This window comes from Hymenobacter gelipurpurascens (assembly GCF_900187375.1).
GTDB classification, from domain to species: Bacteria; Bacteroidota; Bacteroidia; order Cytophagales; family Hymenobacteraceae; genus Hymenobacter; species Hymenobacter gelipurpurascens.
In genome coordinates this window covers 1-115,343 of sequence record NZ_FYEW01000002.1, presented here as the reverse complement: position 1 = coordinate 115,343, position 115,343 = coordinate 1, and the positions used below count along the sequence as shown (strand labels likewise).

The window sequence follows — 115,343 nt, the reverse complement described above, 5'->3', positions numbered from 1 at the left end:
ACGGTGACACCCTGTGTTGTGGTCGTATTCATGGCTCCTGAAGTCCGGGGTGGGAGAAAGCTAACAGCCGTGTGGGGAATTTGATTTATCTACGCAGCCGCGACACCAAAAGGCTTAGCCAACTGAAAAATAATCCACTCCTGTATGTCTGTAAAGATAGAAGAAAGCTGGCGCAACGCACTCCACGCGGAGTTCGAAAAACCGTATTTTCAACACCTGATTGCCTTTGTGAAAGGCGAGTACGCTACGGCAACCGTGTATCCGCCGGGCCCGAATATTTTTCACGCCTTCGACGCCTGCCCGTTCGATAAAGTGAAAGTAGTGATTATAGGTCAAGACCCCTATCACGGAAAAGGGCAGGCGCACGGACTGAGCTTCTCCGTAGCGGAAGGTGTCCGGACGCCTCCTTCGCTGCAGAATATTTTCAAAGAGCTGCAAAGCGACCTGCCCGAAACGCCGCCCGCCCCCAACGGCAACCTCGACCGCTGGGCCGAGCAAGGCGTGCTCTTGCTGAATGCCACCCTTACCGTGCGAGCCGGTGAGCCGGCGAGCCACCAGAAGAAAGGCTGGGAGCAATTTACGGATGCCGTAATCCAGAAAATATCCGAGGAAAAAGAACACGTGGTGTTCATTCTCTGGGGAGCCTACGCCCAGAAAAAGGGCGAAATAATTGACACCAAAAAGCACCTAGTACTAAAAGCCGCGCACCCCTCACCCTATGCCGCCGACCGGGGCTTCTTCGGCTCAAAACCTTTCAGCCAAACGAACGCCTATTTGGAGAAGAACGGCCTAGCGCCCATTAGGTGGTAAACTAACTGATCAACGCCTACACTCAACGCAAAAGAGCTTGCCTTAGGGCAAGCTCTTTTGCGTTGAGTGCTATCCTTCCGAAGTAGAAACCTAATCAACCAGATTGAAGAGGCGGTTCCAGCGGATCTTTTTGAAGAAGGAAGCGTGTGGGTCAACCGACAGCCAGATAAGCACTGCTTTGCCCACGATGTGGTCTTCGGGAACAAAGCCCCAGAAGCGGGAGTCGAGTGAGTTGTGGCGGTTGTCGCCCATCATGAAGTAATAGTCCTGCTTGAAGGTATAGCTCGTAACAGGCTTTCCATTCTGCGTGATCATACCACTGGCGGCGTCCAAGGTCATGCCGTCGTTGTGCTCATAGCGCAGCAGAATTTTCTGGTACAGCGGCGTGTTTTGCGCCGTGAGTTGTACCGTCTGGCCTTTCTTCGGGATTTGCAGGGGGCCGTAGTTGTCCTTGTTCCAGGTGGGGAAGGGCGGGTTGGCTAGTGGCTGACTGTAGGGGGCATCAGGGTTATTGGGGAACACCTGCTGGCCGGGCTCCGGCTGACCAGCCGGCGTTTTCAGGTCAATAATGCCCTTCACATACGGCTGCTGCTTGAAGAAAGCTACCGCGGCAGGCGTCATGCTTACTTGGTAGCCAGGCCCATACGTAGGATCATCACCGTAGCTCAACGGCTCCCCCGTCTCGGTGTTATCGTAGTTAACAACGCCATATTTCTTGAAGGCGTCCATCAGATCATCGTTGGCCTGAGGTACCTGCAGGAAATAGCTGCTCTGCATTTCGGGGTAGTTCTTGGCGGGCTTGCCATTTATCGATACTTGGCCGTTCACAATCGTGAGCACGTCGCCAGGGATACCGATGCAGCGCTTGATATAGTTCGTGCGCAGGTCAGCGGGGTGTTCGGCCTCGGTGGGCACGTTGAACACTACCACGTCGTTGTTCTTCACCGAAGAGAAGCCCGGCAAGCGGTGGCTCTGTAGCTGTATGGCCTCAGAATAGCTCTTGATGCTGGTTCCCCAGATAGTCTGGTGCGTGAGCGGTACCTGCAGTGGCGTCTGGGGCGTGCGCGGGCCGTAGTGCAGCTTGCTCACGAACAGGTAGTCGCCTACCAGCAGTGAGTGCTCCATGGAAGGCGTCGGGATGGTGTAGGCCTCAAACGTAGCCCAACGGATAAGCGTGGCAGCTACCACGGCAAACAGGATAGCGTCGCCCCATTCCCGGATCGGCCCTTTGTGCTTCTTCGGCTTCGAGGTCGTCGTCGAAGTGGAAGCCGGAGCCGGTTTATTCTTTTCGAGGTATTTCTCCCAGGATTGTACAGCCATAGTGGTAGGGCCAGAAAATGGACAATCGGTACTTACCGACTGCTTCCAGCTTCAACGCCGGAAGATGCGAAATAATGCAATGAAACAGTGGGGGCGGTGAAGTGGTGAGCTGGTGAAATAGGGAGTTTGCTGTTTTGGTGGCACGCATTGCGCAAGTAGCGCGATCTAGGCCACTATAACAGCAAACTCCCTATTTCACCAACTCACCACTTCACCTACAGGCCTAGCAAATCCTTCATGCCGAACACGCCTTGGCGGCCCGGGAGCCACTCGGCCGCCAGTAAGGCACCCTGCACAAACCCGTCGCGGGAGTGCGCTTCGTGCTTCAGCTCAATGCTATCGGCGGGGGAGGTGTACGTCACGATGTGGGTGCCTACCACTGCGCCTTCACGCTCCGAGATGATGGCCAACTCTTTCGGTTCTGGCGTCGCTTCGTTGCGCCAGGTGGTTTTGTTGGGGAAGTGACGCAGAATGCCTTCGGCCGCTGTCAGGGCAGTTCCGCTGGGCTGGTCTACCTTCTGGGTATGATGGATTTCGCGCACTTGCACATCGTAGCCACCAAACTGGTGCATTTTGGCCGCGATGTACTCATTGAAGTGGAAAAACAGGTTAACACCTACGCTGTAGTTAGACGCATAAAACAGCGGCGTGCCCGTTTCTTTGCTCAAGGCCTGTGCTTCCGGGAAGTGATGGAGCCAGCCGGTAGAGCCACACACCAGCGGAATGCCCTGGCGCAAGCAAGCCTGCACGTTCTGGAAAGCCGCATCGGGGTGGGTAAACTCAATAGCCGCATCAACAGTAGCAGGCGTGAAGTCGGTGATATGTACATCGGGGCGAGCGGGATCTACGATGCCGGCAATCTGGTGGCCGCGAGCCACAGCCTGCGCCTCGATGGCTCGGCCCATTTTGCCGTAGCCAATCAGGAGAAGCTTCATGTAAGAAAAGGGTGGGGTTATTTCAAAGTGAAAGTGACGGCTAGGCCAGTAGCAGGCTGCCGCAGGGAAGAAGGTAGCAGCACCGGATCCATGCGCATGCTCAGGTCTTCGCTGATATCGAAGTCGCGCAGGTGAGCCGCGACCAACGCATCCAGAATCGTGACGCCATATACCAGTGCTGTGTAAGCAATGAATGTATCGCGGTTTCGTCGATAAAAAATGATGCCCCGCTGCACATTCGCGATAGAGCGCTCCTTCTTGACCTCAGACCCGGAGAGCTGATCAACAGTGATGGGAGAGCCAGCATTCTGAGCATCCACAAAATCGTTCTTGCCTTTTACATACTCTTTGTAGCGCGACTGGTAAAAGAACAGCCCGTAGCCAACACCTCCTAGGCCACCATATACTAGCGGCAGCTTCCAATACTGATGGTTGTAGATCTGGCCTGAGCCCGGCAATACCAGCGCTAGCAACGCAGCTTTCTGGGGGCGTGTTACGCGCCAGCCCAGCAGCTTTTCAGTACGACGCAGCGAGTCGTTGACGGCGGCGGTTTTGGTAGCTACCCGCGCCGAGTCGGGGCCAGCAGTTACGGTTTGGGCGTGGGCCGTCAGGCTGTTAAGAATCAGCATGAATGTAACCAGCCAAACGAGCAGCACTGGGGACTTAGCTTTGAGGTGCATGCGAGGCAAGGGTTAAAATGAGCGCTTAGAAGAGCGAACAGTTAGTGCTATTCGTAGGCCAGGTGCCCAACCGGAAGAGGCTATTGGCAGCGCAGTTGGTTGCCATTGAAATGACAAATTCTCGCTAATGTCAAAATCATGAAGGTGCGCAATCGTGACAGCATCCAGGATCTGAAGCCCATATATCACGGCATTAAGCCCTAGCCACAAATCCCGGGAAGTGCGGTAAGATTTAAAACGATACAGCTGGGCTACATCGCTCGGCTCTTTACCCGAACGAGGCCCTCTATCTATTGCCGTTGAATTGCCAAGTGCAAACTGTTGTCTAGCTTCATAGCCCTTTTTATATTCTTGGTAGAGCTGCCAAAAATGGACTTCTGCGTAGGCAGAGCCCGCCAAGGCTCCATATACGAGAGGTAGTTTCCACTCTTGCGCATTGTATACTTGGCCAGCACCCGGCAGTATAGCCGAAAGTATGCCTGCCTTCTGCGGGCGAGTGACGGGCCACCAAGCTAGTTTCTCAGTTGACGCAGAAGGCGTTTGAGCGTGGGCCATTTGAGCTAGCAGCAGTGCCGCTAACAGCAGAAAAGAAGCTACTGCATTTGGAAGCCCATGCATGGCAGCCAGTATTAAGCAGGTTGCAGAATGTGCAGAATCCGCTGCATATCTTCCACCGAGTCAAAGGCAATCTTGATTTCACCACGGCCCTGGGGCCCTGGCTTCACCATCACACGGCTGCCAAAGCGCTCCGTCAGATGGCGCTCGGTGCGGCGTAGCTCCGCGGGCGGTACCACCGGCTCAGTGGGATGCGAGGTTTTCTTCTGGCCTTCCGCCGGCGTAGAGCCGCCGTTGCGTACCAGCTGCTCTACGCGGCGCACTGATAAATCCTCGTCCACAATGCGGCGGAAAAGGCCTAGCTGCTGCTCCATATCCTCAATGTTGATGAGGGCGCGGGCATGACCCATGCTGATCACGCTGTCGCGTAGGCCTATTTGGATATCGGGCGGGAGCTTGAGTAGGCGCAGGTAGTTCGTAACGGTCGAGCGGTTCTTGCCCACCCGGTCGCCGAGCTCTTCCTGCTTCAGGTTGCACTCGCTCACGAGACGCTGGTAGCTCAGGGCTATTTCAATGGCGTTGAGATTTTCGCGCTGGATGTTTTCAATCAGGGCCATTTCCAGCATCTGCTGGTCATCGGCCTTGCGGATGTAGGCCGGAATGGCTTCCAGGCCGGCCAGTTTGGAGGCCTGTAGACGCCGTTCACCGGAAATCAGCTGGTACACGTTGGTGCCCATCTGGCGCACCGTCACGGGCTGAATAATGCCCTGCACCTTGATGCTTTCCGCCAAGTCCTGGAGGGCCTGCTGGTCGAAGTGAGTACGGGGCTGGTAGGGGTTAGCCTCAATCTGGCCCACTGCAATCAGCCCAACCGAGTTGACGGGGTGAGGCACCAGGCCTAGCCGCTCGCCTTTTTTCTCGTAGCTGCCTTCAATCAAGGCGTTGAGGCCCCGGCCTAGGCCACCTATTTTGCGCTTCGCCGCTACGGATGCCGTTGCCGGCGTAGATTTCTCTTCGTTCTTCTCTGACATACCTGCAAACAGCCCTCGCCCAGTAGTGACGGACGAAAGCGAGATTCAAAAATACACAAACGGTCGGGATGACTGGGATATTTTTGTTCCACGCCAGAAAAAACGTGGAACGTAGCCGCAAAACAAAACTGGCTAGCAACTTAGGTTGCTAGCCAGCTTCTTTCTTTTAGAGAAAGCACTGTGTTAAGTGGATATTCACTTCCTAAATCGAAGTTTACGCCGCTGTATCTTCGGTAGCCTGCTCTTGCTCGGGGTCGGCCGAGACGATGTTCTTCTCCACAATCTCGCGGGCCAGGTTCAGGTAGCTGATGCTGCCCTTGCTTTCGGCGTCGTGCAGAATGACCGGAATACCGAAACTCGGCGACTCCGACAATTTCACGTTGCGCGGAATGATGGTATCGAATACCAACTGCTGGAAGTGCAGCTTTACTTCTTCCACCACTTGGTTGGAGAGGCGCAGGCGCACATCGTACATCGTGAGGAGAATGCCTTCAATTTCCAGATCCTCGTTTAGGCGGCTCTGGATGATCTTGATGGTATTCAGCAGCTTGCCTAGGCCTTCCAAAGCGAAATACTCGCACTGCACCGGCACGATAACCGAGTTGGCGGCCGTGAGAGCATTGACGGTAATGAGGCCTAGGGAAGGCGAGCAGTCGATGATGATGAAATCGTACTGATCGACGAGGGGACGTAGGGCCTCCTTCATCTTCTCCTCCCGGTTGGGCAGGTTGATCATCTCCACCTCAGCCCCGACCAGATCAATGTGGGAGGGAATCAGGTCGAGGTGGGGCAGCACGTTGGTGTTCAGGATGATGTCCTGCACATTGATGCCGTCCACCATGCACTCATAGATGCTGTTCTCGATGTCCTTGGGGTCGAAGCCCACGCCGGAAGTGGCGTTGGCCTGCGGATCGGCATCGACGAGCAGTGTCCGGTATTCCAGGGCAGCCAAACTGGCGGCCAGGTTGATGGCCGAGGTGGTTTTGCCCACACCGCCCTTCTGATTGGCTACCGCAATAATTTTTCCCATTGTAGTCAGTTGACAGTTGTCGGTTGCCAGTTGCGGTTATGAATTACACCGACAACTGACAACTGGTAACTTAAAATGTAATCGTTTCGCCGATGCTGAGCAGAACCAGCTCTTTACCGGCATGCGTGGCTTTGGCTTTTGCCTCTTCGTGGTTGATGACGAGGGGCGGGAAGGTATCGAAGTGCATGCCGATGACTTTGGTGGCACCCGTCCAGTCGGCGGCTACCAGCGCATCATCAATGCCCATGGTGTAATGGTCGCCGATGGGCAGAATGGCGAAATCCAGCTTATACCGCTCACCAATCAGCTTCATGTCGTAGGTCAGGGCGGTGTCGCCGGCGAAGTAGAAGGTTTTACCTTCCGTTTCTACCACAAAACCGGCCGCTAGGCCACCATAGGAGCCATCGGGCATGGAGCTGGAGTGCGCGGCGGCCACCATCTTCACTTTCCCGAAGGGCAGCGTAAGGGTACCGCCCAGGTTCATGCCGTAGTTGGCTTTGAGGCCTTTAGCACCAAACCAACCCACCGTTTCTACCATGCCTACCAGCTCGGCACCGGTACGCTGGCCAATTTCTGCTACGTCGGCCACATGGTCGCCGTGGCCGTGGCTGAGCAGAATGTAATCGGCCTCAATTTTATCCAAATCTACGTCTTTAGCCAAGGGGTTCGGACGAATGAACGGATCAAAAAGGACTTTGCTGCCATCAGCTTCAAGAAGAAAGCAGGAATGGCCGTAGTAGGTCAGGTGCATAGAGGGGGAAGGCTGCGGTACGGCGCAAGCGCCGGAAACCCGGGTTGTGGGATACCTTTGCAAATATACACTGTTTCGCCGTTCCCATGTTTCCGTTTTCGCGCCGCGCTGTTGGTTCTGCTTTTGCTCTGTTGCCGCTGCTCACAGCCTGCTCCGATACCGGCCCGGCCACCGATGCCCGGCGTGTGTTCCGCTACAATCAGCCTGAGGCGCTTACTTCCCTGGATCCTGCCTTCACGAACAAGCAGGCCAATATCTGGGCCGCCACGCAGCTCTACAATGGGCTGGTAGAGCTGGACGACAGCCTGAAGCCCGGCCCCGCCATTGCGCGGCGGTACAGCATCTCGCCCGACGGCAAAACCTACACCTTCACGCTGCGCCCGAGGGTGCATTTTCATGATGCTGAGGTGTTTCCGGGCGGCAAAGGCCGGGCAGTAGTAGCGCAGGACTTCGTGTATAGTTTCAAGCGCCTGCTGGATGGGCCTACGGCGAGCCCTGGCGGCTGGATCTTCCGGGGCAAGGTGCTGGAAGACGCCAAAGGGGAGCCGGCCGATACGTGCTTTGTGGCCGTCAACGACAGCACACTGCGGGTGTATCTGAAGGAGCCGTTTATTCCGTTTTTGGGTATCCTGACGATGCCGTATGCGTATGTGGTGCCGCGCGAGGCAGTGCAGAAATACGGGAAAGATTTCCGGGAGCATCCGGTGGGTACGGGGCCTTTTATCTTCAAGGAGTGGGATGAAGGCAACGCCATCATCTACCACCGCAACCCCAACTACTGGCGTAAGGATGCGCAAGGCAAGCCTTTACCTTACCTCGATGCTGTACAGATCAGCTTCATTCAGGACCGCAAAACGGAGTTCCTGACTTTCATGCAAGGCAAGCTGGATTTCCTCAGTGGCATTCGGGCCGGCTCGCGCGACCTGATTATGTACCCCGATGGTACCGTGCGCGAAGACTTCCTGGGCAAGTTCCGACTGCAGAAAGTGCCCTACCTCAACACGGAGTACTTAGGCCTGCAGCAGGACCCCGCCCGCCTGCGCGGCGACAACGCCGAGGCCGGCAAAGCCCTCCAGGATAAGCGCGTGCGCCAGGCGCTGAACTATGCCCTCAATAAGCCCGAGTTACTGGCCTACTTCCTCAATAATGTAGGCGTGCCAGGCCTTTCAGGCTTTGTGCCGGCTTCCCTGCCATCGTATAGCCAGAAGCTGGTGCCTGGCTACACGTATCAGCCGGCCAAGGCGCGGCAACTGCTGAAACAGGCCGGCTATGACCAACGCCACCCGCTGCACCTGCGCCTAGCCACGGTAGCGGAACGTAAGGAGGTGTGCGAGTACCTGCAGAAAAACTGGGCCGATGTAGGTGTGCAGGTGGATATCGACGTGAATCAGGCCGCCGCCCACCAGGAAATGGTGGATAACGGCAGTAGTGCATTCTTCACCAAAAGCTGGCTCGGCGACTACCCCGATGCCGAAAACTATCTGGCTCTGTTCTATAGCAAGAACTTCTCGCCGGCCGGCCCCAACAAAACCCACTTCAAGAACCTGGCCTACGACCGCCTCTACGAGCAGGCCAAGCTGGAGCAGAACACCGAAAAGCGCTACGATCTCTACCGCCAGATGGACCGCATCATTGTAGAAGAAGCACCCGTCATTGCGCTGTATTATGACGAAGTAGTGCGCCTGACCCAGAACAACGTGCAGGGCCTCACGCCTAATCCTATGAACCAACTGGTGCTGGAGCGGGTGCGCAAGAACTAGCCATCATCGGATAGCAAGCAAAAGGGTGGCCTAGACTGCAGTCTAGGCCACCCTTTTCTGTTTTTATCAACTCCTAGGCCACTATTTAGTTACGCCTAGGCCTTTTACTACTTCTGCGTGAATGTAGTCGAAGAGCTTTTGTAAGGACGGCGGTATGCTGTCCTCGGCCTGCACTAGCTTCATTGTGCCATCGGTCCTCCGGATGGTGAGGAAGGTGGAAGGCATATCGGTAAACCGCGTGGGGTAGTGCTCTTTCATCTGAAAAAAGCCGATTTGATCCGCGTCCTGCTTGATCTGGTTTACCACCGCCATCGGGAGCTTGAACTCCCGCTTGCCTTCTACCGGGGCATACTGCAGGCCTTCGTATTGCACGCGACCATCAGGGTAAATAGTGGCCTCATAATGCGGGCAGGTGCCGTAGCAGGGCGTCCGGCGAAACACGATAACCGGCTCAGCAGCAACGGAAGCTTTGGCAGCAGTTTTCGGCTTCATCGGCTTTGCTTTTTGCTTGGTTGCATGTGACTTGGTAGGCTGTTGGGCTTCCACGGCGCAGGCACTCAGCAAGACGGCCAACAGGAGAGGGGCAAAGAACAGGCGCATAGGAAAGGAGGGAATGGAAGTGCAAGCCAAGAAAGCCAAAAACCACGCCGGAAACCAATCTGGCTGAGTAGCCAAGTGGCCTACCGCATGCCGGAGTGGCCTAGCAGTGGCAGGCAGAGAAGAATCACGAACTCCTGTGAGCTTCTAGGCCACTACTTGGCCACGTCATTAGGATACAGCTAAGCAAAAGGCGGCAGGAAAATGGCCACCAAAGAAAAAGCCCTTTCTACAGTAGCAGAAAGGGCTTTTTTGCGCTATCCAGAATTACGAACGGCGGGTCTTGCGCGGTTTCTTCGGCGATACATCCGAAGCGCCCGTGTCAGAATCCGCATCCGAGCCGTCAGTATCCGCATCGAGGGCGGGGCGGCCGCCTTTGCGGGTTTGGGTTTCCTTTTCCTGAGCGGCCTTCATGGCATCCTGGAGGCGGGCCGAGAAGCCACCGGGCTTCTTGTCCTTGTTCTTCACCTTGTTAGCTTCCAGCTTGGCGCGCACTTTCGTGTCATCCACGAAGCGGCGCGTAATGGCCTGCTGGGCCAGGGTTACCAAGTTGGAAATCAGGTAATACCAGGTCAGGCCAGATGAGAAGCTGTTTAGCACGAAGAAGAATACCAGCGGCATCAGGTAGCTGTAGAACTTCATCGGACCCTGCATGGCAGCTGGGTTGTTCTGGTTGCTCTGGTAGGTCATGGCCAGCGTCGAGAGCGTCATCAGCAGCGTAAAGAGGCTGATATGGCTACCCAGGAACGGCAGCGCGAAGGGCAGCTTAATCAGGTCGTCGTAGGTGCTCAGGTCGTGGGCCCACAGGAATGGCTGCTGACGCAGCTCAATGGCGTTGGGGAAGAACTGGAACATCGCGAACAGAATCGGTATGGTCAGCAGCTGCGGAATACAGCCACCCATCGGCGAGACGCCCATGATGTTGTAGAGCTTCATGGTTTCCTGCTGCTGCTTCATCTGATCCTCCGGAAACTTCTCCTTGATGGCATCAATCTCCGGCTTCAGGACCTTCATTTTGGCCTGCGACTCATACGATTTGTAGGTCAGGGGCCAGGTCACGAGCTTGATCAGGACTACCAGCAGGGCGATGATGATACCGTAGGAGCTGATGAATTTCTCTAGCACATGGAACACGGGCAGCACCACAAACTGGTTTACCCAGCGGAAAATACCCCAGCCTAGGTACACGTTGCGGTCGAAGCCGGGTGTTACTTCCTTCAACGTGTTGAAGGAGTTGGGGCCGAAGTAGAAGCGGAAGTTTGCTTTGCCCTGCTGCACATCGGCGGCCGGAATGGTCAGCGTGCTGCTTAGGGTTTTGATGAATGTGGAGTCCTCCAGGTTTACCGTAGCATCAAGCTGGCCCGACTGGAACTGGTTATCGGCCACGATGCCAGCCACGAAGAAGTCGTGCTTGTGCGCTACCCACTTCAGCGGCTCGGTTACTTTGATTTCCTCAGGCTTCTCCGATGCCTCGGCCAGAGCCGTATGGTCGCCGGAAACGAGGTAGCGGTTGATGGTGGTGTGGTTGCGGTTCTGCTTCATGTCCTGCTCCGTCTGCCGTACATGGTCGACGAAGGTGAACGTGAGCGGCTCCTGCGTTACTACGCTAGCCAGATTGTTGAAGCGCAGGTTGTAGCTAAGCTCGAAGCTGTTGGCAGGCAGTGTATAGACCTGCTCAATCTGGCCACCGGCTACATCTGCCACAAAGCGCACGGCGTTGTTGCCCTGGGGCTCAGACCGGAAGTAAAGATCGGAGAGCTTTACCTGGCGGCCATCCGTGGTGCGGAAGCGCGTATCGATCTGGGCACTCTGGGCGTCCAGCAAATCCAGGGGCTTGCCGAAGAAAGTCTTGTACTGGTTCAGCCGAACAGCCTCCACGCGGCCGCCTTTCGAGGAGAAGGTGATGGTGATATTGTCGTTTTTCAGCTCCGTGGTTTGGGCCGAGCCTACGCCAGCCGCGCCGAAAGCGCCCAACGTGCGGGCGGCAGCTGCAGAATCTAGCGGGGCGGCGGCAACGGGTGCCGTGGCAGCGGTTTGAGCGGCGGCTGTGGTGGTCGTGGGCTTTTTCGTCTCCTCGCCTGGCTTGGGCCGGGGCACAACGTAGAGGTAGATGATGAGCAAGGCCGAAATCAAAAACAGGCCGATTGCTGAATTTCTGTCCATTAGTAAGGGTACCTACAGAGAAAAAAATCGAAGCCACCACCAGCGGTAGCCCCGCGCCCCCGTCAAAAATCCGGCGACACTCCCGCAAAGGTCGGACTTGTCAGGCGAATATTTGTTGAGTCGGCGTTTTTGTCAGATGGAATGGTGAAACAAATCCACAATGAGTGAACCCAAAATGGAGTGTCCAAGTCCTGAACAGATAATTTCGAAAGGAAATTGAGCGTGCCATTTTCCTGACAAATGGGCACAAAAGAAGGAGTAGGTATACCTCACTTCCAAGCCAATAGCTTCGCATCATTTAAATGCAAGGAGTGCTGTGGCCCTTCATCTTGCAAATTGCCCTCTACAGTAACTGAAGTAGCTTTTTGTATTTTTTGTTCGTCTTCTTTTGTGGCAAAAAACACGACCAGCTTTCTAAGTTGACCTTGATGGGTGATTAGGGTATATAGGTAGTAATGCCCTCCGTCGGTGCCAGTCGATAAAAGCGTGAAATCAGGTAAAGTGTACACCATAAAAAAAGTAGCAGCACGCCTAAAAGAACGTCATGCTGAGCGGAGTCGAAGCATCTCTACCGCTTCTCTAGGCCAGTTGGTTAGCCAGAGGTAGAGATGCTTCGACTCCGCTCAGCATGACGTTTGTGGTGGTGATTTACTTCTCTAGGCCTATCTACACCTTCCGGTGCTGGATGGCGGCTTTCACGAAGCGTACGAACAACGGGTGCGGGTTCTGTACCGTGCTTTTTAGCTCGGGGTGAAACTGGCCGGCCACAAACCATGGGTGGTTAGGCACTTCTACCACTTCTACTAGGCCAGTGTCGGGGTTGATGCCCGAGGCAATCATGCCGGCTTCTTCAAACTGCGGCAGGTACTGGTTGTTGAACTCGTAGCGGTGGCGGTGCCGCTCGCTGATGTGGTTGCGACCGTAGGCCTTCGCGGCTTTCGAGCCGCGGCGTAGCTCGCAGTCGTAAGCGCCCAGGCGCATGGTGCCGCCTTTTTGGGTGATGTCCTTCTGGTCCTCCATCATAGCAATGACGGGTGCCGGTGTCTGCGGGTCCATTTCCGTAGAGGAAGCATCTGACAGGCCTAGCACGTTGCGGGCGTATTCTACCACGGCCACCTGCATGCCCAGGCAAATCCCGAAGAAGGGAATCTTGTTCTCGCGTACATGCTTCACGGCCAGGATCTTGCCTTCGAAGCCTCGCTCGCCAAAACCAGGCGCCACCAGCACGCCATCTACGCCGTGCAGGAGCTGCGCAATATTGTCTTCGTTGATGTGGTCCGACTGGATGCTGCGCACCGTCACTTTGCACTCGTTCTGTGCGCCGGCATGCACGAAAGCTTCGTTGATGGATTTGTAAGCATCAGGAAGCTCCACGTATTTACCTACCAGCGCAATGGTTACTTCCTCCGTGGGGTTTTTGAGACGGCCTAGGAAGTCTTTCCAGGCTTCCAGATCGGGGTGTACGGTGCCGCCGGTCAGCTTCAGCTTCTTGATAACCCGATCATCGAGCTGCTCTTTCAGCATCAGCAGGGGCACCGAGTAGATGCTGTCGGCATCGAGGCTCTCGATTACGGAGTTGATTTTGACGTTGCAGAACAGCGCGATTTTGCGGCGCATTTCGGCCGGAATGGGGTATTCGGAGCGGCACACCAGAATATCAGGCTGTAGGCCTGCCTCGCGCAAATCGCGCACGGAGTGCTGGGTGGGCTTGGTTTTCAGCTCGCCAGCGGCCTTCAGGTAAGGCAGCAGCGTGAGGTGAATTACCAGCGAATCATTCGGCGGAAGCTCCCAGCGCAGCTGGCGCACGGCCTCCACAAACGGCAGGCTCTCGATATCACCAATGCAGCCCCCGATTTCGGTGATGACGACGTCGAACTTGTCATCCTCGCCGAGTAGCAGCATGCGCCGCTTAATCTCGTCGGTGATGTGGGGCACTACCTGCACCGTCTTGCCCAGGTAGGCGCCTTCGCGCTCCTTGCTGATGACGTGGTTGTAGATACGGCCCGTCGTTACGTTGTTGGCCTGCGAGGTGGGTACGTTCAGGAACCGCTCGTAGTGGCCCAGGTCGAGGTCGGTTTCGGCGCCGTCGTCGGTTACATAACATTCGCCGTGCTCATAGGGGTTGAGCGTACCGGGGTCGATGTTGATGTAGGGGTCGAACTTCTGGATGGTGACGCGGAAGCCGCGGGCTTGCAGCAGCTTGGCTAGGGAGGCCGAGATGATGCCTTTGCCTAGCGAGGAGGTCACTCCACCGGTGACGAAAATGTACTTGGCCGTTGCAGCCGTGGGGGTAGGGGTTCGGTCTGGCATAACGGGAAACAAAGTTAGCGGATATATCCGGGTGAGGCCGCGAAACTTTGAGCTACGCGCGAGGAAGCACACCTGCACAACAACGTACTATCAGATTATTGTGGTGTGAAATAATCGTTCAGGTTCACGGTAATGCGGCTGGTTTATACTTCGTAAGAGTCTCAGGTACAGAGAAATGAAAGGTGGCTTATGCTCGTGTTAGACTTGTGTAGAACAGGCGCTTATAGAAATAGTCAGGCCGCTCTGTTTTAGAGCAGCCTGACTATTTCTGGTAGAGAGAGTAGGCCAGGAACTACGCCTGAATAAAGGACAGCAGGTCAGCGTTAATAGTGGCTGCCTCGGTGGCGGGCATGCCGTGCGGAAAACCGGGGTAGGAAATCAGCTTGCCGTGTTTGAGTAGCTTGATTGACTTGGCGCCGCTGATGGGAAAGGGTACAATCTGGTCGTCCTCGCCATGCAGCACCAGCACTGGGACATCCACTTGCTGCAGGTCATTGGTGAAATCGGTTTCCGAGAAGGCGGCGATGCCAAAATAATGGGCATTGACTCCGCCGCTCATGCCCTGCCGCCACCAATTGTCGCGGATGCCCTGCTTTATCTGGGCACCTTCGCGATTGTAGCCATAGAAGGGAATGGTAAAATCCTGAAAGTATTGCGCGCGGTTGGTGGCCGTGCCCTCGCGGATTTCATCGAATACTGCCATCGGCACACCATCTGGGTTGGCGGGGGTTTGTAGCATCAAGGGCGTTACGGCACTGATGAGGACGACCTTCGCCACGCGGCCCTGAGCAGCACGCGCGGCATAGCGAATAGCCACGCCCCCACCCGTTGAGTGGCCAATGTGCACGGCATCTTTCAGATCAAGGTGGTCGGCTAACTCAAGTATATCGCCCACGTAGGTATCCATATCATGACCAGTGGCACTTTGCGTGGAGCGGCCGTGCCCACGGCGGTCGGCTGCAATTACCCGGTAGCCTTTGGTCAGGAAAAACATTAGTTGCGCATCCCAGTCGTCGCTCGACAACGGCCACCCATGATGGAAGACCAGCGGCTGGCCCGTGCCCCAGTCTTTGTAGTAAATTTCAGTGCCATCCTTTACCGTGATTGTAGACATAGTTCTGCATCGATAAGTGGTGAAAAAAAGACATGGCTAGGCCACTCTAAAAGGGCTTAACGCGCAGGCAATAACGTGATAAAACTATGTGTTAGTGAAGTAAATCACACAAACTTAATATTCGGTAGCAGCTGACAGTCAGCAATATGCTGGCTTGTTCTGCAAAGAATTAGTTTGTGAGAAGCGCAAGCCGGCAGAGAAATGGGTGCCGGAACCTGAATGCTCCCAGCAGCGAGAAGCTTCATAGGCATAGCTGGGGTGCCTAGTTGTGCGTTTCCCAATCACAACCCATGCCGCTAACAGCCGCGAAATACGGCGTGGGCGTCTGGGATATGCTATCATGGGTGATTTTTCTGAATCTCGCGAAGAAGAGAACCAACAAAACGAGCGGTGGCGGTACGGCCAGTAGGAGTTGAACTTCTACTGGCCGTACCGCCACCGCTCGTTTTGCCGAAACTGGTATCTAGGCCTGTTTGGGCTCGGGGCCGCGGAATACGTCGGTGCCTTTTACGGCAGGTAGCTTCACGGGGCGGCCTTCGCGGGCCGATTGGTAGATGGCTTCCATAATGCGCTGGTCCTGAAGGCCTTCTTCGCCGGGCGTGTGCGGCGCCTTGTCTTCCAGTACGCATTCCGAGAAGTGGTCCATTTCGGTGGCAAACTGGTTTTTGGCGCCCAGCGTGATGTGATTCTCCAGTTTGGCCGGGCCTTCGGCGTGGGAAGTTTGCAGCGCCTGACCTTTGTAGGCGTAGGCATTGTTGAGGTGAATCCAGCCGCGCTCCGAGTTCACGCGGTAAAAGCGCGAGTCGTGGGTGTTGTAGTGCGTGATGTTATCGACCACGATTCCATCGGGAAAGCGCATCTGCCACGACATCATTTCCTCTACCTCCTTGAACAGCGGATTGCCGGGCGTGCTGTGCATATACGCCGATACTTCCGTTGGCTCGGTGCCCAGCAGGAAACGGGCCGTATTCAGGCAATACAACCCAATATCGGGGAGGGCGCCGCCGCCGGCCAGGGCCTTCTTATGACGCCAGTGGTCGGGGTTGGCCGAGCTTTGGCTATTCTGCGCCTGGATGTATTTCGTCTTGCCGAATTTGTTGTCGCGGATCATCTGGCGGACTTCGCGGTTGTAGGGCTCGTATTGGATGCGGTAGGCCACCATGAGCTTTTTGCCCGCTTTTTTACAGGCCGCAATCATGGCTTCGCACTCGGCGGCGGAGTTAGCCATGGGCTTCTCACAGAGAATGTGTTTGCCCGCCTGCGCGCCCCGGATGGTGTACTCGGCGTGCATGGAGTTGGGCAGCACAATGTAAATCACCTGCACCTCCGGGTTGTCCTTGAGCTGGTCGTAGTTTTCGTAGCTGTAGCAGCTTTCGGGCTTGATGCCGTACTGCTGCGCCACCTTCTTGAGTTTCTCCGGCGAGCCACTGACCAGCGCCACCGGCTTCGACTTTTTGCTTTGGCCAAAAGCCGGCAGTAATTCTTCCAACGTCAGGTGGCCTAGGCCTACCAAGGCGTAGCCCACGCGCTTGTCGGGCGGCAGGGGCGTAGGAGTGGGCGGCGACTGAGGGTCAACGTCGGACTTCCACTCTTCCAGTTCAATGGGCTTGTTGAGGTCAGTGGGTACTTTGGCGGGGGGCGATACGGCTTCGGAGGAAGGTATTTTCTGTCCGTCGGGGCTAGTGTACATAGTGGCGGATGTTACTTGGGAGGCGGGGGTGCCGGTGGTAGGAGTAGGAGCCGTGGCCGCGGTGGTAGGCCCACTATCGGTCTGGCAACTGGCCAGCGTGCTGGTGGCTACGCCCACGGCCAGGCCTCGGCCGGCCAGCGTCAGGAATTCCTTGCGCGAAACCTCCCGGCCCGCCTGCCGCAGTACGGTATTGAGTAGTTCGTTGGTAATAGACATAAGAAGCAACGTCAGATGATAGCGTAGAAGAAAGTACTCCCTGTAAGCCAAGAGGTTGCCCTAGCACAGAATCATGAACCCATTTTCTTTCCCAGAAAAGCACCGCTTTGCGCTTAATAGGCCTAGCGGCAGCCGCAACAGTTGAAAACCGCCGAGCTTTTGCCCAAGTTGCGGGAGTTTTTGCCTGTTGCTTGCCGCTCATGTCGTTCTTTCGTCTTCTTTCCCGCGTGTTGCTAGGCCTGTGGTGCCTAAATGCAGCGCCGGTTTTTGCCCAGAAAAAAGCACCGCCAGCTACGCCCAAAGTGGGGGCACTTTGGCTCGATCAACTGATTCGGGAGTCGGTGATACTGCGCCAGCATAGTGTGGGCGTGTGCCTGACGGACGTGGCTTCCGGAGAGCCGGTGTATGAGCTGAACTCAGACAAGTACTTCACCCCGGCCAGCACCATGAAGCTGTTCAGCCTTTATGCTGGCCTGCACATGCTCCCCGATTCGTTGCCTAGTCTGCACTACGTGGTGCGCCCCGACAGCCTGCTGTTCTGGGGCACCGGCGACCCTACCATGCTGCACGGCGACATACCCTCGGGCCGTGCCCTCGCGTTTCTGCAAAACCGGCCCGAAAAGCTGTTTTATGCGCCGGTGCCGTGCGCAGTGGCCTACGGCCCCGGCTGGACCTGGGACGACTACAACTATTACTTTCAGCCGGAGCGTGGCCCGTTTCCGATTTATGGGCACACCGTACGCTTCTACGCCAAAGCCGGGCAGCCGCTTCCGCGCGTGTATCCAAGCTTTTTTCGCTCCCTGACGGAGGCCGCCCCCATTCAATATCCTAATACTGCCGAAGACCATGTCCGGCGCATGGAGCTGGAAAACCGCTTTTTCGTGTTTCCCAGTCCTAAAAACTGGATAGACGAAACTCCTTTCCGGTCCAGCACCCCTCTGTTGCTGCAACTGTTGCAGGATACGTTGCGCCGGCCGGTGGTGCCGGCCGCGCTGCATTTGCGTGCCCAGGACTCCGTACGCACCCTGCGCGGTCTACCCGTCGATTCCTTGTACCGCCGCATGCTGCGCGTAAGCGACAATTTCTTGGCGGAGCAGCTGCTTTTGATGTGTGCCTCCAGCCTAAGCCCCGACTCGCTGAGCCCTAACCGCGTCATTCGGAGTATGCAGGCCAACTACCTGCGCAACCTGCCCGATGCCCCGCACTGGGTAGATGGCTCGGGCCTCTCGCGCCTGAACCTGGTTACGCCCCGTACGCTGGTAGCCTTGCTGCTTAACCTGCACGCAGAAGTGCCGGAGCCGCGCCTGCTGGATTGGCTAGCGGCTGGTGGCCGGCAGGGCACGCTCAAGCGTGTATACCGCGACCCGCGCGGCCCCTGGCTCTGGGGCAAAACCGGTACGCTCACCAACAACCACAATCTCTGTGGCTACCTGCGCACCAAGTCGGGAAGGCTGCTGGCGTTCAGCTTCATGAACAACAACCACGTGGCCGAAACCAGCACCGTCCGCAAGGAAATGGAGCGCGTCCTGACGCAGGTACGGGAGCGGATGTAGGCCACCTTACTGCGGCGCAGAAACCGCCTAGCTGCTGCCGCCTAGCAAGCGCCCACCCAGCTGCAGATGAATTTGAGAATAGGCAGAGAACGTGAAGGCCAGCAGCAGCCAGCCCAGATACAGCGCCGCTAGCAGCAGACCCTGTGCGGGGCGCACACTGCGCCGCAACTGGGCCGGGTGCCAGGCTGCCGGGAAACCCAGGGTAGCCGCCATACATAATCCAAAGTGCAGCGGCAGCATAAACCGGGTTTCTACTGCTACCGGCAAGGCCCCAATAACGGGAAGCAATAGGGCTGCTACCAGCAAAAGCCGCCGCAGCGGCAGGCGCCGAGCCTGCCAGAATAGCCTTCCTAGCACCAGGAGGCCTAGCCCAAGTACGGTGTAGTTGGCCCAGGCCAGGGGCCAGGTAGCCGGGTAAACTTGACGCAGATAAGGAGTAGGCTGCTGCAAATCGAGGCCATTGAACAGGCGCTGAGTCAGCAGCGTGCAGAATTCCAGCGGGTATTGGCGCACTAGCTTCGCGTAGGTGGCTGGTTCCATGCCCGCCGAGGTGATACCGTGGCGCTGCATCAAATACTGGCCTAGCGGGTCCTGAAACCACACGCGCACCTCGGGGTAGTCATTACCGATAGTGGCTTCGTACTTAAAGTTGCCCAGGCCCAGGCTCAAATGGCGCTTCACCAACTCATCCTGCTGCTGCACGCCGCTCAGGTGCCAGGGGCTGCCTTCGGGTACAAACCGCCGTATCATCAGATACTGCGGCAACAGAATCAGGCCCAGCCCAAGCAGGAGTGCCGCCAGCCTACTAGTGCTGCTGCGTAGGCCAGTGATTCCGGAGGTTGTAGGCCAGGCAGCAGCCAGCAGCATGGGGTAGAGGCTGAGCAAATAGATGCCCCGCGCGTTGTAGGCCAGTCCCAGGAAGGCACCGACTATCAACCAACGCACCAATTCTCCCCACCAGCGCAACTCCGCAGGCCGCACAAGTAACCCACGGCCTGCCAGAATTAGGGCCGTGCCGACAAACACTAGGGTGGGAAAGTCGCTGAGGGCGAAGTTGAAATGGTCGCGCCAGAACACGAAGCCGGTGAGCACAAAGGCTAGGCGCGCCACAGGGCCGGGCTCCTGTGACGTGTTGCGCAGTGTTTGCCAAAGCCGAGGGCCCAGCCACCCGTAGCACAGCGCCGCTACCATGCTCCCCAGCGTCCGGATATACCACATTGGGTCGCCGCCCAGCACTTTCCAGGCCGTGCGCCAGGGCGCCAGCAGGAGCGGCCAGGAGTAGCCGCGCGTATTGGCGCTGTAATGGAGCAGCGAGAAGTGCCGGTCGGGGGTGATGAAGCGCGAAGGCAGGCCCCAATACGTCAGGGCATCATAATACTGCTCTGTGTAGCCCGAGAAGGGCAGATACAGCATGTACAGCCCAAAGACCCCGGCCATCCAATACCAGTCGGTACGCCCCAGAAGTGGCCTAGAAGGCAACGCGCTTTGGTTGGTAGCTAGGGAAGACGCTGTAAAAAGCTCCATGTGGCCGAAGCTTAGTACAGCACCCGGAACTTGATGGTGTGCTCTACCTTGCGCAGCTCCCCGATTACTTCCTGCTCATACTGCTTATCAATATCCGTAATCACGTAGCCGATGTGCTCGTTGGTTTTCAGGTACTGGCCCAGGATGTTGACGTGGTGCTCGGCCAGCACGTTGTTGATGCGGGCCAGTACGCCGGGCACATTGTGGTGAATGTGAATGAGGCGGTGCGCCTGCTGCACGGGCAGCTGAATATTGGGGAAATTGACGCTCTGCTGCGTATTTCCGGTATTCACGTACTGCATGATGCGCTCCGGCACAAACTCCGCAATGTTGCGCTGGGCCTCGGCGGTGCTACCGCCTACATGGGGCGTCAGCAGCACGTTCGGAAGGCCCCGCAGCTCACTCTCAAAGCTTTCGTGGTTGGTTTTGGGCTCGTACGGAAATACATCGACGGCGGCCCCGCCCAAGTGGCCGGAGCGAAGCACGGCGGCCAGGGCCGGCACATCTACCACATGGCCGCGGCTGTTGTTGAGCAGCAGGGCACCAGGCTTCATCATGGCCAGTTCGGCCGCCCCAATGAGGTTGGTGTTTTCCTGGCGGCCATCTACGTGCAGGGTCACGATATCCGACTGCTGCAACAGCTCCTGCAGGGTGCGGGCCTTCACGGCATTGCCGAGCTGGAGCTTTTCGGCCACATCATAATACAGCACCTGCATGCCCACGGCCTCCGCCACCACCGAAAGCTGGGAGCCGATGTTGCCGTAGCCGATGATACCCAGCTTCTTGCCCCGGATTTCAAAGGAACCCTTCGCCGATTTATCCCACTCACCTTCATGCATTTTGGGGCTTTTCTCCGGAATGCGGCGGGCCAGCATAATGATTTCGCCGAGGGCCAGCTCTACGACTGAGCGCGTGTTGGAGAAGGGAGCATTGAACACGGCCACACCTTTCTGCATGCAGCCCGTGAGGTCAATCTGGTTGGTGCCGATGCAGAACGCGCCGATGCCGATGAGGCGGTTGGCAGCTTCCAGCACGCGGGCCGTTACCTGGGTTTTGCTCCGGATGCCCAGAATGCTCACGCCCTCGATCTGCTGCACCAGCTCGTCTTCGTCGAGGCCGCCGGGCACAGTATCCACCTGGTAGCCTTCCTGGCGGAACAGCTCGGCGGCGCGTGGATCGGGGTTTTCGAGGAGCAGGACTTTGATGCGGTTTTTCGGATAGGAGAGCGTCATCGGAAGCTTGTTCTGGTAGAGAAATTCGTCGAAGGAAGGCAGTACTTCATCGGCGCGGGCCACTACGGCGTCGCGGGTCACGTTTTCGGTGAAGGCGTAGAAGCGGTTCGCCAAGCCGGCTTCCCGGATCTGGTAGTCGGTGTAGCCGTCGCCGAGTACATACACGTCGCCATCGAGGTCGAGGCGGCGGAGCTGTTCAATTTTGCCGCCGTCGCGGCTCAGCACGTTTTCGGGGTCGAAGCCGGTAATGCGGCCATCCTCAGCGAACGTGAAGGTGTTGGCCAGCACATGGTCGGGCGCAATGCCGAAATCGGCCACCACGGGCTCAATAAACTCCCGAAAGCCGCTGCTCACAATGTACACGCGCCCCGGAAACTGCTCGAAGAAGCCCCGGTTGCGCACAATGCTCTCCGAAACCTTGCCTTTCAGCTGCTCCACCAGCAGGGGCAAGTGCTCGCGCCGGGCCGGCAGCAAGGCCAGCCGCTGCTTCAACGACTCCGAGAAATTCAGCTCGCCGCTCATGCCGCGGTCGGTGAGGGCCCGGATGGCGCCGACTACCTTTTCGCGGTCGGGGTGGCCTAGCAGGGCAATATCGGCCAACTCATCGAGGCCTTCTACCTGCGTGAAGGTGCTATCGAAATCTATAATGAGGTAAGGAAGCGGCTGGTGCTGTTCGGGCATGATGAGGGCAAGGTAGAACGGAAAGCCGTTTTGTACGGAATAAACTCAGCAAAAAACGGTTGTTCGGCCCTGCAACCAATTGGCCGCAGCGCTACTCCTGCTTTCAGCAGGCAGCTAAAGTGGCCTAGGCCTGTTCCGTTATCCTCCCGAAACTCTTTTCCTGAACCAGATGAAATACGTTCTACTCCTTGCCGGTAGCTTTCTGGCCGTGCATGCCGCTACGGCGCAAAAAACCGAGTATTCCGCGCATCTGGTTTCGGGGGGAATGGCCTACCGTGGAGCTTCTGCCGCGGCCACCACCAGCATCGATATTCCGGATATCGTGGGCTATAAACCAAGCACACTGAATGCCTACGGCAAGCGGCTGGGCTTTTCGTATGGCCTAGCAGGGCAGGTGCAGCGCCTGACGAAAGGCGGCAGCCTATGGGGGGCACAGGCGGGGTATGAAATGCTGCGCAGCCGCGTAAACATCCAGTATGTGTTCAGCGAGTCAAGCGCCGACCCGAAAGCGGAGGGCCACACAAATCTGAACCACCAATTTATCACTACGCATGTGTTTTTCGGACACCGGTTTGCTGTGTCAGGTCTGGGTCTTGACCTGACTGGCGGACCGGAAGTAGGCTTTTTGCAGAAAGTGCACGAGAAAGGCCGGGCTACTTACAACAATGACCAAGCGGAAATTACGGTTGATAGAGCCCGCAATGTGAATACCAAGGCCGATGTGCGGGCCCGCCTCAACCTAACGGCTTATTATCACCGCGTAGGCCTCGCGTTAAGCTACGCGCACGGCCTGACCAACTACCGCCAGCACTACCTAGGCGGCACAAACGAGCTATACACGCAGGTGCTCCGGGCTGGGCTAGTATACCGTCTTAAGTAAGGAAGTGGCCTAGACCTCGTAAAACTCAATCGGCAGGCCGTCGGGGTCCTGTATGAACGTGAAGCGGCGGCTGGTAAACTCATCTACCCGAATGGGCTCGTAGGCCACTTGCTGCGCTTCCAGGCCCCGCACGGTAGCGTCAAGGTCAGAGACGGCGAAGGCAAGGTGGCGGAGGCCGGTGGCTTCGGGGCGGGAGAGGCGGGCGGGCGTTTCGGGGAAGGAAAACAGCTCGACCAGGTACTGCCCATTGAGCGCCAGGTCGAGCTTGTAGGAGTCGCGCTCCTCCCGGTATACTTCCCGGATAGCTTCCAGCCCTAGCACTTGTGTGTAAAACTGTTTCGAAACGGCGTAATCGGAGCAGATGACGGCAATATGGTGGACGCTGAGCAGAGCAAGCATGAGTGTGTAGTTGGTACGAAGAATGGTGAGGCGGCTGAGAATCAGAATAGGTAGTTGAGGGAGTATATTGCTGTACAGTACTATCTGCCAGAGCGCCAGCCACTGATGAGAAGTGCCTCCTGAGCTGGACAATCGGTCATCTAACGGCTTGCGGATGAAAACAACCTACGCCATTTTCCTGCTGGTCCTGTCGCTAGGCCAGTCTGCCGCTTGGGGGCAAACGCAAAAAACGGTTACGTTTCAGACGCTGGATGGCCGCAAGCTACGCAGCCCCGAAATAGACCGACTGGTGCAGCAGCTGATGGATACGGCCCACATTCCGGGGCTGGCGCTGGCGTTGCTGCAGAACAACAAGGTGCAATATCTGCGTACCTACGGCTACCGCAACCTCGAAACCCGCGCCCCGCTGGAGCCTGCCACCGTTATGTACGGCGCCTCCTTCAGCAAGGCGGTGTTTGGATACCTGGTGATGCAGCTCGTACAGGAAAAGCGCCTCGACCTCGATAAACCGCTTTATCACTATCTAAGCAAGCCCATTCCCGAATATGAGGCCTACCACGACCTGGTCGGCGACGACCGGTGGCGTCTGCTCACGGCCCGCATGGCCCTCACCCACACCACGGGCCTCCCCAACTGGCGCTGGATAGAACCCGATAAAAAGCTGCGGTTCAAGTTCGCGCCCGGTGCCCAGTATTGGTATTCCGGCGAAGGTCTGCAGCTACTGCAACTGGTAGTAGAAACCGTTATGAACAAAAGCCTGACAGAACTAAGCGACGAGCGCATATTCAAGCCCTTGCAAATGAGCCGCACCAGCTACGTGTGGCAGCCAGCGTTTGAGGGAAACTACGCCCTCGGCTACGATGAGCAGGAGCAGATGCTGGGCATCCGGAAACGCACTAAACCAGGCGCAGCTGGCTCCCTAAACACCACACCCGCCGACTACGCCACCTTTCTGGCTGCCGTAATGCAGGGCCGGGGCCTGACGCCCGCCGCTAAACAGGAAATGACCCGCGCCCAGGTACGCATTCCGTACAAAGCCCAGTTCGGGCCGCTGGCCACCATGGCCGCCCCCGACAGCAACCGCGCCAAGCAACTGGCCTACGGCTTGGGTTGGGGGACATTTGAAGCCCCGAAATACGGCCATGCCTACTTCAAGGAAGGGCATGATGATGGCTGGGAAAACCACAGCGTCATCTTCGGCGACCAGAAAAAGGGCCTGCTGCTGATGAGTAATAGCTCTAACGCCGACCTGATTTTTAAAGAGCTTCTGGAAAAGCTCCTCGGCGACACCGCTACCCCCTGGCAATGGGAGGGGTACGAGCCTTATGCATCGAAGAAAAACTGACCTACTAAGTGGCCTAGGCCACTCGTTTGGCCTCACAGGCGGGCACCCATTCCTCTTCTTGGCATACGGGGCACTTGGCTGTGCCGCCTCGTGGTAATTCCTGCACATGGCCGCAGCAGGCGCACGCATGGCGGCCCGCTTCTTCTGCGCGGCGATGGGTTTCGGCCACCCGCTCGGGCCAGATGGGCAGGCCCGGCCGTACGGGCTCCTGTTCCTCAAAAAAGTAGATACTCATGTTGCCGGTGGCCTCAATATAGGCCCGGCGCACCTGGCCCAGGTGCTCTACCTGCAGCTGACGCAGCTCGCCGAACAGCTCTTTTTGGGTGAGATTCTGGCTACGGAAATTCTTGAGCTGAATCTGGCCATCTGCCACCAGCAGCACGGGCTTGCCTTCGAGCCAGTCACTGAAGCCCGGAAATTTTTCGGTGAGCCAGTTGAAGAGCAGGTAAAGCGCCGTCACGACGGCGAAGACCACGGCCGCGTAAAGTAGGGGCGTATCGTGGTAGAGCATGGCGTCGCCGGCCGCGGAGCCGAGGCCCAGGATAATACTCAGCTCGAAAATAGAGAGCTGCCGCACCCCGCGCCGGCCCGTTACGCGCAAGGCTCCCAGCATGAGCAGGTAGGTGGCCACGCAGCGCAAGGCTACTTCCAGCAGAAACAGCGGGGGCGCATCATCCGAAAACAAGATGCGGTTCCAATCGAAGGGGGTAATATCAGCGGCAAACAGCATAGCAGCAATAACGGAAGACCAAAAGAGGAGCTATTGGCCTAACGCAACTGTTGGGCTCGCGGTTAGCTCTGCCGGCTTCTGTAGGCCACCTGCCGTCTTATTCCTCAGGGTTTTTGGGCAGCAAATGCACCATATGGTAGGTAGTAGGCGCAAACCCCAACGACTCCCAGAAGTGCAGCCCTGCCGGGTTGGCTACGGCCACCTGCAGCTCCAGGTGGTCGGCTCCCTGGGCCGTAAGCCAGGTTTTAGCGGCATTGAACAGGCCGCGCCCAAGGCCATGGCGGCGGTGAGCCTGCTGTACCACAGTTTCGGCAATGTAGCCGCGCCGGAAGTAGTGCATGCCGTGGTTCCCGATTTGGTAGGTGGCTATCAGCATGCCCAGCAGCCCATAGCGGCCCTGTACCACAAAGACCCGGGTGTTATTTTCGGCCAGACGGCCGCGCAGCACGCGCTTCAGCTGAAACTCCGAAGCCGTGTTGTAGCCAAAAACCGGGTTAAATGCCTGGTGCTCATTCATTAGCTCGCACCACAGGCCGTACAGCTCGTTCAGATCCTGGTGGGTAGCAATGCGAATGTTCATGCAGGGATGGCAATAAAATAAAGCTGGCAAGCTACAATCCTAACTCGACAGTGCAAACAGCCGCGCTTACTTCAAGGGTGTATGAATAGGTTGACAATACTTAAAAGACCGTCCTGTTGAGCGCAGCCAAAGCATCTCTACCGCTGCTCTAGGCCAGTTGGTTAGCCAGCGGGAGAGATGCTTCGACTTCGCTCAGCATGACGGTCTTACTATCTGTAAACTAGATATTCGCTTGGTTGATGGATGCAGATTACTAGCTGGCCTGGCCTAGCTCTGAAAGGTCTTCGGCGCTCAGGTGCAGTTCGGTGGCTTTCAGCAGCTCCGTTACTTGCTCGGGGCTGGTAGCGCTGGCAATGGGAGCCGTGAGGCCGGGCTGGGCCATGATCCAGGCCAGGGCTACCTGCGCGGGGGTAGCTTGCTGGCGGGTGGCCACAGCATCAAGCCCTTTCAGAATCCGGAGGCCTTTGTCGTTGAGATATTTCTGGCCTACACCGCCACCACGGGCACTTTTCTTGAGGTCTTCCTCGGTGCGGTATTTACCCGTCAGGAAGCCCGCCGCCAGGCCGTAGTACGGAATCACGCCGATGTTCTGCTCCTGCATGAGGGGTAGCAGCTCCTGCTCAAACTCGGCGCGGTCGTAGAGGTTGTAGAGTGGCTGCAGGCTCTCGTAGCGCGGCAACCCATGCTTCTCGCTGGCTTCCAACGACTCTCGCAGGCGGGCTGCCGAGAAGTTGGAGGCACCAATGACGCGCACTTTGCCTTCCTTCACGAGCTGGGCGTAGGCCTCCAGGGTTTCCTCTACGGGCGTGGCGGGGTCGTCTTTATGCGACTGATATAGGTCAATGTAATCCGTTTGCAGGCGCCTGAGGGAGCCTTCCACGGCCCGCAGAATGTAGTCTTTCTTAAGGCCTTTATTTTCGGGATTCACCTCCCAGCCTACTTTGGTGGCAATGATGACATCGTCGCGGCGGCCGCGCTGCTGCAGCCACTTGCCAATGATGGTTTCCGACTCGCCGCCCACGTGGCCCGGCACCCACACGGAGTAGCCATCGGCCGTATCAATGGCATTGCCGCCGCCGGCCACAAAGGCGTCGAGGATGCGGAAGGAAGTGGCTTCATCGGCGGTCCAGCCGAATACGTTGCCACCGAGTACGAGGGGAGCAAGTTGCAGGCCGGAGCGGCCCAGTTCACGATGTTGCATAACGAGAAAGCGGGTTGAAGATATAGTCAGCATAAACCCCAATCGGGCCTCTGAGGTTATGGGGCTTCCGTGTATTTTTAGCGCATGGCTAGCAAGCTTGATACCCTGGAAATAGTAGATGTGCCCGACCGAGCCACGTGGCGCGCCTGGCTGGAAACCCATCATGCCCAGCCCGCCGGCGTGTGGCTCACGCTCTACAAAAAGGAAAGCGGCAAGCGCCTGATGACCTACGCCGACGCGGTAGAGGAAGCGCTCTGCTTCGGCTGGATCGACTCGCACCCCCGCAAGTAGACGCTTCCTGCTTTCGGCTGCTCTTCAGCCCGCGCAAGCCAAAAAGTGTGTGGTCGGCAGTGAACAAGGAGCGCATTCTGAGATTACGGGAAGCAGGCCTGTTGATGCCCGCCGGCGAAACCCGAATTGCCACCGCGCAGCAGAACGGTAGCTGGGAAGCGCTGGATGAAGTAGAAGCGCTGATAATTCCCTCTGATCTGGAAGCAGCACTAGCTGCCAACGATACCGCGCGACAGTATTTCCAGGCCTTCCCACCCAGCGCCCGCAAGCAGCTGCTCCAGAACCTGGCCGCCGCGAAGCGCCCCGAAACCCGCCAGCAACGCATTGAGCGCATCGTAGCAAACGCCGCCCAGAACCGCCGCGCATAGGCCAGGGTAAATAGAAAAGGCCGTCATGCTGAGCTTGTCGAAGCATCTCGTGTGCTGATGTTGCTCACCAAAAAGCACGTCATCCTGAGCATTCCGCGCATCAAGCGGCGACGAAGGATATTACCACGTCAGCATGAGGCGCTAGGCCAGTCGTTCTTGCACGGTAAGATCCTGCGTCGCCGCTCAGGATGACATGCAGGAGTGCTCTAGACCGATTTGAGATGCTCCAACTGTACTCAACATGACGGTCTTACTTATTGTACAAGCCCATCTAGGCCAGGTTTGCTATTTCAGCGGGGGCCTTACCTTCACTGCCATGCTACGAATCTACCTTTTGCTCCTGAGCCTGGGGAGCGTTCTGCTGTTGGGAGCCACCTCTGCGCCCACCGTTACGGAGCGAAACTTCCAGGCGCACTTCGACCAATACGGCGTGACAGGCTCCATCTTGCTGTACGAGGAGGCCACCGGCCGCTATGTGGCCTACAACCAGGCGCGTTGCCGCCAGGGGTTTTTGCCTGCTTCTACCTTCAAAATTCCCAACACGCTCATTGGCCTGCAAACCGGTGCCCTGCCCGATACGGCCACCATTTGCAAGTGGGACGGCGTAAAGCGCGACTTTCCGCAGTGGAATCAGGACATGACCTATGCCCAGGCCCTGCGCGTGTCGTGCGTACCTTGTTACCAGCAGCTGGCCCGCCAGGTAGGGGTGCAGCCGTACCAGCAGTGGCTCCCAAAACTGGCCTACGGTCGCATGGACGTTGCGCCCCAGAACGTGGACACGTTTTGGCTCGATGGCAATTCGCGCATCACGCAGTTTGAGCAGGTAGCGTTTCTGCGCCGCCTGCACGCCGAAAAGCTGCCCGTGGCACTCCGGCATCAGCGGGCCGTAAAGCGGATTCTGCAACTGAAGAAAACGCCGGAGTATACCCTCTATGGCAAAACTGGCTGGCGTTTCCGCTCCGCCACCAACCCCGATAACGGCTGGTTCGTGGGCTGGCTTGATCGCGCCGATGGTCGCACCATTTACTTCGCCCTGAACATCGAGCCCCCGACAGGGCAGCCCGCCAACGACCAGTTCATTAGTGCCCGCCGCGCCCTGACCGAGGCGGTGCTGCGGGAGCTGAAGTGGCTGTAGCATCAAATCAAAAGCTCAGGCTATAGCTTACGCTACGCTCTACCATCATACCATGCGCCTTTCCATACTGATTTACCTGTTGCTACTCGCGCGTCTAGGCCTAGCTCAGACGCCGCCGCGCGCCGATGTGCTCATTCGGAACGGGCGGCTCTATGATGGCACCGGCAACGCCTGGACCACCGGCGACGTGGCCATTCGGGCCGGGCAGATTGTGGCTATAGGCCACCTGCCCGCCGACTATCCGGCCGAAACGGTGCTGGATGCCAAAGGCCTGGCCGTGGCGCCGGGCTTTATTGATGTGCACACCCATATCGAAGACGACGAGGTGCAGCAGCCCACTGCCGATAATTTCCTGTATGATGGCGTAACGACGGTGGTAACCGGCAACTGCGGTTCCTCGCGCCTTAATCTGGGCCGGTACTTTCAGCAGCTCGATAGCCTACGCCTCTCCGTGAATACGGCCTCTTTTGTGGGGCACGGCACGGTGCGCAAGGCCGTGATGGGCCGCGCCAAGCGGGCTCCAACCGAGGCCGAGCTGCAACAGATGGAAGCCCTGGTGGCGCAGGCTATGCAGGAGGGCGCCGTAGGTCTGTCGTCGGGGCTGATTTACGTGCCGGGAACGTATTCCCGCACGCCGGAAATGGTGCGCCTGGCCCGCGTGGCAGGGCAGCATCACGGCCTCTACGCCACCCACATGCGCAACGAAAGCGACAGTGTGACCTTTGCCATTCGGGAGGCGCTGCAGGTGGCCCGCGAGGCGGGGCTGCCGCTGGAAATATCGCACCTGAAACTGGGCGGCCAGCAGAACTGGGGCCAGGCCGATAAGCTGCTCGGCCTCATCGAGCAAGCCCGCCAGGGCGGCCAGCAGGTCACCATCGACCAGTATCCGTACACGGCCAGCTCTACCTCGCTCAGCACCCTGCTCCCCGACGATGTGCAGGCCGACGGCCGCGACTCCCTACGCGTGCGGTTGCAGCGCCCGCAAGTGCGCGCCGCCGTGGAGGCCGATATGCTCCGGCGCCTGAAGCGGCGCGGCCTCAAGCACTTCAGCTATGCCGTGGTAGCCAGCTTCCCGCCCGATACCAGCTATCAGGGCCTCAGCATCGAGGAAATTAACCGCCGTAAGCGCCCTCACAAAGCCCGCGCCGAGGTGTCCACCATTCTGGAGCTGGTGCTGCAGCACGATGCCGGCATGGTTTTCCACGGCATGAGTGAGCCCGATGTGCAGCAGATTATGCGTTACCCGCAGAATATGGTGGCTTCTGATGCCAGCATTAGGGTGTGGCAGCAGGGCATGCCGCACCCGAGGGGCTACGGCTCCAATGCCCGGGTGCTAGGCCACTACGTGCGTGATTTGCACGTGCTCACCCTCGAAGACGCCATCCGGCGCATGACCAGCCTGCCCGCCCAAACCATGGGCTTCCCGGACCGCGGACTGTTGCGCCCCGGCTACGCCGCCGACATCGTGGTCTTCGACCCCGCCACCGTCCAGGACCGCTCCACGTTCACGCAGCCCCACCAGTATTCTACGGGCATGAAATACGTGCTCGTCAACGGCCGCCTCACGGTGCAGGAGGGCAAGCATACTGGCCTACGCAACGGGCACGTGCTGTACGGCGCGGGCAAAAAGTAAGGGCTTATAGCCACCTATAGCACGCTTTTACCCACGCGTTATCCTGACCAAAAGCACATCATCCTGACGAAGGAAGAGTCTTTTCACGTCCGCACGAGGCGCTAGGCCAGTCGTTTCAGCGTGATAAGATCCTTCCTTCGTCAGGATGACGAGCGAGTGTAGGGACGTGCTGTTAGGGACTTTACAGATCACAGTTTCTCCAGCACCCGCCAGCCGTGGGCCCGAATGGTGAGGTTGTCATTCGTTACGAACATTAACTGCGTGTCACTGAAAACATCTAGGTATGTACCGGCTGCTTCTTGCGGCAGCTCCAGCGTCTGTGGCTCCGAGCTGCTATTGATGGCTATCAAAACAGCCGCCGTGCCATGATGGCGGACGAATGCATAAACATCCGGTGCTGAGGGCAGGCGCTCGAAGCGACTTTCCAGCTGGCCGTTGTGCAGGGCAGGGTGGCGTTTCTTGAGCTGAAGCAAGCGCGTATAGAAATCCTGAAGCGGATAGTCCTGCCAATCAATAGTGTCCTTATCAAAGAAGGCGAGGCGCTTGTTGAGGGCGGCTTCCTGGCCTGAGTACACCAGCGGCATGCCGGGGAGCAGGCAGGTGAGCACGGCGAAGGGCAGCACGTTGGGGCCCAGGCGCTCATACTCGGTGCCGTCCCAGCTGTTTACATCGTGGTTGCTGGTGAAGTGCATCAGGTACACGCCGGGCGGGTATTTGGCGCGCTCGGCGGCTAGGTACACATCAATGTCGTGGAGGGGCTGCTTGTCTTCGGCGATGTGGTCGAGGAGGTAGTGCAGGCGCAGGCCGAACGTCATGTCAAACGCCCGCTCCAGCAGTTGAGTATTGCTATCGAACTCCTCCCAGGTAAGGCCGCCGGAGGGGTACAGCTCGTCCCACTCGGCCAGCATAAATACGGGCTTCAGCTGATCCAGCTCCTGACGGGCCTCATCCCAAAAATCAGTCGGGACGAGGCCGGCCACATCGCAGCGGTAGCCGTCAATGTCGGCCTCGCGCACCCAGTAGAGCAGGGCGTCGGTCATGTAGCGGCGCAGCTCAGGGTGGCTGTAATCGAGGTCGATGACGTCCTGCCAATCGGCGACGGGCGGCACGAAATTGCCTAGGGCGTCTTTGGTGAACCACTCAGGGTGCTGCTCAGCCAATGGGTTGTCCCAACTGGTGTGGTTGGCCACCCAATCGAGGAGCACATAGAGGCCTAGCGCGTGGGCCGTTTGCACGAGGTGGCGCAGATCATCAAGCGTCCCAAACTCGGGGTTCACGCCGTAATAATCCTGCACGGCGTACTGGCTGCCTAGTGTGCCCTTGCGGTTCACTTGCCCAATGGGGTGAACCGGCATCAGCCAGACAATGGTAATGCCCATGGCGGCCAGCCGCGGCAAGTGGGCCTCAAAGGCCCGAAAGGTGCCCTCTGGCGTGTATTGGCGGATATTTACCTCGTAAATGCTGGCGTGAGCGGCCCAGGCGGGGTGCTGAACCTGAAACAGATGCGCGTTGGGGTGTACTTCGGAATAGGTCACGGCAGAAAGCAGAGTGGCGAAAGAAATAGGTGTGCCTACGCAAAACGGCCGGGGCAGGCTGCCGCTAGGCCAGGTCAGGTGCGCACTACATCAGTATCTACGGGCGTGTAACCGAGTTGCCGGCTCATGCTCAGGATCTGGCCTTTGTGGTGAAACTCGTGGGTGATGACGTGCGTGAAAAGGGCCAGCGGCGTGAGCTGCACCGGCTCAGAGCGACGCGGCACCCGCAACGGCATTGCCGTCTGCCATTGGCCCCGGAAGCGCTGCAAATGCTCGGCCACGAATTCATCTGTTTGTGCGTACAACTGGCCTACGGCCGCTACGTCCGGAAATGTGGCTTCCTCGGGGTAGGGGTGGGACTGGCCTAGCGCCACGTTCACGAGCCAGTGCTGGTAAGTAGCGGCGCCGTGGACCAATAAATCACGGATGCTGCTGTGGTTGAAGGCCGGAAGGGGAGCCGTGAAATCGGCGGGAGCAAGGATAGCGCAGTAGGCCAGTAGCACGCTGCGGGCATCCCGAACTAAGTCGTACTGAGCGGTGAGCAGTTCAGTCATGGGGAAGTAGTAAGGCTAATCCAGATCCGGCAGGCGCTCATACACGCGGTAGCTGTGGGCGGGCAGCAGCACTTTGGAGCCCGAGCCCAGCTTCATTACCTGCTCGCTGAACAGCTCCCGGTATACACCGGGCCCGAGGGTGCGCATCGTGATTTCGTGGGGCAGGCGGCTGAGGTTGGCAGCCACCACCACGCCGGTTTCTCCCTTACGGCGCACGAAAGCGTACACCTGCGGGTCGGAGCTGGCGGGCAGGCGCTCAAACTCGCTGCAGGCGTCGCCGTTGCGTAGGGCGGGGTGGCGTTTCTTGAGCTGGAGCAGGCGGGTGTAGAAATCCTGCAGCGGATAATCCTGCCAATCAATGGTGTCCTTATCGAAGAACCGCAGGCGTTTTTTCAGGGCTGCTTCCTGGCCCGAGTACACCATAGGCATGCCCGGCAACAGGGCGGCTAGCACGGCCAGCGGCCGGGCGTTGGTGCCTACGCGCTCATACTCCGAGCCATCCCAACTGTTGATGTCGTGGGAGGTGGTGAAATACATCAGGTACACCTGGGCCGGGTAGCGGCGGCACTCGGCAGCAAAATAGGCATCGAGGGCAGAGGCGGGCTTTTTATTGTTGGCCACGCTATCCAGGAGGGCGTGTAGACGCAGGCCATAGGTCATGTCGAAGGCCTTTTCCAGCAGCTTGGTGTCGGGGTTGAAGTCTTCGCGCTTCAGGAAAGTAGGTGGAAACAGCTCGTCCCATTCGGCCAGCATAAACACCGGCTTGATCTTGTCGAGCTTCTGGCGCGTGTCGTTCCAGAACTCGGTGGGCACGAGGCCCGCTACATCGCACCGAAAGCCATCGAAACCGGCCTCGCGCACCCAGTAGGCCATACTTTCCTGCATGTACTGGCGCAGCTCGGGCTTGCTGTAGTCGAGGTCGATGACGTCCTGCCAATCCGAAACGGGCGGCTGAAACTGGCCCTTCTTGTTTTTGGTAAACCACTCGGGGTGCTCCTTAGAGAGCTTACTATCCCAGCTGGTGTGGTTGGCTACCCAGTCGAGAATGACGTGCATGCCGCGCTTGTGGGCCTCGTTGATGAGGTGGCGCAGGTCTTCCAAGTTGCCAAACTCAGGGTTTACGGCCCGGTAATCCCGGATGGAATACTGGCTGCCCAGCGTGCCTTTGCGGTTCAGCTCCCCGATGGGCTGCACCGGCATCAGCCACAAAATGCCCACGCCCATTTTCTGCAGGCGCGGCAGGTGGGCCTCAAAGGCCCGAAACGTACCCTCAGGCGTGTACTGGCGGATATTGACTTCGTAGATGCTGGCCGAATCGGCCCAGGCGGGGTGGCGGATGGTGTAGGGCTTGGGCATCGGCACGTCGCAGGGGGCATTGACGTCGGCGGGAGAGCAGGCCGCCAGCAGCGTCAGCAGGCCAAAACAGAGCAGTCGGAGAGAAACACTTGACATGCCTGCAACTTACTGCTTTTGGACCGTTGGCCGGTTGGCAGCCTGCCTTCAGGGCGGGCTGCTAGGCCACTCCTTGCCATAAAAACGCGCGACCTGCACCAGCTCAGAGCCAGTACAGGTCGCGCGTTTTTTAGAGGCAATGCGTGAGTGGCCTACGATGAAGTGGTAGACCGATGGCCGGTACGGTTGGCGCGTTCGGGCTCGTAGTTTACGCCGCCGAACCAGTAGAGCATGAGCGTGCGGGAATAGCGCAGGCTTAGGGGCGCCAGCACCACCGTAAAGAAGGCTACGGCAGTTATGTACACCCACGTATCGGGGTCATTGAGCAGGTGATACACCAGAAAGCCTACCACCAGCATAATACCCGTGGAGAAGGCAAACGTGATGTACATGGCGCCCCAGTAGAACCCAGGCTCCGGCTCGTAGCGCTGTCCGCACACGGGGCAGGCCTCGGGCATATCGGCAAACTTGGTCAGGTTGAAAGCGCTGGTACAGAATAAAGGCCCTTGATGGCAGCGGGGGCACTTCTGCTCCAACATGGCCAAAGCGGTAGAATCGGTTTTTTGCATGAGTTCAGGCGCCTGAAAAGCGTTTATACAAAACTACTACGCGCAAACCGGCAAGGGCAGATACGTTTGCGGGTTTGTTTGGTACAAATCAATTCTCACAGTTGAATCAGTGATGAGGTGATGAAGGATCGAGGTGATGGGAGGTGGCCTAGGCCTGGCCGTTGTGTCATTGCGAGGACGAAGGACGAAGCAATCTTTCCTTCATCATTGCACAAACTATTGATGCCTGAAAAAAACGGTGCCTCCACCGGAGTGGCAAGGTCCTTTCAGTTTCGGCAGAAGTACTGCCAGCGACAAGGAGAGATTGCTTCGTCCTTCGTCCTCGCAATGACACAACGGCTTTCACCTCATATCCGCCTCGCCCCATCACCTTCTAACCTCATCATCCTTTTACTTCTCCAGGCGTCTGGCCGGTGTGCTTGCGGAAGTAGCGCCCGAAGTAGGAGGCATCCTCGAAGCCCAAGGCATCGGCCACCTGGCCTATGGTGGCATCGGTGTGGCGGAGCAGGCGGCGGGCTTCTACCAGCACGCGCTCCTGAATGAGGGCGCTGGCCGTTTTACCCAGTTGGCGGCGGCACAGGGCGTTCAGGTGGTTCGGGGATACGTGCAGTAAATCGGCGTAATGCTGCACGCTGCGGTGGGTACGGAAGTGCTGGTTGAGCAGCAGGCCGAACTCGCGCAGGAGCTGCTGGGCATGTCGTGGCTCGTCGGGCGCGGCGGCAGCTGGCGCGGTGTAGTGGCGGGCGGCCAGCTCCAGGCAGATGTGTAGGTAGGAGCGAAACACCTCGTCCTGCTGTGGTGCCGGCGTGGTATCCTCAGCCCACATGCGCTCCATAAGAGGCCGAATGGCGGTGTCCTCGGGGCCAAGCTGCAGCACCGGCGAATGGGCGGCGGTAAAGAACGGGTACTGGTATAGGCGCGGTCCGGGGTAGCGAAACAGGTAGAAGTCGGCCTCGAAAAACGCCACGTAGCCCTGCGCATCCTCGGAAAGCTGCCAGTGGTGCACCTGCCCCGGCACCATAAAAAACAGACTGCCCGGCCGCAGCTCGTAGGCCACCAAATCAATGGTGTGGGTGCCGCGGCCCTGCGTGACGTAGAGCAGCAGGTAAAAATCGTGGGCGTGGGGCTGGCTGATGCCGGGAAATTTAGCCACGTGCCGCTCCAGCCGCTCCAGATACCATGGGCGGTGCGGCCGGTTCTGCGGAAACGACTCCAGGGTAAAAACGGGCAGGCCAGGTGGTTTCATCTGAAAGAGAAAAGCTAGGCCACCGCAGCGGCCACGTTACGGCTCATCAAACTTACGCAGACGCTTCTTGCTAAGCTCGTAGCTCACAATAGCCGGGATGTAAAACGACACATCGGCCAGCAGCTTGGCCAGCAAAATACCTCCGGCGAAGTGGCCTAGCCAGCGCGGCAGATAAAACATCAGGGCCGGCCGAATCAGGAAGCTGTCGGCCACTTCAGCCAGGCCGAACTCTACGGCCAGCGCCCGCACATTCTGCCCAAAGGTGCGCCTGGTGTAGGCCAGGCCGCGGGCCTGCCGGAGCTGGTAGGCCAGTCGTACATCCTGCGCCAGCAGGTAGCCGAAGTAGGCCACATTGCCGGCCCACGTACCGGCCAGGGCGGCGCTCAAGGGGCTGTGCGTGACCCGCAGCGCCACGGCCGCGCCCACCAGCGTGGCCACCACCGACAGCACTTCGGCGGGCAAGTAGCGGCGCAACCATTCCCGGATTTTCTGCTTCATGCGGGCTTGTGGTCAGGCCAGTAGATAATCTGCTATTTTGCTGGCAGCCAGACAAAGATAGTAGTCGGCCCCGGGGCGGGGTGCCCAACGATTCCGTGTCACCTTACCTCCCAGATAGAGAGCTACATGCAGATTCCGCTTACGCCCCTGGTAGTTGTGCTGTTTGCCGTGATTGCGCAGGCAGTGTTTGCGGCGGGCCTGCTCTGGTTTGCGCGCCACAACCAGTTGCCGGACCGGTTTTTGGCGCTGCTCATGCTCAGTATTGCGCTGTGGTTGCTCGATGGGTTTTTCCGCGTCTCGACCATCTATAAGCAGAACCCCGGCTGGTATTTTGCGCCCATTTATTACTCGTTTGCCTTCGGGCCGCTGCTGTATTTCTACGTCCGGAGCCTGACCAACCACGCGTTTCGGCTGCGCCCGCGCCATCTGTGGCATTTTGTGCCGGTGCTGCTACAGGGGCTTCTCTACGGGTGGCTGCGGCTGCAGCCCTACGATACGCGCAATTGGTTCTGGCAGCACGTGCACCGGCCCTACACGTACCGTGTCGAGTTCATCGGGACGTGGGTTTCTTTGGTGGTATATGTGGTGCTAAGCCAGCGCCTGCTAGGCCAGTACCGCCGCTGGCTCCCCGAAAACTTCTCCGAAACCTCCCAGCTGCGGCTGCAATGGCTGCGCACGTTGCTGGTGTTGGTCGGAATTGTGAGCCTGCAATGGGTGCTGGAAGTGGTGCTGCGCGAGTTTTTCAATTTGTATTATCAATATGATTACTCCACTGAGCTGCTAGGCCTGTTGGTGTTCCTGATTGGTGTAGTAGGCCTGCGCCAGGCCGATATGCAGGCCGTGCGGTTTGAGCCCGAGCCTGAGCCGGCGGACTCTGAGCTGACCGCAGACGCGCCAGCGCCCATTGCTCAAGGAGCAGCAGAAGGAGCAAGCGGAGAGCTGCCAGCGCCCGAAGCAAATGCCGCTAGGCCAGTGACATTGCCAGAAACTGACGAAGCACTAGCTGGCTTGGCCCCAAAAGCGGCCGTCGATGAAGCTGTGGTGGCTCGTATCCGGCAGGCGCTGGAAGCGGAGAAGCTGTACCTGAATCCCACGCTCACGCTGGCCGAGCTTTCGGCCCACACGGGCCTTGCACCGCGCCTGATATCCTTCACCGTGAACAACGGGTTCGGGCAGTCCTTCAACGACCTCGTGAACAGCTACCGCGTGGCCGAGGTGAAGCGCCGCCTGCGCACGCCCGATGCCCAGCGCCTGACACTGCTGGGCATTGCGCTGGACAGTGGCTTCAACTCCAAAACCACCTTCAACCGCATCTTCAAGCAGTTTACGGGCTATGCTCCGCGCGATTATCCGGTAGGGTAGAGCACCCCTTCGTACAAATAACTAAGCCCAAAACATGATGTGGGGCGTCCCGATGCTGGAAATGGGGCGTTTCGGTAGGAGCAGGCTGGCACCTTTGGGTCATTCTTTCACCCCAACGAATGACCATGAAACTGCTTTTACTGGCTGCGCTTTTGGCAGCCCCTGTAACTGGCCTAAGGGCCCAAACTACGCCGCCTGCTGCCTGGTCTGACCACACCCGGGTGCTGCCCGATAAGCTCCGGCAGGTACCCGTGGGGCTCACGCTCTGGCACACGCCCAACCCCAATTACCCGGAGCCGAACCCTGCGCAGCCCGGCGGCTACGTCTGGAAACACAGCACCATGATTCGCTCCGAGGTGGGCGAGCTGGAGGTGGTGGAGTGCGGCAGCTTCATCTGGTACAGCGCCGCCGGTTGGCAAGCCAACATGCGCGAAACGCCCGCTGAGTTTGCCGAGCTGTTTCAGTGCCCCGGTGGCCGTTTGCAGCCAGGCCGCACCTACACTTTCGCCAAAAACTACCGCTACGCCGACAACGCCCAGCGCCTCTATGGCGGCGACGCGCTCTGGTATATTCTGGCCAAAGACAAAACCGGCAAGCTCTACAAAGGCATGGGCCTGATTGAAACCGAAGCCACTGTGCGCTAGGCCAGTCTCCTTCCCTTTTTACTTCCTGAAACTACATCCATGAAAACGCTCTGCCTGTTTTTCGTCCTGCTAGGCATATGCGCCTTCCAGCCCGCCGCCACTACCTATCAAGTAAACCCAGAGGCCAGCCGCCTGGCCTGGACCGGGTACGCCGAAGTAGGTACGTATGCCCCAACCGGTACCGTACAGCTCCGCCAGGGCACGTTTGGGTATGATGGCAACCGCCTGCGCAACGGCCGTTTCGAGATAGATATGCGCACCATTGCCCAGGAGCAGGCCCAGCTGGCCGAGCACCTGCGCGGCCCCGATTTTTTCGACGTAGAGCACTACCCCACAGCGGTATTTGTACTCATCGAAAGCAAGAACGGGCAGGCCTTGGGTCAGTTCACGCTCAAAGTCACCACTAGGCCAGTCCGGTTTCCGCTCACTATCACGCGCCTGCCCAACGGCCAGTTGCGCATCCAGGGCACCGCCACCCTCGACCGCACCCAGTTTGGGGTGAACTACAACTCCAGTAGCTTCTTTCAGAACCTGGGCAACTACGCCATCCGTAACGAGTTCCTGCTGCGCTTCGATGTGGTAGCGGATAAACAGTGAGGTAAACAGCAGACGGACAAAGGATTTCGGAGTTTGAAATGGATGCTAGGCCTAGCTCAGATGCGCCGGGGCGCAACGCCCGCGCCAGCCCCGGCGTACAGCTTCTCAGTAGTCTCCACTCTCAACTCCCTTTCTGCTATGGACCACGCCGCCCACATCGAAGAAACCATCCAAGGCATCTATCACGCGTTAGAGCACCCCGGTGCGCACCCCGCCGAAACGGGCCTCTCGGCCATCGATAACTGGATTGATGCCCTCGATGGCCTCGGTGGCTCAGCGCTGACTGGCCTACAGGGTGAGCTGCGCAACCTGCGCGGCTACGTGCAAAGCGACGACCGTCCCGCTATTGCTAACTCGCTCCAGCACCTGGGCCAGGAAACCTCCCGCATGGCCCGCGACATGCACGACGGCGTAGGTGACCATTTGCGCCACCTGGGCCAGGTGCTCATCACGGCCGCCGGAAATCTGAAAATGTCGTAAGCCACCAGGGCACTTCTCTGGTCAGCCTTGCCTCCCGGGCAAGGCTGTTTTTTGCCAGGCAGCGGCAGTGTTTCTGCACGTTGCAGATGCCCTTTTCGTCCGTTTCTTTTCTTTCTCTGTATGAATATCGCCCCCACCACTCCTGGGCAGAACCAGCCGCCCGGTTCCATATTGGCGGGCAGCCAGCAACATCTGGAAGCCACGCTGCACGCCCTGCAATCAACGCATCTGCCAAACCTGCTGCCCGCTGCCGGCGACAACCTCTACCGCTGGATGAACCTGCTGCAAACCGCCCAGGGCGACCAATACTCGCCCCTGATTGCCGAACTCCAGAATCTCTACAATGCCCTCGACCACGGCAACCCGAACGGCGTGCAAGTGAAGCAGTGCCTGCAAAACCTCTCGGAGCTAACCACCCAGGCCGCTGCCTCCGCTGATACTACCGCCCGAGAAAAAGTTCTGGAGCTAGGCCAGTCGCTCGCCGCGGCTGCCGCTACTTTATAGGTTTTCCGAGCGAAGGGTTTCCTGAAATCTGAAGCCTAACTGGGTGGCTTAAGCGGTAAAATCAGCCGTTTTCCTATAATGCCAACGCCCGCCGGCTACACATGTAGTCGGCGGGCGTTGGCATTATAGGAAAACAGAATAGTGGCCTAATACCCTTGCGCTGAGTCGTCGCCACGCGGGTCGGCGCCGCCCTCCAGCTTGCCGTTGGGCAGCACCCGAATTACCTCCACCCGGCCCCAGGCACTCCGCGGCTTGAGGGTGTAGCCCCGTGCCCGCAACGAATCCTGGGCCACTAGCAGCAGCGCCTCATCTTCTACATCAATCTGGTCGGGAAGCCACTGGTGGTGCAGGCGCGGCGCGGCCACGGCTTGTTGGGCATTCATGCCATAATCGAGGGTGTTGAGGATGGCTTGCATCACGCTGGTGATGATGGTGCTGCCGCCCGGCGTGCCCACTACCAGCGCCAGCTTGTTGTCTTTGGTGAGGATGGCCGGCGTCATGGAGGAGAGCATGCGCTTGCCCGGCTGAATGGCGTTGGCAGTGCCGCCCACTAGGCCATAGGCGTTGGGCGTGCCGGCCTTGCTGCTGAAGTCGTCCATCTCATTATTAAGCAGGAAGCCCGCGCCTTTTACCACCACTTTGCTGCCATAAGCGCCATTAAGCGTAGTGGTGCAGCTCACGGCGTTGCCCTGCGCGTCTACAATGTTGTAGTGCGTGGTCTGGTCCGATTCGTAGGCCGGTAGGCCAGGGCCGGCCGTTACCTGGGCGCTGGGCGTGGCGCGGTGGGGTAGGGTGGTAGCCATGCGCTGCTTATTGTAGCTTTTATCGAGCAGCTGCGCCACGGGTACTTTGCCAAAATCCGGGTCGCCGAGGTAGGTGGCGCGGTCGGCGTATACGCGGCGCTCGGCCTCCGTAATCCAGTGCGTAGCCTGAGGCGAGTGCCAGCCGGCTTTGCCCAGGTTGTAGGGTTCCAGCATTTGCAGCATCTGCAGCAGCGCTACGCCGCCGGAGCTGGGCGGCGGAAACGTGAGCACCTGGTAGCCGCGGTACTCGCCGTGCAGAGGCGTGCGCCACTTAGGCTGGTAGGCCAGTAGGTCCTGCTTCGTGATAAGGCCTTTGCCGCGCTGCATTTCCGCTACCAGCAGGTTAGCCGTTTCGCCCTCATAGAAGCCTGCGCGGCCCTGGTCGCGGATGCGCTCCAAGGTGCGGGCCAAATCGTAGTACTGGATGTTGTCGCCGTTCTGCCACTCGCCCTGGGCGCGCACATAAGCAGGAGCGGTGGGGTTATACTTCTGGAAAATTTCACGCTGTCGGTTGAGGCCGGCGGCTTCTTTCTCCGTCAGCTTAAAGCCTTTAGCGGCCAGGTCTACGGCCGGCTGTACCACCTGCGCCCACGAGAGCTTACCCAGTTTCTTGTGCAGCTCCACCATGCCGGCCACCGTACCGGGCACCCCGGCCGCGAGGTGGCCTAGCGTGCTCAAGTCGGGCACTACGTTGCCTTGCTTATCGAGGTACATATCGCGGGTAGCGGCCGCCGGGGCTGTTTCCCGGAAGTCAAGCGCGCCTTCCTGCCCATCGGCTCCGCGGTAAAGCAGGAAACCGCCGCCGCCAATATTGCCGGCTACCGGCAGAGCAACCGCCAGCGCAAACTGCACCGCTACCGCTGCATCGTAAGCATTGCCGCCTTTGCGCAGAATCTCTACCCCAATCCGGGAGGCCTCCGGGTGCGCCGAAACTACCATGGCCTTCCCCGTTACTACTGGCTCGGCGGCCGCAATGGGCACGGCCAAGGGGGCTGGAGTAGCAGGAGTAGTGGTGGTTTGAGGGGTGGTACAGGCGGCAACGACTACTAGCGCCAAGGGGTAGAAAATGCGTTTCATGGCAGCAAGGTACGCAGAAGGTGAGGTGACGAGGTAAGGAAGCGAAGAGGTGACGACGTGCTATTTACCTCATCACCTCATTACCTTATCACTTCATCACCATTTTTCGACCTAAATTCCCCAATCCGCGTAGCTTTGAACCGTACCTACCTGCGCCTTTCGCTATGAACGACGATACCGCTACAACCGCCGTTGAGGAAATATCGGACCTGTTGCCCCTGGTGCAGCAAGATCCCTGGCTCACGCCCTACGAGCCTGTGCTGCGTGCCCGCCAGGCCCGCCTGAAGCAGCGAATTGCTGAAATACAGCAGCAGTACGGCTCTCTGAGCAAGTTTGCCCTGGCTCACCAGCGGCTGGGTCTCAACTACGATGCCCGCCGCAAAGGTTATTGGTTTCGGGAGTGGGCGCCGGCCGCCGAGGCTCTGTTCCTGATTGGAGATTTCAACGGCTGGGACCGGCAGGCCACTCCGCTACAGCGCGGTACTGATGGCGTTTGGGAAGTATTCCTGGCCGACAAAGAATACCGCGACCGGCTCACGCACCACTCCCTGTTCAAAGTGCACGTCCGGACGGTGCAGGGCGGCAAAGACCGGCTGCCGGCCACCCTGCGCCGCGCCGTACAAAACGCCGAAACCCACGACTACGCCGGCCAAGTTTGGCGCCCCGAAACTCCGTTTGAGTGGACCGATCAGAAATTCCGGATTCCGAATTTCGTGCGGGAGCCGTTCATTTATGAAGCCCACATTGGCATGGCTACCGAGGAAGGGCGCACCGGCACCTACCTGGAGTTTGCCGAACAAATCCTGCCGCGCATTCAGGCCGATGGCTACAACTGCCTGCAGCTCATGGCCATCATGGAGCATCCGTATTATGGCTCCTTTGGGTATCATGTGGCCAATTTCTTTGCCGTGTCCTCCCGTTTCGGTACGCCCGAGGAGCTGAAACACCTCATCAATGAAGCCCACAAGCGCGGTATTGCGGTACTGCTGGATGTGGTGCACTCGCACGCCGTGAAGAATGAAGCTGAGGGCCTCGCCAATTTCGACGGCTCCGGTGGGCAGTATTTCCACGAAGGCGCCCGCGGCAACCACCCCGGCTGGGACTCCAAGCTCTTCGACTACAGCAAGCCCGAAGTGCAGCAGTTTCTACTCAGCAACTTGCGCTACTGGCTCGAAGAATTCCACTTTGATGGCTTCCGCTTCGATGGTATCACAAGCATGCTCTACCACCACCACGGCGAGGGGGTAGCCTTCGGGAGCTACGACCAATACTTTGGGCCAGAAGTGGATGAGGATGCCGTACTGTACCTGCAGCTGGCCGCCTCTTTAGTGCGGGAGCTCAAGCGCAGCGCCATCCTCATTGCCGAGGATATGAGCGGTATGCCGGGCCTCTGTAGGCCTAGCGAGGAGGGCGGCGTCGGATTTGATTACCGCTTGGGCATGGGCATTCCCGATTACTGGATCAAGCTGCTCAAGCACTCCCGCGACGAAGACTGGAACCTGCATGAGCTATGGCACGTGCTCACCAACCGCCGCCGCGGCGAGAAAACCGTGGCCTACGCCGAGAGCCACGACCAAGCCCTGGTCGGCGACAAAACGCTGGCCCACTGGCTGCTTGATAAGGCCATCTATGAGCACATGCACAAGGACGACCCCGACGCCATTGCGGCCCGCGGTATTGCCCTGCACAAGCTCATCCGACTAGCCACGCTCAGCCTGGGTGGCGAGGCGTATCTGAACTTTATCGGCAACGAGTTCGGGCACCCTGAGTGGGTGGATTTTCCGCGCCAGGGAAACGAGTGGAGCTACCATTTCGCGCGTCGCCAGTGGAGCCTGGCCGACAACCCTGACCTAAAGTACCAGTTCCTGCTGCGCTTCGACCAGGCCATGATAGCCATGGCCAAGGCCACGCGCCTGCTCAACGCAGCCGGCACCGTGCAGGAGCTCAACATCGACTCCAATAACCAGGTGCTCATTTTCGAGCGCAACAACCTGGTCTTCGTCTTCAGCTTCCATGTAGACCGTAGTGTGCCCGACTACCGCTTCCATGTGCCCACGGCGGGCCGCTACCGCATCCTGCTCAACTCCGACGATGCCCAGTTTGGTGGCTTCCAGCGCATTGATAACAGCGTCACGTACGAGACCTTCGAAGAAGACGGCGTACACAAGCTGAGCCTGTACATCACGAGCCGCACCGCGCTGGTGCTGGCACGCATGTAAGGGAGGTTGAAAGTGGCCTAGTAGCCAAAACAGAAGAACGGCATCCCGATAACCAATGAACGTCATCCTGAGCTTGCCGAAGGATCTCTACTGCAGTGCTAACTTCTCTAATTAGCTCCGGTAGAGATCCTTCGGCAAGCTCAGGATGACGTTCTTTTTTAGGGGTAATGGGCCTGCCGTTCCTTACTGGCCTAGGCCACTATTTAGCGCCGGTCTTGATGCGCTGCACTGCCTCCTGAGCGCGTTCGTCTCGGGTGTCGCCTTTCTTGGCGCGGCCTACCCAGGTGGCTAGTTCCTTCCGGCGGCCGTAGGGCAGCTCGTCGAATTTGGCTTGTAGGCCAGCGTATTCGAGAGCGTCGGTGAGTTCGGCGGGCATTTCTATGGCGCGTTCTTCGGTGTCGCGCTCCAGCACTACATGCACGGTGCTGCTCCAGCTTTTGCCGATGGCATTCCGGACTTCCTTGCGCACGGCCAGCATGTGCTCCCCGTTGCCTAGGGGCAGCAGGCTCTGCCGAATCGGGAAGCCATCAATGGTGCCGCGTACGGGCAGGGCGGCGGTGGTGCCGTACAGCTCCTGCACGTTAAAAGGCACTACCAGGAACACTCCATTGTCGGAGGCATCCATTTCCAGATCGGCGTCGAATTCGTGTTGGGGGGCAGTCGTACTCATGGGTAAAAGAAAAGCTAGCGGCCTGCCCAGGTAGTTTCGAGCTGGCGTAGCGTGTTGGTAAGTGTGTTCGTATCGTCGGGATGAACCACCTGCAGGTGTTTCACCAGCAAGGGGTACGTTTCGCGCAGGCGTTGGGCAATATCGTCGGAAGCGGCCAGCACCAGGTCGGCGCGGCGCATGGTCAGGCGTTCGAGCTCCTGAATCCAGCCCCGGTCGGCGGCCGTGTTGCGGTCTTGGGCCAGGCTGTGCACGTGCAGCACCAGTGGCCGGCCCGTTTGCTGCCTGATTTCCATGGCCGCCAGCCACGTAGGCCAGTCGGTGGCGTAAATCACGGAAAAGTTCTCCAGAAACGACTGCCGCGTGGCAAATCGGGCGTATTGAATCACCTGGTAATTCAGGTCGGCATCGGGCTCGGGCGTAAGCTGAAGCGCGGCAAGGCCGTCGGGGAGGGGCGCCGATGGCAGTGGAGTAGGGGCGGGCTTAGGTACAGCATCCTGCACCATATCATCCTGGGGCTGCGAGAGGTCGTACGCTTCGGCGGCTTTGGGTTCGGCGCCATTGTCTTCAAAGTCGTCGTGGTCTAGTAGGCCACCTTCCGGTTGGGTAGTAGTTGCTGATGCAGCAGCGGAGCGTTGGGAAGCTTCGGCAGCGGAGGCCGCTAGGCCAGTTGTAACCATTGCGGCACCAGTATCAGGGGCCGGAGCCTGTGGGGAGCGGCCTACGTAAGGCTCAGCCGGAATGGCCAGACCTCGCTCCAAGGGGCTGCTAGAGCTACCCACGTAAGGAGCGGCCGGCGCCTGCCACGCGGCCGGGCCAGTATCGGGGCGTTGCGCAGTAGCCAGCAGGTCGGCAGGGGTCAGCTCCGAGAGCACCGTGAGATGGGTGTTGGGCGTGGTAACCAGGGCCGCGGGGCGTCGTGGGAGCACAATGGCCAGAGGAATCTGCGGGGCTAAAGCCTGTACCAATGGAAATACGGCCGGAGCCGATTGCTCGCCCGTGCGGGGGGTGTCGTCCCAGCCAAGAAGCAATACGTGGGATGCAGCAGGAGTCATAGTATGGGATAACGGAAGGCGGGCACTAGCCTGGTACGGCAAGGTAGAGAAAAAAGCCGCCCGCCACGCCCCGGAATGGCTTTTTCCTAAAAACTCGACTGTAGGCCACCGGAAGTCGCATGAATCGTTTTTACCTTGCAGAATTAAACCGACGCCTCTGGCTTGCCCAGAGGTTTTTTGCTTGCTTACCTCTCGAATCATCACCAATGGCCGACAATTTTCAGGAGAATAATTACATGGTAAACGATCTGGCCGCTCGGGCCAGGCAGGAGTTTTATCCTGGGCAAGTCGTTTCCTGTCAGCAATCTGGAGCTGATTTTCTCTTTCTCTGCGATAACGGCGTCCAGCTCCAGCTTCAGGTCATTACCGATAAAGTGCTGCGCTTCCGGTTTGCCACCGATAATGGGTTTGCCCCCGATTTCAGCTACGCTTTTCCGGATGGAGTGCCCCCCCGGCAGGAGCCCGAGTTTCTGGAATTCCGGGAGAAGCCTGACCATTACCGCATCACCACCGACCGCCTGATCTGCACCATTTCCAAGACCAACCTGGCCAGCCGCGTGCTCGACCGCTCCGGCTCTGTGCTGAGCGAAGACGAGAAAGGCTTCCACTGGGAATATGAGTACGAAACCGGCAACGACATCGTGAAGATGAGCAAGCTGGTGCAAAGCGGCGCCCACTACTACGGCCTCGGCGACAAGCCCGACAACATGAACCTGCGCGGCAAGCAGTTCACGAACTGGGGTACCGATACCTACGGCTACGTAAAAGGCTCCGACCCGCTCTACAAGAATATTCCGTTTTTCCTGGCCCTGCACCAGAAAATCGGGCACGGCATTTTCTTCGACAACACCTTCAAGGCCTCCTTCGACTTTGCCGCCGAGCGGGCCGACGTGGCCAGTTTCTGGGCTCAGGGCGGCGAGATGAACTACTACTTCATCTATGGCCCCTCGCTCATGGAAGTAACGGAGGAGTATACCCGCCTCACCTGCCCGCCCGAGCTGCCGCCGCTGTGGGCCCTGGGCTACCACCAGTGCAAGTGGAGCTACTTCCCCGAAAGCTTGTTCAAAGGCATCGGCAAGGGCTTCCGCGACCGGCAGATTCCGTGCGACGCGCTCTACCTCGACATCGATTATATGGAGGGGTACCGGTGCTTTACCTGGAACCCTACTCACTTTCCCGACCCTAAGCGCATGGTGCGGGAGCTGGCCGGAGATGGCTTCAAAACCATCGTCATCATCGACCCCGGCATCAAGATTGACCCCAACTACAGCGTGTACCGCGAGGGCCTGCAGAACGACTACTTCTGCCGCCGCGCCGATGGGCCGCTGATGAAAGGCTCCGTGTGGCCCGGCCTCTGCAACTTCCCCGACTACACCCGCCCCGACGTGCGCGAGTGGTGGGCCGGCCTATTCAAGGGCCTGATTCAGGAAGATGGCGTGCGGGGCGTGTGGAACGACATGAACGAGCCGGCCGTGTTCGAGAAAGGTACTTTCCCCGATGACGTGCGCTTCAGCTACGACGGCCACCAGGCCTCGCATAAGAAGGCCCACAACATCTACGGCATGCAGATGGCCCGTGCCACGGCGGCTGGCGTGAAGCAGTTCAGCTACCCCAACCGGCCCTTCACCATCACGCGCAGCACGTACTCGGGCGGGCAGCGCTACTCCTCCGGCTGGACCGGCGACAACGTGGCCTCCTGGGAACACCTGTGGCTAGCCAACATTCAGTGTCAGCGCCTGAGCATCTCGGGCTTCAGCTTCATTGGATCGGATATCGGGGGCTTCATTGATACGCCCGATGGCGAGCTGTACGTGCGCTGGGTGGCGCTGGGAGCCTTCCATCCGTTCTTCCGCACGCATAGCTCCGGCGACCACGGCGACCAGGAGCCCTGGAGCTTCGGGGAGCAGTACGCTGAGCTGGCCAAGGGCTTCATTGAGCTGCGCTACCGCCTCCTGCCCTATATGTACACCACGTTCTGGCAGCACGTGAAGCAGGGCACGCCCATATTACGCCCCCTGGCGTTCCTCGACCAGGCCGATACCGATACCTACCTGCGCATGGCCGAGTTTGCCCTCGGCGACCATCTGCTGGTGTGCCCCATCACCACGCCCGGCGCCGACGGCCGCTGGATGTACCTGCCCCGCGGCGACTGGTTCTACTACTGGACCGACGAAGCCAAAACCGGCGGTGCCGAAGTATGGGCTGCTGCTGACCTGACGCGTATACCGCTGTTCATCAAGGCCGGCGCCGTGCTGCCCATGTACCCCGTGATGCAGTACGTAGGCGAGAAAGTGGTGGAAGAAGTGACCCTACACGTGTACCATAAGAACGGCACGGAAACCAGTGTGCTCTACGACGATGGCGGCGAAGGCTACGGCTACCAGAACGGCCAAAGCACCACGCGCCGCTTCACCGTAAAAGGCACCGAAACGGGGCTGGTGCTACAGCAGACCACCGAAGGCGACTTCCAGCCCTCATTCACGAGCTACCGCGTAGTGCTGCACGGCCTGCCCTTCGCGCCAACCATGATTAGCCTAGACGGTGCGGCAGCGGCAGCAAAGGAAACGACTACTGAAACTGGCCTAGCGCTACCGAGCGTAGTGGTAAGCGCCGGTTTCACGGAGCTGGTGATAGGCTAGCGAATTATCTGGTGATAGGCTAGCGAATTATAACGAAGCTCTAAAAAGCCCCTGCGACTTCAGAAGCTGCAGGGGCTTTTTAGTGGCTGGAAAGTATGGAACAGAAAAAGACGGTCTTGCTTCGACAAGCGGACGTCAGATCAAGCATGACGTTCTCGGTATAGAGAGGGCAGACTTAGCTCTACACCCGCAGGTGCACGTCGCCGCCTACGGGGTGGCCTACGCAGGTGAGGGTCAGGCCCTGGGCCAGGTCGCGTTCGGTAAGGACCTCATTGTAGGAAAGCCAGACCTTGCCAGACGTGCAGCGCGCCACGCAATTGCCACAAACGCCTGCTTCGCAGCTGAACGGCAGCGTGAGGCCATGGGCCCGTGCGGCCCGCAGAATGGTTTCGGGATACGGCACCGGAAACGTGAAGTGCCGGCCCCCGATTTCAAGCTGCACATGGTGGGTAGCCGTATCGGGTGGGAGCTGGGCTTGAGTAGGCGGAGGCAATACAAAGTTCTCGCGCCTGATATTGCCCGCCGATAGGCCTACGGCATGGAGGCCGTAGTTACACATCCGCATGTAGTTCAGGGGGCCGCACACGTAGGCCAGCATTCGGGCTGGCGTGGTGGTGGCATGCTCGCGCACCAGGCTCACCAGCAAGTCTTTGTAGAGGCGGGCGCGGGCCAGGTTGGGGTGGTTGCTGAACAGGAACTCGATGCGGAGCCGCTCCGGGAAACGGGTAGCCAACGCGCGTAGCTCCTGAAAAAAAATAGCATCGGTGAGAGTGTGGTTGCTGTACACCAGCAATACCCGCACTCCGGGCCGGGTGTGCAGAATAGATTTCAGAAGAGAATATAGCGGCGCAATGCCGCTACCCGCTGCAAACAGCAATACCTGCTCGTAGGCCACCGCATTAGCCGCAGGCAGCGTAAACAGACCACCCGCTCCCAAAGTAAGGAGCTCGTCGTCGGGCTTGGCTTCATCTATCAGCCACCTGGAAAACTGCCCGTTGGCTACGCGCCGTACCGTGATGCCCAGCTCAACATCCACCTCGGGCGCCGAAGAAAGCGAATAGGAGCGGCGCAACTCCGGGTGGTGCGGATGCAGCAGCGTGAGGTATTGCCCCGCCTGGTACGGAACTGGCTGCGCAGGCGTCAGCCAGAACGTTTTGGCTTCCGGAGCTTCTTCCTGAATATGGGTAATGCGAAGCGGGATGGTCACGAAGCGGCTGTTTGGGTATTCTTCCGAAAAGCGCAAAGTAGTGGCCTAGAGGCTGCGGCTGGTTCTCTGGCTACTCAGCACGTTGGTTCTCCTGGGCTACTACATCCCGCAGATAAGCATACACCTCGGGGTGGCTGAGCAATGAGCCGTGGTGCAGCTTCGGGAATACCTGGGTGCTGATGCGCAGGTCGGCAGGCGCTGCCGGGTCGCGGAAGATGCGGCCCTGGGCGCTGTGGGCACCTACCAACCCGTCGCCAAAATAATCGTGCAGCACAGACGTATCTGATTTCAGCAGGGAGCCCGCCAGCACATGGTAGTGCACGCCGGGCAGCAGCGGAACCACTGTGCGCGGCGGAAACAGGTCGTCGGCGTTCGGGTTTTGCCAGTCTTCCTCTATCAGCCGCGCAAAGCGCAGATCCTTGATGCCATTGCTGCGCTTGTCAATCAGGCCACTGACAAAGCGCGTGGGCCAGATGTTGATTTTGCGCAGAATCAGGGAGGTGAAGTAGCTGTTCTGCTCCAGAAAAGAGCCATCGTTAGGCACGCCCAGCAGCAGCACGTTGCGCAGGTGGCCTAGCCAACTAGATGTTTGCTCGTGTTCTGGCTGACGGTTTTTAAGCTCCTGGTCGGCATAGTAGCCGGCACTTCGGATGATGAGCCCGCCCATACTGTGGCCTACCAGCACCAGCTCGCCCACGGCCTCTGGGAAGGTGTGCACCAGCTCGGATAGAAGCTGATGGAGCAGCCGGCCGTTTTCAGAAATATGCAGGCCGGAGTTGTAGCGCACATACAAGCAACACACGCCCAACTCCTGCTGCAGACTGGGGCCGTAGCGTAGGCCGTCGGGTGAGCCGGCTTGCCAAATAATTTCGTCACCCATGAGGCCATGCAGGAACACCACCGTTTTCTGGGGGTTACCGGCTGCGTTGGAACTCAGGCGCAGGTCGGCTACCGGTACATCGGCCTCGTGGCGGCGGAAGCTCATCTGAATGGCCCGCGGGTCGTGGCGGGCGGCTAGCTGGTCGCCGAAAGCGCCATTGAGCACGGGCAGCGTAAAGTGCAGATTCTCCTGCCCGGCCCGATACAGAAATCCTACCCCCGTAAGCGGGGCCCGGGCCGCCCAGCCTACTGCCGCCGCGGCCCGCCGCCACCGGGAAGGGCCGGCGGCCGGTATTGAGTTGGAAGGGTCTTGGGTTTCGGTCACGAAAGTCAGATGATTAACTACCAGATAGGCCTAGGAGTGGTAAATAGGGCCGCCGCCAGGATCTCATTGCATTCTGTCGGCAAAGCGGTATGCCTGGCAGGCTCTTCTGGCTCTATAACCCCGAAAGCTGGCTTTTCGATTGCCAAATGTGTAAAAAAGTCCGGCCACTACGCAAGGCAGCGGCCGGACTTCTACTCGTGGGCCAGCGTGGCCTACTCAATTACGAGCTTACGGGTTAGGGGACCTTCGGGCGTATGAAGCTGTAGCAGGTACACGCCTGCCCGCTGCCCGCGGAGGTTTACGAGGCGGCCGCGGGCTTCGCTGGCGGCTGCGGCGGCCTGGCGAACAACGATGCGGCCCGTAACATCGGCTACGGTGTACGGAGCGGTGGAAAGGGCTGGGCTGCCGAGAGAGGCCAGGGAGAACTCGCCGGTGGTGCTGGGGTTGGGGTAAATTTGGAGGGCGGCCTCGGTGGCCGGGTTGCGGGTAGCCGTTACGGTGCCTACCAGCACAACGTCATCAACCGTGAGCGTGGTACCAGCCGTAATGGTTTCCGCAAGACCAGAGGTAAAGAACATTTCCAGCGTATCGGGAGCAAAGCTTTTGATGTAGGTCAGCGGGATATCCAGCAGGGTATAGTTGGGAGCCGGAGTCAGCAACACGGCATCGAAGGCCACAATGTCGGTGGAGCCGCCTTGGGTTTTGAGCAGCCCAACCGCTACCGCCGCAGAGTCTTTTAGCGCATTGTCGCCGGTGAGCTTATACCAGAACTGCAGGCGCGTAGGCCGACTGGTATAGGGCACACCGCCGCCTATATTGCCGTTGCCATTGGGGTTCACGCGGGGGCCCAGCAACAACACCCCGGGCAGCACGCCACTGCCCAGCGGTGTAGTTTTGGTCACATTCTGAATTTGTGCCGCAAAGCTACCCCCGTGCGCAACGGTAGCTTTAGTAGTAGTTCCTGTCGGGACCAGGAGTGGGGCCAGGGGTGCCAAGGGCGAAAACAGCAGGATTTCGTCGGTCCTGATCCACCCTTGAGGTGCCTCGGAGCCGCTTCGGGTTGCCCATGTTTCGAAGGTGCCATTCGGTACGGCGGCGGGCGTTTGGGCAAGGGCGGAGCCAGCAAAAAGCACGGCAGCCACGGCCGTGGCTATTCTATGTAACAGTTGTTTCATAACGAGCTTGAGGTAAGGGACGGAACAAGGCAGTTACTTATACGGTCAGTGACAACCGACTGTAAGTATCTGTCAGATAATAATATAGTGTTGACGAATATAGAAATAAACCTGTAGGATGCAAAAAGGCTTAGTGTGCGTTAAGCCTGATGCGCCCGACGCGGCCACAAACTCCCTAGCACCAAACCAGAAAGTAACCCCCCAACATGGGCGGCATTATCCGTAGCGTGGGTCTCCAGGCCACCGGCCAGACTGCTGGCCATCAGGTAAAAGATGAAGAGCAGCACCGTGCGACGAGCCGAGCGGTCGAAGGAGGTGGGGTGCAGCGCCAACGTGGCCAGCAGTAGCCCATAGAGCCCGAAAACCGCACCCGAAGCGCCCACCGAAAGCACGCCCTGCGTATGCCACCACAAGCTGAGCAGGCTGCCGCCCACTCCGCTCAGCAGATACACCAGCAGCAACCGCCAGCGGCCCGTCAGGCCCTCCGTCATCAGCCCCAGAAACACTAACGACGACATGTTCAGGAGCAAATGGGCCGGCCCGCCGTGCAGGAAGCAGCTCGTGACCAACCGCCACGGCTCACCGTGCAAAGTCAGGGGCGAGAAGTTTGCTCCCCAGCGCAATAGGTCGGCGGCCTTGGGCGCCACCACATCAGAGCCCGTCATGCCAAGCAGGGCGTAGGCCAGTAAATTCAGCCATAGCAGGATAGGCGTGATAAAGTAGCCGGGCCGAGGCCAGAAAACTCCCCGGCTGATTTCGCGCAACAGCGCCCAGCCTGTGGGTTCTGGAGCAGCAGGCGGCGCAGCTACTGGCCTAGCTGCTGGTTCGGGTAGCTCCTCCGGAATGAGGCCGCGCCGTTGCAGTTCCTGCACCGCGCCCTGTACCACGGCAGCCGGGTAGCGCTGCCCGTGCTGCGCCAGGTAGAGCAGCTCGGCATCGGTTTTCTGCGCAAATAGGCCAATGGGGTCAGGTGCAGCCATAAACGAAGGGCCGGCGGCGCGCTTCCAGGGTTGCTGAAAACTGCACTGCCGGCCCCGCGGGTGGCGTCATAAATCCTGCCAGTGGCCTAGCACCTGACAGGATTGCTGATGAGGTGGCCTAGAGGTCGGAGAGGCGCCCCTGAATAGGAGCGCGCTGCCGGGGCTTTCCGCGCAGCTCATTGCCGATGTCGGTGGCCTCAAAATCAGCTTGGTTCATGTCGCGGTCCATCATGATGAGCTGATTATCGAACCGATATTTAAAGTTATGGAGCATTGTCTGGCGCAGCACCAGGCCTTGTTGCATCAGGGTCAGGCGTTCTTCCATGATAGGGTGCAAGTGCTGGTTGTAGGCTTTGGCACGCATAAACCAACTGATGCGCTCCTGCGTGAGGTCTAGCTGACCAGGAAAGGTGCCCGCTGCTTCGTCACGCTTGGCGATATCCGTCAGGTGGGCGGCCTGGCTTTCGGCCAGCCAGTAGCGGCGGGCCATGCGTAGGTAGCGGCCCGTGGCAGTCGTATCGGCGCGGTCGGCGGCCGGGAGCTGCTGGCGCATTTCCTGCAGCCGAATCTTGGTTTGGGCCTCAAAATCGGGGAGAGGTTGGGCCTTCACGCTTTCCAGCACAATCGGAGCTGCTGGTTTAGCCGTGGCGGTTGTGGCCGGGCTGGTGTTGGTGTGGCGCAGAATCAGCCAGCCCGTCAGGCCCAGCAGCATAACTGCCAGGGCAGCTGGCAGCCAGCGCCGCAGCAAGGAGGGCTCGGGCTCCTCATACTCGAAGGGCAACGGGGCAGGAGAGGGCGGTAAGGCGGCAGGCGTAGGCAGGGCCGCACCTCGGCGGCGTAGTTCCTGGGAGGCGGCCATAATCAGAGCGGAGTGATAAAACTCGGGGTGCTCAACTAAGTAATACAGTTCCTCGTCGGTTTTTTTCAGAAAAGCGTCGGAGCCGGTAGCAGGCATAGGGAAAGAATGAAAACGGTAAAATAGGGGGTAGAGCTGCTCGGCCAAGCTCCGCGCAGTACCGGCAAGATAACCTGCGGGGCATCGGGAAAAAAGCTCCTGCGCCACTAAGTCCCAACCGCCACCGCCAGCCGGCGTATAGCCTTAAGCCGGGCTTTCACTGGCCCGTTCCTTTATTCATCTTCTTTTCTATTCGTTCTCATGAGCACTCCCACGCCCAACCCCGCCGAACAACCCGATAAGCAAACCACCGAAAATAAGCCCGCCAGCACGCCCCAAACCAACCAGCACGACCTCACGCAGGATGAAGGCGACGGCATCCGGGGCGGCTACGGCGACAGTGACCAGACCAACGGCCTGGAAGGCGGCGCCAACTCCGGCCCCGACGGTGGCCCCGAGCACAAAAGCTAGGCCACTCGGGTAACCGTAAGCGCGTAGTGCGAAGACCGCAAGGCAGCAGCGTTGGCTCTTAGGAGTAGCGCACCTGCCCTGTATTCTTCGCACTACGTGTTTATGGTGGCCTAGCGGCAGATCGGGCCCGTCGCCTATCTTGCCAGCATGAAGTGTAGTTTGCGCGTAGGCCTGTTGCTGCTGGTAGCAGCCTGGATAACCACAGAAAGCAGCTCCGCCCAGGCGCAGCCCGGCAACCCCTTGCGGCGGCTGTTGCGGCAAGATGCGGCCCTGGCCCCGGTGCTACAGCAAGCCGCCGCGCATCGGGTTCAGATTCTGTACACCCAGATACACCGCGATGCGCAAGGGCGGCCCCACTTCCGCAGCTTCCGATACCGGGTGCGGCCGCACGAGTATTTCTACCCGGCCAGTGCCATAAAGCTGCCCACGGCAGTACTGGCGCTGGAAAAGCTGCGGGCCCTTTCAGCCAACATTCCCGACCTGACGCCGGAAGCTCCTCTGCGGATAGACTCCGCCTATGCGCGGCAGACGCCCGTGCTGCACGACTCCAGTAGCGCCACGGGCCGGGCCAGCCTGGCGCAGTACATCCGCAAGATGCTGTTGGTGAGTGATAACGACGCCTACAACCGGCTCTATGAGTTTGTTGGCCCCGCAACGCTGAACGCTGGCCTGTACCGCCACGGCTTGCGCCACACCGTGCTGCGCCACCGCCTCTCCGTTGGGGATACCGACTCCACGGCCCGGCATACCAACCCGGTGGCGCTGTACGCCGATACGACTCTCACGCGCCCCTTGTATGTGCAGCCGGCCGCTTTTTTCGCGGGTAAGTGGCCTAGGCCAGTCCACAAGGGGGTACGTATTGGAGAGGCGCATATGCAAGGCAGTCAGCGCATCAATGAGCCCCTCGACTTCTCTACCAAAAACACCACCTCCCTGGCTGATCTGCAGCAGGTGCTGCGGGCCGTGCTGTTTCCGGAAGCGGTGCCCGCCCGGCAGCGTTTCGCCCTCGCGCCCTCCGATACGGAGTTTCTACGCCGCTACCTAAGCTTGCTGCCGCGCCAGAGCACGTTCCCGCACTACGACTCCACGGCCTACCCCGATAACTACGCCAAGTTTCTGCTGGCTGGCGGCCCAGCCGCTCCTTTGCCGCCGGGCGTGCGCATCTACAACAAAATCGGGCAGGCCTACGGCTTCCTCATTGATAACGCCTACATCCGGAACGAGGCGCTGGGAGTGGAGTTTCTGCTCAGTGCCGTGGTCTATACTAACTCGGACGGCGTGCTCAACGACGACCAGTACGAGTACGATACGGTGGGCTTCCCCTTCTTGCGCCGGGTGGGCGAAGTAGTGTACGCGTATGAAGTGCAGCAGCAGGCCAACCGGAAAGCTAAAAAGCGTCAGTAAAAAGGAGGCTATTCAGGGCGCTGATGATTGAATATAGATAACCGTATACTTTATGGAGGCGTAACAAAGTGCATTTATCGTTCAGCTTGCGCTAGTTGATAGTTGCTGCGAATTTATGTCTGATCCATACCACGGGCTTCCCGTCATTACTTCCGTAGGCGACTACCGCCAGCTGGTGCAAGCCAACCCGAGCCATGCGCTAGTGGATGTGGCGGCGCTGATTCCGGGCATTGTGCTCGATATTCGCTACGCTACCAACGAGAATATCTTTGGGGCGGCTGTGTACCCGGCGGCGCGGGCGCTGCTGCGGCAGCCGGTAGCCGAGGCGCTGGCAGCCGTTCAGGATTCGCTGGCTGAAAGAGGCCTAGGCCTGTGCCTATACGATGCCTACCGCCCCTACAGCGTGACAGTGCGCATGTACGAGCAAGTGCAGGACGAAAACTTTGCCGCCCCGCCCTGGCGCGGCTCCCGCCACAACCGGGGTTGCTCCGTAGATGTGGGCCTGATTGAGCTGAGCACCAACGAGCTAGTGCCCCTCCCCACCGATTTCGATGACCTGACGCCGGCCGCCCACTCGCGCTACGGCCAACTGCCGGCCCACGTCATGCTCAACCGTAGTGTGCTGCTAGCTACCATGCGTCAGCACGGTTTCATCAACTACCCCGGCGAGTGGTGGCACTACGATCATCAGCAATGGGCCGAGTTTGACCTGCTGGACTTGCCATTTGACGCAGTGCAAAGATGAAATGAGGGCATTGTCTCGTTGTGGAGTTTCAGAATGAGATAATTCCGTCGTTTCCCCATGTTCGTCTTTGTAGTTTTGCGGTAATGTTTCAATTGATTGCCCCCGGCCGCTTCCTGTTTTTACTGTTTTTGTGTTTCATCTGCCTGTTTGGCAGTCAGGTAGCTACCGCCGCCGATGCTCCGCCTAAGCGGGAGCTGCGTGGTGTCTGGATTGCTACCGTAGAAAACATCGACTGGCCTAGCAGCCGCACGCTCACGCCCGACCAGCAGCGCCGCGAGTACCGCCGGATTCTGGATAACCACCAGCGCAGCGGCATCAATGCCGTGTTTGTGCAGGTGCGGCCCGCTTCCGATGCCTTCTACCAAAGCAGCCTGGAGCCCTGGAGCAAGTGGCTCACCGGCACCCAGGGCAAGGCCCCGTCGCCGCTCTACGATCCGCTGCCCTTCCTGATTGAAGAAGCGCACAACCGTGGCATGGAGTTTCATGCCTGGTTCAACCCGTACCGCGCTTCCATGGATTCCGTGACGCGCCGGCTGGCCCCCAACCACCCGTTCCGGCAGCACCCCGAGTGGTTTTTGCGCTACAGTGGCAAGCTGCTCTACAACCCTGGCCTACCGGAAGTGCGCAACTATATCTCGCAGGTAATTCTGGATGTAGTGAAGCGCTACGACATCGACGGTGTCCACTTCGACGACTATTTCTACCCATACCCCGAAGCCGGCCAGACCATTCATGACGAACAGGCCTACGCCCGCTATAACCCCAACAACCTCGACCTGGCCGCCTGGCGCAGGGAGAATGTGAACGAGCTGATCCATACCCTGCACGATACCATTCAGAGCACCAAGCACTGGGTGAAGTTCGGTATTTCGCCCTTCGGCGTGTGGCGCAACCAAACCACCGACCCCAACGGCTCGGCCACCAAAGCCTTCCAGGGCTACGATGGCCTCTACGCCGACGCACTGGAGTGGCTGCGCCAAGGCTGGGTTGATTATGTGCTGCCGCAGCTCTATTGGAGCAGCAATTTTAAGGTGGCGCAATACCCGGTGCTGGTAGAGTGGTGGGCGCGCAACAGCAATGGCCGCCACCTCTATATCGGGCAGGGCGCTTACCGCATGCTGGAAAATACCCGCGCCGATACCACTTGGCGCAACCCGCGTGAGCTGCCCCGGCAGGTACGCGTGAACCGCTCGTACCCCACTGAGGTCAGCGGCAGCGTATTCTTCAGCTCCAAGTCGTTGCTCTCCAATCCGCTGCACACCACCGATTCGTTGCGGCAGCACGAGTTCCGGTACCCCGCACTTATACCCACCATGCCCTGGCTGGATGCAGTGCCGCCGCGCCCCGCGCAAAACCTGGTGCTCACAGCTTCGGCAGTAGCCAACACGCTCACCTGGCAGCCCAGCCCCGTGGCTTCCGATGGCGACGCGGCTGCCTACTACGTGCTCTACCGCTTCGATACCAATACACAGCCCACCCCCGACGACCCGCGCAATATTCTGGCGGTGCTGCGCCCCCAAGCCGGCCGCGGTCTGTTCTTTGCCGATACCACCGCCCGCCGCGGAGTGGCCTACGGCTACTACCTCACGGCCGTAGACCGGCTCCACAATGAAAGCTCGCCCGTGCGCGTGCTTAGCACCGGCCGCCCCGCCGAAATTGTAATGGCCCAAGCTCCTACACCCGCGCCGGCTCCGGTACCTGCCCCGCAGCCTACCGTGCCAGCACCCACGCGTCCGGTACCCACGCCTAGGCCTACCGTGGGCACATCGGCTCCCACCAAAATCAAGGTTAAGACCAAAACCAAGCGTAGAAGCGGCCTCTTAGAGCGGATATTCGGTAAACGCTAAATTGACGTACCAAGGAAAAGGGTGGCCTACGTAGGCCACCCTTTTCCTTGGTAAAAACCACACTGGCTGAGCACGAGCTTACAGCCGTATTCTTTGCGTAGTCGGTCAGGTTGGCCGCGGCCCCGTAAACCTGAGGGTTCCTTTTTGCTCACCAGCCTGGTGCCTCCCCCATACTTTATTCAGCATGCCCGACTCTAGCTCGCGCTACACCAGAGCCCTTTCATGGCTTGATCAGCACTTTTTGCAACGCCTCTACACAGACCGGGTCCGCCGACTTATTCTGCAGAGTTTTCCGTTCTGGTTTGCCTCCATTGTAGTGGGCGTGGTGGCGGTAGGGTATGAGAAGCTATTTGTGTGGGCCGAGCAAGTAAGTTTTACCTGGCTACGGCAGCAGCCGTTGTTGGCGTTTGTGCTCACACCCCTGGCCTTTTTTGTGTCGTGGGTGCTGGTACAGCGCTGGGCCCCGGCAGCACGCGGCAGCGGCATACCCCAGCTGATGGCCGGCATTGAACTCTCCACTCCCGGGCACCACCACCGCACAAGCTATCTGCTGAGCTTGCGCGTGGCCATCATCAAGGTGCTTAGCAGCGTGGCACTGTTGCTGGGTGGGGGCGTGATTGGTCGGGAGGGTCCTACCATCCAGATTTCGGCTGCTATTTTCCGGGCTATCAACCGCCTGCAGCCGGCGGGCTGGCCTCAGCTCTCCCGCCAGATTGCCTTGGTTACGGGGGGCGCGGCCGGGTTAGCGGCCGCTTTCAACACACCGCTGGGCGGCATTGTGTTCGTGGTAGAGGAGCTCACCCAAATGCACATGGCACGCTTCCGGATGGCCGTGTTTTCCGCCGTTATTGTGGCCGGCCTCACGGCACAGTCCCTGTTGGGGTCTTATCTCTATCTGGGCTTCCCGAAGGTAACGCCCCACGCCGGGTGGTTTCTGGCTACGGTGGCCCTGGTGGCCATTCTGTGTGGGCTGGCAGGGGCCTTGTTTGCCAAATCTCTGCTGTGGCTGAATGCTTACCGTAAGCGCTTTGTCTCCTTTGCTCAGCAGGCCGCCTGGGTACTGGCGTGCGGCTTGCTGCTGGCGGCCCTGGCCTACGCCGTAGGCCAGGAGGGAGTGGGTACGGGTAAGCCTATTATCAATCGGCTCCTGTTTCAGAATGATGGCCAAACGCCCTGGTACTTGTTTCCGGCTCGTTTTGCAGGCATGGCCCTGAGCTACAGCGGGGGTGGGGCCGGCGGCATCTTTGCTACTTCCTTAAGCGCCGGGGCGGTGCTCGGCGACGCCCTTTGCCGGCTGGGGCAAGTACCGCTGGAAGACCGCAATCTGCTTATCCTAGTGAGCATGGTCAGCTTTCTGACGGGTGTGGTGCGCTCCCCGTTCACGGCCGCTATCCTGGTGCTGGAAATGACTGACCGCCACTCCGCTATCTTTCAGTTGCTGCTCAGCGGCATGATGGCGCAGGCAGTGGCTTCCCTCATAGATCCGCATTCCTTCTACGAGCACCTGAAAACCGGATTCCTGCGCGAAACCCTGGCCCAAAATATAGCCCCGGCAGCCCGATCTTCCTCTAGGCCACGTGTATAGAAGCTGGTATAGCAGGGTAACTTTCAGCAGATGCTTACAGTGGGCCGCTGATCCAGGCCGTAGCTTCCTCGAGGGAAAGGAAAGCGCCCACCGTCACGTAGTGGCCTAGGTCGCGTAATACGCCATCCGTATGTAGCCGGTGTTCGGGGGCGGGCGTAGGAATTACAGCGTAGCGAGCAAAACGCGTGTCCTGTATGGTTTGAGGGAGCCATTCCCGGAGTAACCAGTCACGGTCAGCTTCATCGGGCGCCTGAGGCATAGCATGGTGGTCGGCCAGAATGGCGGTCAGCTGATGCCGCTGCAGCAGGTTGCGGGTGTGTATGTACAGGCCCCGGAATTCCAAGCTACTGAGCGGAGCGCCCGACCAATGCAGATAAACATAGGCGCCGGGTACATAATCGACGGCGCCCACGGCGTTAGAAAAGTAATGACGAGTTGGTTGCACGAGGTAGGAATTGATGCCTCGCCTAACAGGATGCGAAGCATAAAAGAGCAGGGAAACGAAAGAAACCAGTACTTTCTATAGCAAGTACAGTAAGGTAGTTTCAGGCCAAAGGTAACAGAAACACAGGTTTGCGACCCGGATAGTCAAAGCGCTTACTCACCGGTTGTCTGCTGCTGTCTAGGCCAGTAGGCGCAGTGTAGGAAGCGGTTTTCTGCCATATCTGAGCGTGGAGGCTGATATTTTGGGTGAACTAAATGGTTCTGTATATCGCCTGCGCTGCGTGATGAAAGCGAAGGAGGAATGCACGTGATACCTACTAGCCTCGGCACAACAGACAGCGCAGTGAGCCTTGCATAAAAAAAGCTCCTCCCAAATCTGGGAGGAGCTTTTTGCTTTCTACGGAAACCAGACTGGCCTAGAGCATTTTCACGGCCAGGGTCACGGCTACATCTGTGGCCGATGTACGGTTGATGCCCGTCACGGTGAAGACAACATACTGGTCTAGGCCTCGCAGGCGAGCCACGAATACGTTGCCTACCGCTACGTTATCCAGAGTCGTGAGCTGGCTGGCAGCTGCGGCCGACTGATATACCTGCCGGATGCTATTGAGCGTGGCGGCTGTGTATACAGCGGCGGTAGTAGCCACAAACTTCGTGGTGTTAAGCGCCTTCAGTTGCACGGCGTTGGTGGCTGTGCTGCTGATGCTAATATCCTTGCTGGTAGCGGCGTCGGCAGCAGCCACTGTGGTGAAGGTGGTCAGATCGAAGGCGGCCAGGTCGCCCCCGCCGGTGCCGGTGAAGGTGAGCGTAGCCGTACGGGCTGCTGCCAGCGCCGTGGTAGTGCCGGGCGTGAAGGTGGCCGCTGTAGCCGTAGCCGTCCGGATGGTAGGAGCGGCGGGCGGTACCGTGTTCTGGTAGCGCGACTTCACCTCGAAGCGGTACGTTACCTCCTGGCCACTGCTGGCAGCTGGTACGGTCACATCTACGTTGGTAGAGGTTTGCGCGCCGGTTTGTGCCGCCGTGCCAGCTGGTAGCCGCACCGCTTTCAGCGCGCGACGCTCAGCAGCCGTCCCCACTTTCACATAGGTCACTAGGCTATCGAGGTTGCTGTAGAGCGTGCCCGTTGTGGTAAGTGCTGTGGCCGTATTGATGCCGCCTTGGTTCAGCAGAATATTGTAGCGCACTACGTCGCCGGGAACAGGCGTCGCGCCGGCCGGTGCCGTTACGTTCGTGGTGGAGTTTACCTTGATGGTAGGCGTAGCTTCGGCCAGACGGAAGGCAAACGAGCGGGTTTTGGTCTGGCTATTATCCGACACCACTACAGCATCTACGCGCACGTTGGCCTTGTTCTGGCCGGCGGGCACGGTGTAGTTTACCACCAGCGTATCGGCCTGCTTGCGCTTCGAGAAGGCGGCTTTGTACGGAATGGTTTGCACCACCGTGGAGTCGCGGCCGGGCTCTACTTTCTGCAGAATCCGGATTTCGCGAATGGGCGCGGTCTGCTGTGCAAACTGCAACTCAAACTGCACCACTTCGCCGGGAGCGTATTTGGTGGCGGTGCCCAGGGCGTTAGCCAGGAACGTGGGATACTGAGGACCTATTTCGTCGTAATAGGTATCGATTTCTTTTTCGCAGCTGGCCAGCGCTAGGCCACCTACTACGGCCAGCAAGCCCGGAACCAGGCGGCGGAATGTTATATGCTTCATGGAGAAAAGTCCGTTAGAAGATCAGGAATGTGTACTACTGGCCGGCACTAGGGCCGGTCCCACCACAGCGGCTTTGTAATGTAGTCGTCGTTGTTGGCGGCGCCGGCTTCAGCGAAGAGATTGCTGATAGCCTGCGGGTTGTAGAGCACTTCGGTAGCGCCCGGCAGCATGCGGCGGGGCCAGCGGTCCTTGTAATCGGGCTTGAGCGCCAGCACCGAGTTGGCGTTGGCGGGGTACTGCAGGTTCACATAAATTTCGGGGCTGAAATCATAGCGGCGCATATCCGACCACGACTCCGGATTCAGGAACATGGCAATGTACTTCTGCTCCATAATGCGCTTTAGGCTCAGCTCGGCAGTGGTCTGGGCCACGGCGGCGCTGTTCATGTAGGCATCAATCTGGGCAGTCGTCAGCACCGGGAAGGTGACGGCGGGGTTGCCATTCGAGCCACCTGCACCAATCTTGGTGATGTGTGCCCGGATACCTTTTTTGTAGGCATCCAGAGCACGGGTCAGGTTACCCGATTTGAAAGCAGCCTCTGCTTCAATGAACTTCACTTCGTGGTAGCTCAACACCTCAAAGTAGCCCAAATCACGGGCGTACCAGGAGCTGTAGAAGTCGGTGAAGCCGTTCACGATGTTGCTGGTAGCTGCTCCGCCCACGCCTGGGTCGGCGCCCGTGCTGGTAGCCGTAGCCATAATGGTGAAGCGCGGATCCACGATACCTGGGTAGGCCGCGCCGGCGGCATTACCGTTCAGATACTTGATGATGTTGCTGGAAAAAGTAGCCGTGGCATAGTTGTTCCGCGTGGTGCCGAAGATGTTGGTAGTACCCGTGAGCGGGGCCACCGCCGCCTGAAACTGCAGCTGTGCGTCGTCAGCGGAGCTGGTCATGCTCTTGTCCACGAGAGCTAGAATCTGGGCTGGGCTGTAGGTGCTTTTCTTGCTCAGGTGGTTGAGCTGGCGCGCCTTCAGACCATTGGCAAATTTAATCCACTTGGCTGGGTCGCCTTTGAACAGAATATCCCCCGAAATGGCAGGCGACGTGATGTACAGCGGGCGAAACTCCTGGGCCGCAGGCGTCTGCATGAGGGCAATGCCTTCGTCGCAGAGCGTCTGGATGTTCTGGTAAATCTGCTCCTGCGGGTCATACACGGGTGTGTAGTTCGCGGCGCCCTGGTAGGCCTGCGAATACGGAATATCACCGAGCATGTCGGTGGCGTGCGCCATCAGCATAGCCTGAATGATCTTGCCGGCTCCTACATACTGCGGAGAGCCTTCTTTCTCGGCAGCAGCGGCCATCGTCGGGATGTTGCCGCCGGAGTAGTAGTAGCTGTAGTTGAAGGTATTGGTGCTGTTGCCGTTGCTGAGCACAAACTGGTCGGTGCTGCTAGCCGGAGATTTGCGCACCGTGTACTGCGTGATGTACGTAGTGGTGAGCGCGGTGAACATCTGCGTCTGGATGGCCTGGGAGATGATACCGGGCAGCAGATAGTTCGGGGTGGAGGTAATGGGGTTGTTGGGGTCCGTGTTGGAATCCAGGAAGCTCTCACAGGATGTGAGCGTGGCCCCACTCCCAAGGAGTAGGCCTAGAAAAAGCAGATATCGTTTCATTGAATTGTCGTAAGTCGTAGAGCCTGTAGGCCAGTATCCTAGGCCAGGTAGCGCATAGCAAGCGGCTACTCTGTCTTTAGTCTAAAGGCAGCAGGCGCTGAGTTTAGAATTTCACCCGCAGGCTCATGTCTACGCCGCGCGTACCGGGCACGCTGCCGTAGTCGAAGCCGCTGGAGCCACCGCCGCGCACGCCGGCACCGGCCGCTGCCGTTTCCGGATCGACGCCGCTGTACTTGGTGAGCAAGAGTAGGTTGCGGCCCGTAACGGCCAGCTCAACGCCCTGCACGGCTTTGGAGTTCGTGAACAGGGTAGAGGGCAGGTTATAGGTCAGGGTCACGTAGCGCAGGCGCGTCCAGGAGCCATCTTCAATGAAGGGCGTACCTACCGCTCCCAGAATGTTCTGGTAGTAGCTCTGCGTAACTTCTACCTGGCGCGTGTTGGGCGTGTACGAACCATCGGCCTGGGCCACTACGCCCGAGAATACCACTTGCTTGTAGCGGTCCAGTGTCCGCTCGCTCAGGCCCTGGCGGGTAGCCAGCCAGTCGTTGCCGTTCACCACTTTGCCACCCTTGCGGAAATCGAAGAGGAAGGCCAGCGAGAGGTCTTTGTAGCGGAAGTTGTTGGTCACCTGCACCGTATAATCGGGGGCGCGGTTGCCAGCATACACAAAGGTGCTGGTGTTGATGAGCGGATAGCCTGTGGTAGGGCTAATCAGGATTTGCCCATCAGGAGCGCGCTGGAAATCCAGGGAGCTGATGGAGGAAATTGGCTTGCCGGGGAAGGCGCCGCCCCGGGCTACATCAATAATAAAGGCGTCCGACTGGTACACTTCCGTCAGGAAGCCGGGCAGCTTGGTGGCCTTGTTGCGGTTGGCGTAGAAGTTGGCGTTAACATCCCAGGTAAAGCCGCCGACGTTTTCCACCGGGGTACCACGTAGGGCAACTTCGAGGCCACGGTTGGTTACGGTGCCGCCGTTGATGTACTGCAGAATGAAGCCGGTAGCCTGGCTCACGCGCGGCGCAATCAGCTGGTCGCGGGTGTCTTGCTGGTAGATGTTGGCTTCCAGGCCCAGGCGGTTCTTCAGGAACTGCAGGTCAATGCCCAACTCGTAGGCGCGGGTGCGCTCCGGCACCAGCAGACGGTTGGAGCCAAAGAAACCATTGCGGAAACCACCGCCGATGTAGGTGGCCTGCGCCAGCGGCGAATCGACGCGGTAGGGGCCGGTGTCTTTGCCGACTTCGGCAATTGAGCCCCGGATTTTGCCGTAGTTCAGCCAGGGGTTCTGGTCTAGGCCTAGCAGCTTGGTAAACTGCCAGCCAAGTGCCACGGAGCCGTAGCCAAAGGAGCGGCCGAAGTTCTTGTTCTCACCTGGCCTAGGCAGCGTAGACGACTGGTCGATACGGCCGTTCAACTCCACATTTACCTGCTGCAGCAAATTGATGTTCAGGCGGGCAAAGTTGCCAATCAGTCGCCGCTCTGTATTGGTAACAAGCGTATTGCGATTGACCGTGTTGTTGATGGACGGGATAACCGGGAATGGATTCAGGAAAATCAATCCGAGGTTGTCGGTAGTTTCCGCCCGGCTCATTTCCACGGTGTTGCCCAGCGTGAGGGCACCGTTCACATTCTCATTCAGCTCGTGCTTGAGCGTGACGAGGAAGTTGGAGTTGAGCAGCCGATTCAGCGTAGAGGTTTCTCCCACGCCACCGTCCTGGTTGCCGGACTGGGAAGTACCCACCGCCCGGATGGAGCGGTCCTTCTGCACATAGAAGTCGGTGCCGATGTTGTAGCTCAATGCCAGCCACTTGTACAAATCCAGCGTAGTCTGGATGTTGCCGATAAAGCGGTTGGTGCGGGTAGTCTGGGGGTTGCGGTTGACCGTGAAGTACGGGTTGTCGGCGTCGTTGGCCGAGGTACCCGTGCCCAACAGACGACGGCGCGTACCGTCGGGGTTCAGGTAGTTGCGGGCATCGTCGTTGCGGGGCCAGCTCAGTAGGCTCACGAGGTAGCCACCGGTGCTAGCAAATAAGCCAGGCCCTTGCAGTGGTGTGCGGCCGCCCACGTTCAGGTATTGGGCCGAGCCCGTTACGCTGAGCTTATTGGTGAGCTTGGCCGTGCCGGCTAGGCGCAGGGTGGTTTTATCGTAGAGGCTGGTAGGTACTACGCCCGAAACATCGGTGCGGGAACCGGAGAACAGGAAGGTGTTCTTGTCGGTGCCGCCCGACATCGTCAGGTAGTGCTGCCAGCTTTTGCCCGTCTGGAAAAAGTCGCCCAGGTTATCATATACCTGCTCGCCGGGCTGAAAGCGCGGCCCGAAGGAGTTGCGCGTGGAAGCATCAAATACGCCATTGGCGCCCTGCTTGTACTGGTCCTGGAGCTTGGGCAGGCGGTTTACTTCATCTACCGAAAACTGCGTGCGGTAGTTGATGGTAGCACGACCAGCCGAGCCTTTTTTGGTTGTGATAATCACGGCACCGTTGGCGGCGCGTAGGCCATAAATGGCCGCCGCAGCCGGGCCCTTCAGCACCGTCATGCTCTGGATATCTTCGGGGTTCAGGTCGCCAGCGCGGTTCTGGTTGGCCGTAGAGCGGCCCAGCAATCCGTTGAAGCCTGAGCCGCCACCTGGCGCCGTGCTTTCCACGAACGAGTTGTTGTCCATGATGATGCCATCCACCACAAACAGCGGCTGATTATTGGCATCCAGGGAGTTGCCACCTCGAATTACGATGGCTGCGCCTTCGCCGGGCGCGCCACCGGAAGAGGTAATCTGCACACCCGCTACTTTGCCCTGCAAGGCATTCACGATGTTGGTCTGGCGGGATTCTACGAGCTCCGAGCCCTGCACCTGGGGGGCGCTGTAGTTGAGGTCGGTGCGCTCCTGCTTCAGGCCGTAGCCCGTCACCACTACTTCGTTCAGACTCTTGGAGTCGGGTGCCAGCGAAATGCTGGCCGTGGTGGCATTGCCTACGCGGTACTCCTGGCTGGTGTAGCCGATGAAGCTAAACACCAGCGTACTGCCCTCCGGTACATTCGGCAGGGAGTAGCGGCCTTCGGAGTCGGTTTGGGTGCCCTGGGTGGAGCCTTTTACCAGCACGTTCACGCCGGGCAGGGGCTGTTGGTCGTTGGAGCCAACCACCGTGCCCGTTAGGGTACGGGTGGCCGCTGTTTGGGCGTAGCTCGGCGGTGAAGCTAACAGCACCCCCAAGGCCAGAGGAGACCATAGAAGTTTTTTCATGCGAAGAAAGTGTGTGAGAGGATGGGGAAAGGAAGGTAGCTACTGAAGGCAGAAAGAGGCCTAGAACAGCTAAAGTGGGAATTGGCGGCAGTCCAATCTTTCGTAAAAAGAGAGCAGAACCTCAGAAAATACCAAAAAGAAGGAATAGCAGCCGCGGAAGTAGAGAGAGCGCAGTAATTGTGCTGGTTTTTGCCAGGAAAAACCAAAAAAATGTCTGCTAAAACTACAGGAGCGAAATTCAGAAACCAACTATATAGATTTTTGATGATGCTTAAGGGAGTATGGATATTCCGCGCTCAGTAGCATCTTCGTTACCAGCTTCGAGAGGCCTGGAGAAAAATCTGGCTGTGGCAGGTGCCACTTGCTTGTCTTACGCTATAGTTCTTCCCCCTATATTTCTGCATGCAGACCACTACTCAGGCCGCCGTACACACCACCGGCGCCCAGCCCCTGGCCGAGGCCTCCCAGCCCGGCCGCCTCGTCAGCCTCGATGTATTTCGGGGTATCACCGTCATGGCCATGATCTTGGTGAATAACCCCGGCGACTGGGGCCATATCTATGCGCCGCTGGAGCATGCCCACTGGCATGGCTGCACCCCCACCGACCTCATCTTTCCCTTCTTCCTGTTCATCGTGGGCGTGAGCCTGGTGTATGCCCTGGATAGTGCCCGGCAGCAACCCGAAACCCACGGCCGCACCATGCTGCGCATCCTGAAGCGGGCCGCTATTCTGTATGGCCTAGGCCTATTTTCGGGTCTGTTTCCGTCGTTTGATTTTAGCACGGTGCGCATTCCGGGCGTGCTGGCCCGCATTGCGTTGGTGTTTCTCATCTGTGGCATCGTGTTCCTGAAAACTACTTGGCGGCAGCAGCTAGGCCTGTTGGTTACCATATTGGTGCTCTATAATATCCTGTTGCAAGTGGTGCCGGTGCCCGGCTACGGCCCCGCCAACCTGGAGGCCGGCACCAACCTCGGCGCCTGGCTCGACCGCACGGTGCTGGGCGAGGCACACCTCTGGAAACAAAGCCGCACCTGGGACCCCGAAGGCTTGCTGGGTACGCTGCCCGCCGTGGGCACTGGCCTACTGGGTATGCTCACGGCCCGCTGGCTGCGCCGCCGCGATGTGGAGCCGGCTACCAAAGTAGCGTGGCTGTTTGTGGGCGGTGGCGCCGCTGTGGTGCTGGGCCTGATCTGGAATGGTTGGTTCCCCATCAACAAAAGCCTCTGGACCAGCTCCTACGTGCTGTATGCGGGTGGACTGGGAGTGGCGGTGCTGGCCGCGCTCTACTGGCTCTGCGACGTGCAAGGCTACCGCGGCTGGATTAAGGCGCCGCTGGTTTTCGGTGTCAATGCCATTACCGTGTTTTTCCTCTCGGGCCTGGTGCCGCGCCTGCTGAACATGATAAAAGTGGATGGCCCCAACGGCCCTACTGGCCTACGCGTGTGGCTATATGATACGTTTTTTGTGCCCTACTTCAGCCCCGTGAATGCCTCGCTGGCGGGCGCCATTGTGTGCGTGCTCATCTGGCTGGGGGTGTTGTGGGTGATGTACAAAAAGCAGATCATTATTAAGGTGTGAGGTGGCCTAGGCTACTTGCACGCGGCTTTGCACCGTCAAGCCAACGAGCCATTCAATTTCTCGTATTTCAGGTATGACAAAACTGTGGATACTGGCAGCGGCGCTTGTGCTGGCTGCCCCGGCCGTACAAGCCCAATCGACTACCGCTACCTCTGCCACGGCGGCGCCGGTTTCTGCCAGCCACCGCAAGGCCGCTGAGGAACTGTTAATCACCACGGGCAGCGAGAAAAACATGTCGGAAATGACGAGCCGGATGCTGGATGCGCAACTGGAACAGCGGCCCGAAATGAAGCCCGTGGAGCCTGAAATGCGGGCCTTTATCAACAAGTATATGAGCTGGCAGTCCATCAAAGATGACCTGGTGCAGCTCTACGCGCAGGAATTCACGGAGAAGGAATTGAAAGAGCTGAACAAGTTCTACCAGACGCCCGTTGGGCGTAAAACCATCCAGAAAATGCCCATGCTGATGCAGGCCGGGATGGAAATCGGGCAGAAGCGCGTGCAGGAGCACCTGCCGGAACTGCAAAAATCCATTGCCGATAAAATGCAGAGCCAGCAGCCTGGTTCGGTGAAATAACGAGTTGGTGAACTGGTGAGTTTACTGGCCTACACGGCCTGGTAGTCCTGTCATTGCGAGCGGAGCGAAGCACCCGCAGGACAGCGCAGCTAATCTTTCCTTCCACTAGCGCCAATTGCTAGCCTAAGCAAAAGCCCTTACTTCCGCTGTGGAAGTAAGGGCTTTTCGGTTTTGTCAGATGTGCTGCCTACGGCAAGGAAAGATTGCTTCGTCGTGCCTCCTCGCAATGACCGGTTTAGGCCACAGTTTGTAGGCCCCTAGGCCAGTCTGAACATCAATTCACCGCTTCGCCTCCTCACTCTCTCACTACCTCCATCACCCAAACTCATACCCCGCGAAATCCTGACGGAGCTTGGTTTTGAGGAGCTTGCCGGTGGCTGTGTGTGGGAGTTGCTCCACAAATTCCACGGCTTCCGGAATCCACCAGCGGGCCACTTTTCCCTCGTAGTAGGCCAGTAGTTCCTCGGCCGAAATACTGGCGTCAGGCTTGCGCACCACCACCAGCAAAGGCCGCTCACTCCACTTGGGGTGCGGTACCCCGATAACGGCGGCTTCGGCGATGTGGGGGTGGCCTACAGCTAGGTTTTCCAGCTCGATACTCGAAATCCACTCGCCGCCCGACTTAATGACGTCTTTCGAGCGGTCGGTGATTTGCATGAAGCCGGCCGGGTCGATGGTGGCCACGTCGCCGGTGCGGAACCAGCCCGATTTGGTCAGTTCTCCTGGGTGCTCAGAGCCGAAGTAATCGGCCACAATGAATGGGCCGCGCACCAGCAGGTCGCCGAAGGCCACGCCATCGTGCGGCAGCTCCTGGCCTTCGTCGTCCACAATCTTCATATCCACGCCGAAAATGGCGCGTCCCTGCTTGATCTGGATGGCGAACTGCTCATCAGGCGTAAGCGCCAGCTGCTGCGACTTAAGGGTGCAAACGGTGCCCAGCGGCGAGGTTTCCGACATGCCCCAGGCGTGCCGGATTTCCACGTGCAACTCTTCATCAAAGGCCTTCAGCAGCGCCGGTGGGCAGGAAGCGCCGCCCACAATCATCTTTTTGAGTGTGGAAAACTGTAGCTTTTTCTCCCGCATAAACGTCAGGAGGCCGAACCAGATGGTGGGCACGCCAGCCGTGAACGTCACGCCTTCCTGCTCATACAGCTCAAAAAGGCTGGCCGCATCGAGGCCGGGGCCGGGCATCACCAGCTTGCAGCCATTCAGGGGGCACATATACGGAATGCCCCAGGCATTGACATGGAACATGGGCACTACCGGCAACACCACATCACGGGCAGAGCAGTTGAAGCAGTCGGGGAGGGAGGCGGCGTAGCTGTGCAGCAGCGTGGAGCGGTGGGAGTAGAGCACGCCCTTGGGCTGATCGGTGGTGCCCGAGGTGTAGCACAGGGAGGAGGCTGTGTTTTCATCAAACGTAGGCCACTCGTACGCGCTGTTGTGGGCCGCCAGCAGGTCTTCGTAGCAGCGCAGATCGGGCAGCGTAGTCGTCTCGGGCATGTGGGCGCGGCCAGTCATCAAGATCCAGCTTTCCACCGTGGGGCAGCTGGGTGCTAGCTTTTCTACCAGCGGCAGAAACGTGAGGTCGAAGAACAGCAGGCGGTCCTCGGCGTGGTTGATGATGTACACGAGCTGCTCGAAAAACAACCGCGGGTTGATGGTGTGGCACACCGCGCCCATGCCTGAAATGCCGTAGTACAGCTCGAAGTGGCGGTGCGTGTTCCAGGCCAGGGTGCCCACTCGGTCGCCGTTTTGGATGCCAAGCTCCGTGAGGGCGTTGGCCAGCTGCTTGCTGCGCTCATGCGCGGCGGCGTAGTTGTAGCGGTGTAGGCCACCTTCGGGCAGGCGGGAAACTATTTCCGTGTCGGAGTGCCACTTGGCGGCGTGTTCCAGCAGCCCCGCAATACGCAGGGGCGTGTTCATCATTAGGCCTAACATGGAACGGTAGTGGGGTTGGTGGGAGCTTTAAGCTAGCAGATTTCCGGCAGAGAGTGCAATAAATCGTAACAAAGACACGGATTATATCTCCTGTTCACGAAATGCAGAAATGCCAAGGAAGGCCTTGCTTTGCTGCAACAAAAAAGCCCCGGCTCATCACCGGGGCTCTCTACTAGTTTTCTTGCGGAACGGTGCTTTCGACGGCTTGCTTCCGGGGCTGCCGGATACTTTCCAGCGCTACTTGCAGCACGCCAGAGCGTACACTCAGCTCCGAAATCTTGTTGTTGCGGCGCGTGGGGTTCACGCGGTTGGTAAGTACAATGCAGGTCAGCTCTTCCTTGGGGTCAACCCAGAAATAGGTGCCTGTGAAGCCCGTGTGGCCGTAGCTCAGCTGCGAAACGCTCTTGGCTGAATTGACGGTGGGGTTGGCGGCAGGCCTGTCGAAGCCGAGGGCACGGCGGTTATCGGGGCAGAACTGACACTTGGTATACTCGGCCATGGTCTCAGGCTTGATGAGCTGCTGCCCGCCGTACTTACCGTTCCAGGCGTAGAGCTGCACTAGCTTGGCCAGGTCGTTGGCGTTGCCGAACAGGCCCGCATGGCCGGAGAGGCCGCCGAGCAGGGCCGCGCCTTCGTCGTGCACGGTGCCGTGCAGCTGGCTGTGGCGGAACAGCGAGTCGTACTCCGTGGGAGCAATGCGGCTGAGCGGGAAGCGGTTAGTGGGGTTATAGCCCAGGGAAGTAGCGCCCAGTGGCCGGTAGATTTCGTCGGTGATAAACTGGCCTAGCGGCTTGCCCGAGGCCGATTTTACGAAGCGCGGATACATAATAAACGACAAGTCGGAGTACACATAGCCCGGCTTCTCATTCAGCGGCGACTCCGCAATGGCCTTCGTAATGCGCTCCGGAAAGTCTTTGCGGGCCCACAGGCTGCTGGCGGCGCGCAGCGGGAACCGGGCCGAAGAATCGGGGCGGAAGTAGCGGCGGTTCAGCTCCACGGGCTGCGTGGTGGAAACGTCTTTAGCGTCGGGGCTCTTGCCAAAGATGGCGTTGAAGAAGCCTTTGGGCTTGGTGTAGTCGCGCCAGAACGGAATCCAGGCCTTCAGGCGGGCTTGGTGCGTGAGCACGTCGCGCAGCTTCAGGCTTTCTTTGTTGGTGCCTTTAAACTCCGGAAACAACTGGCCTAGCGTCATCTCAGGCGAGAATTTGCCTTCGTCCTGGAGCTTCATCAAGGCCGGCAGCGTGGCCGATACTTTGGTGAGGGAAGCCAGGTCGTATAGGTCGGTGTTGCGGACAGGGCGGCTAGGTTTGCCGGCCTGGGCGGGCGCATCCTGGAAGGAGTGAGTGCCGTAGCTTTTGCGCAGCACCACAACGCCGCGGCGGGCAATAACCACCTCACCGCCGGGGAATGCCTTGGCCGCCACAGCGCCGTTCATAATGGAATCGACGCGGGCTTCGAGATTATTATTCATGCCCACGGCTTCCGGGAAGCTGTAGCGTAGCCGTAGGCCACCCTGGGTAGCCAAGCCCGCACCGTAGCTGTAGCGGTCAGATACCGTCACGGGTAGCTTGCCGCTGGCCGCCACCCCGCCGAAGATGATTTCAGCGGCTACGTCCTGGGCATTCTTGCTTTCCTGGTAGGCCAGTACCACGGCATCGGCGCGGTCTATATCCCGGATTTTAGCCACGGCGTAAGCATTGCCGAACACCGATACAATGAGCTTCTGGCCTTTGCCGCCCAGCTCGTGCAGCAGCACGTTGGTTTCCGGCGTCACACCGAAGTTGGTAGCGGGCAGGCGGCCGAGGTTGTTTACGCCGATCAGGATGGTGTTGTAGCCTTTCAGCGCCTCGCGCATCTTCGTCAGCTCATCCATAGAGGCTGTAGCCGACAGCCAGAAATGGTTGGCAGGCGCATAATCTGAGACCATGCGTTGGAAGTCGGTGGTGTCTTTGGTGCCGATGGTGAGCGTGGCGAGACGCAGCGTATCGAGGCGCAGCAGGGGCAGCAGATTCTTCTGGTTCTTGAGCACCGTCACGCTCAGCTCCGTGAGGCGCTGGCTCAGGTATTGGGCGTGAGGCGTGTTAAGGTCCTGGGTGATGTTACGCAGGTCGATGGGCTTGTACTTGTTCAAGCCGGCCCACTCTTTCAGGGCCAGCACCTTGCGGCAGCGCGCATCGAGGTCGGCCTGGCTGAGCTGGCCACTGTTGATGGCGTCGCGCACCATTTTCAGGGCCAGCGGTATGTTTTTGCTGAACTCCAGCACGTCGTTGCCCGCCACCAAGGCACGCACGTCGGCGTCGCCGGGCGGGTACTTGCTGATGACGCCTTTCATGTTCATGGCATCAGTGAAGATGATGCCTTCAAACCCCAGCTTCTGCTTCAGCAAGCCCTGAATAATAGGCTTGGAAAGCGTGCTAGGCATGCCCGTGGTATCGAGGGCCGGAATGTTGAGGTGGGCCACCATCATGCCCCCAATGCCGCGCTGAATCAGGCTTTTGAACGGGAAGAGTTCCAGCGTATCAATGCGCTTTTTATCAATGCGTAGCAGCGGCAGTGCCAGGTGTGAGTCGGTGTCGGTGTCGCCGTGGCCGGGGAAGTGCTTGGCTACGGCCAGAATGCCGGCGTCCTGCATACCTTTCATGTAGAGGTAGCTCTTCTCCGTCACGTTTTCGCGGTTTTCGCCCCAGCTGCGGTAGCCGATGACGGGGTTAGCGGCGTTGTTGTTCACATCAATCACCGGCGCGAAGTTTACGTGCATGCCCAGGCGCTTAAACTGCGCGGCTACCTCGGTGCCCATATCGTACACCAGCTGGTTTTCCCGCACGCCGCCCATCGTCATCTGATAGGGGAAGCGCTGAACGCTATCCAGGCGCATGCCCACGCCCCATTCGGCATCCATGGCCACCAGCAGCGGCACTTTACTCTGGCTTTGGTAGCGGTTCAGGAGCTTGCTCTGGCGCACCGGGCCGCCCTGGAAAAAGATAAGCCCCCCGATGCCATACTGCTGAATCAGGGCCGAAACGGAGTCCTCATCAATGCGCTTGCGGTTGGAGTAGGCGGCCACCATAAACAGCTGCGCCACGCGCTGGTCTGGCGTCAGCGTCTTCATCACGGAATCAACCCATCGCGACTGGCCTAGCTGGCCCGCAAATGGCACCGGCAGGTTGCGGCTCTTGGCCGCTGGCGCTACCGGCTTCGCGCTCGTCGGTTTCGATGCTTTGGCAACAGGCGAAGCCTTCCTCACCGGTGCCCGGTGCGATACCGAGTGGGTCGTTTTCTTTTTCGATGATGATTTCCTGCGGCGCTGGGCCGAGCTGTCTGTGGAATTCAGCAGCAGGAGCAGCAGCCACAGAAACGAAAGGGAGCGAGTGAAAGACAAGGGCAAATGCGGCGGTTAGAATGGGTAGGATGCGAATTTAGCGCAATTGAGGCGGAACCAGTCGCAAACTGGTAGAATACCAGCTCGGGCCCACTCTAGGTCACTGCTCTTTACTTCCCAACTTTCAACTTCTCAGAGTAGAACACTTTACCCTCATCTCCGCGCAAAGAGGCCGTGACGAAAAGTTTGCGACCCTTATTTTGGAATTGGAACAGGGCGTAGTGTTTCTGATTAACCAGCGGACCTACCCGATACGGGTTTGGCTCACTGGTATTATGCGTAGCTGGGTGCGTGAGGCCGCTCGACGTGATTTCATAGACCGGGTAGGTCACTCCCGGTATCGTCACTTTAGACATTTCACCAATGTGCCGGTCGCCGCTGATGAGGAGCAGGCCTTTGGGCTTGGTTTCAGAGAGCAGGTTTAGGAAGCGCTGGCGTGCCGCCGGGAAGTTGGCCCACTTCTCGAAGCGGTGTTCCTGGGGCAGAAACTGGATACCCGACCCGATGATGTGGGCGTCGGCATCGGAACTCCGGAGTTGCTCCCGGAGCCATTGCCACTGCGCTTCCCCCAGTATGTCGCCGGTGAGGTTGGGGTGATACACCTGCTGGGCGTCGCGGTAAAGCGTATCCTGGAAATATCGGTCATCAAGTAGAATTACCTTTACCTTTTTACGGCCCACTTGATACGTGTAGCTGGCATAAATTCCTTCCTGCTTGCGGCGCGGACTGTTGGCGGGCTCTTCCAGAAAGTCGAGCGCTAGTTGCTGATTCTGGGCTTTGAATGGGTAATTCTTGTCGCCGTCGTTGCGGCCGTAGTCGTGGTCGTCCCAGGTGCCAATTACGGTGGTGCCCTGCTGCCGTAGCGCGCGGTAGCCTTCCTGATTGAACTCCGCATCGTACTTAGCGCGCAGCACTTTGGGGTCGTCAGAGTCGCCGTAGATATTGTCGCCAAGCCAAATCCAGACGTTGGGCTTATCGCGGGCAATATCGTCCCAGAGCGGCTGGGGCAAATCGTGGCGGTTGCAGGAGCCGAACGCAATGCGCAGCTCTTTGCCGGCCTGTTGGGCAGTAGCCGCCGGACCAGCCAACAAAAGGAAGATTCCCAGGAGAATAGACAACGACTTTTTCATGGCGCCAAAGTTGGACTATAGAAGCTAGGCCTGTGCAAAGAGCACGTTATGTATCTGTTACGCTCCCCCGGAAAAGAGCAGATAATCAGCAGTATTTCCAGGAGCTAAAGTAAAAAAGGTGGCCTAGGCCACTTATCTACCCCAAAACAACGGACGCGCAACGCAGAGCGGCCTTACTTTTGCAGATGCGGTATATGCCTCTGGCACCGCCCGGCGTTATTGCGTGGGTCTTCCGTTTCATCTTCTAACTCATCAGGCCGTTTTGCAAGCTACTGCCCAAACTTCCGCATCTTCTTTTTTACGGCGCTGGCTGCTGCCGGTGTTTTTGCTGCTGATAGGTCTAGCGCCGGCTGCGCAGGCGCAGGTACAGCTGAAAGGCGTGGTCATTGATAAAGAAACCAAGGAGCGGCTGCCCTTTGCCAGTGTAGCGGTACTCGGCACCGGAAACGGCACGGCTACCAACATGGAAGGCGAGTTTACGCTGAATGTGAGCAAGCTACCCATAACGCTGGTTGCCTCTGAGCTAGGCCACCTGCGCGATACCCTCCGCATCAGCAGCGCCACCCAGGCCATTGAGATAGGCCTAGCATCGGCTTCCATTGTGCTGCCCGAGGTGAAAGTAGGCAGCTACCCCTTCCAGCTCGTGGACCGGGCTTTCCGGAATGTGCAGCGCAACTACCGCCGCAAGTTCTTCGGCAAAGCGTTTTACCGCCAGATCACGCGCATTGATAACGAGCCCACGGAACTGCAGGAGGTGGTCTGGAACGTGAAGACCAATAATGCCCGAATAGAGGGCACTGCCATTGCGCAGGGCCGCTACGCCGGCAAGCAGGCCATTACCAACTTCGGCAACTTCTCGCTCTACACCAAGTCGTACGGCCTCTACGATGCCAACGCCGATACCACCAAATCGTTGGCGCTGCTGAGCCCCAACGTGGTGAAAAACTACGAGCTGGAGCTGAAAGGCATCGTGTCCGGAGCCGATACGACCAAAGGCGGCATTGCGGAAATTGCCTTCAACACCCGCCCCGAGCTCACCAAATACCAGTCGGAGGGCACCATCTGGATTGATATTGATACCTACCGCGTGGTGCGCTACCACATGACGACGCCCAACTTTACGGGCGGCACCAACAACCCCAACCAGAAGTTCCGCAACACTAAGCTCGAAATTGAAATGAGCTTCCAGAACACGGAAGGCGAAGTGGCCCCGCTCGAATACATGAAAACCAACCTGACAGCCACCCTCGTGAGCGGCAAAGACGTGACGCCCCTGAATGTGTCGTCGTTCACATTCTTCTACGACACCAACACGACCCCCACCAACATTCCGTACGCCCGCGTCAATCTGAAAGACCGCGACCTGGAAGCCATCCAAAGCATTAAGTACGATCCGGCTTTCTGGGCCAACAACCCCGTGGTACGCCGCACGCCCGTAGAGGATGAGGTAATTGCTTCTTTCGAGAAGAAAGGTGCCTTCGGGACCATGGTGAAGCCCGCCGCCAAACCGAACGGGCGTGCCGCCAATGGCAGAAGAGAATAACAAAAAGGCCTTCTGAGAATCAGAAGGCCTTTTTTGTCAAGTCTAGCAGAAGCAAGGGACCTGAGAAGTGGCCTAGGCCACTTCTCAGGTCCCTCAAGGTATTCGGATGAACAAAGTCGTCTTACGAAATAATGTCGAGGCGCAACATCTTGCGTCTCGTCGTTGAACGACTGGCCTAGAACGACACCCGGTAGATAACGTCAGCAACGCCGAGACTCCTACTAGTGCGTCTCTACATCACCGTTGCGCAGAGCGGCTTTAAACGCCACCTGGTTTGCCAACCGGCGCAGAAAAACTTGGCAGCTGACGGTTCAGATTGTTCCTTTGCTCCGCTTACGAACAGGCCTAGCTGCTGTTCGTGTAGTACTCTAATGCGTCAAGCCCTTGCCATTCTGCTACTTTTCGCCCTTTCGGTGCAGTGCACAGGGCGGTTTGGCATTGTGGCGGGTTGGTGGCTTAACCAGGATTATATTGCCAGGGTGCTGTGCATCAACCGCGACAAACCGCAGCTAAAGTGTAACGGCCGCTGCCACTTGCGCAAGGAGCTGAAAGCCCAGGAAGAGCGCGAGCAGAAACAGCAAACCGGCGGCAAACACGTCACACCAGAAACCCCTACGCTGTTCTGGGCTGCCGTAGCACCGCTGCGCTTTATCCCGCCAGGCTCATTTCCGGCGGCTGTGCGCTATGCTGCGTTTCGTGTAGCTCACTACGCCTGGGACCGGCCCGGCCCCGATTACCCGCCCGCACAGGGCTGCTAGTACTCCGCTTTCTTGGAATCTGACAGGCCTACGTGGCCCGGCTACTTTCTGCTCTTTTGTGGCGCAGGAGCCCGGTGCGGCCTGCCATACTATCAGCCTGTATTTCAGTGAAAAAACGTGTATTGCTGCCCTTGGCTCTCATGATGAGCCAGGCGGCTTGGGCGCAACGTGCCCTTTCGGGCCGCGTGTTCGACGCCATTACCAAAGAACCGCTGATCGGGGCCACCGTGCGCACCCCCAACGGCCAGCTCGGGACGGCAACCAACGCCAACGGCCAGTTTTCTCTCGCTACCGAAGCCAGTGCGCTGGTCGTTTCAGCAGTAGGATATCAGAGCGTTACGCTGCCGGTTTCCGCCGAGAGTGGTGGCCTACGCGTAGCCTTGGCACCAGCCGTGGAAGACTTGCAAACCGTGGTGGTAACGGCCAGCCGTGAAGCCCAACTCCGCACTGATGCACCAGTGGCCATTTCCAAACTCTCGTCCACCGTCATTCAGGATACAAAGCCCACGCAGCTCGTAGAACTGATCAATAAGGTGCCGGGCGTCGTGATGCTTAACTATGGCAACGAGCAGCATGCCATGGGCATCCGACAGCCGTTCGGCACCTCGGCCTATTTTCTGTATCTGGAGGATGGGATTCCGCTGCGGCCAATGGGCGTGTTCAATCACAATGCACTTCTGGAAGCCAATCCATTGGCCATCAGCTCGATTGAGGTAGTGAAAGGCCCGGCCTCCTCGCTCTACGGCCCCGAAGCCGTGGGAGGGGCCATCAATGTGCTCACCAAGCGGCCTACCAGTGTGCCCACTGCCAGCGTAGGTGTGCAGGCCGACCAATATGGCTACCGGCGCCTGCAGTTTGGGGGCGGCGGTATGGCTACACCGAAGCTGGGCGCCTACGTGAGCGGCTACGTGGCCAAGCAGCGCAACGGCTGGGCCGCCAGCTCCGACTATGACAAAGTATCAGTGAATGGGCGCGTGGAGTATGCCCTGTCGGAGAATACCCGCCTCACGGCCGCAGCCTCCTACAACGACTACGACTCGCAGACCAGCAGCGCCGTGGACAGCGTGGCCTATTACCGCCGCGAATACACCAGCACCTCCGACTTCACTTACCGCAAAACCTACGCCCTGCGCGCGCGCCTCACCGCTGAGCAGCAGTGGGACGCCCGCAACCAAACCACACTCACAGCCTTCTTTCGGGATAACAGCATTGGGCAGAATCCCACGTATGGTATCCGCTGGAAGTCGGGTGCGGCCACTGCTACCGGCGAAATAAACGAGAACCGGTTCAAAAGCTATGGGTTGCTAGGCCAGCACAGCGTGCAGCTGGGTTGGCTGAAGTCGCGGCTGCTGGCGGGGGCCAGTGTAGAGTACTCACCTACCCGGTACAATGCCCACCAGATTGAGTTGGCCGCTCAGCTGCGAGCCGATAAAAAATCAGTAGAAAAATACACGGTAACAACCGACCGACCCGATTTACCCATTTCCAGCTACGACACCGACCTGCTCAACTCGGCGGTGTATGCGCAGCTGGACGTGCACCCCACGAAGCACTTGCAACTGACTCTGGGCGGACGGTTCGACCGGATGTCGTTTGAGTATGTAAACTACCTCGATCAGTCGAGCGGTAACAAAACGTTCCAGCAGGCCACGCCCAAAATTGGGCTGACCTATGACCTGAGCCACGGCCGCGGGCTATACGCCAACTACAGCCAGGGATTCTCACCTCCCGGCCTTACGGCCATCTTCCGCAAGCGGCCCACTACGTCCGCTGGTGCCCCTGCTGAGTTCTATTACAACCTAAAACCGGCTCGGTTCTATAATTATGAAGTAGGAGGCTGGGCTTCGCTGCTGGCAAATAAAGTATACGTTGATGTGGCCATGTATCAGCTGGATGGCCGCAATGAGCTGCTCAACATCCGTCAGCCCGACAACTCTACCGACTACCAAAGCGCTGGCAAAACCCTGCACCGCGGTATTGAATACGGGCTGACCTACAAGCCTACGGCAGAGCTACTCTTCCGCTTTGGTGGCACCAACGCCGTTCACCGTTTCGAGGAGTTCCAACTCAGCGCCAACCAAACCGACGCGGTGCAGAACGTGAACGGCCGGCAAATGCCCCAGGCCCCACGCTGGATTGCCAATACCGAATTAACCTACAAGCCCACATGGGCGCGCGGCTTCCGCGTAGCCGCCGAGTATCAGCGCATCAGTAGCTGGTATCAGGATCAGGTAAACCGCGTGAAGTACCATGACCGAGGCCTGTTTGGCGCCCGTGGCGTGAGCGTGCTCAACCTTCGCACCGGCTACAGCTGGCACGAAACCCTGGAGGTATTCGTGAATCTGCTCAATGCCACCGATGAGCTGTACGCCAACGCGGCCACCCGTGGTAATGCCCGCCCAGACCGCACTACGTACACGCCCGCCGCCCCACGCACCCTCACGCTGGGCGTGCAATACAACTTCATCGGCCGGAAGTAAACGAACATATCCACACCCCAAACAACGTCATGCCAGATCAAGCATGACATCCGTTGAAGCAATGCAAACCACTACCCAAACCCTAGTCGCGCAAGCCGGCCCTATCCGGCGAGCCGTGCAGCGCCATATGTACCGCTGGCACCGTATCATCGGAATCATCACCGTGATACCCGTCATTTTCTGGACGCTGAGTGGCCTGACGCACCCGTTGATGAGCAATTGGTTCCGGCCTAAGATTGCGCGGGAATTTCTGGTGCCCACGCCTGCTCCGCCGCCCACTATGCCGCTGAATCAGGTGATGCGGCAAAACCACATTACCGCATTGCGCAATGTGCGGCTGGTGCGCTGGCAACGTCAGCCAACCTACCAGTTGCTGCTGGAAAGCCCTACGGCAGTGCCGCGCTATTTCAGCGCCAGCACTGGCCTAGCGCTGCCCTCTGATGCCGACCGCCAATACGCCGAGCAGCTGGCTCGGTATTTCGCGCAGGATTCTGTAGCGAAGGTGGCCTACGCCGAGAGACTGACGGCTTTTGATGGCGAATACAAATTCGTGAACCGCTTACTCCCCGTCTGGAAAATCACCTTCGACCGGCCCGATGGTTTGGCGGTGTACGTGGAAACGATGCCGGCCCGCATGGCCACCTTCAACAACTACACCCGCAGCGTTTTTATCCGCGTGTTTGATCTGCTGCACAACTGGTCGTTTCTGGAGCTGATTGGCGGCAACACGTTTCGGGTCATCGTAATGCTGGCGCTGTTGAGCATTATCCTGGCCTCAACGGTAAGTGGCCTAGTGATTTACGGCTTCATGTGGAAGAAATTCCGCAAGCCGCGCCACGCTACCGACACCGTTGGCTGGCTGCGCAAATACCACCGGCAGGTGGGGCTGGCCGTAGCCTTTATCACGTTCACCTTCGCAGGCAGCGGGGCCTACCACGTCTTCCTCAAGTTGCACCCCGACGACCGACTGCGCTACCAGCACGCGCCCGCCGTGCCTCTAGGCCACCTCTCCGTAGATCTGACGGCACTACCGTTGCACTGGGAAACCGTCCAGAACGTGGCGCTGGCGGAGTTTGACGGCCAGGTGTACTACCAGATTTTTCAGATACCCACCGATCTAAAAGCGGTTACCGGCGCCAGCACTGGCCAGCCCATTGAAGCGGTGCAGCCCGAGCAGGTGGCCTACTACAGCGCCGCCACAGGCCGGCTGCTGCTTGACGGCGCCACGCGCCACGCACGTTTCCTGGCCAATACTTTCCTGGCGGAAGCGGAGGGCACGGCCCTGCTGCCAACCATCGAGAAAACGGAGGTAATTGACCACTTTGAAGGCGAATACGGCTTCATCAATAAGCGCCTGCCCGCCGTGAAAGTGGCCTACAACTCGCCCTCCGGCACAACGCTCTACGTTGAGCCCGCCACCAGCCGCCTTGCCGCCCGCATAGAAAACGCCGACCGGTACGAAGGCCTGAGCTTCGCGTTTCTGCACAAGTTCCACATCATCGGCTCGGCCGCCGGCAAAGACATCCGCGACAGCGTGATGATGTTGTCCGCGCTGGGCGTACTGGCGGTATCGGTGCTAGGCCTATGGCTGTTCGTGAAAGTGAAGTGATACTGACCTAGGCCTCCGCAACGAAACAGTAGAGACGCTTCAACTGTGCGGACGTCAGATTAAGTACGACGGGCTTTTGCTTCCACATGATTTCTACAAAAAAGGGCCGTTCCACGCATAGAACGGCCCTTTTTTGGTTATACTTCAACTCTTAGCCTTTGCGAGCTTCGTCGAAACGACGGTTTACTTCGGCCCAGCTGATGACATTCCAGAAGGATTTCACGTAGTCGGGGCGCTTGTTCTGGTGCTTGAGGTAATAGGCATGTTCCCACACATCGAGGCCCAGCAGCGGGGTGCCACGCTGGATACCGGGCAAATCCATCAGCGGATTGTCCTGGTTGGGCGTGGAGGTAATGGCGAGCTTATCGGCCTTCTTATCATGAATAAGCCAGGCCCAGCCGGAGCCGAAGCGGCCGGTTGCCGCTTTCGTAAACTCCTCCTGGAACTTCTCGTAGCTCCCGAAGTCCTTGTTGATAGCTGCCGCGAGGGCCCCCGTGGGCTGTCCGCCGCCTTTGGGGGCGAGCAGCAGCCAGAAAAACGAGTGGTTCCAGTGGCCGCCGGCGTTGTTGCGGATGGCGTCGGGCTGCTTGCTGGCCGAGGCCAGCAGTTGGGCCAGACTCAGCTTTTCTTCCGGCTTGCCCGTCACGGCTTCGTTCAGCTTCGATACATAGGTTTTATGGTGCGCATCGTGATGGATTTCCATCGTTTTGGCATCGATGTGCGGCTCCAGTGCATTGAAGGCGTAGGGCAGCGCGGGCAGCGTAAACGGGCCATCGGCCATGGGCGTAGCGCGGGCTTCACGCAGCAGCTTCTCTTCGTGGGCGGCGGCCAGCAGAGCAGGGCTCACCAGAGCGCCTACCATCGTAAGCAGGCCATTTTTCAGAAAATCTCGCTTCAGCATGATCGTAGAAAGGAAATGAATGGGAGATAGGGAAGGAGGCGGGCCACCGCTAGCAGCGCCCGCCACAAGGTAAGGGTTGTACCCACACCAGTGGCCTACGGTTGCGTTCACAAGGGTGGGAGCTGCCCGTCCCTACGGATTGGTGCTCCACATGCCGGCCTCCTTGATGAAGATACGGCGGTTGAGCTTGAGCTGCGATACGATGAACTCGGCCAGGTCTTCGGGCTGCATTACCTTGTCGGGGTTGCCGTCGGTGAGGTTGTTGCTGATAGCGAGTTCCGTGGCTACCGTGCTAGGGGTGAGGGCCGAAACCCGGATGTTGTGCTTGCGCACCTCCTGCATCAAAGACTCAGTGAGGCCTAGAATAGCAAACTTGGAAGCACTATAGGCGCTGGTGGTAGCCGCGCCGCGCTGGCCAGCCGTGGAGGCAATATTGATGATGTCGCCGGTTTCGCGGGCAATCATCTGGGGCAAAACGGCGCGGGTAGTGTAGTAAGTACCCATCAGGTTTACCTGAATGATCTTTTCCCACTCGGCGGGGTCCATGTCCACGAGCTTGGCAAACGTACCGATGCCCGCATTATTGATCAGGATATCAAGCGTACCTAGTTCCGTTAGGGCCTGGCCTACAGCTTTCTCTACTGAGGCGCGGTCGGCTACATCGGCCGTTACCACTACTGCCTTCACGCCCAGCGCTTCAATTTCCTGAGCCACTTCGCGAAGCTGACTTTCCGTACGAGCCAAAAGGGCCACGTTTACACCTTCGTGCGCCAAGGCCACAGCTACTGCCCGGCCAATTCCTTTGCCCGCACCTGTTACAAGTGCATTCTTACCCTCAATGGAAGCCATAGATTATCTGATTAGCGGTTGATGTCGCTGTATAACCCCGCAGCTGCTTTTCGGTTTGGCGGCTGCACAACTTCATGCTTCCAGAGCAAGCCGGCAGTTCAATTAAGGCCAGTTCATACGCGCCACTGCTGCGAGCCAATATTCTTCAAAAAGAGCGTGTTGAGAGATTCCCAAAGGGAGAGATTTCTCGTCTGTTTGGCGCAGTATGAGACGCACTATTTCCAGCATTAATAAAATAATCAAGAAAAATTTTACTCCATTACTCAGAAAAACGGAGCGAGTATTAGTAAAAATGCATATTACTAATATTATAATTAATAAGTGTTTGTTAGATATAAATGAAATGTTATAATGATAAAGTTATAAAATGTATGTATCGTTAAAAATGAAAATAGTTATATTAATATGTATATCTATTGTCTCAAAATGGCTCTTTGCTCACATCGCAATGTACTGATTATCGTAGAACTGCCAAACATCAGGCATTAATGCTTGGCTAAACTACGACGCGTATGAAAACGAATATACTTTCTTTTGTCCTGTTTTTGGGTGCTACTTTTGGTGTTGCCTCTCAGCTGCAGGCCCAAACCATCTTTACATCCAGCAAACCTGGTAATTGGAACGATGCCGCCACCTGGACGAAGTCGGGAGACGCTTCTGCTGCTTCCTACCCTGGTGTTCCCAGTTCGAGCCGGGGCAAGGATGCCACGAACGAGATTATCGTCATCAATACTGCCGTAGTTCTGAATCAGGATTACACAGTGGAAGGCCGCGATGGCAAGCTGACGATTACATCTGCCGGCTCCCTGATCCAGGATACACCGGGCCGCACGCTAAACTTTGGATCGCAGACGGGACCCGACCAGATGCGCCTCATGACGGAAGGCCCCTTACGGGTATCAAGCCTGAGCTTCTATAAGGCCGATGCCGACATCAATGCCCCACTGGAAGTAGCGTGCAGCATTACGCTAGCCAACCAATCGACTCTCAACATTGATAGCCGCGTTGAAATTGATGGCAACCTGATTTTGCTGCAAGGCAACCCCAGCGTTACCAACGACACGGGTAGCCTAGATGGCTCGGGTCAGCTTACCATCGATGGCTGCGTAATGACGCAGGGCAACGGTAAAGGCCTCGTGAAAGACCTGTTTGACGCCGGGCTGAGCGTGTGCATCAAAGGCCAGGGCACTGACTGTGGTGTAGCTGGCATCCCGAATCTGGAGTGCAACCCATATGCTGCTGAATACATCGCCAAAAGCAGCTGCACTCCTTTGCCCGTGCAATTGGTAAGTTTTGCAGCCCGTAGCCAGGGCCGTCAGGTATTCCTGAACTGGTCTACCGCTACTGAACTGAACTCGGCGTCCTTCACGGTGGAGCGCTCCACCGATGGCCGTTCTTTCCAAGCCGTTACCAAAGTAAATGCTGCTGGCAACAGCGCTACGCCCCGCAACTACAGCATCACTGATGTATCGGCTAAGCAGGGCACCAATTACTACCGACTGCGCCAGACGGATATTGATGGAACTGTAGCCTACTCGCAGGTAGCGGCCGTGGAGGTGAGTGCTGCCGGTGCCGGCCAGGAAATGGCTGTGTACGGCACCCCCAGCCTACTGAACGTAGATGTGCAGACCGTTGGTACTTGCAGCGCCATCCGGGTGATGGACGCAATGGGCCGCGTGTTGCGCACGGAGCAAATGCCAGCTGGCCAAACCGGTAATTTCAGCCGGCAGATGCCGCTGAGCCAGCAAGCCCTGGGCGGAATTTACATTGTGCAGGCGTTTACCAGCGAAGGTATGCTGAGCAAACGGGTGATGCTGCGCAACGAGTAACTCGCTGAGCTACTTATTACAAGTGAAGGCCGGGTGGCTGGAAGTTTCTTCCGGCTGCCCGGCCTTCACTTGTTTTAGGTACCCGCGCGGGGGCGGCTCTGAGAAAGTTTTGGGCTAGGAGGCCTAGCCTTACCCACCGGCGGTGCCTTGGCATTTCGCCGGGGCTACTTACCTTCCGGCTTCATATTCAAATTTTCGGTTGATGAAAAAGACTACTCTCACCGGCCTGCTTGCCTGTTCGCTGCTGGCCGCTGCCTGCAACGAGCAGAAAGCGACCGAGCGCGCCGCCGCTGCTACCGAAACCACTCTGGCCAACGTGAAAGATATCAATCAGCTGTTTGAGCTGTATTGGGAGGAAAATGCCAAGCTATTTCCGCTAGATGCTACCTCGCAGGGCGACAACCGCTACAACGACCAGCTGCCGAACGAGGGCACCAAGTCGTTTCGGGATAACCTGCGCAACTTCTACCAGAAGTACCTCGATGGCCTACAAAAATTCGACCGCGCCAAGCTAGCCGATAATGACCGCGTCAGCTACGATATCTTTCAGTATGACCTCCAGACCAAGCTCGAAGGCCTGAAGCTGAACACCTGGATGATTCCGTTTCAGCAGTTCTGGGGGCTGCCTATTACGCTAGGCCAGTTCGGCTCTGGCGAGGGTGTGCAGCCGTTCAAAACGGTTAAAGACTACGAGAACTGGCTGGGCCGCGTGCACGGCTTCACGGTGTGGGCCGATACGGCCATCGGCAACTTCCGGCAGGGCATGAAGGCGGGCGTAGTACTGCCCAAGACGCTGGTGCAGAAGATCATTCCGCAGATGCGCGACCTAGAGGTGACGGACCCTACCAAGAGCCTGTTCTACGGTCCCATCACTCGGATGCCCGCTGATATTTCGGCCGCCGATAAGCAGCGCCTCACCGAGGCCTACAAGAAGGCCATCATGCAGGAGCTGGTGCCCACCTACAAGAAGCTCGGCGACTTCATGGAAAAGGAATACCTGCCCAAAGCCCGCAAGACGACCGGCATTTCGGCTATTCCGGGCGGCCCCGAGATGTATAAGTACTTCGTGAAAAGCTGGACGACCACCGATAAAACGCCGGAGGAAATCTACCAGACTGGCCTACGCGAGGTAAAGCGCATCCGGACGGAGATGGAGAAGGTGAAGGCCCAAGTTGGCTTCAAGGGCGACCTGCCCGCCTTCTTCCAGTCTTTAAAGACGGACCCGAAGCTGATGCCGTACAAAACGCCGGAAGATGTGCTGAACGCCTTCCGCGCCATTCAGGCCAAAATCACCCCGAACTTGCCCAAGATGTTTGGGCGTACGCCCAAAACGCCGTTTGAAATTCGGCAGACGGAGGCCTTCCGCGCCGCCTCGGCCTCGGCGGAGTACAATCAAGGCTCGCCCAACGGCTCTAGGCCAGGGGTGTTCTACATCCCGATTGTGGATGCCACCAAGTTCAACGTCACGTCGGGCATGGAGTCGTTGTTTCTGCACGAAGCCATTCCGGGCCACCACTACCAGATTTCCCTGCAGCAGGAAAATACCAACCTGCCCAAGTTCCGGCGGTTTGCGTGGTACGGCGCCATGGGTGAAGGATGGGCGCTTTACACCGAAAGCCTGGGCAAGGAGCTAGGCCTCTACACCGACCCCTACCAGTACATGGGCGCCCTCGGCGACGAGATGCATCGCGCTGTGCGCTTGGTGGTAGATGTGGGCATGCACACCAAAAACATGTCTCGCGAGCAGGCCATTAAGTATATGCTCAGCAATGAGGCCATCAGCGAAGAAGGCGCCACCGCCGAGATTGAGCGCTACATGGCCATTCCGGGTCAGGCACTGTCGTACAAAATTGGAGCACTAAAGATTCGGGAGCTGCGCGAGAAATATGCCAGCCAGCTTGGCGCCCACAACAATAAGCTGCGGGAGCAATACGCCGGGCAGCACCGGGAGCATTTCAGCTTGGCCGCCTTCCATGATGAGCTGCTGAAAGATGGCGTGATGCCGCTTGCCGTGCTGGAACGCAAAATGGACAACTGGGCCGCCAGCGAGAAATAAGCTAAGTGGCCTAGACGCAAAAAAGGGGCTGATTGCACATGCAATCAGCCCCTTTTGCGTAATTAGATGGCCTAGCGCGCTGCTGGTGCCGGATTAAGGGTTTCCAGCGCCGCCATATCCTCTGAGGTAAGCGCAATAGAAGCCGCTTTCACGTTCTCTTCGAGGTGTTTTACCTTGGAGGTACCCGGAATGAGCAGAATGTTAGGCGCGCGGTGCAGCAGCCAGCTCAAGGCAATTTGCTGCCTGGTGGCGCCGTGCTTCTGACCAATCTGGTCCAGCTTGCTGAGGGCTTCCTGATTGCCGCCGCTCAAGGGGTACCACGGAATAAAGGCCATATCCTGTTGCAGCGTGTACTCCAGCTCGGCTTCCCACTTGCGGTTATCCACGCTGTACATGTTCTGCACCGATACCACTTTCACGAACTGCTGCGCTTGCTTGATCTGCGCAACAGTTACCTCCGAAAGGCCGATGTGCTTGACTAGGCCTTCTTCCTGCACTTGCTGCAGAAACTCCAGCGTTTTCTCGAACGGCACTTCGGGGTCAATGCGGTGCAGTTGGTATAGGTCAATCTGGTCGAGCTTCAGGCGTTTGAGGCTGCCCTCCAGTGCCTCGCGCAGGTGGTCGGGGTGAGCATTGATGGGCCACTGGTTGGGGCCGGTACGCAGTAGGCCTCCTTTTGTGGCGATTAGCAGGCCGGCTGGGTAGGGGTGGAGTGCTTCCGCAATCAGCTCCTCCGAGATGTTGGGCCCGTAGCTGTCGGCGGTATCAATGAAGTTGACACCGAGCTCCACGGCTCGCCGTAGCACCCTGATGGATTCGTCATGGTCTTCGGGTGGGCCCCAGATACCGTCGCCAGTGATGCGCATGGCGCCGTAGCCCATACGATTCACGGTCAAGTCGCCGCCCAGGGTATACGTGGTGGGAACAGAAGGATTGGTGTTACTCATACTAAGGTGTTGATAAAGTGTGGAAAGGATAGCGAAGCCTCAGGAAACAGACAGCCGAAAACCGGCTTCTGGAGAACTGATGGTATACGCGGCCGAGCGAAAAAAGAAAACCAGCCAATATCCGGCGCTGGGTTTGGCCATTGTAGCGGCGGGTTGCGTTGAAGGACTTATTCCTCTATCCACTGACTTCCTGCCTATCATGAGCAAACACTTCTGGCAAACCATAGGGCTCGGCAGTATTGCCGGGTTCCGGAGCATGACGGCCCCGGCCCTGCTCAGCAGCAACCTCCTGAAATACCATCCGCACAGCTTGGCGGGCTCGCCTTTGCGCTACCTGCAAAAGCCCATAGTAGCTCACGGCCTCAAGCTCCTGGCCGCCGGCGAAATGACGGCCGACAAGATGCCCCAAATGCCCGACCGTATTTCCCCCACGGCCCTACTGGGGCGGGCAGCGGCAGGCGCTTTGGTGGGCACTACGCTCTATAAAATAAACCATGGCAAACAGCTGAACGGGGCGTTGCTGGGAGGCGTCTCGGCCGTAGCGGCTACGTACCTCAGCTATTTCCTGCGCAAGAAAACCACGGAAAGCTCGGGGCTGCCCGGCGGCTTGGTTGGCGGCCTAGAGGACATCCTGACGCTGGGTACTGGCCTAGCCCTGGCCAAAGGCACGCATGCCGGTGAGCCAGAGTCGCGCCGTTGGGCGCTGTAGGCCACTCACCAGCTCAACGCATAAAGAAAAAGCCCGCCAGATGTTCTGTTGGGCTTTTTTTTTATGCGTTGAGCTGTAAGCAGATTATTCCTCGCGCACAGTGCTTTTAGTTTCGGTGTTGTTCTGCGGCATGGTGCTCGTGGGGGAAGTAGGGTTGCTCGGCGACGATTGTAACCCCGCATCGGCGGAGGTTTTCTGGTCGGCGGCGGAGCCTTTGCCGATGGGCTCGTAGGCCTCATCACCGCCACTGATGCTATCGAGGTTGGTTTCGGTGGCGCGGGCTTTGGGGGCCTGCGTAAAGTCCTGGCTGGCCTGTGGGTCTTTGCCGGGAGTATTGTTGTAGTCGCAAGCCGTGAAAGTGGTCAGTAGGCCACTCAGGGCCAGTAAAAGAATAGGGCGTTTCATGAAGAATCGGCTAGGTGAGGTGGAGGGCTGAAGCAAGTGCTTGCTAGTGGCCTAGTCCCGCAAAGGCGCGAGCCTGATAAGCACGCAAGCAAGAATACTTAAGTAGACGCAGCACCGCCACCAACAGTTACGTTTTCAGATTGGAAGTGGCATAAATCGTGCTTTCTTGGGTGCCTTAGGCCACTTCCGGAATGCGCAGGATAAGATGGCATCGAGCCGGAACCCGTAAGTTTGTGCATGGATTTCTCCTCACCAGCCGCCGCCCCAACCCTCATGAACTGGAGCGGCGGCAAAGACTCGGCACTTGCGCTATACCACGCTCTGCAAAACCCGGCGCTGCACCTAACGGACTTGCTCACCAGCGTTAATAAGCACTACCAGCGCGTATCTATGCACGGCGTGCGAGTGGAGCTGCTGGAGGCGCAGGCCCAGCGCATAGGCTTGCCGCTTACCAAGCTGGAGCTGCCAGAAATGCCCGATATGGCGGAGTATGAGCAGCAAATGCGGGCTACGCTGGCGCCGCTGCAAGCGCGGGGGATTACGCACGCCGTGTTCGGAGATATTTACCTGGAAGACCTGCGCCAATACCGCGAGAAACAGCTGGCACAAATAGGCCTTAAGGCGGTTTTTCCGCTCTGGAAGCGGCCTAACAGCGAACTGCTCCGCGAATACCTGCAGCTGGGGTTCCGCGCGGTGGTAGTCTGCGTCAATGAGAAATACCTCGACCAAAGCTTCTGCGGCCGCCTACTCGACGAAGCGTTTCTGCGCGACCTCCCGCCCGGTGTAGACTCCTGCGGCGAAAACGGCGAGTACCACAGCTTTGTCTTCGATGCGCCTTATTTCAGCCACCCCATTGCCTTTGAGCGAGGCGAAATAGTGCGCCGCACCTACCAGGCCCCCGCCAGCACCACCTCCGTGTGCCCACCTACCGATGACGAAGCCGTGCAGTCTGACCCTTTCGCAACCGGTTTCTGGTACTGCGATTTATTGCCGCGCTAGGCCAGTAGTAGTCTGGTTATGCATTCCACTGGCCGGTGCTATTGGCCCTACAGCATTTCCTGCACTCGTTCAGCCAGCTCATCAATGGAGTATTTCCGCTGACCTAGGTAGCGCAAAGACGCCAGGCGACTACGGACAGAAGTAGTGCCGGTTACTGCAGGTGGTCTGGAGGAGGAAGAAGCCATAGCAAGAAAACAACGCATTTCGGCCACGCTTTGCTGAGTAGCAAGCGTGGCCGAAATACGTTGTTTGTACGGTAGAAACGAGGAGTGTGGTTAGTCGCGGTCCTTGCTTCTGGTGGCCCAAAGTAAGCCACCTGCCAGCGCCAGACCAGCGCCTATCAGCCAAAGCGGCACAGTAGGCAACACCGGCGGAGGCACCGACTGCACCCCCGTCTCATCGGTTTGGGCGGGGTGGCCTACGTAGCGGCCGTGCATGGGTACAGCCTTCTCATCAAAGTGTTCCACTAAATCGGAAAGCTGCTTGCTTAGCTCGTCACCGCGCATCGGAATGCCGTGGCCGGTTGCCGCTACTCGGGGCTGTAGGCCTGCCAGCCGCTCCACCGATTGCCGCGCGAGCTGCCAATCGGGGGTGAAGTAGGCGGGTGGGCCGTGTACTTCCTGCTTCTGTACCCACACCGACAGCGCCGATTCCTGCTTGGTGGTTACGAAGGCGTCGCCGGCCAGCAATACGCTGTCGTGTTCCCGGAAAAAGGAAACGTGGCCCGGCGCATGGCCCGGCGTAAATATCCAGCGCCATCCCTGTAGCTCAGGCACTGTGCCATCTTCGGGTAAGGGCTTCACCCGGTCGCCCAGGTCAACGGGGCTGCTAGGGTACAGGAAAGACAGGGCCGCCATGGCTCCGCCGCCCACCGTGGGGTCTGGGGGTGGGTAGGAGGAAAGGCCCGTGAGGTAGGGCAGTTCCAGCGGGTGCGCATACACAGGCACATCGGGCCACTGCTCCAGTAGGTAGTGTAGGCCACCCACATGGTCGAAGTGGCCATGCGTCAGTAGGATAGCGGCGGGCGGGTTATTCTCCCCAAACAGTTCTTCCGCATGGCTATGCAGCTTGGGGCCGGAGCCGGGCAGGCCGGCATCTATCAGTACCCAGGGGTCGGTGGGGGTTTCGGGGTGGCGCACGTAAAACAGGTTTACGAACACATTGCGCAAGCCCCAGATGCCGGGCTCCACATGGAACAACGCGGGCGTATTGGAGCGGTTAGCTTTGGTTGACATGAAACGACGGATTAAGTGAGAAACGAGAGCTAAGTTGTTTTCGGAGAGGAGAGCTTAAGGAGTGGGAGCGCAGCTGCACAGTACTTCCCGCGTAGGTGTCACGGGCTGATAGTTGGGCTGCGTTACTTCTTTCATGTAAATAACTTCCAGCTGCTTTAGGGGCGGATGGTGCGGGTTTTCGTGCCAGATGCGCAACAGGTAGTTGCAGTAATAGGGGCGCATGTAGGCGTTGTTTACGAACAAATAGTTCTCGGAGTACTTGCGCCAGCGGTCATTTTTGAAAAGCGACACCACCGAAGCCGGCTTGGTGTAGGTAAGCGGGGCGCCGCCACGGTTCAGGTCCAGGTGCTGCCCGGTGGTGGTGGTGCCATTCAGAATATACCAGCCATCATCCTTGAAAACGGAGGGTGCAAACATGCCCCAGTGCTGATCTACGCGCACCAGGTACCCAAGCCAGCGCATAGGGTCTGACATGGTATAGCGCGGAATCACAATAGAATCAAGGTTCCACCAGCAGACATACAGAAGCACACCTACCACTACGCCCTCACGCACCTGGCGCAGCAATCGGCGTAGCCCACCCGATAGCGTCCAGGAGGTTTCTATGCGTAGGCCTATGCACTGGCGCCAGGCCACCCATCGGGGCTGCAGAGGGGCAAGCCGGGCGGCCACGCGGGGACCGAGCTGGCGTGCCCGAGGCACTACGCGCTTCTCCAGCCAGTCTAGCGCAACGGGAGGCAGCAGGCCCAGCACAGAAGCCATGTTGATTAGGAAAAACAGGCCTACGAACAGCGTCAGGCTGATGCCCAAGTGAAAGCCGTAGATGATGAACACAAACAGCAGCCGCCACCACGGCACGCGGAACGGAATGAACAACACGAAAGGCAGCAGCATCTCGGTGTAGTAAGTGGCCAGCGTGAGAAAGCGCATAGCCGCCGGAAACTGGTACAAGAAGCGTCCGCCGGGCATCAGCACTTGGTCTAGGCTGAGGGCGTAGTAAAGGGCGGTACCGTCGCGGTTCCACTCGGGGCTGCTCTTGAGCAAGGCCGTACACCAATACACCAGCGCTATTTGCACGATGTAGGCCACTGTAGCCGCACTAAAGTAGGAAAGCTCCGCCGGAGCCGGCTGCTTGCGGGCATCAACAGAGTACACCCGGCCCCACGGCAGAAACAACCCCCAGAACAACAGCATCCGCAGCAGGTCGTCGCCGCCCTGCACAATCATGGGGTTTCTGTTCTGCACCGAAATCAACAGCACCCACGAAATAAACGTGGATAGGCGCGTGCGGTGGCCTAGCAGCAGCGAAACTGCCGCGGCCGCGGCCACCAGAAAAATGAGCGCCTGCACCTGCCATAGGCCACTGGTGTTGTGCAGCGAAAACTGGTAGGGGTTCCACAGCTTATCGTAGAGCACAGAAAGCGGCAGCACTCCCATATTGGAGTAGTGCGCTTCCAGGTCGGTAGCCCGGATACCCAGATCAAGCAGAATAACCGCAGCAACTGCCGCTCTTAGAAGTGCTAAGGCACGTAAATCAAGAACAAACGGACTTCGAATAAGCGCGAGGAACCGGAGCATGCCGTACCAGATGGAGCAGTGATACACAAAAAGGCGGAAAGGCACCCATTACTCTTGGTTGGCCTTTCCGCCTTCTGAGCTATCCGAGGTGTTCTTCCTGGATAGCTTAACGGGTAGTGCTACCGCTGGTTGTACCCGATGTGGTTGAGCCTGTAGTGCCTCCCGAGCCCGTAGTAGTGCCAGCGCCGGAAGTGCTGCCTGTGGTGCCGCTGCCCGACATACTGCTGCCATTAGCGCCGGCCGTTCCGCCTCCGCTGCTACCATCGGTACCGTCACTCATCATGGTAGGTTCGGTATTCGAGGTAGTGTCCATAGAGGTACTGCCGCTGGATGCGCCGTCTGAAACTCCGGCTCCATTTTGGTCGGCGTTGTCATCGGTGCTGGTTTTGCTACAGGCGCCCAAGGAAAGCGCGGTGCCAAACAGCGCCATCAGTACATACATGCGTTTCGTTTTCATAGGCAATCAAAATAAATAGGCTCTTGCAGAAGAGGCCTAGTAGTGGAAGAAAAGAACAGTAGCTAGGCGCCGCCTCATGCCCCAGCCCAAAGCCGGGGTAGTGAGAAAGCAGATAGCCCTTGGTGAAAGCATTTCGCTGATACCAGACGAAATGTGGTAGACTGTTGGGTGTGCCAAACGACGCAGAACTATCGTCATCAGCTCCAGCAGTAACTGCTGACAATGCTTTGTGAAGCAGTTGCCAGCCAACTCTTTTCATAGCGCAGAAAGGATCGGTTAAGCAGATTAGCCCTCTGCTATACGAGTAGGCGCAGGCCTTTATACCAAAAGCCGGCAGCGAATTAATACGGTATTTTGCTACGTACTTATATAGGTGATAAATACGTAGCAAAGCCTTGTGAAGGCCGCCATAGAAGTATGCCCTTCATGCGTCTTGCCATTAACCAACAGCGTTACGCTAGTCTCCCCCGACATCCAGCCCTCGAATTTGTTTCTAACGTGTCTTTGCCAGGCACGTAAGCTGACGGGTGCTGCATCCACATCATCAGAACTCCCTATATGCCTCCCCGCTCTGCTACTATTCTCTTCGATGGTGTCTGCAACTTATGTAGTGGCTTCGTGCAATTCGTAATTGGCCGCGACCCAAACCAATATTTTCAGTTTGCCTCGCTGCAATCTGATACCGGGCGCGCATTGCTAGCCCAGCACGGGCTGACTCCCACCATCACTCCGGAGACGGTTATCCTGTTGGAAAACGGACAGGCCTACGCGTATTCCACAGCTGTACTGCGCATTTTTCGGCATCTGAACGGGGGGTGGCGCCTGCTCTACATGGCTCGTGTGCTTCCGCGTTTCGTGCGCGACGCAGCCTACCGCTTAGTAGCCCGAAACCGGTACCGGTGGTTTGGTCAGCAGGAGTCATGTTTGCTTCCCACTCCAGCCTTGCGTCAGCGTTTTCTGTAAGGCGCTGCCTAAGGTAAACCTACTGGCCTACGGAGTAGTTGTTGCTACTTTGGCACACCCAATTCTTCTGCATTCACTCCAGGCGGCCTTGGGCCCGCCTGTTCATCCATACTACCTATGCAAGCACTTGTTCTAGAAGGCATCAGCCAGCCACTCAAGCTTCAGGAAGTTCCTACTCCACAACCCGGTCCCGGTCAGGTGCTGGTGCAGCTCCATGCCGCCGCCCTCAACCACCGCGACGTATGGATACAGAAGGGCCAGTATGCCGGACTTAAATTCCCGGCCATTCTGGGTTCCGATGGAGCAGGAATAGTAGTGGAGGTAGGAGAGGGGGCGCCAGCCGAACTGCGCGGCCAGGCAGTCGTTATCAACCCCGGGCATGACTGGGGCTCTGATCCGGCTGCTCAGGCCCGGGAGTTTACCATTCTAGGCCTGCCCCACCAAGGCACCTTCTCCGAGTACGTATGCGTAGGGGCGCAATACGTCCAGCCTAAACCAGCACATCTATCATTCGAGCAGGCGGCGGCCTTACCTTTGGGCGGCGTAACGGCCTACCGGGCTGCTTTCACGCGGGCTGGCCTACAGCCCGGCGAGCGGGTGCTTATCACGGGGATTGGGGGTGGAGTGGCGCTGTTGGCTCTGCAAATGGCCGTTGCTATTGGAGCCGAGGTGTGGGTGACGTCCGGCTCGGAGCAGAAAATCGAGAAGGCAATTGCCCTAGGTGCCAAAGGCGGTATCAGCTACAAAGCCGAGAAATGGGCCTCTGAGCTTACCAAGCGTGCCGGTGGGCCTTTCCAGGTGATAATTGATAGCGCTGTAGGCCCCGGCTTCGGCGACCTGCTGGATGCAGCTGCCCCCGGTGGTCGCATCGTATTCTTCGGTGGCACTGCCGGTGCCATGCAGGATGTGCCACCCGCCAAAATCTTCTGGAAGCAACTCTCTATTCTGGGCTCTACCATGGGAACGGAGCAGGATTTTAACGCGATGGTAGCGCTCTTTGAGAAATACCAGTTAGTGCCCGTTGTAGACGAAGTGCTGCCGCTGAGTGAAGGAGAGGCCGCCATGAAACGTATGGCCGATGGGCTGCAGTTTGGCAAGCTGGTGCTGCAGATAAAAGCCTCCTAAAGCGGTGTTGAGGAGTGAGGATTTTATGATAAAAAGTCAATAAAAAGGTGCGTAAATCTGAATGAAAGTAAGGTCAAAGACGTTTTACTTTTGATAACTTTCTTACGACTTACTGTCTTATTCTTCTGTCATGAAAACACCTGCTGAATACCTGATTTGCCCGGTTTTCGAACTGACATACCCAACCGGGGAAGCAGCAGAATCGGTGCCTGTTGTGGCCTACGCCGACGCCGTTCAAGCCGTGGAAGCTGCCCTAGCCGACGCAGAGAAGTACAAATATTTATTAATGCGCGCACTGCGCCGTCATAACACTGCTACAGCGGTGCCTTTCCCCGCACCTGCCATGCTTCCGCTACCCCAGGAGGAGGAACAAACCGTTCGGCCCATGTATCCATCTGGCGAAATAGCGGCTTAAGCTAAACCCACAACGTGCAACGGCCCCGCTACCTCAGGTAGCGGGGCCGTTGCACGTTGTGGGTTTAGCTTGAAAAATTAGTAACTGTATTTCTGCACGCGTACTGTTTGAGTACCAGCTGGAGAGGTAAGACGAAGCAAATAGAAACCGGTAGCTAACTGACTCATATCTGGCATAACGGTGGTTTGCAGGCCGGCAGTTTGTTTAGGTAGTTGCTGACGAATTGCAACTCTACCTAAAGGCGAAATCACCTCTAACAGCACAGGGCCGGCCACCCGCTGTTGGTACGTAACGGTCAGGTGGTTAGTAAAGGGTACTGGATATGCTGCCAGGCTGGTAAAAGCCTGCACCGATTGAGTAGCCGTTACGTTCGGGTTCGTATGGCCAGGCATATTGGCATCCATCCATTGCAGGCGGTTATGCATCCACTGCTTGAACGTGTCGATTTCATCAGTGTATGTGGCCGGAATTGGCATAGGATTAGGCCATACATATTGACCCATGATTGGCCACGTCTGAAAATTTCGTTGCTGGCTTTCACTCAATAGCGTAGCCGTAGAATCAATCAGATGCAATAAGTGGTCTTCGGCAAGCGTGGTATTGCGCAATACTTTCCAACGTTCGTTCATTTCCTTAGCAAATGCCGGGTCCTGAAGAAGGCGGGTGCGCCAGAAAGTGCCTGTACTCCAAAGTCCGTTGGCGTATGTGAACTGCCAGCCGTGCGGTAAGAAAGCGTCAGCGTAGCCAGCGTTTCTCCAAGCTAAATCATAGTCCCAGACAGGGCCCATGACCAATTTGCCGCCTTTGCTTCGGCGCTCTTTGTAGAAGAACGTGCTGTACTCAAAACCATCGACATTCCGGCTCAGCTCAGTGAGAAGGAAGTAATCAATGAACGATTTGACATCCAGGTAGCGACGGTATCCTATCTCAGGATCAGCAAAGTCCGGTCCGGCTAGGGCTACCTCAAAGCTATCGACATAAGCAGATATATAGTCGAGCTGTGCGGGAGCCAAGTCTTTAGGCTTCGGGTACTCTATCTGAATATATTTGTTGTTGTAATCAGGTTGGTTAGTATCTGTATGCTTGGACAGGAAGCCTCCGGCAGGTTCACCAGTAAGTTTATCCAGCTTCAATAAGTAGCCTCCTGTAACGGCATCGCCACTCACGTCAGTACTTTTTAGCTTGCTGATATTCACCCGCTTGCTGCCACGCTTGATTTTTTCGCCCAGCACATATACCCCCTGATACTCGCCATTGAGTACCAACTCACAGTAGTGGTTGCGGCTTGCATACTGGCCTAGCTCCGACGCTATTGTGTAAGTAAAGGTGTTGCGCAATAGCGTTTTGTCGGCATAATTGGCTGTTAACACCCAATCATGTTCGGCTGGCATACCAAGCAGCGTAGTGTCAAGTTCGGCACCCTCGTGGGTAAGCGTTTCCAGGCCATAGCTCTTCTTGGGCATCCATTGTGATGAAGAACCTCGAAGTTCTATTCCAATCAGTCCTTTATACTGGTTGGGACTATCACTGATCGAGTTACGCTGACCGGCGCCCCGGTCAATAATGCGCATTCGAGCCATAATCTTTGGGTCATCCACAATCGTACTTCCGTCAGTGTCAATCAAGACAATTGGCAGATTGGAATCTGAGAAGGAAGTAGGTAGTACTTGGCTGGCGGCTGGCAAGGCCAAGCCAAGCCATAAGACTAGTAGTAGCGTTAGCTTCATATGAATAAGGAAAGGAGTAACAAACACTAATCGTCTAATTGTACTGATTAGACGCCTCTAATAGACCTATAACAGGAAACTATAAATTTGGGAAGGCAAAAGAACCATAAAATTTGCACTTACCCAAGGGCTGTAGAATGTTTTCTTAACCGCTTCGTACCTTTAAGTAGAAGTAATTAGATAGAAGATGATTTTTCAGGCCAGTTTATTCCATAAGGCAGGGGCTGCTTTCGCGCTGCTAGTGAGCCTTCTGGCTTCGGGACCTTTATATGCGCAACGGTTTGCTGCGCTCGGCGACTATGGGTACACCGGCAAGCCCGAGCAAGATGTCGCTAAACTGATTGAGAGTTGGAAGCCTGAATTCATTATCACCCTCGGCGACAACAACTATGACTTGGGAGAAGGCCGAACTATTGATGCGAACATTGGACAATACTACCAAGCCTACATTGGTAAGTACACTGGTAAATATGGACCCGGGGCTCCCACCAACCGATTTTTCCCATCTATCGGCAACCATGACTTATACACGGCCAGTGGGCAGGCCTACTTGAACTACTTCACACTGCCGGGGAATGAGCGTTACTACGATTTTGTAAAAGGGAATGTGCACTTCTTTGTGCTGAACAGCGATCCGCTGGAACCAGATGGCATCATAAGCACCTCCGTGCAGGCACAGTGGCTGCAGCAACGCATGTCGCAGTCGACATCTGCCTGGAAGGTGGTGTATTTCCATCATGCACCCTATTCTTCGGGGCATCATGGCAGTACGTGGGAAATGCAGTGGCCTTTCCGGGCTTGGGGGGCGTCGGCTGTAATCAGTGGGCACGACCATCACTATGAGCGGATCGTGACAGATGAAATTCCGTATTTCGTGAACGGCCTGGGCGGACGGAGTATCTACACGGCTTACACGCCTGTGCGTAACAGCAAAGTGTTATACAGTGCCAACTACGGCGCCATGCTCATTCAAGCAACTCCAGATAGCTTGCACTTCCAGTTCATTACTCGAACGAAAGAGGTTATTGATACCTATACCTTGCACCGGCAAGTATCTGCTATTCCTGCGAATATGTTGATGGTACATCCGAACCCAATGAGTGAAAGCGCGCAAGTGGAATTCACACAGGGTGCCGCTGGGCGTGCCACAATACGAGTCATAGATGCCTATGGCCGTGAAGTAAGCCGCTTATATGATGGCCTATTGGCTGCTGGCCGGCAAAGTATCATGTGGCAGCGAGGCTCGCTGGCATCGGGTATATATCTGGTGCAGGTAGTTAGTGGTACTACTGCCCTAACGTCGCGCGTTTTGGTACTTTAAGCCTGAGGAAGGGTAGCCCACAATGGTGGTTTCGTAGGTGCCCTGGGCTAAACTACAGAAGATTCCGTGGCCCTGATGCGTTGGCCTAGTTCTTCTGCTAAGGCTACCGCCTGCTGCCGCAACTCAGGCACGGCTGTCGATTCGAAAAAAGTGGGGCGCCGACTGGGGCCCAGCGTGAAGAGTACCGAAGAGGCTTGTCCCTGGTTAGTGAGCAGCGCTCCATGCGCATCTGTCTGAATTCCTAAGCGAAGGGCATCAGGACAAAGTAGGCCGGCATCGCGCAGGCTGCGCACGGCAGGATCCTGAATGCGGGTGTAGTCGAGAAGTGGGCCAGTACAATTAACGACGTGTGCAGTAAAGAGAGTGCGGGGTAGCTGCCCAAGGCGCTGCACCGTTACAAGAAGCCCAGTCGCGTCGGTCTGGATACGAGAAACGCGCCCAGTTTCCATGCGAACCTCGCCCGAGGTTAACATGGCTTGCACCAGGGCAGCATTTTTGGGCGGGCTACGGTGCCGGATCACTGACCAGATTCCGGCCAGGTGCCGCAGAAAACGAGCTTGTTCCTTTGGGGGCCAGGCCGCCCAAATACGGCCTAGGTCAGGACGCATGGAGTCGATAACGGCTCGCCAGTTAGTGCCGGTTTCGGCGGCCTCACGAGCGTGCCGACGTACTACTTGGAGTACCTCCGCCACGCTCGTAAGGCCGGCCAGTTCCGTGGCATAGAAGCTAGGGTAAGGTGCGCCGCCCACCGCGTGTGCAGCTGGCCACCGGCCATGGCGCGACACGACCGTGACCGGAGCCCGGTGGCCATCGGCTTGGAGGCCTAGCAGCACATCTACGGCCGTGAGGCCCGAGCCTACGAGCAACACCGGTTCATCGGGACCAATATTGCGTAGGGCACCCTGGGCCCAGGGGTTGCCATGAAAGGTAGGCTGCGCCAAGTACTCGCCGGCGGGGGCAGGCGATGGGGGCGGAAAATTGCCCAAGGCCAGCACTACATAATCACTGAGGATTTCGGTGCCATCAGCTAAGCGAACCTTGGCAGAATGGCCATCGGCAGACAGTTCTACGGCAGTGGCAGCCTGTGCATGCCAATGGCAGCGAATGCCGTTGAAGGAAGGCCATTCAATGACCTGGCCAACCAACTGCTGCACATACCGGCCGTAGCTCTGGCGCGAGCAGAATGTTTGTTTGCTTTGCTCGGGGCTGGTGACGCGCAGCCAGTTCAGAAAGTGGTCTGGCTGATCGGGGAAGGCGCTCAGAAGCTCACTGGGCACGTTCATTAGGTATTCGGGGCGCCGCGCGGTGTAGGCCAGTCCGGGCCCGGGCACTAAGCGAGGTTCAATTAGGTGCACATCACAAGCGTACGGCTCAGTAGCTGGTAGGCGGGCCAGTTGCACCGCTAGCATGGAGCCTGAAAATCCGCCGCCAAGAATTGTGATGGTTCGTCTTTGCACCAACTTAAATCAAAAGGATATAGGTGGGGAAGATATCTGTTAAAATTGGTTTGTGTTGTTTATTTTCTAAAGTATCGTTAAAATATTATGTTTTTACTCAGGCTAGCCATAGTGGATTGCTCTAGGCCACTAGCCTGGAAGCTGGAATATTTCTCCAGACGATAGTAGGTGAGAAGTGCCAAATCACCTAGTTTCCGCTGGTCAGGAGGCTGGTTCTTATTTCTGAAAAAGAGCCTCCTGACCAGCGGACGAGAACCTAATAATATAAGCCCGGCACTAAGTAGTTACGCACATAATCGTTGATGCCATCTTCCAGCCGCGTGAAGGGCCGGTCGTAGCCAATGCTGCGCAACTTTTGCATCTCAGCCTGCGTGAAGTACTGGTACGTGTCCCGGATATCTTCCGGCGTATCGCGGAAACGGATATCGGCGGTGCGGTCCAGGGCCGCAAAGGTGTTTAGCGTCAGATCTAGAAAGGTGCGCGCCTCGCCAGTGCCCAGATTATAGATGCCTGAGTGCTGGCGGTTGTGCAACAGGAAGAAGCACACTTCCACCACATCCTTCACGTACACGAAGTCGCGCTTCTGCTCGCCATCCGCAAATTCGGGATTGTGCGAGCGAAACAACGTCATGGAACCACTTTCCTGAATCTGGCGGAATGCGTGCAGAATCACGGACGCCATGCGGCCTTTGTGGTATTCGTTGGGGCCGTACACGTTAAAGAACTTCAGACCCGCCCAGAAAAAGGGCTTTTCCGCCTGATTAACGGCCCAGTTATCGAAGTCGTTTTTGGAGTCGCCGTACGGGTTGAGGGGTTTCAGCAGTGGCAGTAGGGCGTCTTCATCGGAGTAGCCAAGCGTGCCTAGGCCATAGGTGGCGGCCGAGGAGGCGTACACCAATGGCAGTTGGTACTGGCAGCAGGCCTGCCACATTTTCTTGGAGTACTCCAGGTTGAGCACGTTCAACACGTCGCGGTTCTGCTCCGTGGTATCGGTGCGGGCACCTAGGTGGAAAATGAATTCAACCTGCTCGTGGTTAGCATCCAGCCACTCGAAGAACTCTTCCCGATCTACGTACTCGCGCAGATGCTTGCCCTTCAGGTTAGCGAGTTTGCGTTCCTCGTTAAAGTTATCCACCACCACGATATCGTTGAAGTTGGCGGCATTGAGGCGGGTGACAAGGCAGCTGGCAATAAAGCCAGCCGCTCCAGTGACGACTATCATAAGGCAGAGATTTTGCTCAAAAGTAACGAGATGTTGCGGAAGGACTGGCCTACGACCCGTTTCAGGCAGTACCGGAAGCCAGCAGGACAGTCCCTAGGCCACTACTGATAAACCGGCAACGCGTTGCAGTGGCCTAGAAATAAGCCGGAAGGTACTCTGGAATGGTCAGCTACCTTTGCCTGCATGTTCTCCTTCCGGTTTCTTCCTTTGCTGCTGATAGGTCTGTTGGCGGCCTGCCGTCCTGATAACGAAGCTACGATAACAGCGACTAGTACAGGCGTGCCACAACAGGTGCGCGACGATTTGGGGCGTTCCATGACGCTGCCAGCCCATCCGCGCCGCATCATGGCCCTGGCCGCCTCCATGACGGAAATGCTCTACGCCGTAGCCGATACCAGCACCATTGTGGGGCGCACGCAGGTCTGTGATTATCCGGCCGCTGCGTTGCGAAAACCGGTTATCAACAGCTACCCGCTTGATATGGAACGCCTCGTGGCCCTGCACCCCGATGTGGTATTTACTGTGAGCGGCATCACCTCGCCCGATGATGCCGCCCGATTAGAGCAACTTGGCATTCCGGTGTATTTTCAGCAGTATGAAACGGTGGAAGATGTGTTGCGCGGAATGCGCGACCTAGGCCACCTGCTGGGCCGCGAGGCGCAGGCCCGCCGTCTCACCGATTCACTAGGCACACAATTGCGTCAGATAGCTCCGGTTGCCAGCACAAAGCCGCGCGTGCTGGCCATCACGTGGCAAGACCCTATTTATGTATACGGTCAGAATACGTTGTTCACGGATAAAATCAGGCTGGCCGGCGGCCAAAATGCGGTGGTGGAGAAATTCGCGCAGCCCTATCCGGCTCTCACCCGTGAATACATCCTCAAGCTAAACCCCGATGTGCTGATTGGGGGCAGCTTCGGCAAGCTCGATAGCACCTTTTTCAAGACTTACCCTGAGCTGCGCCGCATTCGGGCCTACCAAACCCGGCAGGTACATGCCATTACGGGGAGCTTGATGGAGCGGCCCGGCCCGCGTGTAGTGGAGTCGGTGCGGGAACTGCAACGCATTGTGGCGCAAAGCCAAGCCGCTACTAAGTAGATTGTGCCCTTGATGACGCGCCCAGCTCTTCCCTGGATACTTGCTAGTTTGCTGCTGACGGTAGTTTTGCTGGCTGTAGGCCTCCGCGTAGGGAGTTACGAAACCGACTACGCCCTCATCAGCCGCGCCCTATTGCACTACAACCCCCAAGACCCGGCCCAACTGGTGCTGGTGGAACTGCGGCTGCCGCGCCTGTTGCTGGCATTGCTGGCCGGAGGTGGCCTAGCATTCAGTGGCTACCTAATGCAGGCCATGGTGAATAATCCCATGGCCGACCCCTATTTGCTGGGCACCGCTTCGGGCGGAGCGCTTGGCGCCATCCTGACCTTTGCTTTTCTGCCGAACCTGGTGGTGGCTGGTATCTATCTGCCGCCGGTGGCGGCGCTGATAGGCGCGCTCGGCACCACCTTGGTAGTAGTAGTACTGGGTACCCGGCGCGGCCAGCTTATCCCCAGCCAAATGTTGCTGGCCGGCATTGCCATCGGCTCACTCATGACGGCGCTGGGTGGCCTACTGACTTTTCTGGCTAGCTCCCAGGAAAAGCTGCGCACTATCACGTTCTGGGCTATGGGTGGTTTCGAGAAAGCCAGTTGGGCTGTGCTGCCGTATCCGGCTCTGGCTCTCGTGCTAGGCCTCCTGGTAATGATGGCCGTGCAAAAAGACCTGAATATTCTGCTCTTAGGAGAAGAGCGGGCTCAGGCACTGGGGGTTGAGGTGGCGCGCACCCGCTGGATTCTGCTGCTCATTTCTTCCTTGCTCACGGGCTGTGTAGTAGCACTTTGTGGCCCCGTAGGGTTTGTCGGGCTGATGGTACCGCACATCACCCGATGGGCGCTAGGCGTTACCAATCGGGCCAATATGCTGCTCTGCGCCCTGATCGGCGGCAATTTCCTGCTGCTCTGCGACCTGCTGGCCCGCTTGCTTTATCCGCCGGCGGGCTTACCCGTAGGCTTAGTTACTGCCCTGTTTGGCGTACCGTTCTTCGTATATTTGCTGCGAAAACAGAGTTGATGAGTTGATTTTGAGGTGTGAAATGTGAAGTACTGGCCTACGCTAGCTAGGCCCACAGATCATACCAAGCAGCTTTTGGTGGCCGCGTTATCAGTACAACAACCGATTAGTACATCAGCACACTTCCAATGGTATATATCAGCCGACAAGAGCACTTCAACGCGGCCCACAAGCTCTATAACCCCAACTGGAGCGAGGAACGCAACACCGAAGTCTTCGGCCCCTGCGCCAACGCCAACTGGCACGGCCACAACTACGACCTTATTGTGACAGTAAAGGGCAAGCCCAACCCCGAAACGGGTTTCGTCATTGACCTCAAGCAACTCAGTACCGTCATCCGCACGCACGTTGTAGATCAGGTAGACCACAAAAACCTGAACCTCGACGTGCCATTTATGCAGGGCCAGCTCGCCAGCACCGAAAACTTGGTCATTGCTTTCTGGAAAATCCTGCAGCCTCAGATAGAACAGATTTCTCCGGCCCGCCTGCACAGCATTAAGCTTTTCGAAACGCCCCGCAATTTTGTGGAGTATTTCGGCGAAGAGGGATAAGTAGGAAGTAAAGTGAGAACGTCATTTCGAGCGCAGCCGAGGATTCTCGCGTGCTGATATTGAAATAGTAATCCAACGTCAGCACGCGAGATGCTTCGGCAAGCTCAGCATGACGTTCTTAAGAAGGCGCATCGTATAGCAACCCAATGAAATACTACCTGATAGCTGGCGAACGGTCCGGCGACTTCCACGCCGCTAATCTCATGCGTTCCTTGAAGGAGCAGGACCCCGCGGCAGAATTCCGTTGCTGGGGCGGCGACATGATGCAGGCCGCCGGCGGAGAGCTCGTGCACCACTACCAGGAAATGGCCATTATGGGTTTCTGGGAAGCTGCCACCAGCATCCTGAAGTTTCGCGGCTATCTGAAGGAAGCCCAGCAAGACCTACTGGCCTACAAGCCCGATGTCGTGATTCTGGTGGATTATGCCGGCTTCAACATGCGCATTGCCAAGTTCGCGAAGGCCAATGGCATGAAGGTGTTCTACTACATCTCGCCCAAAATCTGGGCCTGGAACCAGGGCCGCGTGCACCAGGTGAAAGCGGTAGTAGATAAAATGTTCGTGATTCTACCTTTCGAGGAGGAGTTTTACCAGCGCTTCGATTACAAAGTAGACTACATCGGCAATCCCACTTCTGATGCCGTGGCTGAGCACCAGAAGTCTGATGACTTCTACACCCGCAATAACCTCGACCCTATGCGGCAGATTATTGCCGTACTGCCGGGCTCGCGCAAGCAGGAAATCGAGGAGATGCTCTACGAGATGGTAGCCATCCTACCACCTTTCCTCGACTACCAGTTCATCGTGGCCGGTGTCGATAACCTCGACCGGAACTACTACGCCAACTTCGAACGCAACAATGTCCGCATCGTCTTCGACCAGACCTACGACCTTCTGGCCCACGCCACTGCCGCCCTCGTTACCAGCGGCACGGCTACGCTGGAAACGGCGCTGTTCGATGTGCCGCAGGTGGTGTGCTACCGCACCAGCGCCGTGTCCTATGCCATCAGCAAGGCCGTCATCAAGGTTCCCTACATCTCGCTTGTAAACCTGATTGCGGGTAAGGAAATCGTGAAAGAGCTTATTCAAAGTGACTTCAACTCCCGCAACCTCGTCACGGAGCTCAAGAAGGTAACAGCTGATGACGACTTCATAGCCCAGCAGAAAGCCGGCTACGCCGAAATCCGCGAGAAGCTAGGCCAGCAGAAATCCGCCGAGAAGGCGGCCAAGCTGATGGTGGGGTATTTGAAGGGGTAGGCCATTAGTTTTCAATTGTTCGTTCCAGGTAAAACAGAAGGCCCGACAGAAATTTCTGTCGGGCCTTCTGTTTTACCTGGAACGAACAATTACGCTGCTCGCAATTGCTTCAATGCCGTCTGCTCAAACTTGCTCCGGGCGTACTCCTCGTCAATCACCAGTTCCTTCACGCCTTCTTCCGAAGGCATATCAAACATAGCGTCGGTCATGATGGCTTCGCAGATGCTGCGTAGGCCACGCGCTCCGAGGCGGTACTCGTCGGCTTTCACCACGATGTACTCCAGGGCGCCTTCGGAGAAGGTCAGCTGCACGTCTTCCATGTCGAAGAGGCGCTGATACTGCTTCACGATAGAGTTTTTGGGCTCCGTCAGGATTTTGCGCAGCGTGGCGTGGTCGAGTGGGTTCAGGTGGGTGAGCACCGGCAGGCGGCCAATCAGCTCCGGAATCAGACCGAAAGACTTCAGGTCCTGGGCCGTTACGTAGCGTAGGAAATTCTGCGTGTCAATCTTTTCTTCCAGCTGCGTCTTGGCAAAACCAATCGGCTTGGTGTTAAGGCGGCTCTTGATGATGCGCTCAATGCCTACAAAAGCACCGCCGCAGATGAACAGGATGTTCTCGGTGTTCACCGTAATCATCTTCTGCTCGGGGTGCTTGCGGCCGCCGTGTGGCGGTACGTTTACCGTAGTCCCTTCCAGCAGCTTCAGCATGGCCTGCTGCACACCCTCGCCGCTCACATCGCGCGTGATGCTGGGGTTGTCGCTCTTGCGGGCAATCTTATCAATCTCATCGATGTACACGATGCCACGCTCGGCTGCCTCTACATTGTAGTCGGCGGCCTGGAGCAAACGAGTCAGGATGCTTTCCACGTCCTCGCCTACGTATCCAGCTTCTGTTAGCACGGTAGCATCGGCAATGCAGAAAGGCACTTGCAAGATGTTGGCCAGCATCTTGGTCAGGAAGGTCTTGCCCGTACCGGTCTCGCCCACCATGATGATGTTCGACTTCTCAATCACCACATCGTCCTTCTGCGGTTTCTGCATCAGGCGCTTGTAGTGGTTGTACACGGCCACCGACATTACCTTCTTGGCTTCATCCTGGCCTACCACGTACTGATCAAGGTACTCCTTCATCTCGCGGGGCTTCACGAGATTAAACTTCGGGGTCTTGGAGTTAGCCCGAATCTTATTTTCCTCGTTCAGGATTTGCTGGGCCTGACCTACGCACCGCTCACAGATGTGGGCATTGATGCCGGAAATCATAACCGAAACATCTTTTTTGCTCTTGCCGCAGAAGGAGCACGTTATATCTGCCATTGTCAGGGTAACTCTCTGGATAGGGGAGGATAGATTGCTTTCGCTAACCTACCTCAAAGGTACGAAAAGGCCAACGCCCTGCGTCGTTAAAAAAGTGCCGCTATGCTAGGCCTCTATTAAAAAGAAAAAGCCCGCCGAAGCGAGCTTTTTCCTGTAAAGTCGTCATGCTGAGCGAATCAAAACATGACCTTAGTGCAGTAACTAGGCCTTCTTTTTCTCCAAGACCTCGTCAATCAGGCCGTACTCTTTGGCCTCATCAGCACGCATCCAGTAATCACGGTCCGAGTTGTCATGAATCTCCTGGTAGGTTTTGCCGGTGTGCTCGGCGAGGATATCGTACAGCTCTTTCTTGAGCTTTAGAATCTCACGAGCCGTGATTTCGATATCCGACGACTGGCCTTGTGCGCCACCCGAAGGCTGGTGAATCATGACACGGGCGTGGGGCAAAGCTGAGCGCTTGTCTTTGGCACCACCCGCCAGCAATACCGCACCCATCGAGGCTGCTAGGCCAGTGCAGATGGTCGCCACATCGGGGTTCACATACTGCATGGTATCATAGATACCCAGGCCAGCATAAACCGAGCCGCCGGGCGAGTTGATGTAGAGCAGAATGTCTTTCTTGGCGTCTACGGACTCCAGAAACAGCATCTGAGCGGTCAGGATATTCGCTACGTAGTCGTCTACGGCCGTGCCCAGGAACACAATACGGTCCATGATCAGGCGCGAAAACACGTCAATCTCGGCAAAGCGAGTGGGGCGTTCCTCAATTACCGAGCGGGTCATACCAGTAGGCATAATCAGACCATTGCGGGTCTGACCCTCTACGTGTTGAATGTATTGATCCACACCTAGGCCACTGAGGCCCTGGCCTTTCACGGCAAATTTGCGGAACTCTTCTTTATTCAGCATGGCAGAAAAAGTGGGAGATGAAATAGGTCAAACGAAAAGTATAGGCAACAAAAAAGCCCATACGGCAAGTAAGGGCTTTTTTGTTGGTTCGAAAACCGAAAATGTTAGCGCTTAGCCAGCATTCTGATTGCGGAAGTCCTCAGCCGAAATCGAGTTGTCATTAACAACAACTTTGCCGCGGAGGTTTTCCAGCACTTTCTCTGCCAGAATGGCTTCATACTCGTTTACGTAGTTTTTGCCGTTCTCCTGACGTAGGAAATTATCAGCAAAGCCGCGCACCGATTCTTCCAGCTCCGGAGTCATCTCCATGTTGAACTGGCCTAGAATCTTCTGCATCGTGCGGTCCACGATTTCGTCGTTCGATACCTTCAACTCGTTGGCTTCCACCACTTTGTTGCGGATCATCGACCACTTCAGCTCCTTCTCGTAGTCCTCGTAGTGCTCTTCTACCTGCTCAGCAGTCAGTTTGCCTTCGTTGGCCCGGATCAACCACTTCTTGAAGAACTCCTTCGGCACCTCAATGGTGGTGCTTTCCAGCATCTTGTCGATGATCTGACGGTTTACCAGGTTGTCCGACTCACGGTCGTAGTTTTCCTGTACCGTTGAGCGCACCTTCTCATCGAAATCTTCTTTCGACGTGATGATGTCTTTGCCGAATACTTTGTCGAACAAGTCTTGGTTGAACTCAGCAGGTGTAGTACGCTGAATTTTCTCAATGCTCATCGTGTACTCGCCTTCTACCATGCCGGCTTCCTCTTTGCTCATGCCCGAGAAGCTGGAAATAGCGGTAGCGTCGCCGTCGAAAGCATCTTTCAGGTCAAACGAAACCGAGTCACCCACTTTCACGCCCACGAACTTGTCAGCGCCGTTCTTCACCTTGTTCAGGGGAAGCAACACGATGCGGCCTTCGCCTTCCTCGTCAGCCTTTTTCAGCTTGCCCGAGATATAGTCGGTAGCTTCAGCCGTTTCGGGCTCAATAGATTCGCCAAACTGACGCTCCAGCTGCTCGTAGGTCTCTTTCAGCGTGTTCTCGTCGAGCTCCACTTTGTGGCGGTCAACGGCAACAGCCTGGTCGGCGGGCAGCTCAAAGTCGGGCAGCAGGCCTAGCTCGAACTGGAACGAGTAGTCTTTCTGCGTATCGAAATCTACATCGGTCGGAACCGGAATCGGCTCGCCGAGGATCTTCAGGTTGTTCTCCTTGATATAGTCATCAACGGACTTGCTCAGCAGGCCGTTGATTTCCTCTACCAGGATGCCCTTGCCGTACATTTTGCGTACCAGCGTAACGGGTACTTTGCCCGGGCGGAACCCTTTGATCTGCGCCTTTTTGCTGTATTCCTTCAGCTTCGACTCCACGGCGGGAGCGTAGTCAGCCTCCGTTAGGTTTACTGTCAGGATGGCACTCAGCTGGTCGTCTTTCTTGTCGAGGGTAATGTCCAAAACGGGTTGTCGGTTAAGGGTACTACGTGGGTGTGAACAGCGGGCCGAAACCCGAATAAAAAAATAAACCCCCAACGGGTGGGTTGAGGGTTTAGAAGCGGTTTTTTTGAAAAACCAAAAAAGTAAGTGCGGATGGAGGGACTCGAACCCACACGCCTTGCGGCACCAGATCCTAAGTCTGGCACGTCTACCAATTTCGCCACATCCGCGTCCGGAAGCCTACTGCCTCGGGGGCGCAAAACTACACAAGGCTTTTTTAAAAACAAACCTACTCGTCATTAAAAGAAATAAAAGACGGGGGTTCAGCGGTTGCACCAACTGGCCTAGCGGCTTGTTCTAAGAGGAAAGGGACTATATCTGGCCCAGAAATTCCTCTTCAGTACTAACTTATGCTGGTGCTGTATACCGTACCTTAGCAGTCCTTACTCCGGCGCTTGCTGCGTCGCCCGCGTACCATGCCTACTGTCATCGACCCCGAAGTAGAACGTCAGGAAATACTGCGTCACTACCGCCGCCTGCTCCGCACTGCCAAGCCTTATTTAAAGGAAGGCGACGCGAAGCTTATTAAAAAGGCTTTCAATACATCCTTAGAGGCGCACAAAGAAATGCGCCGCAAGTCCGGCGAGCCGTATATTCTGCATCCACTGGCCGTAGCCCAGATTGTGGTGGAGGAGATAGGCTTAGGCACCACCAGTATTGTGGCCGCCTTGCTCCATGATGTGGTAGAAGACACACCCTGGGAAATTGCCGATGTAGAACGCGAGTTCGGGAACAAGGTGGCGCGTATCGTCGATGGCCTCACCAAAATCTCAGGCGTATTTGAGTACGGTACTTCTGAGCAAGCCGAGAACTTCCGTAAGATGCTGCTCACGCTTTCGGAAGACGTGCGCGTTATTCTCATCAAGCTCGCCGACCGCCTGCACAATATGCGGACGCTGGACTCGATGCCGCGTCACAAGCAGCTCAAAATTGCTTCCGAAACGATTTACCTCTACGCGCCGCTAGCCCACCGTCTAGGCCTATACGCCATCAAGACGGAGCTGGAAGACCTGTACCTGAAGTACACTGACACCGACGTATATAATGAGCTGGTGAACCGGGTGCGCCAGAGCCGCAGCGCCCGCAACCGCTTTATTAAGGAGTTTGTGTTGCCGATTGATGACGAGCTTAAAGCGCAAGGCTTCGGCTACGAAATTAAAGGCCGCCCCAAAAGCATTTACTCTATCCTGAAGAAAATGCGCAAGCAGAACATCACCTTTGATGAGGTGTATGACCTGTTTGCCATTCGGGTTATTCTGGATGTGCCGCCAGAACAGGAAAAAGCTGCCTGCTGGCAGGTGTATTCCATCGTCACGGACTTTTATCAACCAAACCCCGACCGTCTGCGCGACTGGGTGAGCACGCCTAAAGCCAACGGCTACGAGTCGTTGCACACTACAGTTATGTCGCGCTCCGGGCAGTGGGTGGAAGTACAGATCCGGAGCCGGCGCATGGACGACATTGCCGAGAAAGGCTACGCCGCGCACTGGAAGTATAAAGACTCCGGCGCCATCCAGCCTGAATCGACGCTGGAAGCCTGGATCAATAAAGTCCGCGAAATGCTCGAAACCAATAATTCCAGCGCCCTGGAGTTCATGGATGAGTTCCGGCAGAACCTATTCGTGAAGGAGGTATACGCCTTCACGCCCAAAGGAAAATTAGTTATCCTGCCTGATAAAGCCACCGCGCTAGACTTCGCTTTTGAAATTCATACGCACATAGGCCTAAGGTGCCTCGGGGCTAAAGTAAACCAGAAGCTACAGCCGCTCAGCTACGAACTTCGCAACGGTGACCAGGTAGAGATTCTGACCTCGCAAAAGCAGAGGCCTACGGAAGAATGGCTGCAATACGTCATCACATCGAAAGCACGCAGTAGAATAAAGGATTGGCTGCGGGACGATAAGAAGGCTAAATCTGAAGACGGACGATTCTTGGTCGAAAAGCGGCTGGAACTGCTGGGATTAGAGTACTCGCAGGATAATCTCAACCGGCTGCTGGCCCACTTTAATACCCACAGTATTCAGGAGTTCTTCTACCGCGTGGCTATAGGCCAGATTGACGGCCGCGAAATCAAGGCCGATCTGTTTGATGCCAGTGTCGAAGTTCCTAGGCCACCTTCTATGCTGGAACCCAAAGCTTTCGACCATGAGGTGCAGAAGATTCGGGGTGTCAGTGCCAACATGTTGGTAATAGGGGAGAGGACGGATAAGTTCGATTACACCATTGCTCCGTGCTGCAACCCCATCCCCGGCGACGATGTGTTCGGCTTCGAAACCGACCAAGGCATTGTGATTCACCGGACATCCTGCCCAAAAGCAGTGCAGATGATGTCGAACTACGGCAACCGCATCGTGCGTGCCAAATGGACCGAGCAGCTGGAGCTAGCCTTCCTGGCCGGTATCCGCATCAAAGGCTCCGACCGCGTAGGCCTGGTAAATGATGTGACCCGCATCATCAGCAACAGCCTTAAAGTGAACATGCGCTCTATCACCATCGACTCAAACGACGGAATGTTTGAAGGCCAGATTATGGTCTTTGTCAACGACACCGCACATCTCGATAAATTGATTCAGCGGTTGTCCAGGGTGAGCGGCGTGCTTCAGGTAGAACGCTTTGATTCACAGGTTAGGCCTTAAAAAATTTAAACAAAAGTGTAGGGTATAAAACAGTACAAGGAGAAGGAAACGCGCTTGGTTGTTAAGTCAGTTTATCGTGGCTGCAACCAACGAAGCCAGAGAAAACCTCTTATAGAATTCAGCTGTTTTACTCCTTATATATAAGGTTGCCAAAAATGTCCATAACGGAGAAGCATCTCGATAAAGAGAAATATGAGGAGGTGAAGAAGATCTTCACAGCATATCTCGAGAATAAAGGCCTGCGCAAAACTTCGGAGCGGTATGCCATCCTAGAAGAAATCTACTCGCGTACCGGGCACTTTGATGTAGAAGAACTCTTCGCAGGTATGAAGGAGCAGGGCCTGCAGGTTAGCCGTGCAACGGTATATAATACGTTGGATTTGCTGGTGGAGCATGGCCTAGTCAGTAAGCATCAGTTTGGCCGAAATCTAGCCCAGTATGAGAAGAGCTACGGCTACCGCCAGCACGACCATGTCATTTGTACGGAGTGTCATAAAGTGGTGGAGTTTTGCGACCCGCGCATCCATGGCATCCAGACAATGGTCGGGGAGTTACTCAACTTCCATATCTTGCACCACTCTTTAAACCTTTACGGCGTATGCGGCGACTGCCGCGCAAAAGCCGCTGCCCGCTCTCTAGCCGAATGAAAACTGATTCCACCGTCCAGGACGGTATCCTCTTTGTGCGCCTTTCCGGCGACCTAATCGGTAGCCCCGATACCCAGCAACTCCTTCAAAGCGTCGATCAGCACCTCGGCGAAGACCTCCGCAACTGCGCAGTAGACTTGTCCGGGATTCGCTACATCAATAGCACCGGCATTGGTGTATTGGTGTCGTTGCTAACTAAGTTCCGCAGCCGTGGGGGGGAGATGCTCTTAATCAATCCAGCTGATCATCCGCGTAAGATGTTGGCTCTAACCAAGCTGAACGCCATTTTTTCTATTGCGGACGATGAAGCATCAGCCGCTCAACAGTTAAAAGCCACAAACTAATGCCCGTTGACGTACTAGTTGGATTGCAGTGGGGAGATGAGGGCAAAGGAAAAATCGTAGATGTACTTGCCCCTACCTATGATGTAGTAGCCCGTTTTCAGGGCGGCCCCAATGCTGGCCATACCCTTACCTTCGATGGTATCAAGCACGTCCTGCATCAAGTGCCATCTGGTATATTCCACCCTCACATTATTAATGTAGTAGGGAATGGTGTGGTACTCGATCCTTTCGTTTTCCGCCAAGAACTCCAAAAGCTCACTGACCGCGGTATTGATTGGGCGAAGAACCTGTACGTTTCGCGTAAGGCCCAGCTCATCTTGCCTTCACACCGCGCCCTCGACCGGATTAATGAGGAAGCGCGTGGTGGCAGCAAAATTGGCTCTACCCTGAAAGGCATAGGGCCTACGTATCAAGACAAGATTGGCCGTACTGGCCTACGCGTTGGAGATATTATCCTTCCTGATTTCAACGAACGGTATCAAGAAGCAGTAGCCCGCCACACGCAGTTGGCGCAGTTCCACGGGAAGGAACTAGAAATAGCGGATTTTGAAGCAGACTTCTTCTCTGCTGTAGAATTCTTGCGCACCCTACAACTGACGGATACAGAATATCTACTCAACGATTTGCTCAAGCAAGGCAAAAACGTTCTGGCCGAAGGTGCGCAAGGCTCCATGCTCGACATTGATTTTGGCACGTATCCGTACGTTACTTCCTCCAGCACTATTGTAGCAGGTGCCTGCACTGGCCTAGGCATTGCCCCTAGTCACATCAAGAAAGTATATGGTATCAGCAAAGCTTACTGCACCCGCGTAGGCAGCGGACCATTCCCAACAGAGCTGCTAGATGAAGTAGGGGAGCAGATTCGCCAGGCTGGCCGCGAGTTTGGCTCTACTACCGGACGCCCTCGTCGTTGCGGCTGGATCGATTTGCCCGCCCTACGCTATAGCATCATGCTGAATGGCGTAACGGAAATACACTTAATGAAAGCAGATGTCCTCGACGAGTTTGAGGAAATACAGGTCTGCACCCACTATCTCACTGCCGATGGCAAGCAAACGGACCATCTTCCGGACCACGGCGACCTGCAGAATATGACTCCTATATATGAGAGTCTACCAGGTTGGCGCACCAATCTGCAAGAAGTGACGGACTCCAATGCCTTACCAGCTGAATTGAAAAGCTACGTTCAGTTCTTGGAAAAACATCTGGAGGTTCCTGTAAGTATTGTGAGTGTGGGGCCAGATCGGGTAAGCACACTGCATTTGCAGTAAGGATTACTCCTATAAGTAAAGTTAGAAGCCGAGTGACATTCTTTGTTGCTCGGCTTTTTTGTTTAGTGCTTTTATAAAGCTTGTATAGGCCTACAGAGCGTAGTGCAACGAACTTCCCGACTTTATTTAGAAATCTTTACTTTAGTGTGAACCAATCTCGCTACGTAAGTAGTTATTCCACAGCCAACCCAGAGCAGCTGGTCACATAGTGGCCAAGAAACTTTAGGTATACACTAGGAAATACAGAAACAGTCGTGCACTTTTGCACTCCCAAATCGAACGGATCGGGGCTACGGAAACGCAGAAAAGAAAGTTACGCGGGGAGTTGGAAAGTCGAAGATCTTGGTCTTACCTTTGCCACCCGCTTCGACCGGAAGCGCTTCGTCTTCGACCGAGAAAAAAGAAATTTGGCCTCGGGCTTGGAAGTAGAGAAAAGCTGGTTACCTTTGCACCCCCGCTTCACCTCGAAAGAGGCCTAGCGGGCTGGAAACGACGAAAGCCTGAAAAAACTTTTCCGCTTTTTGAGTTGCAAAGCAAGTAAAAAGGTTCTTACCTTTGCAGCCCGCTTCAACTGGAAGGGGTTACGGCACACGAACTGAGAAAAAGAATTTCTCCAGAAAGTTTGCCAGCTGAACATAAGCTCTTACCTTTGTCGCCCGCTTCGGTGGGCAGCGTAAAGAAAAGAGAAACACGCCGGCTAGATGAGCCGGCC

Annotated in this window: 99 protein-coding genes and 1 tRNA gene (1 of these 100 running past the window's edge); 44 read left to right on the top strand and 56 right to left on the bottom strand. The window is 57.5% G+C overall.

From position 1 onward, the window contains the following. On the bottom strand, nt 1-32 hold the 5' end (the start) of the coding sequence (apaG, locus tag CFT68_RS12310) for a Co2+/Mg2+ efflux protein ApaG (RefSeq protein WP_088843862.1). The gene continues 355 nt to the left of window position 1, outside the view; 32 of the gene's 387 nt are visible here — the first part of the coding sequence; it begins with the start codon at nt 30-32; its stop codon lies beyond the left edge, outside the window. A gap of 112 nt (nt 33-144) precedes the next feature. Between apaG and CFT68_RS12305 the strand changes: the two genes are divergently transcribed. After that, on the top strand, nt 145-810 hold the full coding sequence (locus tag CFT68_RS12305; RefSeq protein WP_088843861.1) for a uracil-DNA glycosylase: 666 nt from the start codon (nt 145-147) through the stop codon (nt 808-810). 90 nt (nt 811-900) lie between these two features. On the opposite strand, the gene lepB is transcribed toward CFT68_RS12305, so the two are convergent. The 7 genes from lepB to CFT68_RS12270 all read right to left on the bottom strand — a co-directional run bounded on the left by lepB (nt 901) and on the right by CFT68_RS12270 (nt 7,112). Then, nucleotides 901-2,130, bottom strand: a complete 1,230-nt coding sequence (lepB, locus tag CFT68_RS12300) for a signal peptidase I (RefSeq protein ID WP_088843860.1) — start codon at nt 2,128-2,130, stop codon at nt 901-903. A gap of 215 nt (nt 2,131-2,345) precedes the next feature. Next, nucleotides 2,346-3,065, bottom strand: coding sequence for a 4-hydroxy-tetrahydrodipicolinate reductase (gene dapB / locus CFT68_RS12295; protein WP_088843859.1), 720 nt, complete (start codon nt 3,063-3,065; stop codon nt 2,346-2,348). Nucleotides 3,066-3,082: 17 nt separating this feature from the next. Next, complete coding sequence (locus CFT68_RS12290; RefSeq protein WP_088843858.1) at nt 3,083-3,745, bottom strand: DUF5683 domain-containing protein; 663 nt, start codon at nt 3,743-3,745, stop codon at nt 3,083-3,085. A 12-nt stretch (nt 3,746-3,757) separates the two neighbouring features. Further along, nucleotides 3,758-4,300 carry a DUF5683 domain-containing protein gene (locus tag CFT68_RS22425; RefSeq protein ID WP_088843857.1) on the bottom strand — a complete coding sequence of 181 codons (543 nt, stop codon included), beginning with the start codon at nt 4,298-4,300 and terminating at the stop codon, nt 3,758-3,760. Nucleotides 4,301-4,374: 74 nt separating this feature from the next. Then, nucleotides 4,375-5,331 (bottom strand): ParB/RepB/Spo0J family partition protein, encoded by a 957-nt coding sequence (locus tag CFT68_RS12280; protein WP_088843856.1) that lies wholly within the window; start codon nt 5,329-5,331, stop codon nt 4,375-4,377. A gap of 214 nt (nt 5,332-5,545) precedes the next feature. Continuing rightward, on the bottom strand, nt 5,546-6,361 hold the full coding sequence (locus CFT68_RS12275; RefSeq protein ID WP_088843855.1) for a ParA family protein: 816 nt from the start codon (nt 6,359-6,361) through the stop codon (nt 5,546-5,548). Between the two features lie 70 nt (nt 6,362-6,431). Next, a complete protein-coding gene (locus tag CFT68_RS12270; protein ID WP_088843854.1) occupies nt 6,432-7,112 on the bottom strand; it encodes a metal-dependent hydrolase in 681 nt (226 codons plus the stop codon). Between the two features lie 86 nt (nt 7,113-7,198). On the opposite strand from CFT68_RS12270, the gene CFT68_RS12265 reads away from it, so the two are divergent. Then, nucleotides 7,199-8,872 carry an ABC transporter substrate-binding protein gene (locus CFT68_RS12265; RefSeq protein ID WP_088843853.1) on the top strand — a complete coding sequence of 558 codons (1,674 nt, stop codon included), beginning with the start codon at nt 7,199-7,201 and terminating at the stop codon, nt 8,870-8,872. 81 nt (nt 8,873-8,953) lie between these two features. Here the strand turns inward: CFT68_RS12265 and CFT68_RS12260 are convergent, their stop codons facing one another. The 6 genes from CFT68_RS12260 to CFT68_RS12235 all read right to left on the bottom strand — a co-directional run bounded on the left by CFT68_RS12260 (nt 8,954) and on the right by CFT68_RS12235 (nt 16,962). Beyond that, nucleotides 8,954-9,472, bottom strand: a complete 519-nt coding sequence (locus CFT68_RS12260; RefSeq protein ID WP_088843852.1) for a DUF6438 domain-containing protein — start codon at nt 9,470-9,472, stop codon at nt 8,954-8,956. Between the two features lie 264 nt (nt 9,473-9,736). Further along, a complete protein-coding gene (gene yidC / locus CFT68_RS12255; RefSeq protein ID WP_088843851.1) occupies nt 9,737-11,632 on the bottom strand; it encodes a membrane protein insertase YidC in 1,896 nt (631 codons plus the stop codon). Nucleotides 11,633-11,901: 269 nt separating this feature from the next. Then, nucleotides 11,902-12,144, bottom strand: coding sequence for a hypothetical protein (locus CFT68_RS12250; protein WP_088843850.1), 243 nt, complete (start codon nt 12,142-12,144; stop codon nt 11,902-11,904). A 154-nt stretch (nt 12,145-12,298) separates the two neighbouring features. Then, nucleotides 12,299-13,942 (bottom strand): CTP synthase, encoded by a 1,644-nt coding sequence (locus CFT68_RS12245; RefSeq protein WP_088843849.1) that lies wholly within the window; start codon nt 13,940-13,942, stop codon nt 12,299-12,301. A gap of 292 nt (nt 13,943-14,234) precedes the next feature. Beyond that, a complete protein-coding gene (locus CFT68_RS12240) occupies nt 14,235-15,056 on the bottom strand; it encodes an alpha/beta fold hydrolase (RefSeq protein WP_088843848.1) in 822 nt (273 codons plus the stop codon). Nucleotides 15,057-15,519: 463 nt separating this feature from the next. Beyond that, complete coding sequence (locus tag CFT68_RS12235) at nt 15,520-16,962, bottom strand: Gfo/Idh/MocA family protein (RefSeq protein ID WP_088843847.1); 1,443 nt, start codon at nt 16,960-16,962, stop codon at nt 15,520-15,522. A 200-nt stretch (nt 16,963-17,162) separates the two neighbouring features. Between CFT68_RS12235 and CFT68_RS12230 the strand changes: the two genes are divergently transcribed. Then, nucleotides 17,163-18,515 (top strand): D-alanyl-D-alanine carboxypeptidase/D-alanyl-D-alanine-endopeptidase, encoded by a 1,353-nt coding sequence (locus CFT68_RS12230; RefSeq protein WP_088843846.1) that lies wholly within the window; start codon nt 17,163-17,165, stop codon nt 18,513-18,515. Between the two features lie 27 nt (nt 18,516-18,542). Here CFT68_RS12230 and CFT68_RS12225 read toward each other — a convergent pair whose 3' ends face one another. Together CFT68_RS12225 and serA are read right to left on the bottom strand one after the other, a co-directional pair. Then, complete coding sequence (locus CFT68_RS12225; protein WP_141106541.1) at nt 18,543-20,039, bottom strand: hypothetical protein; 1,497 nt, start codon at nt 20,037-20,039, stop codon at nt 18,543-18,545. Nucleotides 20,040-20,050: 11 nt separating this feature from the next. Then, nucleotides 20,051-21,952, bottom strand: a complete 1,902-nt coding sequence (gene serA / locus CFT68_RS12220; protein WP_088843844.1) for a phosphoglycerate dehydrogenase — start codon at nt 21,950-21,952, stop codon at nt 20,051-20,053. A gap of 169 nt (nt 21,953-22,121) precedes the next feature. Between serA and CFT68_RS12215 the strand changes: the two genes are divergently transcribed. After that, on the top strand, nt 22,122-22,832 hold the full coding sequence (locus tag CFT68_RS12215) for an outer membrane beta-barrel protein (RefSeq protein WP_088843843.1): 711 nt from the start codon (nt 22,122-22,124) through the stop codon (nt 22,830-22,832). 9 nt (nt 22,833-22,841) lie between these two features. On the opposite strand, the gene gloA2 is transcribed toward CFT68_RS12215, so the two are convergent. After that, nucleotides 22,842-23,231: an SMU1112c/YaeR family gloxylase I-like metalloprotein gene (gene gloA2 / locus CFT68_RS12210; protein ID WP_088845061.1), complete on the bottom strand. Its 390-nt coding sequence runs from the start codon at nt 23,229-23,231 to the stop codon at nt 22,842-22,844. 154 nt (nt 23,232-23,385) lie between these two features. Here gloA2 and CFT68_RS12205 point away from each other — a divergent pair, with 154 nt between their 5' ends. Beyond that, nucleotides 23,386-24,576, top strand: a complete 1,191-nt coding sequence (locus CFT68_RS12205) for a serine hydrolase domain-containing protein (RefSeq protein ID WP_088843842.1) — start codon at nt 23,386-23,388, stop codon at nt 24,574-24,576. Nucleotides 24,577-24,589: 13 nt separating this feature from the next. Here the strand turns inward: CFT68_RS12205 and CFT68_RS12200 are convergent, their stop codons facing one another. From CFT68_RS12200 to CFT68_RS12190, 3 genes are all read right to left on the bottom strand, one after another. Continuing rightward, complete coding sequence (locus CFT68_RS12200) at nt 24,590-25,306, bottom strand: DUF421 domain-containing protein (protein ID WP_088843841.1); 717 nt, start codon at nt 25,304-25,306, stop codon at nt 24,590-24,592. 97 nt (nt 25,307-25,403) lie between these two features. Next, nucleotides 25,404-25,886, bottom strand: coding sequence for a GNAT family N-acetyltransferase (locus CFT68_RS12195; RefSeq protein WP_088843840.1), 483 nt, complete (start codon nt 25,884-25,886; stop codon nt 25,404-25,406). A 253-nt stretch (nt 25,887-26,139) separates the two neighbouring features. Further along, entirely contained in the window at nt 26,140-27,087 is a 948-nt protein-coding gene (locus CFT68_RS12190; protein WP_088843839.1) for an aldo/keto reductase, read from the bottom strand. Nucleotides 27,088-27,171: 84 nt separating this feature from the next. Between CFT68_RS12190 and CFT68_RS22140 the strand changes: the two genes are divergently transcribed. From CFT68_RS22140 to CFT68_RS12175, 5 genes are all read left to right on the top strand, one after another. Next, nucleotides 27,172-27,378 (top strand): YdeI/OmpD-associated family protein, encoded by a 207-nt coding sequence (locus CFT68_RS22140; protein WP_245815381.1) that lies wholly within the window; start codon nt 27,172-27,174, stop codon nt 27,376-27,378. A 47-nt stretch (nt 27,379-27,425) separates the two neighbouring features. Beyond that, nucleotides 27,426-27,746, top strand: coding sequence for a YdeI/OmpD-associated family protein (locus tag CFT68_RS22135; RefSeq protein ID WP_245815380.1), 321 nt, complete (start codon nt 27,426-27,428; stop codon nt 27,744-27,746). A gap of 57 nt (nt 27,747-27,803) precedes the next feature. After that, on the top strand, nt 27,804-27,938 hold the full coding sequence (locus CFT68_RS22270) for a hypothetical protein (protein WP_262490719.1): 135 nt from the start codon (nt 27,804-27,806) through the stop codon (nt 27,936-27,938). A 124-nt stretch (nt 27,939-28,062) separates the two neighbouring features. Further along, nucleotides 28,063-28,881, top strand: coding sequence for a class D beta-lactamase (gene blaOXA / locus CFT68_RS12180; RefSeq protein ID WP_170934787.1), 819 nt, complete (start codon nt 28,063-28,065; stop codon nt 28,879-28,881). A 52-nt stretch (nt 28,882-28,933) separates the two neighbouring features. Next, nucleotides 28,934-30,514, top strand: coding sequence for an N-acyl-D-amino-acid deacylase family protein (locus tag CFT68_RS12175; protein WP_088843837.1), 1,581 nt, complete (start codon nt 28,934-28,936; stop codon nt 30,512-30,514). A gap of 188 nt (nt 30,515-30,702) precedes the next feature. Here the strand turns inward: CFT68_RS12175 and CFT68_RS12170 are convergent, their stop codons facing one another. From CFT68_RS12170 to CFT68_RS12145, 6 genes are all read right to left on the bottom strand, one after another. Next, nucleotides 30,703-32,049: an alpha-amylase family glycosyl hydrolase gene (locus CFT68_RS12170; RefSeq protein WP_088843836.1), complete on the bottom strand. Its 1,347-nt coding sequence runs from the start codon at nt 32,047-32,049 to the stop codon at nt 30,703-30,705. A gap of 74 nt (nt 32,050-32,123) precedes the next feature. Next, on the bottom strand, nt 32,124-32,603 hold the full coding sequence (locus CFT68_RS12165; RefSeq protein ID WP_088843835.1) for a DinB family protein: 480 nt from the start codon (nt 32,601-32,603) through the stop codon (nt 32,124-32,126). A 15-nt stretch (nt 32,604-32,618) separates the two neighbouring features. Then, nucleotides 32,619-34,055 (bottom strand): alpha-amylase family glycosyl hydrolase, encoded by a 1,437-nt coding sequence (locus tag CFT68_RS12160; RefSeq protein ID WP_088843834.1) that lies wholly within the window; start codon nt 34,053-34,055, stop codon nt 32,619-32,621. A 152-nt stretch (nt 34,056-34,207) separates the two neighbouring features. Continuing rightward, nucleotides 34,208-34,624, bottom strand: a complete 417-nt coding sequence (locus tag CFT68_RS12155) for a DUF983 domain-containing protein (RefSeq protein ID WP_245815379.1) — start codon at nt 34,622-34,624, stop codon at nt 34,208-34,210. 382 nt (nt 34,625-35,006) lie between these two features. Next, nucleotides 35,007-35,870, bottom strand: coding sequence for an AraC family transcriptional regulator (locus CFT68_RS12150; protein ID WP_088843833.1), 864 nt, complete (start codon nt 35,868-35,870; stop codon nt 35,007-35,009). A gap of 36 nt (nt 35,871-35,906) precedes the next feature. After that, entirely contained in the window at nt 35,907-36,368 is a 462-nt protein-coding gene (locus tag CFT68_RS12145) for a hypothetical protein (protein WP_088843832.1), read from the bottom strand. A gap of 126 nt (nt 36,369-36,494) precedes the next feature. Between CFT68_RS12145 and CFT68_RS12140 the strand changes: the two genes are divergently transcribed. The 5 genes from CFT68_RS12140 to CFT68_RS12120 all read left to right on the top strand — a co-directional run bounded on the left by CFT68_RS12140 (nt 36,495) and on the right by CFT68_RS12120 (nt 39,955). Continuing rightward, nucleotides 36,495-37,730: a helix-turn-helix domain-containing protein gene (locus CFT68_RS12140; protein ID WP_088843831.1), complete on the top strand. Its 1,236-nt coding sequence runs from the start codon at nt 36,495-36,497 to the stop codon at nt 37,728-37,730. A gap of 125 nt (nt 37,731-37,855) precedes the next feature. After that, nucleotides 37,856-38,374, top strand: coding sequence for a hypothetical protein (locus CFT68_RS12135; protein ID WP_141106540.1), 519 nt, complete (start codon nt 37,856-37,858; stop codon nt 38,372-38,374). Nucleotides 38,375-38,413: 39 nt separating this feature from the next. Next, entirely contained in the window at nt 38,414-38,971 is a 558-nt protein-coding gene (locus tag CFT68_RS12130) for a YceI family protein (RefSeq protein WP_088843829.1), read from the top strand. Between the two features lie 138 nt (nt 38,972-39,109). Beyond that, on the top strand, nt 39,110-39,451 hold the full coding sequence (locus tag CFT68_RS12125; RefSeq protein WP_088843828.1) for a hypothetical protein: 342 nt from the start codon (nt 39,110-39,112) through the stop codon (nt 39,449-39,451). A 120-nt stretch (nt 39,452-39,571) separates the two neighbouring features. Then, nucleotides 39,572-39,955, top strand: coding sequence for a hypothetical protein (locus CFT68_RS12120; protein ID WP_088843827.1), 384 nt, complete (start codon nt 39,572-39,574; stop codon nt 39,953-39,955). A gap of 146 nt (nt 39,956-40,101) precedes the next feature. Here the strand turns inward: CFT68_RS12120 and ggt are convergent, their stop codons facing one another. Continuing rightward, on the bottom strand, nt 40,102-41,835 hold the full coding sequence (ggt, locus tag CFT68_RS12115) for a gamma-glutamyltransferase (protein ID WP_088843826.1): 1,734 nt from the start codon (nt 41,833-41,835) through the stop codon (nt 40,102-40,104). Nucleotides 41,836-41,999: 164 nt separating this feature from the next. Here ggt and CFT68_RS12110 point away from each other — a divergent pair, with 164 nt between their 5' ends. Beyond that, nucleotides 42,000-44,054, top strand: coding sequence for an alpha amylase C-terminal domain-containing protein (locus CFT68_RS12110; protein ID WP_088843825.1), 2,055 nt, complete (start codon nt 42,000-42,002; stop codon nt 44,052-44,054). Nucleotides 44,055-44,253: 199 nt separating this feature from the next. Here CFT68_RS12110 and CFT68_RS12105 read toward each other — a convergent pair whose 3' ends face one another. Next, nucleotides 44,254-44,724 carry a YdeI/OmpD-associated family protein gene (locus CFT68_RS12105; protein ID WP_088843824.1) on the bottom strand — a complete coding sequence of 157 codons (471 nt, stop codon included), beginning with the start codon at nt 44,722-44,724 and terminating at the stop codon, nt 44,254-44,256. A gap of 14 nt (nt 44,725-44,738) precedes the next feature. Beyond that, nucleotides 44,739-45,776, bottom strand: a complete 1,038-nt coding sequence (locus tag CFT68_RS12100; RefSeq protein WP_170934786.1) for a glycosyltransferase — start codon at nt 45,774-45,776, stop codon at nt 44,739-44,741. A 206-nt stretch (nt 45,777-45,982) separates the two neighbouring features. Here CFT68_RS12100 and CFT68_RS12095 point away from each other — a divergent pair, with 206 nt between their 5' ends. Continuing rightward, nucleotides 45,983-48,415: a glycoside hydrolase family 31 protein gene (locus tag CFT68_RS12095; RefSeq protein WP_245815378.1), complete on the top strand. Its 2,433-nt coding sequence runs from the start codon at nt 45,983-45,985 to the stop codon at nt 48,413-48,415. A 181-nt stretch (nt 48,416-48,596) separates the two neighbouring features. Here the strand turns inward: CFT68_RS12095 and CFT68_RS12090 are convergent, their stop codons facing one another. The 5 genes from CFT68_RS12090 to CFT68_RS12070 form a co-directional block, all read right to left on the bottom strand. Continuing rightward, on the bottom strand, nt 48,597-49,658 hold the full coding sequence (locus CFT68_RS12090; RefSeq protein ID WP_245815377.1) for a flavin reductase family protein: 1,062 nt from the start codon (nt 49,656-49,658) through the stop codon (nt 48,597-48,599). A 34-nt stretch (nt 49,659-49,692) separates the two neighbouring features. Beyond that, nucleotides 49,693-50,826 (bottom strand): esterase/lipase family protein, encoded by a 1,134-nt coding sequence (locus CFT68_RS12085; RefSeq protein WP_088843822.1) that lies wholly within the window; start codon nt 50,824-50,826, stop codon nt 49,693-49,695. Nucleotides 50,827-51,038: 212 nt separating this feature from the next. Beyond that, nucleotides 51,039-52,001: a T9SS type A sorting domain-containing protein gene (locus CFT68_RS12080; RefSeq protein ID WP_088843821.1), complete on the bottom strand. Its 963-nt coding sequence runs from the start codon at nt 51,999-52,001 to the stop codon at nt 51,039-51,041. Nucleotides 52,002-52,141: 140 nt separating this feature from the next. Further along, the gene (locus CFT68_RS12075) at nt 52,142-52,981 is read right to left on the bottom strand and encodes a rhomboid family intramembrane serine protease (protein ID WP_088843820.1); all 840 of its coding nucleotides are present in this window, start codon (nt 52,979-52,981) and stop codon (nt 52,142-52,144) included. Between the two features lie 118 nt (nt 52,982-53,099). Continuing rightward, the gene (locus tag CFT68_RS12070; protein ID WP_141106538.1) at nt 53,100-53,936 is read right to left on the bottom strand and encodes a hypothetical protein; all 837 of its coding nucleotides are present in this window, start codon (nt 53,934-53,936) and stop codon (nt 53,100-53,102) included. 201 nt (nt 53,937-54,137) lie between these two features. Between CFT68_RS12070 and CFT68_RS12065 the strand changes: the two genes are divergently transcribed. From CFT68_RS12065 to CFT68_RS12045, 5 genes are all read left to right on the top strand, one after another. Continuing rightward, on the top strand, nt 54,138-54,347 hold the full coding sequence (locus tag CFT68_RS12065) for a hypothetical protein (protein WP_088843818.1): 210 nt from the start codon (nt 54,138-54,140) through the stop codon (nt 54,345-54,347). A gap of 147 nt (nt 54,348-54,494) precedes the next feature. Next, on the top strand, nt 54,495-55,751 hold the full coding sequence (locus CFT68_RS12060) for a serine hydrolase (RefSeq protein ID WP_088843817.1): 1,257 nt from the start codon (nt 54,495-54,497) through the stop codon (nt 55,749-55,751). Between the two features lie 115 nt (nt 55,752-55,866). Further along, complete coding sequence (locus CFT68_RS12055; RefSeq protein ID WP_088843816.1) at nt 55,867-56,496, top strand: M15 family metallopeptidase; 630 nt, start codon at nt 55,867-55,869, stop codon at nt 56,494-56,496. A gap of 83 nt (nt 56,497-56,579) precedes the next feature. After that, nucleotides 56,580-58,343, top strand: a complete 1,764-nt coding sequence (locus tag CFT68_RS12050; protein WP_088843815.1) for a glycoside hydrolase family 10 protein — start codon at nt 56,580-56,582, stop codon at nt 58,341-58,343. Nucleotides 58,344-58,527: 184 nt separating this feature from the next. Then, nucleotides 58,528-59,928 carry a chloride channel protein gene (locus CFT68_RS12045; RefSeq protein WP_088843814.1) on the top strand — a complete coding sequence of 467 codons (1,401 nt, stop codon included), beginning with the start codon at nt 58,528-58,530 and terminating at the stop codon, nt 59,926-59,928. Between the two features lie 34 nt (nt 59,929-59,962). On the opposite strand, the gene CFT68_RS12040 is transcribed toward CFT68_RS12045, so the two are convergent. The 4 genes from CFT68_RS12040 to CFT68_RS12025 all read right to left on the bottom strand — a co-directional run bounded on the left by CFT68_RS12040 (nt 59,963) and on the right by CFT68_RS12025 (nt 66,926). Then, nucleotides 59,963-60,373: a hypothetical protein gene (locus CFT68_RS12040; protein ID WP_141106537.1), complete on the bottom strand. Its 411-nt coding sequence runs from the start codon at nt 60,371-60,373 to the stop codon at nt 59,963-59,965. Between the two features lie 415 nt (nt 60,374-60,788). Then, nucleotides 60,789-62,078: a hypothetical protein gene (locus tag CFT68_RS12035; RefSeq protein WP_088843812.1), complete on the bottom strand. Its 1,290-nt coding sequence runs from the start codon at nt 62,076-62,078 to the stop codon at nt 60,789-60,791. A gap of 47 nt (nt 62,079-62,125) precedes the next feature. Then, nucleotides 62,126-63,691, bottom strand: a complete 1,566-nt coding sequence (locus tag CFT68_RS12030; protein ID WP_088843811.1) for a SusD/RagB family nutrient-binding outer membrane lipoprotein — start codon at nt 63,689-63,691, stop codon at nt 62,126-62,128. 103 nt (nt 63,692-63,794) lie between these two features. Further along, nucleotides 63,795-66,926, bottom strand: coding sequence for a SusC/RagA family TonB-linked outer membrane protein (locus CFT68_RS12025; RefSeq protein ID WP_088843810.1), 3,132 nt, complete (start codon nt 66,924-66,926; stop codon nt 63,795-63,797). Between the two features lie 402 nt (nt 66,927-67,328). Here CFT68_RS12025 and CFT68_RS12020 point away from each other — a divergent pair, with 402 nt between their 5' ends. Together CFT68_RS12020 and CFT68_RS12015 are read left to right on the top strand one after the other, a co-directional pair. Next, on the top strand, nt 67,329-68,504 hold the full coding sequence (locus tag CFT68_RS12020) for an acyltransferase family protein (RefSeq protein ID WP_088843809.1): 1,176 nt from the start codon (nt 67,329-67,331) through the stop codon (nt 68,502-68,504). 73 nt (nt 68,505-68,577) lie between these two features. Then, nucleotides 68,578-69,081, top strand: a complete 504-nt coding sequence (locus CFT68_RS12015) for a DUF2059 domain-containing protein (protein ID WP_088843808.1) — start codon at nt 68,578-68,580, stop codon at nt 69,079-69,081. Between the two features lie 315 nt (nt 69,082-69,396). Here the strand turns inward: CFT68_RS12015 and CFT68_RS12010 are convergent, their stop codons facing one another. From CFT68_RS12010 to CFT68_RS12000, 3 genes are all read right to left on the bottom strand, one after another. After that, nucleotides 69,397-71,022 carry a 3-(methylthio)propionyl-CoA ligase gene (locus tag CFT68_RS12010; RefSeq protein WP_212590412.1) on the bottom strand — a complete coding sequence of 542 codons (1,626 nt, stop codon included), beginning with the start codon at nt 71,020-71,022 and terminating at the stop codon, nt 69,397-69,399. Nucleotides 71,023-71,194: 172 nt separating this feature from the next. After that, entirely contained in the window at nt 71,195-74,407 is a 3,213-nt protein-coding gene (locus CFT68_RS12005) for a glycoside hydrolase family 3 N-terminal domain-containing protein (protein ID WP_245815376.1), read from the bottom strand. Nucleotides 74,408-74,511: 104 nt separating this feature from the next. Beyond that, nucleotides 74,512-75,531, bottom strand: a complete 1,020-nt coding sequence (locus CFT68_RS12000; RefSeq protein WP_088843807.1) for an alkaline phosphatase D family protein — start codon at nt 75,529-75,531, stop codon at nt 74,512-74,514. A gap of 262 nt (nt 75,532-75,793) precedes the next feature. Here CFT68_RS12000 and CFT68_RS11995 point away from each other — a divergent pair, with 262 nt between their 5' ends. From CFT68_RS11995 to CFT68_RS11980, 4 genes are all read left to right on the top strand, one after another. Further along, the gene (locus CFT68_RS11995) at nt 75,794-77,074 is read left to right on the top strand and encodes a carboxypeptidase-like regulatory domain-containing protein (protein ID WP_170934785.1); all 1,281 of its coding nucleotides are present in this window, start codon (nt 75,794-75,796) and stop codon (nt 77,072-77,074) included. Nucleotides 77,075-77,445: 371 nt separating this feature from the next. Continuing rightward, nucleotides 77,446-77,832 (top strand): hypothetical protein, encoded by a 387-nt coding sequence (locus CFT68_RS21815; protein ID WP_088843805.1) that lies wholly within the window; start codon nt 77,446-77,448, stop codon nt 77,830-77,832. Nucleotides 77,833-77,939: 107 nt separating this feature from the next. Continuing rightward, nucleotides 77,940-80,312, top strand: a complete 2,373-nt coding sequence (locus CFT68_RS11985) for a TonB-dependent receptor (protein WP_317044109.1) — start codon at nt 77,940-77,942, stop codon at nt 80,310-80,312. 43 nt (nt 80,313-80,355) lie between these two features. Beyond that, nucleotides 80,356-81,921, top strand: coding sequence for a PepSY domain-containing protein (locus CFT68_RS11980; protein ID WP_170934784.1), 1,566 nt, complete (start codon nt 80,356-80,358; stop codon nt 81,919-81,921). A 151-nt stretch (nt 81,922-82,072) separates the two neighbouring features. Here the strand turns inward: CFT68_RS11980 and CFT68_RS11975 are convergent, their stop codons facing one another. Then, nucleotides 82,073-82,822 (bottom strand): superoxide dismutase, encoded by a 750-nt coding sequence (locus tag CFT68_RS11975; RefSeq protein WP_088843802.1) that lies wholly within the window; start codon nt 82,820-82,822, stop codon nt 82,073-82,075. A 132-nt stretch (nt 82,823-82,954) separates the two neighbouring features. After that, nucleotides 82,955-83,671 (bottom strand): 3-ketoacyl-ACP reductase, encoded by a 717-nt coding sequence (locus CFT68_RS11970; protein WP_088843801.1) that lies wholly within the window; start codon nt 83,669-83,671, stop codon nt 82,955-82,957. A gap of 512 nt (nt 83,672-84,183) precedes the next feature. On the opposite strand from CFT68_RS11970, the gene CFT68_RS11965 reads away from it, so the two are divergent. After that, nucleotides 84,184-85,500, top strand: a complete 1,317-nt coding sequence (locus CFT68_RS11965; protein ID WP_141106536.1) for a hypothetical protein — start codon at nt 84,184-84,186, stop codon at nt 85,498-85,500. A gap of 202 nt (nt 85,501-85,702) precedes the next feature. Then, the gene (locus CFT68_RS11960) at nt 85,703-87,556 is read left to right on the top strand and encodes a DUF885 domain-containing protein (RefSeq protein WP_088843799.1); all 1,854 of its coding nucleotides are present in this window, start codon (nt 85,703-85,705) and stop codon (nt 87,554-87,556) included. 71 nt (nt 87,557-87,627) lie between these two features. Here CFT68_RS11960 and CFT68_RS11955 read toward each other — a convergent pair whose 3' ends face one another. Then, nucleotides 87,628-88,503 carry an aldo/keto reductase gene (locus tag CFT68_RS11955; protein WP_088843798.1) on the bottom strand — a complete coding sequence of 292 codons (876 nt, stop codon included), beginning with the start codon at nt 88,501-88,503 and terminating at the stop codon, nt 87,628-87,630. Between the two features lie 199 nt (nt 88,504-88,702). Here CFT68_RS11955 and CFT68_RS11950 point away from each other — a divergent pair, with 199 nt between their 5' ends. After that, nucleotides 88,703-89,212, top strand: coding sequence for a DUF4126 family protein (locus CFT68_RS11950; protein ID WP_170934783.1), 510 nt, complete (start codon nt 88,703-88,705; stop codon nt 89,210-89,212). Between the two features lie 84 nt (nt 89,213-89,296). Here CFT68_RS11950 and CFT68_RS11945 read toward each other — a convergent pair whose 3' ends face one another. After that, nucleotides 89,297-89,617 carry a hypothetical protein gene (locus tag CFT68_RS11945; RefSeq protein ID WP_088843796.1) on the bottom strand — a complete coding sequence of 107 codons (321 nt, stop codon included), beginning with the start codon at nt 89,615-89,617 and terminating at the stop codon, nt 89,297-89,299. Between the two features lie 237 nt (nt 89,618-89,854). Here CFT68_RS11945 and CFT68_RS11940 point away from each other — a divergent pair, with 237 nt between their 5' ends. After that, a complete protein-coding gene (locus CFT68_RS11940) occupies nt 89,855-90,616 on the top strand; it encodes a Dph6-related ATP pyrophosphatase (RefSeq protein WP_245815375.1) in 762 nt (253 codons plus the stop codon). A gap of 47 nt (nt 90,617-90,663) precedes the next feature. Here CFT68_RS11940 and CFT68_RS21810 read toward each other — a convergent pair whose 3' ends face one another. From CFT68_RS21810 to CFT68_RS21525, 4 genes are all read right to left on the bottom strand, one after another. Beyond that, nucleotides 90,664-90,801: a hypothetical protein gene (locus CFT68_RS21810; RefSeq protein ID WP_170934782.1), complete on the bottom strand. Its 138-nt coding sequence runs from the start codon at nt 90,799-90,801 to the stop codon at nt 90,664-90,666. Between the two features lie 90 nt (nt 90,802-90,891). Beyond that, nucleotides 90,892-91,851, bottom strand: coding sequence for an MBL fold metallo-hydrolase (locus CFT68_RS11935; protein ID WP_088843794.1), 960 nt, complete (start codon nt 91,849-91,851; stop codon nt 90,892-90,894). Between the two features lie 54 nt (nt 91,852-91,905). After that, on the bottom strand, nt 91,906-93,429 hold the full coding sequence (locus tag CFT68_RS11930; RefSeq protein WP_088843793.1) for an HTTM domain-containing protein: 1,524 nt from the start codon (nt 93,427-93,429) through the stop codon (nt 91,906-91,908). Between the two features lie 106 nt (nt 93,430-93,535). Further along, a complete protein-coding gene (locus CFT68_RS21525; RefSeq protein ID WP_141106535.1) occupies nt 93,536-93,886 on the bottom strand; it encodes a hypothetical protein in 351 nt (116 codons plus the stop codon). 558 nt (nt 93,887-94,444) lie between these two features. Here CFT68_RS21525 and CFT68_RS11920 point away from each other — a divergent pair. From CFT68_RS11920 to CFT68_RS11910, 3 genes are all read left to right on the top strand, one after another. Next, entirely contained in the window at nt 94,445-94,849 is a 405-nt protein-coding gene (locus tag CFT68_RS11920) for a thiol-disulfide oxidoreductase DCC family protein (RefSeq protein ID WP_088843791.1), read from the top strand. Between the two features lie 117 nt (nt 94,850-94,966). After that, a complete protein-coding gene (locus tag CFT68_RS11915; RefSeq protein ID WP_088843790.1) occupies nt 94,967-95,974 on the top strand; it encodes a zinc-binding dehydrogenase in 1,008 nt (335 codons plus the stop codon). Nucleotides 95,975-96,104: 130 nt separating this feature from the next. Beyond that, nucleotides 96,105-96,389 (top strand): hypothetical protein, encoded by a 285-nt coding sequence (locus CFT68_RS11910; protein ID WP_088843789.1) that lies wholly within the window; start codon nt 96,105-96,107, stop codon nt 96,387-96,389. A gap of 77 nt (nt 96,390-96,466) precedes the next feature. Here the strand turns inward: CFT68_RS11910 and CFT68_RS11905 are convergent, their stop codons facing one another. Continuing rightward, nucleotides 96,467-98,116 carry a CotH kinase family protein gene (locus CFT68_RS11905; RefSeq protein ID WP_088843788.1) on the bottom strand — a complete coding sequence of 550 codons (1,650 nt, stop codon included), beginning with the start codon at nt 98,114-98,116 and terminating at the stop codon, nt 96,467-96,469. Between the two features lie 187 nt (nt 98,117-98,303). On the opposite strand from CFT68_RS11905, the gene CFT68_RS11900 reads away from it, so the two are divergent. Next, the gene (locus CFT68_RS11900) at nt 98,304-99,437 is read left to right on the top strand and encodes a metallophosphoesterase (protein ID WP_088843787.1); all 1,134 of its coding nucleotides are present in this window, start codon (nt 98,304-98,306) and stop codon (nt 99,435-99,437) included. A 47-nt stretch (nt 99,438-99,484) separates the two neighbouring features. On the opposite strand, the gene CFT68_RS11895 is transcribed toward CFT68_RS11900, so the two are convergent. Together CFT68_RS11895 and rfaD are read right to left on the bottom strand one after the other, a co-directional pair. Further along, nucleotides 99,485-100,894 (bottom strand): FAD/NAD(P)-binding protein, encoded by a 1,410-nt coding sequence (locus CFT68_RS11895; RefSeq protein WP_262490718.1) that lies wholly within the window; start codon nt 100,892-100,894, stop codon nt 99,485-99,487. Between the two features lie 256 nt (nt 100,895-101,150). Then, nucleotides 101,151-102,116 carry an ADP-glyceromanno-heptose 6-epimerase gene (rfaD, locus tag CFT68_RS11890; RefSeq protein ID WP_088843785.1) on the bottom strand — a complete coding sequence of 322 codons (966 nt, stop codon included), beginning with the start codon at nt 102,114-102,116 and terminating at the stop codon, nt 101,151-101,153. 183 nt (nt 102,117-102,299) lie between these two features. On the opposite strand from rfaD, the gene CFT68_RS11885 reads away from it, so the two are divergent. From CFT68_RS11885 to lpxB, 4 genes are all read left to right on the top strand, one after another. Then, on the top strand, nt 102,300-103,214 hold the full coding sequence (locus tag CFT68_RS11885) for an ABC transporter substrate-binding protein (protein WP_088843784.1): 915 nt from the start codon (nt 102,300-102,302) through the stop codon (nt 103,212-103,214). 48 nt (nt 103,215-103,262) lie between these two features. Continuing rightward, entirely contained in the window at nt 103,263-104,225 is a 963-nt protein-coding gene (locus CFT68_RS11880; protein ID WP_245815374.1) for a FecCD family ABC transporter permease, read from the top strand. A gap of 128 nt (nt 104,226-104,353) precedes the next feature. Next, nucleotides 104,354-104,776, top strand: coding sequence for a 6-pyruvoyl trahydropterin synthase family protein (locus CFT68_RS11875; protein ID WP_088843782.1), 423 nt, complete (start codon nt 104,354-104,356; stop codon nt 104,774-104,776). 146 nt (nt 104,777-104,922) lie between these two features. Next, the gene (gene lpxB / locus CFT68_RS11870; RefSeq protein ID WP_088843781.1) at nt 104,923-106,032 is read left to right on the top strand and encodes a lipid-A-disaccharide synthase; all 1,110 of its coding nucleotides are present in this window, start codon (nt 104,923-104,925) and stop codon (nt 106,030-106,032) included. Between the two features lie 89 nt (nt 106,033-106,121). Here the strand turns inward: lpxB and clpX are convergent, their stop codons facing one another. From clpX to CFT68_RS11850, 4 genes are all read right to left on the bottom strand, one after another. Beyond that, nucleotides 106,122-107,345: an ATP-dependent Clp protease ATP-binding subunit ClpX gene (gene clpX, locus CFT68_RS11865; RefSeq protein WP_088843780.1), complete on the bottom strand. Its 1,224-nt coding sequence runs from the start codon at nt 107,343-107,345 to the stop codon at nt 106,122-106,124. Between the two features lie 201 nt (nt 107,346-107,546). After that, nucleotides 107,547-108,254: a ClpP family protease gene (locus CFT68_RS11860; protein WP_088843779.1), complete on the bottom strand. Its 708-nt coding sequence runs from the start codon at nt 108,252-108,254 to the stop codon at nt 107,547-107,549. Nucleotides 108,255-108,365: 111 nt separating this feature from the next. After that, nucleotides 108,366-109,694, bottom strand: coding sequence for a trigger factor (gene tig, locus CFT68_RS11855; protein ID WP_088843778.1), 1,329 nt, complete (start codon nt 109,692-109,694; stop codon nt 108,366-108,368). 127 nt (nt 109,695-109,821) lie between these two features. Next, nucleotides 109,822-109,903, bottom strand: a tRNA-Leu gene (locus CFT68_RS11850). Nucleotides 109,904-110,149: 246 nt separating this feature from the next. On the opposite strand from CFT68_RS11850, the gene CFT68_RS11845 reads away from it, so the two are divergent. The 4 genes from CFT68_RS11845 to CFT68_RS11830 all read left to right on the top strand — a co-directional run bounded on the left by CFT68_RS11845 (nt 110,150) and on the right by CFT68_RS11830 (nt 114,631). After that, entirely contained in the window at nt 110,150-112,369 is a 2,220-nt protein-coding gene (locus CFT68_RS11845; protein ID WP_088843777.1) for a RelA/SpoT family protein, read from the top strand. A gap of 155 nt (nt 112,370-112,524) precedes the next feature. Next, the gene (locus tag CFT68_RS11840; RefSeq protein WP_088843776.1) at nt 112,525-113,016 is read left to right on the top strand and encodes a Fur family transcriptional regulator; all 492 of its coding nucleotides are present in this window, start codon (nt 112,525-112,527) and stop codon (nt 113,014-113,016) included. Further along, complete coding sequence (locus tag CFT68_RS11835; protein ID WP_088843775.1) at nt 113,013-113,360, top strand: STAS domain-containing protein; 348 nt, start codon at nt 113,013-113,015, stop codon at nt 113,358-113,360. The genes CFT68_RS11840 and CFT68_RS11835 overlap by 4 nt, the downstream gene beginning before the upstream one ends. Beyond that, entirely contained in the window at nt 113,360-114,631 is a 1,272-nt protein-coding gene (locus tag CFT68_RS11830; protein ID WP_088843774.1) for an adenylosuccinate synthase, read from the top strand. The genes CFT68_RS11835 and CFT68_RS11830 overlap by 1 nt, the downstream gene beginning before the upstream one ends. Nucleotides 114,632-115,343 lie beyond the last annotated feature (712 nt).

Coding starts and splice junctions, on each gene's coding strand:
- CFT68_RS12305 (WP_088843861.1), top strand. CDS start 145: ATGTCTGTAAAGATAGAAGAAAGCTGGCGCAACGCACTCCACGCGGAG.
- lepB (WP_088843860.1), bottom strand. CDS start 2,130: ATGGCTGTACAATCCTGGGAGAAATACCTCGAAAAGAATAAACCGGCT.
- dapB (WP_088843859.1), bottom strand. CDS start 3,065: ATGAAGCTTCTCCTGATTGGCTACGGCAAAATGGGCCGAGCCATCGAG.
- CFT68_RS12290 (WP_088843858.1), bottom strand. CDS start 3,745: ATGCACCTCAAAGCTAAGTCCCCAGTGCTGCTCGTTTGGCTGGTTACA.
- CFT68_RS22425 (WP_088843857.1), bottom strand. CDS start 4,300: ATGGCCCACGCTCAAACGCCTTCTGCGTCAACTGAGAAACTAGCTTGG.
- CFT68_RS12280 (WP_088843856.1), bottom strand. CDS start 5,331: ATGTCAGAGAAGAACGAAGAGAAATCTACGCCGGCAACGGCATCCGTA.
- CFT68_RS12275 (WP_088843855.1), bottom strand. CDS start 6,361: ATGGGAAAAATTATTGCGGTAGCCAATCAGAAGGGCGGTGTGGGCAAA.
- CFT68_RS12270 (WP_088843854.1), bottom strand. CDS start 7,112: ATGCACCTGACCTACTACGGCCATTCCTGCTTTCTTCTTGAAGCTGAT.
- CFT68_RS12265 (WP_088843853.1), top strand. CDS start 7,199: ATGTTTCCGTTTTCGCGCCGCGCTGTTGGTTCTGCTTTTGCTCTGTTG.
- CFT68_RS12260 (WP_088843852.1), bottom strand. CDS start 9,472: ATGCGCCTGTTCTTTGCCCCTCTCCTGTTGGCCGTCTTGCTGAGTGCC.
- yidC (WP_088843851.1), bottom strand. CDS start 11,632: ATGGACAGAAATTCAGCAATCGGCCTGTTTTTGATTTCGGCCTTGCTC.
- CFT68_RS12250 (WP_088843850.1), bottom strand. CDS start 12,144: ATGGTGTACACTTTACCTGATTTCACGCTTTTATCGACTGGCACCGAC.
- CFT68_RS12245 (WP_088843849.1), bottom strand. CDS start 13,942: ATGCCAGACCGAACCCCTACCCCCACGGCTGCAACGGCCAAGTACATT.
- CFT68_RS12240 (WP_088843848.1), bottom strand. CDS start 15,056: ATGTCTACAATCACGGTAAAGGATGGCACTGAAATTTACTACAAAGAC.
- CFT68_RS12235 (WP_088843847.1), bottom strand. CDS start 16,962: ATGTCTATTACCAACGAACTACTCAATACCGTACTGCGGCAGGCGGGC.
- CFT68_RS12230 (WP_088843846.1), top strand. CDS start 17,163: ATGTCGTTCTTTCGTCTTCTTTCCCGCGTGTTGCTAGGCCTGTGGTGC.
- CFT68_RS12225 (WP_141106541.1), bottom strand. CDS start 20,039: ATGGAGCTTTTTACAGCGTCTTCCCTAGCTACCAACCAAAGCGCGTTG.
- serA (WP_088843844.1), bottom strand. CDS start 21,952: ATGCCCGAACAGCACCAGCCGCTTCCTTACCTCATTATAGATTTCGAT.
- CFT68_RS12215 (WP_088843843.1), top strand. CDS start 22,122: ATGAAATACGTTCTACTCCTTGCCGGTAGCTTTCTGGCCGTGCATGCC.
- gloA2 (WP_088845061.1), bottom strand. CDS start 23,231: ATGCTTGCTCTGCTCAGCGTCCACCATATTGCCGTCATCTGCTCCGAT.
- CFT68_RS12205 (WP_088843842.1), top strand. CDS start 23,386: ATGAAAACAACCTACGCCATTTTCCTGCTGGTCCTGTCGCTAGGCCAG.
- CFT68_RS12200 (WP_088843841.1), bottom strand. CDS start 25,306: ATGCTGTTTGCCGCTGATATTACCCCCTTCGATTGGAACCGCATCTTG.
- CFT68_RS12195 (WP_088843840.1), bottom strand. CDS start 25,886: ATGAACATTCGCATTGCTACCCACCAGGATCTGAACGAGCTGTACGGC.
- CFT68_RS12190 (WP_088843839.1), bottom strand. CDS start 27,087: ATGCAACATCGTGAACTGGGCCGCTCCGGCCTGCAACTTGCTCCCCTC.
- CFT68_RS22140 (WP_245815381.1), top strand. CDS start 27,172: ATGGCTAGCAAGCTTGATACCCTGGAAATAGTAGATGTGCCCGACCGA.
- CFT68_RS22270 (WP_262490719.1), top strand. CDS start 27,804: ATGTTGCTCACCAAAAAGCACGTCATCCTGAGCATTCCGCGCATCAAG.
- blaOXA (WP_170934787.1), top strand. CDS start 28,063: ATGCTACGAATCTACCTTTTGCTCCTGAGCCTGGGGAGCGTTCTGCTG.
- CFT68_RS12175 (WP_088843837.1), top strand. CDS start 28,934: ATGCGCCTTTCCATACTGATTTACCTGTTGCTACTCGCGCGTCTAGGC.
- CFT68_RS12165 (WP_088843835.1), bottom strand. CDS start 32,603: ATGACTGAACTGCTCACCGCTCAGTACGACTTAGTTCGGGATGCCCGC.
- CFT68_RS12160 (WP_088843834.1), bottom strand. CDS start 34,055: ATGTCAAGTGTTTCTCTCCGACTGCTCTGTTTTGGCCTGCTGACGCTG.
- CFT68_RS12155 (WP_245815379.1), bottom strand. CDS start 34,624: ATGCAAAAAACCGATTCTACCGCTTTGGCCATGTTGGAGCAGAAGTGC.
- CFT68_RS12150 (WP_088843833.1), bottom strand. CDS start 35,870: ATGAAACCACCTGGCCTGCCCGTTTTTACCCTGGAGTCGTTTCCGCAG.
- CFT68_RS12145 (WP_088843832.1), bottom strand. CDS start 36,368: ATGAAGCAGAAAATCCGGGAATGGTTGCGCCGCTACTTGCCCGCCGAA.
- CFT68_RS12140 (WP_088843831.1), top strand. CDS start 36,495: ATGCAGATTCCGCTTACGCCCCTGGTAGTTGTGCTGTTTGCCGTGATT.
- CFT68_RS12135 (WP_141106540.1), top strand. CDS start 37,856: ATGAAACTGCTTTTACTGGCTGCGCTTTTGGCAGCCCCTGTAACTGGC.
- CFT68_RS12130 (WP_088843829.1), top strand. CDS start 38,414: ATGAAAACGCTCTGCCTGTTTTTCGTCCTGCTAGGCATATGCGCCTTC.
- CFT68_RS12125 (WP_088843828.1), top strand. CDS start 39,110: ATGGACCACGCCGCCCACATCGAAGAAACCATCCAAGGCATCTATCAC.
- CFT68_RS12120 (WP_088843827.1), top strand. CDS start 39,572: ATGAATATCGCCCCCACCACTCCTGGGCAGAACCAGCCGCCCGGTTCC.
- ggt (WP_088843826.1), bottom strand. CDS start 41,835: ATGAAACGCATTTTCTACCCCTTGGCGCTAGTAGTCGTTGCCGCCTGT.
- CFT68_RS12110 (WP_088843825.1), top strand. CDS start 42,000: ATGAACGACGATACCGCTACAACCGCCGTTGAGGAAATATCGGACCTG.
- CFT68_RS12105 (WP_088843824.1), bottom strand. CDS start 44,724: ATGAGTACGACTGCCCCCCAACACGAATTCGACGCCGATCTGGAAATG.
- CFT68_RS12100 (WP_170934786.1), bottom strand. CDS start 45,776: ATGACTCCTGCTGCATCCCACGTATTGCTTCTTGGCTGGGACGACACC.
- CFT68_RS12095 (WP_245815378.1), top strand. CDS start 45,983: ATGGCCGACAATTTTCAGGAGAATAATTACATGGTAAACGATCTGGCC.
- CFT68_RS12080 (WP_088843821.1), bottom strand. CDS start 52,001: ATGAAACAACTGTTACATAGAATAGCCACGGCCGTGGCTGCCGTGCTT.
- CFT68_RS12075 (WP_088843820.1), bottom strand. CDS start 52,981: ATGGCTGCACCTGACCCCATTGGCCTATTTGCGCAGAAAACCGATGCC.
- CFT68_RS12070 (WP_141106538.1), bottom strand. CDS start 53,936: ATGCCTGCTACCGGCTCCGACGCTTTTCTGAAAAAAACCGACGAGGAA.
- CFT68_RS12065 (WP_088843818.1), top strand. CDS start 54,138: ATGAGCACTCCCACGCCCAACCCCGCCGAACAACCCGATAAGCAAACC.
- CFT68_RS12060 (WP_088843817.1), top strand. CDS start 54,495: ATGAAGTGTAGTTTGCGCGTAGGCCTGTTGCTGCTGGTAGCAGCCTGG.
- CFT68_RS12055 (WP_088843816.1), top strand. CDS start 55,867: ATGTCTGATCCATACCACGGGCTTCCCGTCATTACTTCCGTAGGCGAC.
- CFT68_RS12050 (WP_088843815.1), top strand. CDS start 56,580: ATGTTTCAATTGATTGCCCCCGGCCGCTTCCTGTTTTTACTGTTTTTG.
- CFT68_RS12045 (WP_088843814.1), top strand. CDS start 58,528: ATGCCCGACTCTAGCTCGCGCTACACCAGAGCCCTTTCATGGCTTGAT.
- CFT68_RS12035 (WP_088843812.1), bottom strand. CDS start 62,078: ATGAAGCATATAACATTCCGCCGCCTGGTTCCGGGCTTGCTGGCCGTA.
- CFT68_RS12030 (WP_088843811.1), bottom strand. CDS start 63,691: ATGAAACGATATCTGCTTTTTCTAGGCCTACTCCTTGGGAGTGGGGCC.
- CFT68_RS12025 (WP_088843810.1), bottom strand. CDS start 66,926: ATGAAAAAACTTCTATGGTCTCCTCTGGCCTTGGGGGTGCTGTTAGCT.
- CFT68_RS12020 (WP_088843809.1), top strand. CDS start 67,329: ATGCAGACCACTACTCAGGCCGCCGTACACACCACCGGCGCCCAGCCC.
- CFT68_RS12015 (WP_088843808.1), top strand. CDS start 68,578: ATGACAAAACTGTGGATACTGGCAGCGGCGCTTGTGCTGGCTGCCCCG.
- CFT68_RS12010 (WP_212590412.1), bottom strand. CDS start 71,022: ATGTTAGGCCTAATGATGAACACGCCCCTGCGTATTGCGGGGCTGCTG.
- CFT68_RS12000 (WP_088843807.1), bottom strand. CDS start 75,531: ATGAAAAAGTCGTTGTCTATTCTCCTGGGAATCTTCCTTTTGTTGGCT.
- CFT68_RS21815 (WP_088843805.1), top strand. CDS start 77,446: ATGCGTCAAGCCCTTGCCATTCTGCTACTTTTCGCCCTTTCGGTGCAG.
- CFT68_RS11980 (WP_170934784.1), top strand. CDS start 80,356: ATGACATCCGTTGAAGCAATGCAAACCACTACCCAAACCCTAGTCGCG.
- CFT68_RS11975 (WP_088843802.1), bottom strand. CDS start 82,822: ATGCTGAAGCGAGATTTTCTGAAAAATGGCCTGCTTACGATGGTAGGC.
- CFT68_RS11970 (WP_088843801.1), bottom strand. CDS start 83,671: ATGGCTTCCATTGAGGGTAAGAATGCACTTGTAACAGGTGCGGGCAAA.
- CFT68_RS11965 (WP_141106536.1), top strand. CDS start 84,184: ATGAAAACGAATATACTTTCTTTTGTCCTGTTTTTGGGTGCTACTTTT.
- CFT68_RS11960 (WP_088843799.1), top strand. CDS start 85,703: ATGAAAAAGACTACTCTCACCGGCCTGCTTGCCTGTTCGCTGCTGGCC.
- CFT68_RS11955 (WP_088843798.1), bottom strand. CDS start 88,503: ATGAGTAACACCAATCCTTCTGTTCCCACCACGTATACCCTGGGCGGC.
- CFT68_RS11950 (WP_170934783.1), top strand. CDS start 88,703: ATGAGCAAACACTTCTGGCAAACCATAGGGCTCGGCAGTATTGCCGGG.
- CFT68_RS11945 (WP_088843796.1), bottom strand. CDS start 89,617: ATGAAACGCCCTATTCTTTTACTGGCCCTGAGTGGCCTACTGACCACT.
- CFT68_RS11940 (WP_245815375.1), top strand. CDS start 89,855: ATGGATTTCTCCTCACCAGCCGCCGCCCCAACCCTCATGAACTGGAGC.
- CFT68_RS21810 (WP_170934782.1), bottom strand. CDS start 90,801: ATGGCTTCTTCCTCCTCCAGACCACCTGCAGTAACCGGCACTACTTCT.
- CFT68_RS11935 (WP_088843794.1), bottom strand. CDS start 91,851: ATGTCAACCAAAGCTAACCGCTCCAATACGCCCGCGTTGTTCCATGTG.
- CFT68_RS11930 (WP_088843793.1), bottom strand. CDS start 93,429: ATGCTCCGGTTCCTCGCGCTTATTCGAAGTCCGTTTGTTCTTGATTTA.
- CFT68_RS21525 (WP_141106535.1), bottom strand. CDS start 93,886: ATGAAAACGAAACGCATGTATGTACTGATGGCGCTGTTTGGCACCGCG.
- CFT68_RS11920 (WP_088843791.1), top strand. CDS start 94,445: ATGCCTCCCCGCTCTGCTACTATTCTCTTCGATGGTGTCTGCAACTTA.
- CFT68_RS11915 (WP_088843790.1), top strand. CDS start 94,967: ATGCAAGCACTTGTTCTAGAAGGCATCAGCCAGCCACTCAAGCTTCAG.
- CFT68_RS11910 (WP_088843789.1), top strand. CDS start 96,105: ATGAAAACACCTGCTGAATACCTGATTTGCCCGGTTTTCGAACTGACA.
- CFT68_RS11905 (WP_088843788.1), bottom strand. CDS start 98,116: ATGAAGCTAACGCTACTACTAGTCTTATGGCTTGGCTTGGCCTTGCCA.
- CFT68_RS11900 (WP_088843787.1), top strand. CDS start 98,304: ATGATTTTTCAGGCCAGTTTATTCCATAAGGCAGGGGCTGCTTTCGCG.
- rfaD (WP_088843785.1), bottom strand. CDS start 102,116: ATGATAGTCGTCACTGGAGCGGCTGGCTTTATTGCCAGCTGCCTTGTC.
- CFT68_RS11885 (WP_088843784.1), top strand. CDS start 102,300: ATGTTCTCCTTCCGGTTTCTTCCTTTGCTGCTGATAGGTCTGTTGGCG.
- CFT68_RS11875 (WP_088843782.1), top strand. CDS start 104,354: ATGGTATATATCAGCCGACAAGAGCACTTCAACGCGGCCCACAAGCTC.
- lpxB (WP_088843781.1), top strand. CDS start 104,923: ATGAAATACTACCTGATAGCTGGCGAACGGTCCGGCGACTTCCACGCC.
- clpX (WP_088843780.1), bottom strand. CDS start 107,345: ATGGCAGATATAACGTGCTCCTTCTGCGGCAAGAGCAAAAAAGATGTT.
- CFT68_RS11860 (WP_088843779.1), bottom strand. CDS start 108,254: ATGCTGAATAAAGAAGAGTTCCGCAAATTTGCCGTGAAAGGCCAGGGC.
- CFT68_RS11845 (WP_088843777.1), top strand. CDS start 110,150: ATGCCTACTGTCATCGACCCCGAAGTAGAACGTCAGGAAATACTGCGT.
- CFT68_RS11840 (WP_088843776.1), top strand. CDS start 112,525: ATGTCCATAACGGAGAAGCATCTCGATAAAGAGAAATATGAGGAGGTG.
- CFT68_RS11835 (WP_088843775.1), top strand. CDS start 113,013: ATGAAAACTGATTCCACCGTCCAGGACGGTATCCTCTTTGTGCGCCTT.
- CFT68_RS11830 (WP_088843774.1), top strand. CDS start 113,360: ATGCCCGTTGACGTACTAGTTGGATTGCAGTGGGGAGATGAGGGCAAA.